The sequence below is a fragment of the Mucilaginibacter sp. KACC 22773 genome (assembly GCF_028736215.1).
Lineage (GTDB): Bacteria > Bacteroidota > Bacteroidia > Sphingobacteriales > Sphingobacteriaceae > Mucilaginibacter.
The window spans coordinates 3,633,307-3,748,649 of sequence record NZ_CP117883.1 but is presented as its reverse complement, the minus strand read 5'-3'; the positions used below and the strand labels follow the sequence as shown (position 1 = coordinate 3,748,649).

Genomic DNA, 115,343 nt, shown 5'->3' with positions numbered 1-115,343 from the left:
CACCTCGAAAAGAAAAGATATCAGGGGTAGATTTATTAGAAAAATTAAAACAATCGTTAGCCCAATCAAACTTGCCCTTAAATGACCAATGACCAATGACCAATGACCAATGACCAATGACCAATGACCAATGACCAATGACCAATGACTGCTAACCGAAAACTGATTTCGCTTTTTCCATTGTCTTCTCCAAGTCAATCGCCTTGCCCAATACTCCCTTAAATAAATCGCCTTCAACCTTCAGCCTGTCTATTGAATTGAATATGGTAAAATGTTTCATAGTAAGGCCAGGTTTTACTTCATCCCAGTGAAGGGGCATAGATACGGTGGCGCCAATTTTGGGGCGGAGCGAGTAGGGCCCGGCTATGGTAGCGCCGGGGCGGTTTTGTAAAAAGTCAAGGTACATTTTTCCATCACGCTTTGCCACCATCCGTTCCACGGTAGTGTAATCGGGAATTTGTTTGTGAACAATGTTTACTATAATACGTGCAAACAGCTGGGTTTGATCATAACTATACCTGGCATCGGTTGGGATATATATATGCATGCCGGTTGAGCCGGAAGTTTTGCAGTAGGAGGGAACATCAATGGCATCCAATGTTTTTTTTACCTCCAGCGCTGCGGCGATTACCTGGTCGAACGTGTTTTTGTCGGGGTCAAGGTCTATCACGCAATAGTCCGGGTTATCCGGCGATTGGATACGACTGAACCAGGGGTTCATCTCGATGCAGCCTAATGATGCCATCCATAATAGACTTGCCTCATCGGTGCCCACCAAATATTCTTTGTGTTCGCCTTCACCGTTGGTATACGGAAATGTTTTTACCCAATCGGGCGCTTTGCCTTTTACATCTTTTTGGTAAAAACTTGGGCCGTGAATACCGCCGGGAAACCGGTTAAGCGACATGGGGCGATCTTTCAGGTAAGGCAAAATGTACTCGGCTACCTGGTAATAGTAGTTAAACATATCTCGCTTGGTTACCTTATCCTCGGGCCAGTAAATTTTACTCAGGTGGGTAAACTTCAAATCATGGCCGCAAATTTTGCGCACCTGGGTTTCGTCGGTTGGGTTTAGCAAGGTTTTTCTTCCTTTCTCTTTTGGAGGTTGTATGGCCGATGCATGGCTATCTTCATGTTTTTTTTTCGCTTGTTCAATCGCTGTCTCAGTATGTTCTGCAACCTCACGCACTACATCTGTTGCCTTTTTATCAACGCGCATACCCTGGAATGACGGGTGACGGAACACGCCGTCGCTGGTAACTTCGCTAAAAGCTACTTCGCAAACCAGTTGGGGCTTTAGCCAGGTTGCCTTGGCTTTGGGTGGATTTGGCCTGAAACGCGATGGCTTGTTTACGTCGGGAATAGTATCAAAAGGACTTTTGTCAGTTATTAAAGGCTTAAATTGTACCATCATTTCCTTTTGTACTTTATCCGAAAAACCTGTTCCCACTTTACCTACATATTGCAGGTTTTTATCTTCATAAACACCCAGCAGCAATGAACTGAACTGTTTAGACGTATCCTCGTTTTTGGTAAAGCCGGCTATTACTACTTCCTGCCGTTTGTGTACTTTAATCTTCAGCCATTCCTTTGAGCGCGTATCTGAAGCGTAGGTGCTATTGGCTTTTTTTGCGATAATGCCTTCTAAGCCCATCCGCTCGGCCGCCTTAAAAAAATCAATGCCGCTGGCGTCAAACACTTTACTGGTGCGCACGCGGTCATCGTTGGTTGGTAAAACCTGTTTGAGTATGGCTTGCCGTTGCGATAAAGGCAAATTCACCAGGTTTTTGCCATCGTACCATAAAATATCAAAAACATAATAAACCAGTTCGCCATCGGCTTCGCTGCGCCAGTTTTGCAGGTTGCCGAAGTTGGAGATGCCTTTATCATTCAAAACCAGGATCTCGCCATCCAACACGGCGTTAATCTTCCAACCCTGTAGCAGTTTGTAGATAGGGTAAAACTTTTGGTTAAACGTTTTATTGTTGCGGGATAATAGCTCCACCTCTCCCTGGTTCACGAAAGCAAGTGCGCGGTAACCATCCCATTTTACCTCGTAAACCCAATCAGGGTCGTCAAAAGGTTCATCAACCAAAGTGGCCAGCATAGGTTTTATCCCGGTTGGCATTTTAGCTTTGGGGGCTTTTTTTAATATCGCGGTAATGTCAATATCTTCCTGTTCAGCCACGCTTTCTTTGGGCTCGGTTGCTTCAATCACTTTTTTTATTGATGCGCCCTTCTTCGGCTTTTCAATATTTTCTTCATGCCCGTTCTGCCAAACCTTTTCACCGGTTTTTTCCATGGCCTCGATGGTTTTGCCCGATATTACCGACTTGTCCTCTTTAGTAATATCTTTTTTTGTTGCAAAATCGTCATCGTGCTTTATCAGCAGCCAGGCATTATCGCCCATGCCATGGGTTTTTACCAGGGCAAACTCGCCCTGTAGTTTTTTGCCATGGAGCTTTATTTTTAATGATCCGGATTTAAGTTCTTTTAACAGCTGCTTTTCCTGCTCTTTTTTGCCTTTAATTTTTTCGATGGGTTCATATGTGCCTTCGTCCCAAACAATCACAGTACCTCCACCATATTCGCCTTCGGGGATGATGCCCTCAAAGTTGCGGTAATCATAAGGATGATCCTCCACCATCATAGCCAGCCTTTTGGTTTTTGGATCGGTTGACGGCCCTTTGGGCACCGCCCAGCTTTTGAGCACGCCACCCATCTCCAGCCTGAAATCGTAATGCAGCCGTGAAGCATCGTGCTTTTGTATCACAAAAGTCAGGCTGTTTTTATCCTTGCTTTTACCGGCTTTTGGTTCGGCTGTTTTGGTAAAGTCGCGCTTTTTGGCATATGTTTCCAGGCTCATGGTGCTGATGTTTGATTATTAGGATAACATCATGAGTGAGAAGAAGGTTTTAGGTTAGTTCATTGGTTCATTAGTTCATTGGCATTTCGGTTGGTGCCAACACAGGAGCGGAACAGGTGTGTCACCCGTACCAGGGTGTCTCAGGGTGTTTCACCCCGTACCAGGGTGTTTCAGGGTGTTTCACCCCGTACCAGGGTGTTTCTGAGTGTTTCATTTACGGGTGGTACACACACTTTGTTGGTTATGCATAGTACCGAAAAAGGCTTGTTTTTTTAACCGGGACATTGTTCATTATTATTTAAACCAATACGGCAAAAATCAGTCATACCATAAAAAAATATAAACTATGAAAAAGATATTCATGATGATAGCTTTTGTTGCAGGGCTGGGCTTATTTGCACACGCCCAGGAAAAAGTAAAGGCAACCCCCGCATTACGGGCTGCAAAACAAACTAAAGTATTAACTAAACAGCTTAACCTGAGCAACAGCCAGATAACCCAGGTGAATGCGGTGCTGCTGGAGCAGGGTAGAGGACTTGATAGTTTGAAGGCCCTTAAAGGTACAAATGATAAAAAAGAACAACGGTATTCACATAAACAGATCCGTGACAATGCGCAGGCCAAACTGGAAGCCATTTTTACTGCCGAACAAAAAACGAAATACCTCGCTTTTGTAGAAGCCCAAAAACAAAAAAAGGCCGCCAGGAAAGAGGCGAAGACATCGCCGGTGCCGCAGAACTAACTAATTGTATTTTTAGGAAAGGATTTAACCCCCGCACCATAATAAGCCGCTTTGATATGCCAGGGCGGCTTTGTTTTGTGCGCCACGGCGAAAATTTTCCCAATTTGATGCCCTTCGTACTTCATTAAGAATTATTTGTGCTGCTTAAAATACAAAAGCATTCTGCCTTGAAGCAGGAGGGTTACAGTTTTTTATCTAATGAAGGCGCGTTTTTTAATAAATCGCATCAAAATCTGCAAAAGTCGTCAACATAACCAATAAATAATCAAAATATTTTAATCGTAGGGCACTATTGGTATTATTATTGCGTTAAATAAACATATTGATATACAGGCAGATAATGTGTTTAAATGACAATTATTTATTTATCAATATCGCACTTAAATGCTTGCTGTATTATTAAATTGTTAATAGTTAACTTTTTTACTTAAAATATTTGCAAAATAAAAGATGTGTAGTATATTTGCAGTGTAGTATTTGTAAGGCGCTGAACGGCAGCACCAGAAGGTTCGAGACCTCCCTTACAGCTCTTCTCATAATTTAGGTTTATAATTGGTTAGAACGCGCCCCTGCCCATCAGAGGGCGCTTCTTGTTTCTATAGGTTTTTAAAACTTTCAAAACCGAATCAGAAAGCATCCAACCTATCTAAAGGTTGTTTGATGAATTTGGATGATTACCCGTTGATTACTGCGCAGTTTATGAAATTCGGTAAAAAAAGCGCTGAAATGATTTGAGTTATCTTTATTTGCTTAACCTGCGTTATTCAATAAAACTACGCCAATGATTCTTCCAATAATGCTTCAAAATAAAATCGATATGTTTACCTGTTGAAACAGGCGTCTCACCGTTAATTCGCACTTTCCATTTTTTTATAAAAACACGCTTTTGACCGTTGAGTTTGTAAAACGAAATGCCATAGTCACCGTTATCGTCATACTTAATATTGCCCACGTTGATGATCTTTGAATCGGTAATGTAAAACAGGTTGCTGCTCCAAACTCTTCCCATACAACAATCCTCGTAAGTATAGTAAAATTTTGTTGTTGGAATCCTTTCCGCATTTGAACAATCGCCGGCTAATTTGAATGTGTTTGATTTTACGTCGTAAATAATCAGGTCCTGTGCACCCGAATCTACTCCCCTTAACTCTACGGTGATATCTTTATAACCGTCTCCATTAAAATCAATGAATTTAAAATAAACCACTTCGTCATCGGCGGTTGCTTTATAAACTATTTTGCCGCTTTTATCTTTTATATAAAACCTGCCAGGGCTAACGCCATCACCAAAAGTATTTATCGCAGTATAACTAATGCCGTTTATAATTTCGGTTTTACTTTGTCGGACTGAATCTTTTTTTGAGGTTGACGGTGTTAAAACCGGCTTCAAGTTGAAATGTAAATGCAATTGCACGACATTAAACAACGTTAAAAAAAGCGATATTTTACCAATAAAATTCATTAATGTAATATAATAAATGACTTACCAATTTACATTTTTTAATACAAAAAAATAGTTTTTGCCTGCTTTAAATGAAGGTTAAAAATCGCCGGTTCGGGAATAAAGAAGAATGGGAAAGAGTTATGTGTATTTTTTCCTTGTTGTCAAAAAATATTTATATTTATCTGTAGCTATCCGCATAAATGAAATAAGTTCGGTTACGGATTGAGTCCAATTGATGAATTAAACACCGAAAAATGGGTTCTATGTTTTATGGGGTAAATATGTTTTTTCGGTTTAACTTAATTTGATTTGCACATCCGCTATAAATTGTACCTGTCAATTTTAACCATCCACAATAACCATCATAGAGCCATAAAACAAAATACTTAATACTACTGTATTAATCTAACAAAACCACTCGCTTATGAAAAATCCGGTCTACGCAGATTTAAAGCATGCCGACGGCAGTTTACGAAATATTATCATTGAACCGGTATTGGAACATAACCTTGCGGATACCGGTGTATATAAAATTTACAAAACTTCGGTAGACAATGAGTCAATGCTGTTTACGGAAGAAATGGAGATTGATGGCGACGGCCCCTCTTTAGCCGATGAAGATAATCCCGATTATTTGGGCACCATATATTTCCCCCAGTCGGGACCCTGGCACTACGAAGGCGAACTGCTCAGCAACGGCGAGCAGCAGCAAATTATATCTATATTACAACAGAAAGCATAGTGCTGTAGTCTATAGTCGAAAGCTTTAAACTTAAAGTCAAAAGAACTAAATCCGACTTAAGACTTGCGACTTAATTAGTCCCTTTTACTTTCATTTGAAAAGTATACACCGCTTTTGACGCCGTTATAAATAATACATCCCGGTTTTTACCGCTAAAACAAATGTTGGCTGTCCAGGGTTCATCAATATCAATGTGGCCAATTTTTTCGCCTTTCGGGTTAAAAATAGTTACGCCCTTACCGGTAAGGTATATGTTGCCCAGTTCGTCAATCGTCATCCCGTCTGATCCCATCGCCACAAAAAGCATTTTGTTGGTTAATGAACCGTCTTTATTAATATCGTAGCGATAGGTTTTGTTATCCCCTATATCGGCAACAAAAAGATGTTTGCCATCGGCAGTGCCAACTATGCCATTAGGCCTTACAAATTTATCATCAACCATAACGGCTTCATGTTTACCTTTTGGCAGGTAGTAAAGCTTTTGGCCATCAAGCTCGGGCTTTTTGTGCGTCCAATAGTCGCGTTGGTAATAGGGGTCGGTTATATATAGCCCACCATCCGGCCTTACCCAAACATCATTAGGTCCGTTAAATATTTGCCCTTTATAGCCGGTAAGTAATACTTCTATTTTTCCTTTCGGGCTGATAGACCAAAGTTCGTTTTTACCATCGGCACAGCTTATGAGGTTGCCCTTACTGTCAAAATCCATTCCGTTGCTGCGGCCGGCGCTATCCATAAAAACAGAAAGTTTGCCATCCGTGCTATACTTCCAGATCTTATTATTGGGCTGATCGGTAAAAAATACATTGCCCTTTTTATCAACAGCCGGCCCCTCGGTGAAAGAGAATTGTTTGGCGATTAACACAGCTTTGGTGCCGGCGTTGTATAAAGCAGTAGTATCCTGGCTAAATACTTTGCAAGTGGCGGCTACCAGGCCAAATAATATCAGGGACAGTTTTTTCATATTTTGGGTAATTGGTTTGCTAATGTAGGTTGTTTTTGTAGAAAAAGGAAGAAGAGCTCCCAGGCCCCCTCTAAATCTCCCCCTGAAGGGGAGACTTTTTGTTGCGTTTTTTTAAAGTCCTCCCTCCCGGGGAGGATTTAGGTGGGGCTTTTCCATTAAAAACGCTATTTTTGCACCTTTATTAAAAATACCGTTCAAAACATGAGTATTGCACTATCCGAGCAGGAAATTATCCGCCGCGAATCTTTACAAAAATTAAGGGAACTGGGCATAAACCCGTACCCCGCCGAAGCATTTGATATTAACGCCTGGGCACAGGATATTACCGATAATTTTGCAATAAAACCCGAGGCCTACCAAAATGTAGTTATCGCAGGCCGTATCATGACCCGCCGTATCATGGGCAACGCATCGTTTGCCGAGATCCAGGATTCAACCGGCCGTATCCAGATATACCTGAAACGCGATGATATTTGCCCTGATGAGGATAAAACTTTATACAATACTGTATTTAAAAAACTTCTTGACCTTGGCGATTATGTTGGAATTAAAGGTTATGTGTTTTTAACGCAAACCGGCGAAATTTCTGTTCACGTAAGAGAATTAATCGTTCTTTCAAAATCGTTGAAACCACTACCGGTAGTTCGACGCGATGACGAAGGGAATATATATGATGCATTTACCGATCCTGAACTTCGCTATCGTCAGCGTTATGTTGATTTAACTGTTAACCCGGCTTATAAACAAATATTTATCAACCGGTCCAAAGTGATTAGCAGTATGCGCAACTATTTTAACGCGCAGGGCTGGATGGAGGTAGAAACCCCTATACTGCAGCCGGTACATGGCGGCGCAGCGGCGCGTCCGTTTGCCACGCACCACAATACGCTGGATATGCCTTTGTTTTTGCGCATAGCCAATGAACTTTACCTGAAACGCCTTATTGTTGCAGGTTTTGATGGTGTATATGAATTTGGCAAAATGTTCCGTAACGAGGGTATGGACCGTACACACAACCCGGAATTTACAGCCATGGAAATTTATGTAGCCTATAAAGACTACATATGGATGATGGCCATGGTTGAAGAATGTTTGGAAACTGTTGCCAAAGCTGTCCACGGTATTCCCGTTGTTCAGGTAGGCAGCAACGAAATTAACTTTGCCGGTCCGTACGAAAAATTATCGATGTACGATTCTATCCTGAAATATACAGGGATAGATGTATCGGCTATGGATGAAGCCGCTTTGCGCGAAACCTGTGCCGAGCTGAAAATAGAAGTTAACCCAACCATGGGTAAAGGCAAACTGATTGACGAGATCTTCAGCGCCAAGGTTGAGCATAACCTAATCCAACCAACTTATATTACCGATTACCCAATCGAAATGACCCCGCTTGCCAAAAAACATCGTACCAAAGATGGCCTGGTAGAGCGTTTTGAGTTGTTTGTAAATGGTAAAGAGATAGCCAACGCTTACTCGGAGTTAAATGACCCGATTGACCAGCGCGAACGTTTAGAGGAGCAGTTGGTACTTGCAGGCAGGGGCGACGACGAAGCCATGGCCATGGACGACGACTTTTTACGCGCCCTGGAATACGGTATGCCGCCAACATCGGGCCTGGGTATCGGTATCGACAGGTTGGTGATGCTGATGACCAATCAGAGCACTATCCAGGAAGTATTATTCTTCCCGCAGATGCGCCCCGAGAAAAAAGCTAAAGTTGTTACTGCTGACGACTTTATAAATATAGGTGTTAAGGCCGAGTGGGTACCCGTGCTTAATGCAATGGGGTTTAATGCGGTAGATGAACTAAAAGCCGCCAACCCCAACAAAGTATTTAATGATCTTGGCGGCATGCGCAAAAAATTGAAGCTGGATATTACCATGCCTACCAAAGACGAGGTGATGGCCTGGTTTAAATAATATACAAGAAAACTAACGTTACCTTTTACAACGACCGCGAAGTGCCTTATTTAAAGGAAATTCGCGGTCGTTTTTTTATTAATTAATGGCGCTTTTTGAGACCGTTGCTGAGTGCCAGTTTTCTTCCATCTTGATTCTTGACTCTTAATTCTTGACTCTCCGCTCCGATTGTCGTCAAAAGTTTTACATTTGCTTTGTTAAAATAAGAACTATCCATGGTTAAATTCAACCGGTTTACACTGGATAATGGCCTCCGGGTTATTGTTCATGAAGATAATACCACGCCTATGGCAGTGCTCAACATTCTGTATGATGTTGGTGCACGCGACGAAGATCCCGAGCAAACGGGCTTTGCTCATTTGTTTGAGCACCTGATGTTCGGCGGATCTGTAAATATTCCAAGCTACGATGAGCCACTGCAAAGGGTAGGAGGCGAAAACAATGCTTTTACCAGTAACGATATCACCAACTATTACATCACCCTGCCATCGGCCAATATCGAAACAGCATTTTGGCTCGAGAGCGATCGCATGTTAAACCTCGCCTTTAGCGAAAAAAGTCTTGAGGTGCAGCGTAACGTAGTAATTGAGGAGTTTAAGCAGCGTTACCTTAACCAGCCTTACGGCGATGTTTGGCTAAAGCTACGCCCGCTGGTTTATAAACAGCACGCTTACCGTTGGGCTACCATTGGTAAAACCATCAAGCACATCGAGGATGCCAAAATTGAGGATGTGAAAGCATTCTTTAAAAAACATTATAACCCGCAAAATGCCATTATGGTAGTTGGGGGCAATATCACAACCGAAGAGGTTAAAAAGCTCTCCGAAAAATGGTTTGGCCCAATCCCCGCTGGTGAGAAATACACACGCAACCTGCCGCAGGAGCCCGAACAGCATGACGAACGCCGCGAAACGGTTACTGCCAAAGTGCCGCTGAACGATGTGTACATCGCGTTCCAGATGGGGGCAAGGCTGGATGATGATTATTACCCGGTGGAATTACTGAGTGATATCTTGTCGCGTGGTCACTCGTCACGTTTGTACCGTAGTTTGGTGCAGGATAAGCAAATTTTTAGCGAGGTGCATGCCTACATTACAGGCAGCCTGGATAAAGGTATGTTTGTGTTAGAGGGCAAACCCCTGGAAAACGTTAGTATTGAGCAGGCCGAAGCCGCGTTTTGGGACGAGCTGGAAAAAGTAAAAGCCACGGAGATTCCGGCTGATGAGTTGACCAAGGTGCAAAACAAGACCGAATCGACCATGGTGTTTTCTGAAATGTCGTTGTTGGATAAAGCCATGAACCTGGCCTCGTTTGAGTTGCTGGGCGATGCTGACCTGCTGAACCAGGAAACCGCCAAATACCTGGCGGTAACTCCCGCGCAGATCAAAGAAGCTGCTAATAAGATATTCAGGAAAGACAATTCTTCAACGCTGATTTATTTGGCCGAGAAAGCCGAAGTTTCTGAATCAGAGTTTTCAGAATTAGAGAATTAACAGAATTGGAATTGATCTGAACCACGATTTTTCAGATTAACGGATTTACAGGATTAGTATAATCAAATCCAAAAAATCTGATTAATCTGCTTAATCCGGGTTCAGAAAAAAGAATTACTGACGAATGACCAACTTAGATAGAACATTAGCCCCTGATTTTAAGGCTATCGATAATATAAACCTGATACGCCCCGCGCATAAAAAGCTCGGTAACGGCTGTAATATATTTTGCTTTAACTCCGGCGACCAGGAATTGGTTCGCATAGAATGGATTTTTGGCAACCTGCGTTTTAACCCGGCGCTGCCGCTGTTGAACATGGCCGTAAATACCATGCTCACCGAAGGTACCAGTACATTAACCGCGGCCCAGATTGCCGATAAGGTTGATTTTTACGGCGCCTTTTTGCAGGTGGAATACGGGTACGAAAACTCGCAGGTTGTATTGTACAGCCTTAATAAGCACCTGCACCATACCTTGCCGGTTATTGTTGATATTTTAACCAATTCAACCTTCCCCGAGAAGGAATTGGAAACTTTTAAACGTAACCAGCAACAAAAGCTACAGGTTAGCCTGCAAAAAAATGATGTTGTTGGCCGCCGCAATTTTAACAAGGCGGTTTATGGCGATACCATATACGGGGTGGGTGCAAGCTTTGATAATTATAAAGCCCTGCAGCGCGATGAATTGGTTGCACACTATAAAGAGCAATACCAGCCATCAAACTGCACCATTATCATTTCAGGGAAAATTGAACCGGAAACTTTGACCCTTATTACCGATACGTTTGATAAAGGATGGGTAAATGGCGATAAACCCGCCGATACCACCCAGCCGGAAATTGTACCGGCTTCAGAATTATTTTACTTTACCGAGAAGCCAGAAGCCCTGCAATCGGCCATCAGGATAGGTACACCGATGATTAACCGTAGCCACCCGGATTTTCAGCAATTACAGGTGTTGAATACGGTTTTGGGCGGCTATTTCGGGTCGAGGCTAATGGCCAACATTCGCGAGGATAAAGGTTATACGTATGGCATCGGCTCGGGGCTGGGCTCGTTTAAACAGGCCGGGTCCTTCTTTGTAGCTACCGAGGTTGGGGCAGATGTGTGCAAACCGGCCCTTGCCGAAATTGAAAAGGAAATCAATATCCTTAAAACCGAACTAATCCCCGACGAAGAGCTTTCATTGGTACGCAACTACATGTTAGGCTCGTTGTTAGGCAGCCTGGAGAATGTTTTTTCGCATGCCGATAAATTCAAGAGTATCTATTTTGCCGGTTTGGATTATGATTATTACGACAGGTATGCAGCTACAGTAAAAAGTGTCGACTCTGCAAGGTTATTGGAATTAGCCAATAAATATTTCCACTTTGAGCGTTTTTATAAAGTGATAGTAGGAAAGTATTAATTTTTGATTTGGGATTTCGGATGTTCGATTTCGGATTTGGTCTTTAATTCCGAAATTGAACATCCGAAATCCCAAATCTCCCCAAATATCACAGAAAGGCAATTTTTAAATAATTACGAAATCGAACATCCGAAATCCGAAATAAAAAGTTAGCTTTGCCCGGCAAATAATAACTCCAAAATAATTATTTGCTATGCAGTTAGACCCATCTAAATTTGTTGCCGAAGGATTAACTTACGACGACGTTTTACTACTCCCCGCTTATTCAGAAGTATTACCGCGCGATGTTAACACCAGCAGCTGGTTAACCAAAAACATCCGTTTAAACATTCCCATCATTTCGGCAGCTATGGATACCGTTACCGAATCTGGCCTGGCTATTGCCATTGCCCAGGCGGGTGGTATAGGTATGCTGCATAAAAACATGACCATACAGGCCCAGGCCGATGAAGTTCGTAAAGTTAAACGATCTGAAAGCGGCATGATCCAGGACCCGGTTACCTTGCTGGAAGATGCCCTGCTTGCAGATGCATTCCAGATCATGAAGGAGTTTAGCATCGGTGGTATCCCGGTAATTGATGCCGATCATCGCCTTAAAGGTATTATCACCAACCGCGATCTGCGTTTCCAAAAAGACATGAGCGTTCCGGTTAGTACCGTAATGACTAAAACAAACCTGATCACAGCACCCGAAGGCACTACACTTACAGAAGCTGCCTCGATATTGCAAAGCAATAAAATTGAAAAACTGCCGGTTGTAAATCCAAATGGCAGGCTGGTAGGTTTAATTACATACAAAGACATTCAGAAGGTTAAAAACTTCCCCAACGCCTGTAAAGACGAGTTTGGTCGCCTGCGTGTAGGAGCTGCCGTTGGCGTTGCTGCCGACAATATCGACCGCGTAACCGCCCTGGTAAATGCTGGTGTTGATGTGGTTACGGTTGATACGGCCCATGGCCACAGCAAAGGGGTTATTGATATGGTGAAAGCCATTAAAGCTTTACATCCAAACCTGCAGGTTATTGCCGGTAACATTGCTACAGGCGATGCAGCCATTGCCCTTGCAGATGCCGGCGCCGATGCTGTTAAAGTGGGTATTGGTCCGGGTTCAATTTGTACTACCCGTATTATTGCGGGTGTGGGTGTACCACAACTATACGCCGTTTACGAGTGCGCTAAAGCATTAGAAGGCCGTGGCATCCCGGTTATTGCCGATGGTGGTATCAAACAAACAGGCGACATTGTAAAGGCTATTGCAGCCGGTGCAAGCTCTATCATGGCAGGCTCACTGTTTGCAGGTGTAGAAGAATCACCGGGTGAAACCATCATATACGAAGGCCGTAAGTTTAAATCGTACCGCGGTATGGGTTCTGTTGAAGCAATGGCAAAAGGATCAAAAGATCGTTATTTCCAGGATGAAACAGATGTGGTAACTAAATTGGTTCCTGAAGGTATTGTAGGCCGTGTGCCATTTAAGGGCAATATGGGCGAAGTGATTTTCCAGTACATCGGCGGTTTACGCGCCGGTATGCACTACTGTGGTGCTGCCAACATTGAAGATCTGCAACGCGCCAAGTTTGTACGCATAACAGCAGCCGGTATGCGCGAAAGCCACCCGCACGATATTACCATTACTAAAGAAGCTCCTAATTATACAAGCAGGTAAGCAATTATTGAATTATTGAATGACTGAATTATTGATTTAAATACAGTAATTCAATAATTCGGTAAATCTATAATTCAGTAATTAAAAAACTAAAGAAGCGCTTAATTATACAAGCAGGTAGTTTTTGGTTGATTAGGTGAGCGGTTGGATTTTCTCCAGATAATAAAAAAGCCAGTATGGTTGTAAGTAAAACTTATAACCTTACTGGCTTCTCTTTTGGCAGCTATTTACTGGCCGTTAATAGAGGCCGACTTTGGGATAATGCTGTTTGATGTTATTATTTTTAATGCCTGGTCGTTGGTAAAGCCCTCTTTGGTAAGCGCATCAAAATACTCTTTATTTAGTTTTGCTATCTCGGCTATTTTGCCTGGCTGTTGGTAGTAAGTAAATTGTGCGTCAAGCAAGCTTTTTACCATGGATGTATACATGGGACCCATTCCACCCATGGCATTTACCAACATGTTAGCCCCGTCTAAAGGTTGCCCTGTCCCATTTACCGGTGGCGGTGGCAATAATTCCACGTTGGTTATTTTTACGCCCTTATCCCCGGGCGATGAGTGTATAAGATCAACATTGTAAAAATTAAAATAAGTTATTCCGTCGTTCCGTTTTCCGGCGCGTTCAATAATATCGATACTTTTGGTATTGGCTGGAATCTTTTTAAAATACACTTTAAACTCCAGCTTATCATTTGTTTTTTTTAAGGTGTTCCTGGTCTCAGGAACTACGGCAATCCCTTCCGATTTTACGTACCCGTAGTGTTTATTATCAACATCTGTTTGAATATAAATTTCCCTGTTAAGCACGGCCCAGGCGTTGTCGCTGCCGGCATAATGTCTAAAACTTACTACGGTATACTGTTGATCTGTCTCAATTTTAGTGATGGTGCTTGTCGGGCTGTCAGAAGTTTCAACATCGGGATTGGTAACAGTTTGGGCAAAAGAACTCTTAAGGCCGATTGTAAATAATACGGCTGCAAGGATTAAGGTTTTTTTCATGCGGTGTTTGGTTTATAAGGTTGGGTAAATGTAAGGGTGTAATAATACGTATTAAATGGATAAACGGCTAAAGTTAATGGATAATACTATCGTAACCTGTAAAGTGGTTACTGTAAATTTTATATTTGCGCCATGAAATCCATTTCCGTATTCTGCGGCGCCAACTTTAACGGCGATCCTTTATTAAAACAAGCTATAGAACAGTTAGCCGAAGTTATGGTAAACCGCGATATTACCCTGGTATTTGGCGGCGGTAAAGTTGGCGTTATGGGGTTGATAGCCGATGCCATTTTAAGCCGTGGCGGTAAAGCGATAGGCGTAATACCGCAATTTTTGATGGATAAGGAAGTAGGGCACACGGGATTAACTGAACTACATATTGTAGATAACATGCACCAGCGCAAACAAATGATGAATGATTTGTGCGATGGCATCATTACCCTGCCCGGCGGACTTGGTACCCTCGAAGAGTTTTTTGAAGTGCTTACCTGGCTGCAGTTAGGGTTGCACAACCACCCGATAGGGCTGCTTAATACCGGCGGGTATTACGATTCGTTGTTAAAGCAACTGGATGTAATGGTTGAGAAAAAATTCCTGAAACCCACCAACCGCGAACTGGTGATTACCTCCGGCGACCCAATTGAATTGGTAAACCTGATGGACAGCTTTAACGCCAAGCCCGATGAAGTTTGGTTTAGGGACAGAGATCTGACATAGTTTGGTGTTTGCAGTTTATATATATTTTGATTACATAACGCCGTTACTCTGGTACCGTCGGGTGTAGTATCCGGCAAAAGCACGGCAAGCATCACACTACAGCCAAACGGGTTATTCTATACAATCATGATTTGCGGTTAATTAGATCGAAACTGATTTTACTAATACGAAGATCGGTAATTTAGTACAATGGCATAATTGTTTTAAGCGCATTTTATAACACTATTTATCGGTGTATAATCCATCGTTTTAAAAGGTTTATCCATTTTTTGAAGTGCAATTAGCTTATATATTTACCCCAACCAATAATAACAAATAGGGTAAATGCAGCATCTTTTAACACGTGCACATGGCCATGTTATGGCCTGTTTAAAAATACTTTGTTCACAAAAGCCGCGAAGCGCATAAACACCTTTGCCCGAATTGTAATGTTAAAACCTATGTCAAAATTAAAACACGCTGTTTTTTTATTACTGTTAACAACCCTTTTTATTAATGCAGATGCACAAAGCAAGACCAACTTATGGAAAGGCTTTGAAAGAATACAACTGAAATTTGCCGACCGGGATGCTTACTATGTTAAGCCCGCACATCCGTTGCCTGGTAATCCCTGGGTTTGGCGCACATCTTTTCCCGACTGGCATACCGATATAGACAGTATTTTGCTTGCGAAAGGGTTTTATATAGCCTTTATCAATGTTGATAACCAGTATGGTGCGCCATCGGCAATAAAGTTTTATGATGTATTTTACACTTATTTAACTACACAGCTTGCCTTTGCACCAAAGGTAGCACTCGAAGCTGTGAGCAGGGGAGGCCTGTATGCTTATGCCTGGGCCAAACGCAATCCCGATAAGGTAACCTGTATTTATGCGGAAACGCCGGTTTGTGATATTAAAAGCTGGCCCGGAGGAAAGTTGAAGGGGGCCGGAGATGCAGGTGCCTGGAACGAACTAAAACAGGTTTATCATTTTACCGAAGAACAGGCTATTGCCTACAACGATAACCCAATTGATAACCTGGAAGGCCTTGCTTCGTTCCGGGTGCCCATTTTACATACCATAGGACTCGACGATAAACTTGCCCCGCCTGCCGAGAATAGCGATGTGCTGGCCAAACGCTATATTGCTTTGGGCGGTCCCATTAGCATCCATCCCGTAACACAGGGGCCAATGGAGTTACAGGGGCATCATTTTACGGTAGATCGCCCGACTTATTACGCCGAATTTATCTACAATAACTCATACCCGGTACAAAAAATACTGCCTTACACAGATTATGTCAAAACGGCCGGCGGCTTAAATAATTTTTACTACGCTGCTACAGTAAATAAAAAAGCTACCGTTTCTTTTTTAGGCGGATCGATCACTTTTAACCCCGGTTGGCGCGATAAGGTCTGCAAATATCTCAGGGAAACTTACCCCGAAACAGATTTTCATTTTATAGCTGCCGGGATACCATCGTTAGGTAGTTTACCGCACGCATTCAGGTTGCAAAGGGATATCCTTGACTCGGGTAAAACCGACCTGCTGTTTGTAGAGGCTGCTGTAAACGATAGGGGCACAGATAGTACTACGCAGGTTCGGGCTTTAGAGGGTATTATAAGGCATGCAAAAACGAACAACCCGATGATGGATGTTATAATGATGGCCTTTGCTGATCCTCAAAAAATAGAAAACTACGGCAAAGGCAAAGTATCGCCCGAGTTGCTGAACCACCAGTTGGTAGCTACTCATTACAATTTACCTTATGTAAACCTCGCGTTTGAGGTTAACGATAAAATAAAAAACAAAGAGCTAACCTGGGCCGATGATTTTAAAGATATCCACCCCTGGTATCATGGGCAGGAGCTTTACTTTGAAACCATTAAAGCCTTGCTGCAGGCCGGCGTTGCTGCAAATTATAAACAACAGGTTAAAGCTGTTTTACCTAAATCAATTGATAACGCCAGTTATAATAATGGTAGCTATTATAACATTACTAATGCCCGGTTGGATAAAGGCTGGGCTATCGATACCAAATGGAATCCCAGGGATGGCTTGTCAACCCGCCCGGGTTTTGTTGATGTGCCCATGCTGCAGGCTACAGAACCAGGTAGTGAACTCACCCTGCCATTTAAAGGCACAGCTGTTGGTATTGCGGTGGTGGCCGGGCCCGATGCGGGCATTATATCTTACTCTATTGATGGCGGTGCCTATAAAGAGCTCGACCTGTTAACCCCGTATTATAGCTGGATTCATCTTGGGGTTTACCATATATTGGGCGATAAGCTGAACAATGGCAACCATACTTTAAAAATTAAAATAAGCGATAAAAAGAACAATTTGAGTAAGGGTCATGCGTGCCGCATTGTTAACTTTTTTGTAAACAATAAATAAATGATTGGTTGATTAGGCTTAATAAGTGAGTGGTTTTTAAAACCAAACCAACCTAATCCAACTCAATCAACCTAATTAAACCCAATCCAACTCAGTCTAACCAAAAAATAATTAAACTATACTATGAAAAGAAAAGCAGGACTATTGGGAGTCCTTTTATTAAGTACCTGTTTAGCTATCGCTCAGCAGGCAACAAGTTCAATTCCGGTTAAAACTCCCAAAGCGGTCATGGATCAGTTTATGGATAAACGTTTCGGTATGTTTATTCATTTTGGCCCGGTAACCCAGCGTGGTACCGAAATTGGCTGGAGCCGCAACGACCAGGTGTCTGAGGAGGATTACGATAACTTGTACCACGAATTTAACCCGGTATTATTTAATGCCGATGCCTGGGTAAAGGCTGCTAAGGATGCCGGTATGAAATATCTCACCATAACAGCCAAACATCATGATGGCTTCCTGTTGTGGCCAAGTGCTTATTCGGATTATAATATTTCCAAATCGCCGTTTAAAAGAGATCTGGTTGGGGAGTTGGCCAAAGCCTGTAAAAAACAAGGCATTACCTTTTGTATCTATATGACTGTGCTCGATTGGCATGACCAGGATTACCCGATAGACAACCCTCATCACCCCGAAATAAATGCCAGGAAAGGAGACATGGCTGCTTTTAAAACCCGCATGAAAAGCGAGTTGAAAGAAGTGATTACCAAATACCATCCGTTTATGCTTTGGTTTGATGGCTATTGGGAAAAACCATGGACAACAGAAGATGGCAAAGAAATTTACAGTTACATTAAAAGCGTTGATGCTAACGTAGTTGTAAACAACAGGCTTGGAAAAATAAGCGATAAGCTTGGCGGCGATGCAGTAGGTGACTTTTTAACCCCGGAACAAACGATAGGCAAACTTAATATGGATGAACCATGGGAAAGTTGCATTACCATTTGCAACCAATGGGCCTGGAAACCAAATGATGGGATGAAATCACTAAAACAATGTATCCAAACTTTGGTAACATCGGCATCGGGTAATGGTAACCTGTTATTTAACGTTGGCCCGGCGATGGATGGCCACATGGAAGCCCGGCAGGTAGCCCGTTTAAAAGAAATGGGGGCCTGGTTAAGGCAAAACGGTGAAGCGATTTATGGCACAAAAGGTGGCCCATACGCACCAACCACCGAATATGGTGCAACGCGCTTAGGCAATAAAATTTATATCAATGTTTTTCAACGTAAGGATAGCACACTAAATATTCCATTGCTGCCCAATGCCAAAATCCTGAAATCATACTTTTTGAACGGCAATGCGGTTGCAATCCGGTCGGACAGTAAAGGCTATAAGATAGAGTTGCCGGCCACTTTACCTGATGAAAATTGCTCGGTAATTGTGTTGGAGCTTGATGTGAACGCTATGGATATACCAGTAATAAAATCATAACCTGCACTAAATGAATTTTACAAAAAACATATCCGTTGCGGCCGTTCTTTTATTGCTGTCGACGGTCTCAATCGCCCAAAAAAGGGCGCTTACTTTGCATTACGATAAGCCCGCATCGCGCTGGGAAGAGACCCTCGCATTGGGCAATGGCCGTTTAGGCATGATGCCGGATGGGGGAGTGAGCGACGAAAAAATTGTACTTAATGACATTACACTTTGGTCGGGATCAGTACAGGATGCCAATAATTATGATGCCTATAAAAAACTGCCCGAAATAAAGGCATTATTATTGGCCGGAAAAAACGTGGAGGCACAGGCCCTGATTGATAAAGATTTTGTGTGCAAGGGCCCCGGATCGGGAGGCAAACAATGGGGCTGTTTTCAAACCCTGGGCGATCTAACCCTGAAGTTTGACTATAATGGTGCCGATGCTACTAAATATACCAACTATCAGCGGGAATTATCGCTTGATAATGCTTTAGCAAAAAGTACTTATACTGTTAACGGTGTTACTTATAAGCGCGAGTATTTTACCAGTTTTGGAAGTGATATAGATGTTATCAAACTTACTGCCGATAAACCTGGTCAGCTGAATTTTGCTATTGGCATTAGCCGCCCCGAGCGGTCAAAAACCACCACAATTGGTAATACGCTGCAAATGGAAGGCCGGTTGGATAATGGCACCGATGGGAACGGTATGCAATACATTGCCAATGTGAAAGCCAAACTCACCGGCGGTACATTAACCGCCATAGATAATAGCCTGGTTATAAAAAATGCTACCGAGGTTATTATCTATATTTCGGCAACTACCGACTTTAAAAGCCCCGGTTTTAAGGCGAAGATGGAGCGGAATTTGGCCACTGCTATGTTAAAGCCCTATGCCTTAGAAAAGCAGGAACATACCAGGAAGTTTCAAAAGCTGTTTAACCGTGTAAGCATCAATTTAGGTAACGATAACCCGACAGAAACTACCGATCAGCGGCTCATTAGCTTCCATAAAGCGCCTGCCGATGATAAAGGCTTGCCGGTATTGTTTTACCAGTTTGGGCGCTATTTAAGCATTTGCAGTACAAGGGTAGGCTTGTTGCCGCCCAACCTGCAAGGGCTATGGGCCAACGAAGTACACACCCCATGGAACGGTGACTACCACCTGGATGTAAATGTACAAATGAACCATTTCCCGGTTGAGGTTTCCAACTTGTCTGAGCTAAACCTGCCATTGGTTGAACTGGTGCGCGGCATGGTAAAAAACGGTGAGCGTACAGCTAAAGCTTATTACAACGCCGATGGCTGGGTTGCCCACGTTATCACCAACGTTTGGGGATGGACAGAGCCTGGCGAAAGCGCTTCATGGGGAGTAACCAAGGCTGGTTCGGGTTGGTTGTGCAGCAATATCTGGGATCATTATGCTTTTACAAATGACAAAAATTACCTAAAAAGCATTTACCCCATTTTAAAGGGCTCGGCACAGTTTTACAACAGCATATTGGTAAAAGACCCTAAAAGCCGTTATATGGTTACTGCACCGTCATCATCGCCCGAAAATAGCTTTATGATGCCCGATGGCAGCGGCAATCACGCCAGTATCTGCATCGGTGCCACTATCGATAATCAGATTATGCGCGAGTTGTTTGCCAACGTAATTACCGCTTCGGAAACTTTAGGTATTGATGTCGCTTTTCGTTCCCAATTAAAAAAGCGGTTAACAGAAATTCCACCCGCCGGTATCATCAGCAAGGATGGCCGCATACAGGAATGGCTGGAAGATTACAAGGAAACCGAGTCACAGCACAGGCACATCTCTCACCTGTATGGGATCTATCCGGCATCCGAAATTACAGCAGACGGCACGCCCGACCTGGCAGCCGCAGCTAAGAAGACCCTGGATGTACGTGGCGATGATGGGCCAAGCTGGTCTATCGCCTACAAGCTCTTATTCTGGGCCAGACTGCACGATGGCAACCGGGCCTACAAACTATTTACCGAGATCATGAAGCCGACTACAAGCACAGGTATCAATTATGGTGCGGGTGGCGGTATTTATCCAAACCTGTTATCAGCAGGTCCGCCGTTCCAGATAGATGGAAACTTTGGCACAACTGCCGGTATTGCCGAAATGCTGATCCAAAGCCATGAAGGCTATATCAACCTGATACCGGCAATTCCCGATAGCTGGAAAGCATCCGGCGATGTGAAAGGGTTACGTGCCCGTGGCAATTTTACTGTCGATTTTAAATGGAAAGATGGTAAGGTTATTAGCTACCGCGTCACTTCAACCACGCCGCGTAAAGTGAAAATAAAGGTTAACGGGGTGATGAAAGAGGTGATGGCGCAAAAGGTGTAGTTAAATCAACGTACTAAACTACCGTCATTGCGAGGCACGAAGCAATCCCAAACTATGTGGGACTTAGCATATCGGGGATTGCTTCGTGCCTCGCAATGACGCTCTATTATTAAAAATGCCAATCAATGAAAATATACTATAAAATAATTTTTACCCTGTCGTTAGCCATGCAATCACTGTTTAGTATTGCATCAGCCAAACAAACGAGTACCGTAACAATCCCATACGGTAAAGGCAACAGCATTGTTTACGACCTTAAAACCGGCACCTATAATGTTTATCATGGCAAAAAAATATTTTTTTCTAATATAACAGCCACTTTCAAAATAAAAGATGTAGCCGTAGCCACAACTGATAATTTATATCGTAAATATGCTACTACGGCTATTAATGATGGTTTTGGCAAAGGCGAAAAATACGTAGTAACACTTACCCGTAATAACCTGCCAAAAATTGAACAGGTATTTTACGTTTACCCTGGCAGGGAATTTTTCCTGACCCAGGTTGTATTGACAGGAAAAAAAATATCCAGTAATTCCATTATTCCGTTTTCCGGGAATATTCCGGCTGTTACGGGCGATGCCCGCAGCGTTTTTGTGCCCTTTGATAACGATACGTTTATCCGGTATAACGCCAAAGAGTTCAAGGCCCCGTTCAGCAATACCAGTGCCGAAGTTGGTACGGTATATGACAACGCCAGTCGCAACGGTTACATAGCTGGTTCTGTTGAGCATGAGGTTTGGAAAACCGGGGTACGCAGTACGGCCACCGGCGAAGGCAACCGGATAGTTGTTTGGAGCGGATATACCGAAGAAAGCGTAACCCGCGATAATATCGAGCACGGAGAAGTTAAAGGTGATATAGTGCAGTCGCCCAAGATATTTATTGGTTACTACAATGACTGGCGAACCGGTATGGAAGAATATGCTAAAGCCAACCGCATTGCCGAACCTCCGTTTGTTTTTAACTGGACAAAACCTACGCCTGTTGGATGGAATAGCTGGGGCGTGATGCAGGAAAAACTAACCTACGAGAAAGCCACAAAAGTGGCCGATTTTTTTGCCGATAGCCTGTCAACCTTCCGCACCGGTAACACTGCTTTTATCGATTTGGATTCCTATTGGGATTTTATGCTGAAGGGCGGCTTAGAAGGAGATTACAGCAGGCTGAAGGAGTTTGCCGACTATTGCAAAAGCAAGGGATTGCAACCCGGAGTTTATTGGGCGCCATTTACTGATTGGGGCTGGAAAGATGGTCCCGACAGAAAAGTAGCCGGCACTAATTATACCTACGGCGAAACCTGGACAAAAGTTGGTAAAGGCTACCACGATATTGATGGCGCAAGGGCTGTTGATCCTACACACCCCGCAACGCTTCAACATATTGATTTGGTGATTGGTAAGCTGAAAGAATGCGGCTTTAAGATGATTAAAATAGATTTCCTGGGGCATGCTACCGCCGAGTCTACCCATTTTTATGATCCTGCCATAACTACAGGAATGCAGGCCTACCGTAAAGGGATGGAATACCTGGTCAGCAAATTGGGCGATCAGATGCTCATTTACGCCGCTATATCGCCAAGTCTGGCATCGGGCCGCTATGTGCATACCCGCCGCATTGCCTGCGATGCTTTTAAAAGTATCGATAATACGCAGTACACCTTAAACAGTGTAAGCTATGGCTGGTGGCAAACCTATTTGTACAATTTTGTTGATGCCGACCATGTGGTATTAAACAACGAAACTGAAGGGGCCAACCGCGCCCGGATGCTTTCGGCCATAGTTACCGGTACGTTTATTACCGGCGACGATTTTTCCGTACACGGACAGTGGAGCTCAAGGGCTATAGCGTGGTATCAAAATCCGGAGATTTTAACGGTTATTAAAAATGGTAAATCCTTTAAACCGGTTGAGGGTAATACCGGCGAAAACGCGTCTGAACTGTTCACTCAAAAAATCGGGAATGCGTATTATGTGGCCGTATTTAATTACTCGGATAAGCCTAAAGCGTTTGCATTGGATTTTAAAAGATTAGGCCTGCCCCTGCAAAAATATAAAGTTACCGAAATACTGAAAGGCACGAATACAGATTTGAATGTAAAATTGCCTGCCGCTGATGCTGTATTATATAAATTTGAGTTCAAGAACTAATAATCAATAAATTTAACCTTATTTGTACCTGATTAATAACCTATAAAAAATTGAGAAAGACGTTTACAAACAAAGCATTGCCATTTGGTGTGGTGCTTGTAAGTTCGATGGTGATGGCTATGGGAAGCTACGCCCAAACTGTTACCATCCCGGTAGAAACACAAAATAATGCCCTGGTGCTGCAAACCGGAGGCGATAAAACCCTTAAAATGGTTTACTTCGGCAGTAAGCTGGGTAACGCCAAAGAATACGAACATATTGGCAAAATGTATCGGCAGGCCGATGACTCGGGTGTGTTAACTGAAGCCTATATGGCATCAGGTTCGCAAAGCCTGGCCGAACCGGCAATAACCGTGACGCATACCGATGGTAATAAATCCCTCAACCTGGTTTATGTAAGCCACACCGTGACCAAAGTTGACGAGGATATAAGCCTGCTTACTGTTAACCTGAAAGATCCTGCCTACCCGTTTGAAGTAACATTATATTATAAAACCTATTTTAAAGAGGACGTTACCGAGCAATGGTCGGTTATAAAGCATAACGAAAAGGGTGAAGTAACCCTGAACAAATATGCATCGGCCAATCTTAATTTAAAAGGTAATGGCTTTTGGCTAAAACAATACCACGGTAACTGGGCATTAGAGATGCAGCCCGAGGAGGCAAGGCTAACCCACGGCATTAAAACTATTGACAGCAAACTGGGTACCCGCGCTAATTTGTATGAGCCATCTATGTTCATGGTATCTATGGATAAACCTGCTACCGAGGATGAAGGTAAAGTAATGCTTGGCGCGCTGGAATGGTCGGGCAATTTTAAAATCGATCTGGAGTTGGATGTATCCAATAACTTAAGGGTTATTGCCGGTATTAACAATGCTGCGGCCGAATATCATCTTAAACCTGCACAGGAGTTTACTACGCCGGCGTTTGTCTATACTTATTCAGATCATGGTAAGGGAGATGCCAGCCGTAAGCTGCAACGTTGGGCACGCCAATATAAAATTGTTGATGGCCAGGGTGATAGGCTTACTTTGCTGAACAACTGGGAATCGACCTATTTTGATTTTAATGAAAGCAAACTGTTTGGTTTATTAAAAGATACCAAAAAATTAGGTGTCGATTTGTTTTTGTTAGATGATGGCTGGTTTGCTAACAAATTTCCGCGTAATGATGATCATGCCGGTTTGGGCGATTGGCAGGAAAATAAACTGAAATTACCTAATGGCATTGGTTCGTTGGTAAGGGAAGCAACTGCCGATGGCGTGAAATTCGGCATTTGGATTGAGCCCGAAATGGTTAACCCCAAAAGTGAACTTTACAGCAAACATCCCGATTGGGTGATAAAGCAACCAAACCGGCCCGAAAAGTATTTCCGCAACCAGTTGGTGCTGGATCTTGCTAATTCTAAAGTTCAGGATTTTGTATTCGGCATAGTGGATGACCTGTTTACCAAAAACCCAACCCTGGCCTATATTAAATGGGATTGTAACGCGGTGATTTATAATGCATATTCGGCTTATTTGAAAAAAGACCAATCGCATTTATATACCGATTATGTTTTCGGTTTGTACAAAGTATTGGAACGTGTAAGGGCAAAATATCCCAAAGTACCTTTGATGCTGTGCTCTGGCGGCGGTGGCCGTGTTGACTACGGCGCGCTTAAGTACTTTACTGAATTTTGGCCGAGTGATAACACCGAACCGCTGGAAAGGGTGTTTATCCAATGGGAGTACTCCTACTTTTACCCGGCTATGACCAGTTCAAACCATGTTACCGACTGGGGTAAACAACCTATAAAATTCCGCACGGACGTGGCTATGATGGGTAAGCTTGGGTTTGACATTGTAGTAAGCAAACTAAGTGAGCAAGACCTTACCTATGTGCATGACGCGCTTAAAAACTATGAATACCTGAAAGATGCCATCTGGCACGGCGACCAATATCGTTTGCAATCGCCGTGGGATAACGATGCCGCATCTATTATGTATGTTAATGAAAGCAAATCAAAAGCAGTGGTATTTAACTATTTGGTTAATAATCGTTACAATGCCGGAACAAAGGTGCCTATCCGCCTGAAAGGCCTCAATCCGCAAAAAAAATACCTGGTTAAAGAGATTAACCTTTATGCAGGCTCCAACTCATCTATCGAAAATAACCTGGTTTTAACAGGCGATTTCTTAATGACTGTAGGCATCAACCCCGATGTTAACAGCGGCAGAGCAAGTGTTGTTTTGCAGCTTGAAGAAAGCAAGTAACAAGGATGTTATGTAACAAGGCTGCAACAGTTTAAAATAAACCGTTGTGGCCTTGTATTTTTAGCCGGATTAATTCCTGTCAACTTTACAAGTTTTAAATTGATAGCCTCAAGTTATAAGTCAGCTTGCTACTTATAACTTCTGGCTCAGGACTTTTAACTCAGGACTTAACCCAGCTACATCCGCCTTACCATGAAAAAAACTTTACTCTGTTTATTTATATTGACGTTTGCCGCCATAGGCTATGCCCAAAACCGCCGGGGAGGTGGTAACGGTAATGGAAACAGTGGCGCCGGCAACTTTGGGAAGCAACGGGGTACCAAAGATCAAAAAGGTCCTTTACCTTTCAGGGAAGTTTATGGGGTAGTGAAGGATACTGCAAATAAAAAACTGGAAGGGGCAACCATTAAACTGATATCGGCTACAGACAGCATGGTTACCAGTACCGGCCCGACAGGTAAGTTCAGGTTTGGGAAGGTTAAATCGGCTACTTTTGTTATCACTGTTACCAGCGTGGGGTTCCAAACGGTTGTCCGCAAGATGCTGAACAATGACGAATCGCGCAGTTTAGAACTTGATGCTTTTGTTTTGAAGCCGCAGCAACACATGCTGGGCGAAGTAGTGATAAATGGCGAGCCAAGTGTTACTTACAAAACCGATACGGTTGAGTATCGTGCCAGCGATTATAAAGTACGCCCGAACGCAACTGTTGACGAACTGATTAAAAAAATGGAGGGTGTGGAAGTTGCCAAAGACGGAACGGTTACCCACCAGGGCCAGGCCGTAGTAAAGGCCCGGCTGAATGGTAAAGATTATATTGGGGGAGATGTTGCCCAGGCCATTAAAAATTTGCCTGCCGATATAGTTGATAAAGTACAGATAATTGACGACTATGGCGACCAGGCGGCCCGGACCGGCATCAAAGATGGCGACCCGCAAAAAGTGTTGAATATTACCACAAGGGCCGATAGATCGGTGGGTAATGTTGGTCGATTAAGCGCGGGTGCAGGCAGTGACGACCGTTATGATAACCGCCTGTTTTTTCAACGGATAAACGGCAACGAGCAGATAGGGGTGATAGGCAGTTTTGTAAACACCGTAAATGGTGTTTCGGGCGGAACCGGTGGCGGCAGTGGCGGTACTACCAAAACAGGTGGGCCTAATATCAGTTACCGGAGTTATCTCACCAAAAAAATCCAGATAAATACCAGCTATAATTATAATTTCAGGGATGTTAATTCTATTAACCATAGCGATGGTCAACAGTTTAGCACATTGGGTACCACTAATTTTATCAGGAACTCCAATTCACAAAATAATAACAAAACTCATAATGTAAACCTGGAACTGGAGTATAATATTGATAGCGCTAATTACCTAAAAGTGACTCCCAGTTTTAGCTACTCGGGTGTAAATTCAACAAACACATCTCAAAGTTTCAAAACCGGTCTCATTCACCAGGATATTTTAGGATTAACCGGTAGCAATAATACCGTGCCCACCTGGGGAGCTATTGTATTTTATCAGCATTTGTTTAAAAAACCAAAGCGCAACCTATCGCTGCAGGTAAGCTACAACCGGGCGGATAATGAAACAGTTAACGAGCAGGATAATAACATCATCTACTACCAGGATTCTACTAATCATGTTTTAAAAGATTCACTGGTGAACCGCCACATCAGCCGCAGTAACCTGAGTAAAAACTTCAGGACGAGTTTTACCTACGTTGAGCCCCTTACCGATGTGTCGCAACTTGAGTTTAACGCCCAGGTAAATTCGCGAAGTTATGATAACCAGGCCTATACCTATAATATCGATTCGCTGGGCAGGCGCAGTCTTGTCGATTCATTGAGTAATGTTTTTAAATACTCATTTACCGAAACCCGCCTTGCACTTAATTATCGCATTAATCAAAAAAAATATAATGTATCAATAGGTGTAACCGGTGTGCCAACCGTTTTGGACGGAACAAAAGTAACCGGTGGGGTGGTAAGTACGCACCGCACTAATTTTAATCTGATCCCGATAGTGCGTTTTCAGTACGTATGGTCAAAGCAGGAGCGTTTCTCGGTTAACTATTCTGGCAGCCCGCAAGAGCCTTCATTTAACCAGATTCAGCCTGTGCGCGATGAGTCTAATCCGCAAAACCCGGTTGTGGGTAACCCCGATTTGAAACCATCATTCAGGAATTCCATCAATTTGCAATACAATAACTACATAGTCGATTCAAAGTTCAACGTATCGGCAAACGCCAACGTCAGCTTTATTAAAAACCAGATTGTTACCAATACGGTGCAGATAGCCGATACCCTTGGTGCTTTAAAAAACGAGACACATTACATAAACTTAAACGGCAGTTACACCATTGGCGGTAACTACAATATTTCGAAACAACTGGACAATAGGAAATATAACCTGTCGCTTAACGGCACCATCAATTACGGCCATGGCGTGTCAATGAGTAACAACGTTCAAAACTTTACCACTACCTGGCATTTTAACGAACGTTTAGGCCCACAAATAAACCCAAGCGAATCGGTAGAAATTAACCCGTACGTTTCCTATGACGTGGCAAAATCATATTTCACGCTGCCGCATTCGGTAAATACCAATATCAGCACAACGGCTTTAGCCATTGATGGTAAGTTTTATTTCCTTACCGGGCGTACTGCTACCTTTGGCTACAATGCTAATAAAAACTTCGTAAAAGGGATATCGCAAAACCTTACCCGTAATCCTTTGGTCATTAACGCATACATTGAACAGCAGTTTTTTAAGCGCCGCAACCTTACGCTCACATTCCAGGTATTTGATATATTAAAGCAAAACAACTTTGTTAACCAGGTAACAACCGAAAACTCGGTAACCAACACCCTCAGTAACGCCCAAAGCCGCTACTTCATGTTCAGCGCCAAGCTAAACCTGCAAAAATGGACGGGCTCGCCCATGCGTCACGGACAACGGATGAAAAGGAGAGGGGACGGAAGTTTTATTGAATAATATAAACCTCTTTCAATTATATCGTCGGTTTCTTTGTAGATCAAATGAATACATCAGCAAATTTGGCAGCCAAAAAACTTAAAAATTGACCGGTGATTTTTCTGCAACCCAATGCTAATATCATACAATAGTCTGAAAAAATGTTACAGTAAATGATACAGCCACAATGCTACATTTGTTAATATAATTTTAAACCATAATATAAACTTTTACCGTTCAACCCGTTCCAAACATGAAAATGTTACCCGTGGTCGATTTTGCCGTTATAGGTATTTACCTTATTGCCATGGTATTAATCGGCTTTTATTTTTCGCGGAAGAATAAGAATGTCGAGCAATTTACCACCGGCTCGGGTTTGATACCGGGCTGGGCTATAGGGCTATCCCTATATGCCACATTTTTAAGCAGCAACACTTTTTTGGGCGTGCCTGGTAAAGCCTATGGCGGTAACTGGAGCGCTTTTGTATTCAGCCTGTCTATGCCCCTGGCGGCGTGGATAGCGGTTAAATATTTTATACCATTTTACCGTAACAGCGGCGAAGTATCAGCCTATACCCATTTCGAAAAACGTTTTGGGGCATGGGCGCGCACTTATGCGGTTATTTGTTTTTTACTTACACAGCTGGCGCGCATGGGCTCGGTGTTTTTTGGTATTGCATTAAGCCTGCAGGCGCTTACCGGGGTGTCTATGAAACTGATAATGCTTGTTATGGGTATTGCTATTATCATCTACACAGTATCGGGTGGTATAAAAGCGGTTATCTGGACAGAGGTAGTACAAGCCATTGTAAAAACACTGGGAGCAGTGCTTATTATTTACCTGGTGGTAACCAATGTGTCAGGCGGTTTTGCCCAAATACTGTCCATAGGTAAAACAGCCGATAAGTTTAGCCTGGGCAGTTTCTCGTTAAATTTTACACAGCCCACGTTTTGGGTAATATTGTTTTACGGTTTTTTTATAAACCTTAACAATTTTGGGATGGACCAAAATTATATACAACGGTATCATGCGGCAAAATCAACCAGGCAGGCAGCAAAATCGGTGTGGCTTTGCGTGCTGATATATATCCCGGCATCGTTTCTTTTTTTTGCGATAGGGTCCTGCCTGTACGCTTATTATAGCCTGCATCCCGGTTTACTTTTGAGTATAAAGCACCAGGTAGCTGCGGAACGGCTTCCGTTAACGGCTACCCCCGGCCAGGTAAACGCCCTGATGGCCACATTAACGCCTGCCGATTATGGCGATAAAATTATGCCTCATTTTATGGTAACCCGTATTCCAACAGGGTTGGTGGGTGTTATTGTTGCCGCAATCTTATCGGCCGCAATGAGCACCATTAGTTCGGGTATGAATGCATCGGCTACTGTTTTTGCAGTTGATATTTATAAACGGTATTTTAAACCGAAGCTTAACAGCAAGCAGACACTTTTTTTATTACATATTGGCACCGTAGTATTCGGGTTTGCCGGTATGGGCGTGGGCATAGCTATGATAGGGGCAAAAAGTATTCTGGATTTATGGTGGCAACTTTCGGGCATATTTGCTGCGGGCATGCTGGGGTTGTTTTTATTGGGCATCATCAGCAGGCAAACCAGCAATCACGAGGCAATTATAGCTACCATTATAGGTGTTATAGTTATCATTTGGCTTACATTCCCGGCCATTATTCCAGATCAGTACGCATCGCTTCGTAGTACCTTCAATACAAATATGATTATTGTGGTGGGTACGCTCGCTATTTTCCTTACGGGCATACTTTTAACAAAAGCAAGGCGGCAAACGGTTTAATTCCTCACTTAAATTTAAATCAGAAAACAAATGGAACAGGCAAAAAAAGGGTTTATACCGGTAATGTTAACGCCTTTTAAAAGCGACGGAGGTATAGATTATGATGCACTTACGCAACTTACAGAGATGTATTTGCAGGCGGGTGCCACAGGGGTATTTGCCAATTGCCTATCCAGCGAGATGTTTGAACTTAAGGAGGATGAGCGGCTGCAACTTATTAAGCACGTTATAAAAGTGGTGAATGGCGCTGTGCCCGTAGTAGCCACAGGTACCTTTGGCGGCACCGTTACGCATCAAGCCGATTTTATAAAAAAAGTACATGATACAGGTACAACAGCGGTAATTGCCATTACAAGTTTACTGGCTGATGTTAACGAGGCAGATGAAGTTTTGAACGACCGGGTATTTGACTTGTTTGACCAAACTACAGGCATCCCGCTGGGTTTTTACGAATGCCCGGTGCCTTACAAAAGGCTGTTATCACCACAGCAGCTTACTGATTTTGTTGCTACCGGCAGGGTAATTTACCATAAAGATACCTGTCTTGATATCGGCCAGGTAAATCAAAAATTGGCTGCCCAGGCCGTAAACCCGGCCTTTGGTTTATACGATGCATATATGGGGCACGCCGTTGAAACTTTAAAAGCAGGTTCGGCCGGCCTATCATGTATCCAGGGGAATTTTTTTCCGGAGCTAATTGTATGGTTGTGTAATAATTATGCCAATGAGGCTTTGCAGCACGAGGTAAACATGGTACAAGAGTTTTTAACAGATAATATGGTTGTGATGCATAATGTATACCCGGTTATAGCTAAATATTATCTAACCAGGCGCGGATTAAAAATTTCGACAGTTACAAGGCGCAACGTGGGGCAATTTTCGGCTTCGGTGCGTAACCAGATGGAAGATTTGTATAGCAGTTATACTTTACTGCAAAATAATATCGGTATTTTGTAAGAGCTAAAAGCAGAATAGCTAAAAGCCGACTTGTTAATTATAATATATAAATCAATTAGCTATGCCACAGCAGCCTTTTGTCCTTTAATATATCGCCTCTTGTACTCCAGCGGGGTCATGTTGGTAACCCGTTTAAAATGACGGTAAAAATTTGATATATTATTGTAGCCGCACTCAAAACATAGTACTTCGGTAGGCAGCTTATCCTCAATTAAAAACCGGCAGGCGTGACTGATCCTTATCTCCGTTAAAAAATCAAAATACGTTTTCTTGGTCATCAGCTTAAAATACCTGCAAAACGAGGTAACGCTTAAATTACCTATAGCTGCTATTTTTTCGAGGCTGATTTCCTGTTTATAGTTGGCAAGTGTGTATGAGCACACTTTATTCAGCCGGATGGTATCCGATTCGTTTGACTGGTGAAATTCGCTGTGTGAGAGAATGATCGGGGCAAACTCTTCAGTTTCGGCCAGTATTTTCAAAATAGATAGCAACACAATGATGCGTTCGAGGTTGGTTGCCTCAACCGCCTGGCGCATTAACCCAGCCAGCTTTTCCCTGGCTTCGCCTTTTATCACCATGCCGCTTTTAGCCTTTTCAAATAGTTTTGGCAGTAGGTAAGTTTCGGGCAAATTCAATAAATATTTGCCCAAACAATCCGGTAAAAAGTGAATTACAATAACCTCTACGTTCAAGCCAGAATCGGGTAAAAAGTATTCGTCCTTGCAGCGCCAGCAGTGGGGTAAGGCCTCGCCAAGTAAGGTGATCTCGCCGGGCGAAAAATTGCTGATATTATCACCAATAAAACGCACACCTTCGCCTTTAATTACGTAATGCAGCTCCAGTTCGGGATGATAATGCCAGATACCCCGGAAGGTTGGCAAAATATCATGCCTGATGCTAAAAGAGTTCTGTGGTTTTACAGCAACCTTAAGGAAATGAGGCTTCATTTTAAAAAATCAATATACTGGTTATAAAATAAACAGTTTGAACACTGCTTTCTATATGGCTTACAATATTTAAAATTATAAAAATTAATGCAAAAGATGTTTATAAAATGGTAACAATTCTTTGACGTTTGTTACATCAGCTGTGAAATTAAGGTTATGATAGGATCGTACAATAAATTGATAAATACAGGTAGAAATTGCACCCCCTAATATTTGATATTTGTTTAAGCATCCTGTAAAACAGTTTGCTGCAGCCAAATATATAAACCAATAAAGGTAGTCAACATATAGTTTTTAAATAAGGTATTAGTAATAAATATCAATTTGTTTTATTGTTGTAAATACGATCAAATAAACTGAAAAATATATAGTGATATTTATTAATAAATTGATTGTCAATATTTTATATGAAGTTCAAATTTTAATTTTTAATTAGGTAAAAATGATGATGAAAAAATATACTGTTATACTGGCGTTGATTTTTGCAGGATGCACAGCGTCGCTTGCACAATCGGCGCCGGATAGTAATACCGGCGATAAGTACACCGCGGTAATTATGCAACGCGCCGCAAAAATTGTTGATGTGTTAAATATTAGCGACTCGGTGAAGTACAAAAAGGTGCGCGATATTATAGTTGACCAGTACCGGAATCTTAATGATATATACAACGACAGGAACGCTAAAAACAAAGCAATTAAACAACAGTTTGCCGATGATAAAGCGGCAGCGGTAACCAAAACCGCAGATGTGGATAGTGGGATGGTTAAACAGCTGAGCGTGCTGCACGGCCAATACCTTTCAAAATTAACTGCCGAACTAAATGCCGACCAGGTGGATAAAGTAAAGGATGGCATGACTTATCGCATTTACCCCATAACGTACACCGCTTATTTAGATGAGATACCTAACCTTTCCAGCCTGCAAAAAGATAAAATAAAAGGCTGGTTGCTGGAAGCGCGTGAAAATGCTATAGATGCGGAATCGTCAGAGAAAAAGCACGCCTGGTTTGGCAAATTTAAGGGCCGTATCAATAATTACCTGTCGGCGCAGGGATACGACATGAAGAAGGAAGGCGAGGAGTGGCAAAAACGGATTAAAGAAAGGGCTGCTACAAAAAAATAACTAAAAAAGTAGGGTTGATAAAGTGAGAAGTATTGCCTGAACATCAATTATAACCAATTAATTAACCAGAATTATGAAATTCAAATCCATGAGTTTATGAGAAAATTTTTCCTCTTATTTTCGATATTGCTGATTATCAGTAGTATGTTGAAGGCCCAAACCCGAACCGTAACCGGCAAGGTGGTGAGCAGCGACAAAAACGAGCCCCTGATAGGCGTTTCTGTTCAGGTAAAAGGGAGCACAGCCGGTACCACAACCGATACCAGTGGCAGGTATTCTATTAAAGTTACCAACTTGCAAAGCGTGGTAATCAGAGTACAATACATTGGCTACTCGTTCCAGGAAAAAACATTAAATGTTGGCGAAATGAATGCCGATTTTAAAATGGTACCCACATCAAGCAATCTTGACGAGGTGGTGATAGTTGGTTACGGAGCCCAAAAAAGAAGTCACCTTACCGGCGCTGTTGAAACCGTAGATATGACGAAGATACAAGATATCCCAACAACCAATCTTGCTGCCGCGCTAAAGGGTACCAACGCCGCGGTTGGCGTATCCGGCGGTACAGCAAGGCCCGGGCAAAATGCGTCTATCACTATTCGCAACCCCATTTTCCTGGCAAAAGATGGTGGCAGCACCGATCCTTTATACATTATTGACGGAGCCAAGCGCACACTTTCAGACTTTAACCTGCTGGATCAGAGTGAGGTTGAAAATATCTCGATTTTGAAAGACGCCGCGGCCGCCATTTACGGTATCGAGGGAGCCAATGGCGTAATCATTGTAAAAACAAAACGGGGTCACTCTGGTCAGCCAAAAATAAGCTTTAGCGCGTCGGCAGGTTCGGCAGATGCGGTTCAATTGCCTAAAATGATGTCGGGCCTACAACTGGCAACTTGGTTAAATGATTATGAACAAGGCTTGAACGGGTTTAACATAACCCCTGATGGCTATATAGGCGGAGATTTAACAAAAAAAGACCTCAACTATTATACTCCTGATGAACTGGCCTATTTTGCCGATAACAACAATAACTTTTTAAAACAGGCGTTTCACCCGGCCTTAGTTGAGCGTGGAGCAGTTAACGTTAGTGGCGGTAACGATAAGGTTACTTATTTTGCCGGCGCAAATTACGTTAATCAAAACTCCAACTTCTCGGGTGTTAATACCAACCGTTTTGGTTTTCGCGGTAGTGTTGATGCAAAACTGGCGCAAGGCTTAAAGCTTAGCTTATCGCTAAGCGAAGATGTATCCAAAAGCAAAAGCTATTGGTACAAACTGTCTGGCACATCCGAAAGTCTTGACAACGACTTTTTATCACTAAACCAGGCACCGCCATGGCAGCAATATTTTATAGATGGCCATCCGGTATACCTAAGCTCAAGAACAGCTACCGATAATATTAACTTTTTTGCAGTACAAAACTCAAATAATTATACCAGTAGCAATAATTACATTATGAATGCGCTGGCTAACCTAAGCTACGATATTCCGGGTGTAAAAGGCTTATCTGCAAATGTGAGTTATAACAGGAATATCAATAATAACTTCAGTAAGCAATACGGTACAAGCTTTGTTTATTACCAATACTCGGGTACCGGCTCAAATAACCATATACCGGGGGGCACAATTGTGGGTACACCCACAATAAAAAACGGGGATAGGGTAAGGCTAACGCCAAGCATTACGGATAATTACCAGTTTAACGCCAGCCTTAACTATAACCGTATTTTTGGTAAGCACGAAATATCATTTATTGCCCTTTATGAGCAATATGAAACCAGTTTTGAAGGCGTAAACGCCGAGGCTGACGGCGTAATACTTAACGGTAAAGACAACCAGAACTTTACAACCGGCGCACAATCATCAAACCAGGCATCTTCTATTAGTGAAGGTGGTAAACAGGCTTACGCAGCCCGTTTAAATTATGGTTATGCGGATAAATACCTGGTTGAATTATCGTTAAGGGCCGATGCCAATACCAATTTTCCTCCGAGAAACCAATGGGGATATTTTCCGTCGGGTTCTGTTGGATGGGTGGTATCCAAAGAAGATTTCTTTAAAAATGTTTCTTTTGTCGATTTCTTCAAGCTAAGGGCTTCCGTGGGTTCGTTGGGGAGTTATAACACAAAAGCATACCAATACGCTGTAAATTACAAAATTGGTACCGGAAGCGGCGGTGGCGCCGTATTTGGCGGCAACAACGCCGATAAAGGTATAGGCTTAACAACCAACATTGCTATTGCCAATCCTGATTATACCTGGGACCACGACACCAAAACGAACTACGGGATCGACCTTCGTTTCCTCAACAATCGTTTATCGGCCACTGCCGATTACTTTTGGGACCATCACTATAATATGCTGGCCAGTTTAAACTCATCGGTTCCGGTTACAGTTGGGGCCACGCCTTCAACAGAAAACTACGGCAGCATCAACACATTCGGTTACGAGGTGAGTGTATCATGGAAAGACCATATAGGTAAAAACTGGACCTACAATGTTAGCCCGTTTTTTACCTGGAGCGATAATAAGTACCTGAAATATGACCTGTCTTCGGGATTGGCAGGTACCTTCCAGGATTTAACTAATAAATCAGGAGATCAGGGTACATTGGGTTATAAATCATTAGGCATTATCAGGACACAGGCCGATGCCGACGCGATTATTGCAGAACGTGCAACCGCGGCAGGCGGAGCTGGTAACGTAACTATCATGTCGCAGGCGGTTAAGCCTGGTATGTTAAACTTCCAGGATTTGAATGGCGATGGTATAATTGATTCGAAAGATTTACAGTTCCTTGGTCATAAATCCAATAATCATTATTCCATGGGCTTTAACTTCGGCGGCTCCTATAAATCACTAAGTTTAAATGTGATCATGGGCTTATCATGGGGCGGTACAGCATCAATTGAAGGAGCGGCAACCAAACAGGCTACCGCTTCAGAAAATCGCCCGGTTTTCTGGGCTGATCACTGGACACCAACCAACACTGAAGCAAAATATCCGGCGCCGTATTATTATCAAACTTATGCCGTAACAACCGATTTTTGGTTTGTGAGCCCGGTTACCTGGAATATTTCGAGCGCTAATTTAAGCTATGCTTTGCCCGATAATATTTCAAAAAAACTTGGTATGGCCAGTGTAAGGGCATATGTAGTAGCAACTAATCCGGTTTCGTTTTTAAATCCGTATCCAAACAGTTACCGAAGCCAGTCGACGCCATTTACTTCATATCCCAACCTTCGTACAATATCTTTTGGTTTAAACTTAGGTTTTTAAATCTTAAAAAAATGAAAACATTAAAATCACTAAATATAATATCGGCAATTGTTTTAGTAACGTTATCCGTGCTGCTAACAAATTGCAAGAAGGTTCTTATGAAAGAGGATCTGCAGTATACCACACCCACCGAAGTTTTTAACGATTCGACGCTGGCTATATTAAATATCAATTATATATACTCGGCAAATCAGCCGGCATGGTTTGGCAGTACAGGTGGCGCTTTGGGCGGCGGTGGCGCCATGTGCGATGAATTTTACGGCGATAACGCCTTTGTTAAGGGTACCGTGAATATTGAAACCGTTGGCGATATTGGTACTGCTGTATCGGTAAGTAATAATTACGGCAAAATAAGGGTTATCAATACCACGCTGGCCAGCCTTGCAACAAGTACATTACCGCAAGGGACAAAAAACAGGTACCGTGCCCAGGTTTTATTTTGGAGAGCTTTCAGATATTTTGACCTTGTCAGGTTATATGGTGGGGTGCCATTAGTGCTAACGCCCCTGCAAGCCATAGGCGCCGAGGCCAAGAATGCGGCTTTGCTGCCACGCAACAGCACGTCAGAATGTTTTAAGCAAATAGTGAGCGATTTGGATACCTGCATAAAATATTTGCCGGGCAAATGGACAGGTTCTGATTACGGTCGTATTACTTCGGGTGCGGTTGCGGCTTTTAAAGGCAGGGTGTTGTTAACCTACGCCAGCCCGCAGTTTAACCCTTCAAATGATCCAACCCGCTGGCAGGCAGCAAAAGTAGCCAATGATGCAGCCATCCAAACGCTTACTACAAACGGATACGGGCTTTATCCCTCGTATGATGGTTTATGGTTTGTAAAGGGAGTAGCCAACACCGAAGCCGTAATGGTTACCGAATATAATAACCAAACAGATGATAATGGCACAAACCCCAATGGATACGATAATGCTACCAGGCCGGCATACTTGGGCACAAAAGGCGGTTCAAATCAGCCAACATGGGATATGGTGAAAAGTTATCCAATGCTTGATGGAGCTGCCCCGGGTGCTTCATCAAAGTATACCTATTCTGATAATACGTTTTTTGATAACCGCGACCCGCGGTTTAACCTTACAATAGCTTACAATGGCTGCAAATGGCCACTTTTGGGCAACACCAATTACAGGCTGTGGACATACTTTTACTACAGCAATGCCGCCGGTACAAGTACCAAATCTACCGAGCCTACGTCGCCAACCGGAAGCGGTTTTTACTTGCGCAAAGCTATTGATCCTTCAATTTCATTAAGTAACACGCAATATATTGGTACCGACTGGATTGAGATACGCTATGCCGAGGTATTGCTTAACCAGGCCGAATGCGCGGCTGCTTTAGGCGATGTTACCACAGCTTATACCAATTTGGTTGCCTTAAGGAAAAGGGCTGGTGTTGAAGCGGGCGCCGATAATTTGTACGGCCTGCAGGCAGGTATGGGCGCCGATCAAATGATAAGCGCTATCATGACCGAGCGACAAATTGAATTGGCCTTTGAGGGTAAAAGATACTGGGATTTGCGCCGCAGGAAATTACTGGAAAGTACTTTAAATGGCAAAAAGAGAACGGGCGTTACTATCACACTAAATAATACAGGCACAGGTAAGGACTACCTGCTATTAACCCGCGATGCTTTGGCAAATACATCTTTAGATGATCTTTATACCACATCGTTTACCGTTAAATCAAAAACGCTGGATACTTATAACCTTGCAGTACAATCTGAAGATTATTATTTTGGCATACCTACGGCAGCGCTGCAAAACAATTCAAATTTATTGCAAACCAATACCTGGGGCGGCGCATTTGACCCTTTGAAATAAGATACATAAATGGACGCTCATTTAAAGAGCCCTATTTTTAAGATAATATCAATTAAATATGAAAAAACACACAGCCTTATTTATAGTTGTGGCAGCGTTGGGGTTTGCAAAGCCCGCGTTTGCCCAATACCCGGAGGTTCCTCAGAAGGTAAAAGACGAGAGTGAAGCATTAATGAAAGAGGCTACCCGCCGTTCAGACTCGGCCTGGCAAATTGCGTTGCCCATAATAAAAGCCGATCAAAGGCGGGGTAAGGTTTATGTGCCCTGGGCAGGAAGGCCGACTGATTTGCCACAGGCAAAAATCCCGGCGTTCCCCGGGGCCGAAGGCGGCGGCAAATTTACCTATGGCGGTCGTGGCGGTAAGGTGTATGTGGTTACCAGCCTTGAAGATAGCGGCCCCGGCACCTTGCGGGAAGCCTGCGAAAAAGGTGGTGCGCGTATAGTAGTATTTAATGTTGCAGGTATTATCCGTATAAAAACGCCCATTATAGTGAGGGCGCCATACATCACTATTGAAGGGCAAACTGCGCCCGGTGACGGTGTTTGTATTGCCGGCGAATCATTTTGGGTAAATACCCACGATGTAATTATCCGTTACATGCGTTTCCGCCGTGGCGAAACAAACGTTGGGCGCAGGGATGATGCATTGGGCGGTAATCCTGTAGGTAATATTATTGCCGATCACGTATCTGCGAGCTGGGGGCTTGATGAAAACTTTTCGATGTACAGGCACATGTTTGATCCGGGCGATGGTTCAAAAGAAGAAAAGTTGGGTACGGTGAATATCACCATCCAAAACTGTATCTATTCTGAATCGTTGGATTATTGGAACCATGCTTTTGGCAGCACTACAGGCGGCGAAAATAGCTCCTTGATGCGTAACCTTTGGGCCGATAACACCGGCCGCAACCCATCGGTGGGTTGGAATGGGGTTTATAATTTTGTAAACAATGTGGTATTTAACTGGCACCACCGCTCGATGGATGGCGGCGATTATACTACAAACTATAACGTTATCAATAACTACTTTAAACCCGGCCCGGTGACACCCAAAAACGAACCTGTCGGGCACAGGATACTGAAACCCGAATCGGGCAGGAGCAAACTGAAGGAGAAATTTTTTGGCAGGGTATACGCTGTGGGTAACATCATGGAAGGCTATCCTGAGGTAACTAAAGATCCATGGAACGGTGGTATCCAGGTTGAAGGGCCGGGAGGTAAGGAGTTACCTGATGCAGGTGAGTATAAAGATTACATGAAATCGGATGTTCCGTTCCCAATGCCGTCTTTAACTATCATGTCGGCTACGGATGCCTATAAATTTGTGATTGCTAATGCGGGCGCCACACTTCCCAAGCGCGACCCGGTTGATGTACGCATTACAGAACAGGCGCGTACCGGAAAAATTGTATATAAAGAGGTGGAAACCGATACCGCTTTCCAGTTTAAAGTGCGCAAGTTACCTAAGGATTCTTATAAATTAGGCATCATCACTGCTCCATGGCAGGTTGGCGGATATCCCGACTATAAAGGTACGCCATACAAAGATTCGGATAACGACGGTTTACCTGATGCCTGGGAAATTGCACATGGCCTTAACCCTAAAGATGGCGGCGATTCGGCTTTGCCGGCAAAAAATGGCGGTGGTTATACCAATATAGAGGTATATTTAAATACCGTGGCGCTTAAAGGAGAAAAGAAACTGGCTGCGTTAAAATAATTATAATATAGTAATGTTAAGATTTTGGGTAAGTAGGTTTATATTTATGTTGGTTGGAGGTATGCTTTTGCATGCCTCCTTATTTGCTCAAAAAAAGAAACAAAACAAACCACAGTCACCTGTTGTTGCCGAAAAAAAGGGCAAGCTTGTTTATGCAGTAGCCCCTAATGGCGACCGTATTCCAGATTATTCATACTGCGGCTATATGGCTTCTGAACAGGCCATACCTAATGTGCCTGTACGCATTGTAGTGCCACTAAAGCCCGGCGATGCAACGCTCAGAATTCAGTCGGCAATTGATTACGTAGCTGCTTTACAGCCTGATAAACAGGGAATCCGTGGCGCGGTATTGCTAAACAAAGGTGTATATCAGGTTAAGGGTAGTTTAAATATCAAAGCTTCGGGTGTGGTTTTACGCGGAAGCGGCATGGGCGCAAACGGTACCACATTGTTTGCCGCCGGTACGGATAGGGAAACATTCATCCGGGTTGCCGGCACTAAGGACAGGCAAACATCAAAAGAAATTAAAATTACAGACGCTTACGTGCCTGTAAATGCATCCGTTTTCCATATTGCCGATGGTGGTGCAATTAAAGCGGGCGATATGATCCTGGTACACCGCCCCAGCACGCAAGCCTGGATAAACACGATAAAAACCGACCATTTTGGTGGCGATTTAACAACGCTTGCCTGGAAACCCGGCGAGCGTGATATTTATTGGGACCGTAAGGTAACAGCAGTTAATGGTAATACAATTACCATCGATGCTCCGCTTACTACTGCCTTAGATAGCGCGTTTGGCGGGGGCCTTATATCAGCTTACACATGGCCAGGCCGCATCGCACAGGTTGGTATCGAAAACCTCGAACTGCAGTCGGCCTATGATCCCTCAAACCCTAAAGATGAAGCGCACCGCTGGATGGCTGTAACTATGGAAAATGTTACTGATGCCTGGGTAAGGCAGGTTACATTCAGGCATTTTGCCGGTTCGGCAGTATTTGTTTTGCCTACCGGTAACCGTATTACTGTTGAGGATTGTAAATCATTGGCGCCGGTATCAGAAATTGGCGGGCAGCGACGAAATACATTTTTAACCATGGGCGGCCAAACGCTGTTTCAGCGCCTGTACACCGAAAATGGCTTTCACGATTTTGCCACAGGTTATTGCGCGCCTGGTCCTAATGCATTTGTGCAATGTATGGCGGTTCAATCAAATAGTTTTAGCGGCAGTATAGATAGCTGGGCTTCAGGTGTTTTATTTGATATTGCCAATATAGATGGGCAACCTTTAAGCTACCTTAACCGCGGCCAGGATGGGCAGGGAGCAGGATGGAATGCGGCAAACAGCCTGTTTTGGAATTGTACTGCTGCCCGGGTTGATTGCTATCAGCCGCCAACAGCGCAAAACTGGGCTTTTGGCACCTGGGCTCAATTCGCCGGCGATGGCTATTGGGAAGAATCAAACAGTTCTATTAACCCACGCAGCTTTTATTATGCCCAATTGGCCAATAGGCTAAACAAAGATGTAAGCAATCAGTCCAATATTTTATATCCCGCTACAGAACCATCAAGCAGCCCTACTGTTGAGCAAGCGGCCGAATTAATGGCCGCCGCCAGGAAACCAGCTGTTACCATTAACGAATGGATTGATGAGGCCTCTAAAAGAAATCCCATCAATATTTCATCAACAGGAATAAAAAACATTGATCAGGTAGGGTATAAGCCGTCAGTTGGCGCCACGCCGGCCCCAAAAATGACGGTGCTTAACGGCTGGCTGGTACGTGGGAACACGGTATTGGCAGGTAAACATTTTGAAACACCCTGGTGGAACGGCACTGTCCATCCCGATTATACCGATAAGGAAGCCAAACCGGCCATTGCCCGTTGGGTGCCCGGCCAGACCGGGACAGGACTTACCGACGATTTAAACGATGTAGCTGGCTGGATGCTTCATGACAACATTATAACATTTGAGCATAATTATGGCTTATGGTATGATCGCCGCCGCGATGATCATGAACGCATCCGCAGGATGGACGGCGACGTTTGGGCGCCATTTTATGAACTGCCTTTTGCCCGCAGCGGTAAAGAGTTAGCCTACGATGGCTTAAGCAAATACGACCTCACTAAATACAACACCTGGTACTGGAGCCGTTTAAAACAATTTGCCGACCTGGCCGATCAGAAAGGTTTGGTACTGGTACATCAAAATTATTTTCAGCATAATATTATTGAAGCCGGTGCACACTATACCGATTTTCCATGGCGCACTGCCAACAACATCAACGGTAGCGGTTTCCCCGAACCGGTTCCTTACGCGGGTGATAAACGCCAGTTTATGGCCGAGCAGTTTTATGATGAAACTAACCCTGTGCGGCGTAAGTTTCACCAGGCTTATATTAACAAATGCATGGATAATTTTGCGGGCAATAACGGTGTAATTCAGTTGATTGGAGCTGAGTTCACCGGCCCGCTCCATTTTATGCAGTTTTGGGTAGAAACCGTTAAGCAATGGGAAACTACCCGTAAACACAAAGAAATTATTGGCCTTAGCGCCACCAAGGATGTGCAGGATGCCATCCTTGCCGATCCTTCAAAAGCATCGGTTATCAATGTGATCGACATTCGTTACTGGTATTACCAGGCCAACGGCGCGGCATATGAACCCATTGGCGGCCAAAGCCTTGCCCCGCGCCAACAGGCCCGCATTTTAAAACCCAAAGCAACATCTTTTGAGCAGGTTTATCGTGCCGTACATGAGTACCGCACTAAATATCCCGATAAAGCTGTGCTGTTTTCTGCCGATGGATACGATCATTTTGGCTGGGCTGTATTTATAGCCGGCGGCTCATTGCCTGTATTACCGGCCGGTACAGATAAACAGTTTTTAAATGCGGCAAGCGGCATGAAGTCTGCTGAACTGCCCGGTGCGCCAAAAGACCAATGGGCATTAAGTTCGGCCAAAGGATACATTGTTTACACCAATGCTGATAAGGCCGTTCGTTTGGATCTGCCTGCCAATACCATTTATAAAGCGCAATGGATAGATCCCCAAACCGGCCAGGTCTTGCCGGGCGACCAGGAGGTAAACGGAGGTAACGGAACCGAAATAAAAAACCCTAACGTTGGTGCAGCCATTTTATGGCTAACACGTAACTAAATAATTATGTTAAAAAAGGCTGTTTTAATTGGCGTTATCTCTTGTTTGCTTTTCTCGTTCAAAAGTAATGAAACAGCTATGCCTGTTTTAAAAATAGCGGCAAATCAACGGTACTTTACAGCAGCGGGCAAACCTTTTTTCTGGTTGGGCGATACCGGCTGGCTGCTCTTCTCGAAAATGAACCGTGAGGAGACTGAACAATACCTGGATACCCGGAGCAAGCAGGGGTTTAACGTGATACAGGTTATGGTAGTGCATAGCATTAAAGAAACAAACGCCTATGGCGACTCGGCTTTGGTCAACAAAAATTTGGCCATGCCCAAAATTACAGCGGGCAGTACTTTTGGTAACGCTCATGAATACGATTACTGGGACCATATCGACTGGGTAATAGGCAAGGCCGCCGAAAAGGGGCTGTACATTGCATTGGTACCTGTTTGGGGATCGGTAGTAAAAGAGAACCATACAGGCCCGGCCGCGGCCAAAGCATATGCAGAGTTTTTAGCCAAAAGGTATAGCGGCCACGCCAATATAATATGGATGAACGGAGGCGATATAGCCGGCACCGATTCGATGAAAACATGGAACGCTATTGGCAACACGCTGCGCAGCCTCGATACAACGCATCTGATTACATACCACCCGCGCGGTCGTACACAATCATCTACCTGGTTTCATGAGCAGTCCTGGTTAAGTTTCAATTGCTTTCAATCCGGTCATCGCACCTATGCGCAGGATACTTCAAAGAAGGACCTCAAATATGGTGAAGACAACTGGAAATACGCGCAGGCAGATTATGCCAAGCTCCCCATAAAGCCTACACTGGATGCCGAGCCATCCTACGAAAAAATCCCTCATGGGCTGCATGATATCAAACTGCCTGTGTGGACAGCCGCCGATGTAAGGCGCTACGGTTACTGGTCGGTTTTTGCCGGTGGTTGCGGGTACACCTACGGCGATAACGATGTGATGCAGATGCATAAACCAACAGACAAAGGCAGCGCATATGGATCAAAAGGATATTGGTACAACTCTATTAACGATCCCGGTGCCAGGCAAATGATCTACCTGAAAAAGCTGATGCTTTCGCGACCCTACTTTGACCGTATACCAGATCAGCATTTGATTGCAGGCCTGCAAGGCGAAAAATATAATAGGCTGATAGCTACCCGGGGCAAAAACTATGCATTTGTTTATACTTATACGGGCAGAGAGATGAGCATCAATCCCGAAAAATTAGCTGGATCAAAAATAAAAGCTTCGTGGTTTAATCCCCGTAACGGACAAGTTACAGCTATTGGGACCATGGCAAAAGCAAAAACACTTAAATTTAATCCTCCCGGCAGGAAGGCAAACGGCAACGATTGGGTGCTCATTCTCGACTCCATATAAAACCTATTAAAACCACACGTGAAACGGCTATTTACATATATATTACTATTGTTTGCTTCTGCTATAATATCATGCAAGGCGAGTAAAAGCGTGTATATGTTTACGTCGTTTCATGAACCGGCAAATGAAGGGCTCCGTTTGTTGTACAGTTATGATGCCATACATTGGACAGACCTAAACCGAACATTTATAAAACCCGAAGCCGGTGAACCAAAAATTATGCGCGACCCATCCATCGCCCAGGGCCCCGATGGCGTTTACCACCTGGTATGGACAACCGGCTGGAAAGATGATAAGGGAATAGGCTACGCCAGTTCGAAAGATTTGATTCATTGGTCGGCCCAGCAGCATCTTAACGTGATGGAGTACGAGCCGACGGCAGTAAATGCCTGGGCACCGGAGTTGTTTTATGACGACGAGGCCGGCAGGTTTATTATCGTATGGGCATCAACAGTGCCAAATCGCTTTGCAAAAGGGCAGGAGGACGAGAACAATAACCACCGGCTTTACTATACCACTACTGCCGATTTTAAAACTTTTGCACCAACCAAATTATTCCTGGATCCTGGCTTTAGTGTAATTGACGCCGAAATTGTAAAGCGGGGCAAAAACGATTATATCCTGGTAATGAAGGATAATACCCGGCCTAACCGTAATATCCTGGTAGCTTTTAGTAATAATCCCCTGGGGCCTTACAGCAACTATACCAAACGCTTTACCGAAACGTACAGCGAAGGTCCGTCTATGACCAAAACCGGTAAAAACTGGTTTATTTATTACGATTCGTACCGGTTAAAAAGATATGGCGCTATGCGCACAACCGATTTTAAAACCTTTACCGATATAGCCGACAGCATAAATGTGCCTACAGGGCATAAACACGGAACTATATTTAAAGTAACCCAAAAGCAACTGAACTTACTGTTAAAAGATTCGGTAGCTGTTAAAGCTCATCAGCAATGAATAGGACTATCTATATATTACTTTTTACCATTATTGCTTTTTGCGCCAGGGCACAGGATACCGTGCACTACAGCGGCAATACGGTAGTAAATGTCGATTATCACCACGGGCAGTTAAGCCCGGCTATAGGTGTTCACAGCATTCAGATATTCAGGGCCAACCGGGAGCATCCGGAATTGGCCGATGGCTTTGGGTTTACTTATAACCATGCGCCTATGCTGGCGTACTGGAACAATACTTTTTATGTAGAGTACCTGAGCGATAAGGTGGGCGAGAGCGTGCCTCCCGGTCAAACACTGGTAGTCACATCTGCCGACGGGCAAAACTGGTCGAAACCAACATTGGTTTTTCCACCTTACAAAATACCCGATGGCACTACAAAAGAAGGGCATCCCGGTGTGGCAAATAACCTGTATTCGGTAATGCACCAGCGTATGGGTTTTTATACCGCCAAATCAAAACGATTGCTGGTACTTGGCTTTTATGGAATTTGCCTGGATGGGCACGACGATCCCAATGATGGGCAGGGCATAGGGCGTGTGGTGCGCGAGGTTTTACCAAACGGAAAATATGGCCCCATCTACTTTATCCATTACAACCCCAAATGGAACGAAAAAAATACAAGCTATCCCTTTTATAAAACCAGTAAAGATAAAGGTTTTGTGCAGGCCTGCGACGAGCTGATGGCTAACCCATTAATGATGATGCAGTGGGTAGAAGAAACCGATAAAAAAGATCCTTTAATACCGTTGCATAAAGATTATAAGGCTTTCAATTTTTACCACCTGCCCGATGGCCGGGTAGTAGGCTTATGGAAATACGCGCTGACAGCCATCAGTACCGATAATGGTAAAACCTGGCCTGCAAATGCTGCACGTGCGCCACGCTTTGTAAACAGCAATGCCAAAATATGGGGGCAGCGCACATCCGATGGTAAATATGCAACAGTTTATAATCCTTCCGAATTCAGGTGGCCGCTGGCTGTTTCGGTTAGTGATGATGGGCTCAATTATAAAAATCTGTTACTGGTTAACGGCGAAATTTCGGCCATGCGGTATGGCGGCGCTTATAAATCATACGGGCCGCAATATGTGCGCGGGATAGAAGAAGGCAACGGTACACCGCCAGATGATAAGCTGTGGGTAACCTATAGCATGAATAAGGAAGACATCTGGGTATCATCAACACCTGTACCCCTAACCGAAATAGCCGGTGCACATGCCAATGAAGTATTTAATGAGATGCCCGCTGGTAAAGAGCTGGAACGGTGGAACACTTACAGCCCACAATGGGCTCCTGTGGCTATTGAAAAAGCCCCGGACGGCGAAAAAAGCCTTACCCTGAAGGATAGCGACCCTTTTGATTATGCCAAAGCAGAACGGGTGGTGCCTGTATCTAAAAAGTTAATGGCCGATTTTACCATCATCCCCGGGCAAAATAATACCGGAATGTTGGATATAGAGTTCCAGGATGAAAAGGGCAGTGCTGCTATCAGGCTTACGCTCGATTCGGCGGGGCAGTTTAGGACCAAGGCGGGATACCGCGATAAAAACATTATGAAGTATGAGGCAGGCAAGCCTTATCATGTCATCCTGAAACTAAACACCAATACCCGTTTTTATACCATGAATGTAAACGGAAAAGATGTACTGACGGCATTATTTTTTGCCCCGGTATTAAGCGTTAACCGTGTTGTTTTCCGCACAGGCGAGGTACGGCGTTTCCCCGACACGGACACACCAACGGATCAAAACTACGACCTGCCAAAAGCGGGGGAATCTACCAGGTCCGCGGTTTATTACATTAAATCATTTAAAACAGGCAATTATTAAAAATGGGTAGCAGAGCGATATTTTGCTGTTTGATTATGAGTTTTTTCTGTTTTACAGGCAGCATAGCCCAGGTTGTTTTGCCTAAAATATTAGGCAACGGCATGGTATTGCAGCGCAATCAGCCTGTTCCAATTTGGGGTACCGCCGAAGCTGGCGAAAAGGTAACAGTTAAGTTTAACGGCCAAACCAAAACAACTATTGTTGATGATGCCGGTAAATGGATGGTAACGCTTAAACCGATGCCTGCTTCGGCAAATCCATCCACGTTAATCATCACGGGCACCAATACTATAAAGCTTACAGATATCCTGGTAGGTGAGGTGTGGCTGTGTTCGGGCCAGTCGAACATGCAGTATGAAATGCGCAAGAACAGCAAGGTAAAAAAGCCCGATACCAGTACAGCAAATTCACCGGTTGATGAACTGGATAGAGCCCACAATCCACAGATCAGGATCTTTTTGGTCACCCAAAAAAACCTGCAAAAGCCCGATTCTACCCATTCCGGCTGGAGCATCGCAGAGGATTCAGCTTTGCGTGCTTTTTCGGCGGTGGGGTATTTCTTCGCCAAAAACCTGAATCACGATCTGAAAGTACCTGTCGGCATCATTTCAGCGGCAGTAAGCGGCAGCCGCATTGAGCCATGGGCGCCGCAGGAAGCTTTTGATGCTATTCCGTATTTTAAGGCCAATAACATTAAAATTGAGGGCGATCCGGGTAAATTCTACGCCAAAATGATTCAGCCGCTGGCGCCTTTCGCGCTTAAAGGTTTTTTATGGTACCAGGGCGAAAGCAACTGTTACCTGGGCGAAACCATTAGTTACACCTATAAAATGGAGGCGCTCATCAATAACTGGCGTAAAAGCTGGAACAGCAAAAGCCTGCCATTTTACTATGTGCAGATAGCTCCCTTTTATTATTCGCAAGCAAAAGACCAGGTGCTGCATACTGAGTTTACCGAGCCCGAATTAAGAGAAGCCCAAACCATGGCTTTACAGATCCCGCATACAGGTATGATCATCACTACCGATTTAAACGACGACCTTAAAAATATTCACCCCCCATTTAAGTGGGAAGTTGGCCGCAGGCTGGAACTGCAGGCTTTAGCCAATACCTACGGGCAGAAGAAGCTTGTTTTCTGCGGGCCTGTGTATAAGGGAATGAAGATCAGCGGCAGCAAGATCATCCTAAGCTTCAATTATACCGGCAATGGATTGGTTAGCCATGATGGCAAACCACTTGCCGATTTTACGATATGCGGTCAGGATGGAAAGTTTGTGCCGGCGAAGGCTGTGATAAAAGGTATTACGATTGAGGTTTCGGCGGATGGCGTAGATGCTCCTGTAGCTGCGCGTTTTGCCTGGTCGGAATCGGCCCAGCCCAATTTTTATAATAAGAACGGATTACCTGCCACGCCATTCCGAACGGATAACCCGCTAAAATTTACACCTACTACAAACTGATTACCATGAGATTTGCCTGTTTTAAAATATGTACCTATACCCTGTTACTGTTAAGCGGAATAATTGCCCGCGCGCAGGAAACGCAAAAGGTATACTTATCGGGCACGGGCAGCGACCACACCGTTAACTGGCAGTTTTTTTGTACCGAAGGCCGCAATTCGGGCAAATGGACAACCATTCCCGTTCCCTCTAACTGGGAATTACAGGGCTTTGGAAAATATAATTACGGGCTTGCAAAGGATAGTCTGAAAGGGAAGGAAAAAGGTTTATATAAATTCGAGTTTAACGTTCCGGCTGCTTGGCAGGGTAAAAGCATCAATATAGTTTTTGATGGCTCCATGACCGATACTGAAGTAAAATTGAATGGCAGATCTGCAGGGGCAATTCACCAGGGATCGTTCTACCGTTTTAAATATGATATCAGCAGCCTACTTAATTATAGCAAACCCAACCTGCTGGAGGTAACCGTTTCCAAGCAATCGGCCAATGCATCCGTAAATGCGGCTGAAAGAAAAGGCGATTTTTGGGTATTCGGTGGTATTTTCAGGCCGGTGTTTCTGGAGGCTTTCCCCAAAGCTCACATTGAACATTATGCCATTGACGCCAAAGTCGATGGCAAGCTAACTGCCGCGATAAAGTTATCATCAGTTAAAACAGGAACAATAACCGGGCAGGTATACAACCTTAAGGGTCAAAAAGTTGGTGCGATTTTCAAAACGAATGTAAATACCGGCGATACCCTGGTGAATCTCACCGCCAGGGTCGCATCACCGCTGTCGTGGTCGCCGGAGTTTCCTAACCTGTATAATGTGGTATTCACGCTTAATCAGGGTGGTAAGATTGTTCACTCGGTAAAGCAGCGGTTTGGTTTCAGAACTGTGGAGTTGCGCCAGCACGACGGTATTTATGTAAATAACGTAAAGATTAAATTTAAGGGCGTTAACCGCCACTCTTTCTGGCCCACAACCGGCAGGGCCATGAGCAAGAAGCAAAGCATTGATGATATCATGCTCATGAAGGATATGAACATGAATGCCGTGCGCATGTCGCATTACCCGCCCGATGATCATTTTTTGGATGCCTGCGATTCGCTTGGTCTTTTTGTTTTGGATGAGCTTACCGGCTGGCATGGTCATTATGATACGGAAGTAGGTTCTAAGCTGGCGAAGGAAATGATAGCGAAGGATGTAAACCATCCGTCGATAGTTGTCTGGGATAATGGGAATGAGGGTGGCTTTAACTTCGATCTCGACCATTTTTTTGACGACCTGGATATCCAGAAGCGACCGCTCATCCATCCCTGGGCTGTGTTCAGGGGGACAAATACGCAGCATTATATCAACTATGATTATGGTACCGGAACCAATTTACACGGGCACGATGTGGCTTTCCCGACCGAGTTTTTGCATGGCCTTTACGATGGCGGCGCCGGTGCGGGCCTGGACGATTTTTGGGAACTGATGTACCATACGCCGCTCTCGGCCGGTGGGTTTATCTGGGATTTTGCCGATGAAGATGTGGTGCGCACCGATAAAAATAATGAACTTGATTCGGACGGTGATCATGCTGCGGATGGCATTGTGGGGCCGTATCACGAAAAGGAGGGAAGCTATTACACCATCAAGGAAATCTGGTGCCCCGTGCGCCTGGAGCCGCGGGAGATTACCCCTGCATTTAACGGTAACCTGAGACTGGAGAACCGGTATTTGTATACCAATTTAATGCAGTGTACTTTTAGCTATAAGCTGGTTAAGTTTAACGATCCATGGCGGCACCCTCAGCCGCAGGCCACCTCGCAAACCGGACCGATAACTTCACCCAATGTATCACCGGGTCAATACGGCAATTTACAATTTGATTTACCAAAAAACTGGCAGGACTACGAAGTGTTGTATATTACTGCTGTAGATCCGCACAAAAAAGAATTGTTTACCTGGAGTTTTCCCATAAAAATGCCCCATGATTTTGTTGGGCGTATTATACATAAACCCGGGAGTCATAAAATAACCGTTACCGAAACTGATTCGGCTTACAAAGTGGCCAATGGCAATGGCATTCAACTGGAGTTTAACCGTAACTCGGGTGTGTTGAAAAAGGTAAGTAACAGCCGCGGCGAAATTCCATTTAACAATGGACCCGTATTGGCCGAAGGTGGAGAAAAAACAGGCTTTAAAAAGCTAAGCTACCATTATGATGGCGATACCGTAATAGTTGAAGCAGCTTTTGAACCCAAAGCCAATATGGCAAAACTAAAGTGGACCATGTACCCATCCGGTTGGGTAAAGCTGGATGTAAAATACTGGCCCATTGGCGAAGAAGGTAACCTGCTTGGCGTAAGCTTTTCCTATCCCGAAAAGGATGTTAAAGGTGTGCAATACATGGGTAGCGGCCCTTACCGTGTTTGGAAGAACCGGCTGAAAGGTACTTCATTGGGTGTTTGGGAAAAACAGTATAACAATACCATAACCGGTGAGCCAAAAATTGAGTACCCCGAATTTAAGGGATATTATGCCAACCTGTATTGGATGCGGCTAAACGCCAATACCGGCCCAATTACTATTGTTTGTGATAACCGCGATGTATTTATGCGCCTGTTTACCCCCGGTGATCCTAAAAAAGTGTACAACACGGCGCCTGCGTTCCCATCAGGTGATATATCTTTTATGCATGGCATCAGTCCGATTGGTACAAAATCTCAAAAGCCCGATAAATTGGGTGCACAGGGATTCCCCAACAAATACTTTGACTATTACAAGGATATAGATATGGCTTTGCCGTTAACGTTATACTTTGATTTTTCGGGCAAATGAGTAAACGCACACATATCGCCCTGCTGATATTTATACTCTCATCGTATAAGTGCCTGGCTGGTATTGCCACGCAAAACCTGCGCTGCGAAATGCTGTACAATCCGCTGGGTATTGAAACTATTCATCCAAGGTTAAGCTGGCAGATAACAGGAGAGGGACGTAATATTAATCAAACTGCTTACCGGGTATTGGTTGCATCAACCCCCGCTAAACTGGCCGCCAATGTGGGTGATCTTTGGGATTCGCATCGAGTAAATTCGGGCGAATCTATCATGATTAATTATGCTGGTAAGGTATTAATTAGTCGTACAGCCTGTTACTGGAAAGTTAAAGTGTGGACCAATAAAGGCGAAAGCCAATGGAGCCAACCCGCCATGTGGAGCGAAGGTTTGCTAAATACTACCGACTGGAAAGCCCGCTGGATAGGCCATGATGGCGGCTTCCCCTGGGATAGTGTTTCTAAATTCTCCCGCCTGTCGGCACGTTACTACCATAAACAGTTTGATGTAAAGCAAGAAGTAAAAAAAGCAATCATATATATCATTGGGTTAGGTCATTATGAACTTTATATAAATGGTAGCATCATAGGCGACCAGGTGCTTGCCGGGCCGCCTACGGATTATACCCAATCTGTTAAGTACAACACTTTTGACGTTACCAATGCAATAAAAAAAGGTGCAAATGCTGTGGCAACGGTATTGGGCAATGGCAGGTTTTTCACCATGCGCCCCAAATACAAACCAAAAAAAATTAAGGAATTTGGTTTCCCCAAAATGCTGCTGCAGTTAGAGGTGGAGTATACCGATGGTAGCCGGCAATTAATAGTGAGCGATAACAGCTGGAAGTTTACTGCAGATGGCCCCATCCGCACCAATAACGAATACGATGGCGAAGAATACGATGCCACTAAAGAGATGTCCGGATGGAACAACACCGGCTTTGACGACAGCAAATGGCTAAAGGCCGGGCTGGTGGAAGCGCCCGGAGGCAGGGTAGAGGCCCAGGTGAATGAACTCATTAAGGTTATGGATAGGGTGAAGCCAATCAGCATAAACCAACTCAAATCCGGCACCTGGATTATGGATATGGGGCAGAATTTTGCCGGCTGGGTAAAAATGCATGTAAAAGGCAAACGCGGCGATAAAATAACCCTGCGCTATGCCGAAACCCTACAGCCCAATGGTGAACTGTACGTAGCCAACCTGCGCGATGCCAAAGTAACGGATGTTTACACCCTGAAAGGCGGCGAAGATGAAAGCTGGCGCCCGGCATTTGTATACCATGGTTTCAGGTATGTAGAGATCAGCGGTTATCCCGGCAGGCCCGAATTGGCCGATTTTGAAGGAGAGGTAGTTTATGATGCCATGGCTACAACCGGGCATTTTGAAACATCCAACCCGCTCATTAACCAGGTTTATCACAACGCTTACTGGGGTATATTAAGCAATTACAAAGGCATGCCGGTTGATTGCCCGCAGCGTAACGAGCGGATGCCCTGGCTTGGCGACCGCGCGGTTGGCTCCCTTGGCGAAAGCTTTGTATTTGCCAATGGTAACCTGTATGCCAAATGGCTGGATGATATTGCCCAATCGCAAAAGCCGGATGGCGCTATCCCCGATGTTGCCCCGGCCTATTGGAATTATTACAGCGATAACATGACCTGGCCCGGTACATACATCCTGGTGGCCGATATGCTTTACCGCCAGTTTGCCGATAAGGCGCCCATTGAAAAGCATTATGCCTCCATGAAAAAATGGATGGATTATATGCGTGTAAAATACATGAAGGATTACATAGTGACCAAAGATAAATATGGCGACTGGTGCGTGTCACCCGAATCGCCGGAATTGATCCACTCTAAAGACTCTTCCCGCAATACCAACGGGCAGCTCATCGCGACAGCATATTATTATCACCTGTCGGGATTGATGCAAAAGTTTGCCAAACTGCTCCATAAACCTGCCGATGCACAGGCCTTTGCTGTCTTGAAACTAAAGGTAGGCAATGCTTTCAACCAAAAATATCTTGATAAAAAAAGCTTTCGATATGCTAACAATACCGTCACCGCCAATTTGCTGCCATTATATTTTGGCATTACCCCCGCAGCAAGCAGCAAAGCGGTTTTTAAAAACATAGTTGATAAGATTGAGAATGATGCAAACGGCCACATCAGCACCGGGGTTATAGGTACACAATGGCTTATGCGTGGCCTTACCGAATACGGACGGCCCGACCTCGCTTATCGTATAGCATCTAACGATGATTACCCGAGCTGGGGCTACATGGTTAAACATGGCGCCACCACCATGTGGGAGCTATGGAACGGCGATACCGCCAACCCCGCCATGAATTCGCATAACCACATTATGCTGCTTGGCGACCTGGTGGCATGGTTTTACCAGGACCTGGCCGGTATTAAAACTGTTAACGCGGGCTTTAAAGAAATGGTGATGATACCTCCGGTAATAAGTCAGTTGAATACTGTAAATGCTTCATATGAAACGCCATATGGTGTAGTTAAAAGTAGCTGGATAAGCAATAATGGTCGTTTTACCTGGCATATAACCGTACCGCCAAACAGCAAAGCTTTAGTATACATACCGGCAGGTAACGGCAAGGCTGTAACCGAATCGGGGCAGGCAGTGGATACCATAAAAGATATTAAACTGGTAAAAATGGAAGGCGGCCGGGCTATTTTCCGGGTAGGATCCGGCAGTTACAATTTTGAAGTTAAAAGTTAAATCTACCTATCAAATGAGTATAAACATGAAAATATTAAACATCGCGGGTATTGCATTCGCTGCATTGCTCATCACATCAACCCTAAGTAAAGCGCAGGATCAAACAGCGGTAAAGCAAGTCCCATCACCAGAAGCACAGGCTAAAGCTGATGCAGAGATTGATAAAAAAGCAAATGAATGGGTAAGCTCTCTTACCTTGAATGATACTGCGAAAGCTTCACGGGTAAAAACCGTTGTGGCTACGCACCTGAAAGCTATCCGGGATTGGAACAATAGCCACTCGTACGAATCTGTACCTGCCGGGATTGATCCGGCTACCGGCAAACCATTGAGCACTATGGACAGGCAGATCATCATCAATTCATCCCTGCCAAAATCTGTTCACGAAAACCTGATGACCGGTCTGCGCAAAGATCTTAATGAAGAACAGGTTGAAGCGATATTGGATAAATATACCATTGGCAAGGTGGCTTTTACGCTGGCAGGTTATAAAGCCATAGTTACCGATCTGACACCGGTTGAGGAAGCAACCATACTTGCCAATTTAAAGCAGGCCCGCGAGCAGGCGGTTGATTTTAAAAATATTAAACAGATCTCGGCCATTTTTGAGATCTACAAAACCAAAAACGAGCAATACCTCAACAATAATGGCCGTAACTGGCACCAGTTATTTAAAGCTTATGTAGATGCTGTTAAAGCTAAAAAAGCTGCTGATGCTGCAAAGAAAACAGCTCAATAAATATAATAGCCATGTATAAGAAAATCTTGCTGATCATATTAAGTGCCTGCACAATAGCCAGCGAAACATTTGCCCAAACTAACCCCTGGCGCAAAGGCATTGTAAAAGATGAATTTATTTACGATAAAGCGCCTTATCCCGAATGCCATGCAGCCACCATTGCCGAAACACCCAAAGGTTTGGTGGCATCATGGTTTGGCGGAACAAAAGAGCGTAACCCCGATGTATGCATCTGGGTGAGCAGGTTTGTTAAGGGCAAATGGACTGAAGGCATTAATGTGGCCAACGGCATACAGAACGATACTTTACGCTATGCCTGCTGGAACCCTGTACTTTACCAGGTGCCGGGTAGTAAGCTGCTTTTATTTTATAAAATAGGCCCCAGCCCCGCCAAGTGGAAAGGGTATATGAAAACCTCGGACGACGGTGGAATCAGTTGGTCGGCGCAAACTGCTTTGCCGGATGGCTTTTTAGGCCCGATTAAAAACAAGCCGGTTTTGCTGAAGGATGGCACATTACTAAGCCCGGTAAGTACCGAAGGCAAAGCCTGGCAGGTGCATTTTGAAGCCAGCCATGATTTTGGTAAAACCTGGACAATGATAGGCCCTGTAAGTGACGGTAAAGAGCTGAAAGCTATCCAGCCCAGTATCCTGATCTATAAAGATGGCAGGCTGCAGGTACTTTGCCGCAGCCAGAACAGGGCGGTACTCACAGCCTGGTCAAAAGATAAGGGGCAAACCTGGTCGCCGCTCGAAAAAACAACTTTGCCCAACAACAACTCAGGCACCGATGCGGTGACATTAAAGGACGGCAGGCAGCTTTTGGTTTATAATCATGTGTTACCGCCGGGAACACTGGCAAAAGGCGCCCGTACGCCTTTAAACGTGGCTGTATCAAAAGATGGCGTTAACTGGTATGCTGCTGCGATACTTGAAGATTCACCTATCAGTCAATATTCTTATCCATCGGTGATCCAGTCGGCAGATGGACTGGTGCATGTGGTTTATACGTGGCGCAGGCAAAAAATAAAGCATGTGGTGATCGATCCCCAAAAGCTAGATCTAAAAGAAATAAAAGACGGTGTGTGGCCCAAGGTTGATGGGTACACAGCGCCTGTGGCAACAACAGGAGAGACTAAAGATCTTTAAAGGAGAAACGTGATGAAAAAATTAACCGGTATACTTATAGCCTGCTTTACACTGCTGTTTTATACAGCCGGCGCCCAGCAAACCACGGATGGTCTGTACAAAAAATCATTAAAGCAAGTACTTGATGAGATCCAGGATAGGTATCATGTAAAGATTAAATACACCGATGCCCAGGTTCAGGATAAATGGGTAAACTATGCGGAATGGCGTTTCCGGACAGATGTGGATACCACGCTGGCTAATGTGCTTACCCCGCTCGATCTGAAGGTAAATAAAGAAGGCCCCGGCAGGTATAAGCTAAAGGAGTACGAATATTACCGCTGGGCGGTTACTGATGGCTGGAAAGAGTTGGATCGTATTGCATCGCAGTATCATGATAAAGCAAGCTGGGAGCAACGCAAAGCTTTGCTTAAGCCACAACTATATAAGGCTTTGGGGTTATGGCCTTTACCTGCAAAACCTGCCTCAAAACCTATCGTCACCCCAAAAAGAATATTTGATGGTTATACGGTAGAGAACATAGCTATTGAAATTTTACCGGGTTTATACATCAACGGATCGTTATATAAACCATCTAAAATAAAAGGGAGGATCCCGGTAATATTAAGTCCAGACGGGCATTGGGAGCACCAGCGCTACCGTGCCGATTGCCAGTTGCGTTGTGCCACACTGGCCCGCATGGGTGTTATGGCCTACAGCTACGACCTTTTTGCCTGGGGCGAATCGCTGTTGCAGTTTAAGGATGAAGATCATCGCCGCAGCCTTGCGCAAAGCATTCAAATTTTAGGAGCTATCAGGATATTGGATTATGTATCATCATTAAAAGAAACGGACACTGCAAGAATAGGAATCAGCGGCGGGTCCGGCGGTGGCAGCCATACCGTTTTAATGACCGCGCTGGACGACAGGATTAAGTTAAGCGCACCGGTAGTTTCCGTCTCATCCTATTTTTATGGGGGCTGCCCATGCGAAAGCGGGATGCCCGTACATCAGTGCGGAGGCGGAACCGATAATGTAGAGCTTGCCGCTATGGCCGCCCCAAAACCGCAATTGCTGGTATCTGACGGGCAGGACTGGACAGCCAATATGCCCGAACATGATTTTCCTTATCTCAAAAAAATGTATGGTTATTATGGTGCCGAAAATATGGTGGAGAATGTACATCTCCCCAATGAAGGTCACGATTTTGGGCCATCCAAAAGGTTTCCGTTGTACAGGTTCATTGCCAAAAACTTCCACCTCAATATTAAGACGATTGAAGATAAGAGCGGCAATATTGATGAATCAAAAGTAACTATTGAAAAAAAACCGGCCATGTATGTGTTTGGCGATAAAGGCGAAAAACTGCCTGTCGGCGCCATAAAAGGGTTTAATCAACTGCAAAAAGTTTTCGCGGCAGCTATAAACAAATAGAGGATATGAAAAGCAGGTTGATATTGGTTTTGGGTGTTGTACTATTTACAATAGGGGTGGCACAACAGGTTATAGCGCAAACGCCATCGGCTAAGCAGCGGTACAAGGTAGCGGTAGTTGACCTCATGATAATCAAAAGGCAAAAAATTGGTGCGTTCCAACTTGCAAAAGATGTTGGCGCCGATGGGGTTGAGGTAGATATGGGCGGTCTTGGCGATCGCGAGACATTTGATAATCAACTGGCAAAAGATTCGGTACGGGAACTGTTTTTAAATAAAGCTAAAGAGCTGGGCCTGGAAATACCGTCATTGGGAATGACCGGTTTTTTTGCACAATCATTTGCCGAACGGCCCACCGCTGTTAAGGCTGTTGAAGATTGCATTAATACCATGAAGCAAATGAATGTAAAAGTTGGCTTTTTGCCATTGGGTATTAAAGGCGACCTGGTTAAATACCCAAACCTGCGCCCCGCAATAGTTGCCCGCTTAAAGGAAGTAGGTAAAATAGCCGAAAAAGCGGGTGTAGTTATTGGTATTGAAACTTCACTGGATGCCAGGAATGAGTTGCAGCTATTAAAAGATATAGGCTCGCCAGCCATAAAAAGCTATTTCAACTTTCAAAACGCACTTGATAATGGCCGCGACCTGGAAAAGGAATTGCAGATACTGGGCAAGATGAATATTGTAATGATACACTGTACCAATACTGATGGCCAATGGCTGCAGAACGACCCTGAAATAAACATGGAACGGGTAAAGGCAACTTTAGATAAAATGGGCTGGAGCGGCTGGCTGGTGATTGAGCGGTCGAGAGATACTAAAGATGTGCATAATGTTAAATGGAACTTTAGCGCCAATGCCACTTACATAAAATCAATTTTTCAAACATCAAACCAATAATTGTTAATGAACATCTGCCGCATATTTATTGTCGCTTTGCTGCTAATTGTTGCTTTAACAGGCAGCGTTTTAGCGGCAGAAATATGGGTATCGCCAAAAGGATCAGACAAAAATACGGGTACGCAACAGCAACCATTGGCTACGGTAGCCATGGCGCTGAGAAAGGCGCGCGAACTGCGCCGCCTGAAAGATATATCCATAAAAGGAGGCATTCGTATTGTGGTGGAGAAGGGACTTTATCAATTATCCGAACCTTTGTTTATCCGCCCCGAAGATTCGGGTACAGCCGATAGCCCCACTATCATAGAAGGCGCCGAAAAAGGCGAAACCATTTTAAGTGGCGGCATCCATATAAACGGCTGGAAAAAGCAGGAAGGAAATATCCCTGGTTTACCCTTGAATGTTGCCGGAAAATTATGGGTTGCCAACGCGCCCTTAATTGGTGATGAAGTAGTGAATTTCAGGCAATTATGGGTTGATAACACTAAAGCCACCCCGGCAAGGGAAACAGATGCACCATTAATGAGTCGTATTTTATCATGGGATCATCAAAGCCAAACCTGTTGGATTCCTAAACCCGCGGCCTTTGATACCCTGCACATCAAGGGTATGGAAATGTTTATACACCAGTGGTGGGCTATAGCAATACTAAGGGTTAAATCGGCAAAAGTGGCGGGTGATAGCGTAAGGTTATCCTTTTACCAGCCCGAAAGCCGCATCCAATCGGAACATCCCTGGCCAGCGCCCTGGATCTCCAAAAAAACGGGTAACTCTGCCTTTTATCTCAGCAGATCGGTGCAGTTTTTAAACCAGCCCGGTGAGTGGTACCTGGATATGGAGCATCGTAAAATATACTACATACCGCGCCCCGGTGAAGATCTGTCCACAGCCACTGCAACTGTTCCTGTCCTTGAGAATATTGTAAAAATTGAGGGGACGATAGATCACCCCGTAAGTTATTTCAGTTTTAAAAATATTGGTTTTCAGCATAGCAGCTGGCTCCGGTCTTCAAAAGCTGGTTTGGTGCCGCACCAGGATGGTATGTATATGCTGGATGCCTACAAGCTAAAAATACCCGGTACGCCGGATAAAAAAGGGCTGGAAAACCAGGCATGGGTTGGCCGTCCTGCCGCTGCTGTTGAGGTGGCTTACGCCGCCCATACCACTTTTGAAGGCTGCCGTTTTGAGCACCTGGCCTCAACAGGCTTAGATTACCAGCGCGGGACGCATGAGGATGAAATAAAAGGTAACCTGTTTAAAGACATCGGCGGAACAGCCATCCTCGCTGGGGTTTATTCGGATGAGGCGCAGGAAGTTCATTTACCCTATAACCCAACCGATAAACGCGAAATATGTACCAACGACCGCATTGAAAACAACCTGGTAACCGATGCCACCAATGAAGACTGGGGATGCGTGGGTATTGGCGCAGGATATGTAAAAGGCATTACCATAGCCCATAACGAGGTTTGCGATGTAAACTATACCGGCATCAGTATGGGCTGGGGATGGACAAAAAGTATCAACGCCATGAGTGACAACCATATTACAGCCAATAAGATTCACCACTATGCGCGTAATATGTACGATGTGGCAGGTATTTATACCTTATCGGCACAACCAGGTTCAGTGATCAGTAATAACTACGTGGATAGTATTTATAAAGCGCCCTACGCACATGATCCGCAACACTGGTTTTACTTATATACTGACGAGGGTTCATCATACATCACCATTAAAAACAATTGGTGCCCTGCAGAAAAATCTCTGAAAAATGCAAACGGCCCTGGTAATGTATGGGAAAATAATGGCCGGCAGGTGGCAAACGAAATTAAAAAAGCGGCAGGGGTGGAGCCGGCTTATCAATACCTGCTTAAATACAAAACAGTTAACCGGGAGGGCCAGCCCATTAATTATAAGTCGGAATGAGAGCCTTAATTATACACATCAACCGGAAAAGTTTAGGATTAATGATGGTCCTGGTATTGCTGCTTAAAACAGCTGATGCAAGGGTAATTGGCAACCCTTATGCTGCTGTTGAAATTACCGCACCAGTTGGGAAAACTATAGATCACCGGCCCTTATTGAGCCTGATTAAAAAGCAAAACTTGCCATTTTCGTCAATTTATGAGTGGAGTAACCATTTAGTTATTTACGGTAAAAATCTGAATGTAAACAAATTATATAATTTAACTAAAGGATTGTACCCCGGATTGACGATTAGGACATATAGGCATCCCTTTTATGCTTTCAATAAGCAACAATGTTGCGTTAACTCTGTCATAGCGCCCGAATGGGACAACATTATACTAACGGCCAATTTGGTGAAAGATCCCAAACTGCAGCAGGAATATTTAAACTACCATGCTACCCAGTTCCAGAAATGGCCTGAGGTTTCCAAAGGTTTTTGCAACGCCAATTTTCAGCAACTGCTGGTTTTTAAAAATGGACGGCAGTTGATGTTAGTCATCAGTATTCCAAAAGGCGAAAGCCTGGATAAGCTGAATCCCAAAACAACAGAAAACAACCCAAGGGTAAACGAATGGAGTAAGCTGATGAAAAAATACCAGGAAGGCATTCCCGGTACAAAGCCCGGTGAAGTTTGGGTGTTTTTTAAGCCATTAAAAATTCAATAACTCAATAATTAAAAATGAAGGTAGGAATATTAGGATTAGGCGAAGGCCGCAGTACCATGTCGGCAGTATTACAGAGCAACAAGCTGGAATTGAAAATGGTATGCGATACGAGTATTGAAATTTGCAAGCGCCGTGCAGCGGAGTTTAACTTTCATAACTACACCACCAATTACCAGCACATGCTGGATGATGCAGACATTGATATTATTGCCATTTATACGCCCGACCACCTGCATGCCGAACATGTGAAACAAGCCCTGCATTATGGCAAGCATGTAGTATGTACCAAACCCTTTATTGATGACCTTAGCAAAGCCGCCGAATTACTGGACCTGGTTGAAAAAAGCGGCAGAAGGGTGTTTGTTGGCCAAAGCTCCCGTTTTTTTGAGCCGATGAAAAAGCAGCGCCAGGATTATGAAGCAGGCCTGATTGGCGACCTGATCACCATTGAGGCTTATTATCACGCAGATCATCGCTGGTTTTTAGATAAGCCATGGTCATTACAAAATGCTTTTAAATGGCTTTATGGGGGATTAAGCCACCCCACAGATTTTATTCGCTGGTACCTGCCCAATATTGAGGAAGTAATGGGATACGGCATGTTAAGCTCAAACGGGGCAAAGGGCGGATTGAAAAACCCAGATACGATGCATTTTATATTTAAAGCAACCGATGGGCGCATTGCCAGGGTAAGCGGCTGCTATACAGGCCCGGTACAACCCGCTACCCGTGACAGCGAGATGAGCTGCATTTTAAGAGGTACCGAAGGCTGCAGCCAGGGCGATTATATGGACCTGCGCTATGCCATAACCGATAAAACCGGTGAAGAAAGGATCATTACCTGGGAACATAAGCTGAAACATTATTTCCGCTTTGAAGGCAAAAGCCATCACGCCGGCGAATACCAGAACTATCTTGAATATTTTGCCGACAGCATTACCGAAGGTTTTACGGCTTATCCCGATATTAAAGAAGGTGTAGGCACCATTGCGCTGCTGCAGGCTATGGATCGTTCCCTGCAAACAGGCAGGCCGGTTAAAGTCGACGACATTTTAGCCGAATATCATTTAACCGCTAATCAGCTCAGCGCATGATCATCGCAATGAGCAATATTGTATCGCGCTTAACAGCCCTGGATTACGGGGTGGTGGCTGTTTACCTCGTCGTGTTGTTAGTGATTGGCTACCGTGCCAGTTTTAGCAACAAAAACAAAACGGACGAAACACTTTTCCTGGCCAATAAATCATTAGGATGGCCAAGTATAGGTTTCAATATGTGGGGTACCAACGTGGGGCCATCCATGCTGCTGGCTTTTGCCAGTATTGGTTATAGCACAGGCATAGTAGCCGTAAATTTTGATTGGTATGCCTTTGTATTCCTGATGCTGCTGGCCTTGGTTTTCGCGCCCAAATATATTGCTGCTAAAGTATCTACCATGCCCGAGTTTATGGGCAACCGTTACGGCGACTCGACCCGGAACATCCTGGCCTGGTATGCACTCATTAAAATGCTCATTTCCTGGTTGTCATTAGGTTTGTTTGCCGGTGGCTTTTTGGTAAGGCAGATATTGGGGATCCCCATGTGGCAATCGGTTATTGTGCTGGTTTCATTTGCGGGGCTGTTTGCATTTGCGGGGGGCTTAAAAGCCATTGCCAAAGTGAATGTATTCCAGATGTTGTTGCTCATCGGTGTATCATTAACCTTAACGGTTTTAGGTATAAACAAGGCGGGCGGTCTTTCGGCAGTATTTCATAAAGTGCCCGGCAATTACTGGAACCTTATTCACCCGGCCAGCGACATTAAATACCCCTGGTATGCTATATTGCTGGGTTACCCGGTATCGGCCATCGCGTTTTTTTGTACCGATCAGGCTATGGTACAATCTGTGCTGGGCGCTAAAAACCTGGAGCAGGGCCAGCTTGGTGTTAACTTTATAGGCTGGCTCAAGATCCTGTCGCTGCCGCTATTTATCCTTACGGGTATTTTGTGCTTTATTCTCTACCCGCATTTGGATGATCCCGCATTGGCCTACATGACCATGGTAACCAACCTGTTTCCTCCCGGCATGAACGGGTTGGTAATAGTAGTGCTGATAGCCGTTTTGGTAGGTACTATCGGCTCGTCATTAAACTCGTTAAGCACAGTTTTTACCATGGATATCTATGCCGAAAAAATTAACCGGGACGCCAGCAACCAGGACCTGATCAGGATTGGCCGGTGGGTAGTTGTTGCAGGCTGCCTGTTTGCGATAGGCATGGCACTGGCTATTGATAGCATTAAAGGGCTTAACCTTTTCGATGTATTTCAGTCGGTGCTGGGCTTTATTGCCCCGCCGCTGGCCGTTGTGTTCCTGCTTACCGTTTATTGGAAACGCACTACACGTAAAGCAGTAAATACTGTCCTTTCCGTAGGTTCGGCTTTTAGTTTGGGTACAGGAGTAGTTTACCTCTGGGTGCTGCCATCTGCCAGGTACCATTTCTGGCCGCATTACCTGCTGCTGTCTTTTTACATTTTTGTTTTTCTTGCTGCACTGGCTGTTGCCATTTCCTTACTGGATGCCTCGCCCGAAATTTATAAACCGGATGCTTCGGAAATCAGCCGGATAGCCAAGCCAACCAAACGGGTAAAATTAGCCTGGACACTGCTCACCATAGTAATGATTGTTTTATACCTCATTTTTAACGGACACTAAATGAAAAACACTACTACCAGGCTTGCACACCGGGAAAATCTTATTGAGCCAAAATCTGGCTATATAGCACATAGTAAGGGATGATGAAAAGATTGATCTATATTTTATTTGTTTTTGGATTAGCGCCTTTTACGCTTCACGCCCAGCTGGTTGATAAAACCCCTGCACCCATACCCAATGTGCCGGTGGTTTTTGATGCCGAACCCTGGGAAAATCCATTGGTTGATGGCATAAACCGCGACCCGGCCAGGGCTACAGCTTATTCATACAGCAGTATCAAAGACGCGCTTGCGGGCGACCGTGAAAAATCGGGCAGGATGATGTCTTTAAACGGCTACTGGGATTTTAGCTATGCCGTTAAACCGGGCGATGCGCCAAAAGATTTTTACAAAGGCCGGGTAAGCGGCTGGAAAAAGATCATCGTGCCCTCGAGTATCGAGATGCAGGGCTATGATAAGCCTATTTATAAAAGCGCGGTTTACCCGTTCCGGCCGGTAAACCCGCCGCATGTACCACAGGATTATAACGGCGTTGGTAGCTATCAGCGTACCTTTACCCTGCCTCAAAACTGGAAGGATCTGAATATCACCCTGCATTTTGGCGGTGTGAGCTCCGGTTTTAAGGTATGGCTCAACGGTAAATTTTTAGGTTATGGCGAGGATAGCTTTCTGCCGTCTGAATTTAATATCACCCCTTATTTACAGGCCGGTGAAAACGTAGTATCTGTACAGGTGATCCGCTGGAGCGATGGCTGTTTTTTAGAAGACCAGGACCAGTGGCGCATGAGCGGCATCCATCGCGAAGTATTGCTGCTGGCCGAACCTAAACTGAGGATTGCCGATTTTCAGTGGCAGGCTAAAATGGATAAGCAATATAAAGATGCCGTGTTTAGCATCCGTCCACGTATGGAGAACCTTACAGGTAAAGCTGTTCCCGGTTATAAAATTGAGGCCCGGCTTTTCGACAAAAACAACAGGGAAGTATTTCAAAAACCGCTGGAACGTAGCGTTGAGAGCATGATAAACGAAATCTATCCCCGGCTGGATAATGTAAAGTTTGGTTTACTGGAAACAACGCTGAAAAATCCTGATAAATGGAGCGATGACCGGCCCAACCTTTATACACTTACCCTCTCGCTGTTGGATAGCGCCGGGCAAACCCTGGAAGTTAAAAGCTGCAAGGTTGGCATCAGGAGTATTGAGTTTGGCAAGGATGATGGTAAATTACTCATCAACGGAAAAGTTACCTACCTGTACGGCGTAAACCGGCCCGATCATGACCCGGTAAAAGGCAAGGCATTATCCCGAGATGATATTTTAAATGATGTGCGCACCATTAAGCGCTTTAATTTTAACTGTATCCGCACAAGCCACTACCCAATGGACCCCTACCTGTATGACCTGTGCGATGAATATGGCATTTTGGTAATTGACGAAGCCAACCTGGAAACCCATGGCCTCGGCTCTAAATTAAGCAACGACCCTATGTGGACGGGCGCTTATCTTGATCGTGCCACCCGCATGGTGATGCGCGATAAAAACCACCCCAGCATTATCACCTGGAGTTTAGGGAACGAGGCAGGCCGTGGGCCAAACCATGCGGCTATGGCCGCTTGGATCCATGATTTTGATATTACCCGCCCGGTGCATTATGAACCCGCCCAGGGAACCCCGCAGGCCGACGGTTATATAGATCCTACAGATTCGCGCTATCCCAAAACAAACGATCACTCACACCGGCTGCAAAATCCAATTGATCAGCCTTATGTAGATATTGTGAGCCGCATGTACCCAGGTTTATACACGGCGCCATTATTGGCCAATCAGCAAAATGGCGATAACCGGCCGATATTTTTTGTGGAATACTCGCACGCTATGGGTAACTCCAACGGCAACCTGAAAGAATTTTGGGACCAATGGCGATCAACCAAACGCATCATAGGCGGGGCCATATGGGAATTTAAAGACCAGGGACTGTTAAAAAAAGATTCTGCCGGGGTATCATACTACGCCTACGGCGGCGACTATGGCGAACGTTACTTTGATAACTTTACCATCAAAGGTATTGTTGCATCAGACGGGCGACCCAAACCGGCTATTTACGAATGCAAGCATGTTTTTCAGCCTGCAGAATGTACGCTGGCGGATGCAGGTAAAGGATTGATCAAAATTAAAAACTGGAATAGTACGGCTTCATTGAGTCAATACGATGTGTACATCCAGGTGCGGGAAGATGGTAATATTATTGCCAAAAAACAATTACCGCATATTGATTTGGCTGCGGGTAAGGATACCATTATCAGCATAAAACAATACCTGTCCCGGTTTAAAACGGACCACGAGTACTTAGCCGATATCCATTTTACACTTGCCGAAGATAAACCCTGGGCTGCAAAAGGATATGAAATTGCGGAAGATCAGTTTGTGCTGACCAGTTTGCCGGCAACAAAGCCAGTAAACCAATATTATCCGTCGTTAAAGGTTACAGATATAGATCATTTTTCTGCTTTGGGTATTAGCGGGAACGGGTTTGATGTCACTTTTAATAAAAAAGATGGGGCGCTGAATTCCTATATGCTGAACGGTAAGCAACAGGTATTTGCTCCTTTACTACCTCACTTCAGTCGACCTGTTACAGATAATGATCACCGGGGATGGAAAGCCGAAAAAAAACTAAAGCCATGGTTTAGCAATCAGCCTCAATTAAAAAATATCAGTATTGACCGCTCGGCAAAAGGTCTGGTGAAAATTAACAGTACTTACGCGCTTATTAATGACAGTGCTTCTGTAAAGGTTACGTATACCATAAACGGAAAAGGTGCTATCAAGGTTGATTACAGCCTGGCCGCTGATAAAAACCTGCCCGACCTTCCCAAAGTAGGTATGCAAATGGGAATTTTGCGGGCCGATAGCAATATCGCTTATTATGGCCGTGGGCCTTACGAAAACTATACAGACAGGCGCACAGGTTCCGAAGCCGGTATTTACAACCAGGCTATCCACCAGTTTATGGAGCCTTATGTGGTACCACAGGAAAACGGCAACCGGACTGATGTACGCTGGATGCTGCTGCATAATAAAACAAATGGCCTGCTGGTAACAGCCGATAGCCTGCTCAGTATGAGCGCCTGGCCTTATACCGAAGATAATATTCTGCAGGCTAAGCATACCAACAAACTAAAAGACGCGGGCTTTATAACCCTTAATATCGACCTGGTACAAATGGGCGTAGGTGGAAATGATAGCTGGTCGGAAGTGGCGGTGCCGTTGGAACAATACCGCATACCTGCAAAGGAATATCATTATACGTTTTATATCGCGCCATGCCGTATATCGGAGGTGTTGATAAAGCAATAGTAGTGGCTAATAAAACAAAATTTAACTGATGTTTATGAAAAGGTTCATCCTGGTATTTTATACATGTATTTGCTGCATCGCATTGCAGGGCAGCGCCCAGGTGCGGAGTGTTTCCTATACAAAAGATGAATTAAAACAGGCCTTTCTGCATCCCGGCGAGGCGGCGAGACCCTGGGTGTTCTGGTACTGGATGCAGGCCGCGGTAACCCGTGAGGGTATCACTGCCGATCTGCAGGCTATGAAGCAGGCAGGCATTGGCGGCGCTTATCTTATGCCAATAAAAGGAGCCGCAAATCCGCCATACTTAACTCCACCGGTTGAACAGTTGACACCGGAATGGTGGGCCATGGTGAAATTTACCATGCTGGAGGCCGACAGGATAGGTGTTAAACTGGCTATGCATGATTGTGATGGTTTCGCGCTTGCAGGCGGGCCATGGATCACACCCGAACTATCGATGCAAAAAGTGGTTTGGTCGAAAGTTAAAGTAGCGGGTGGTAAAGTTTATGGGGATACTTTACCAACTCCGTCACATTACAAAAATTACTATAAGGATATCGAAGTACTGGCCTATCCGTATCCGCAGGGTGAGGGTATCAGCAGTTATGATGCTGAACCTAAAGTAAGCACCAGTATTGCCAATACCGATGTTCAATATCTTGCGGAGAAAGGCAATAAAAAGAGTTTTACAAGCAATGAGCCCTGTTGGATCCAGCTGGAGTTTCAAAAACCTTTTACCTGCCGCTCACTTGTTATCCATACCGCGGCCAGCAATTACCAGGCAGAACGTTTGCTTATCGAGGTTAGTGATGATGGTAAAAACTTCAAGTCCTTAGGCAGGCTTAATCCTCCGCGGCATGGCTGGCAGGATGGGGATTCGGAGATCACCAACGGAATTCCTGTTACTACAGCCAAATACTTCAGGTTTATTTATGATAAAGCGGGATCAGAGCCCGGTGCCGAGGACCTTGACTTTGCCAAATGGAAACCTACCTTAAAATTATCGGGTATCGAATTATCATCCGAAGCGCGGATTCATCAGTATGAAAGCAAAACCGGCGAAGTATGGCGCGTAAGTAAAAGAACCACAGCAGCACAATTACCCGGTGAGCTTTGTGTTGATAAAAGCAGGATCATTAATCTTACGGATAAATTAAGCCCCGACGGTAAGCTCAACTGGGACGTGCCGGCAGGCACCTGGACAATACTGCGCATAGGCCACACCTCAACAGGCCATACCAACGCTACCGGTGGTGCAGGCAGCGGTTTGGAATGCGATAAGTTTAGTCCCGAAGCAGCCAAAGTACAATTTGACCATTGGTTTGGCGAGGCCATCAGGCAGGGCGGGCCCGATCTTGCAAAAAAGGTTTTAAAGATTTTTCACATTGATAGCTGGGAATGCGGCAGCCAAAACTGGTCGCCGGTTTTTGCCGGGGAGTTTAAAAAGCGCCGGGGATATGATCTGTTGCCTTACCTGCCGGTAATGGCGGGTGTGCCAGTGCAAAGCGCTGATGTATCTGAAAAGGTATTAAATGATGTACGCCAAACCATTGCCGAATTACTGGTTGATAATTTTTACGGCACCATGGCCAAACTGGCCCATGAAAAAGGCTGCGAATTTACTGCCGAAAGCGTAGCCCCAACTATGGTAAGCGATGGCATGCTGCACTACAGCAAGGCTGATATCCCGATGGGCGAGTTTTGGTTCCGCAGCCCTACGCATGATAAGCCTAATGATATGCTGGATGCGATATCCGGGGGGCATATTTATGGTAAAAATATTATCCAGGCCGAGGCATTTACCGAGTTGAGGTTACTATGGGATGAGCACCCGGCTATGCTGAAAACTATGGCCGACCGCAATTTTGCCCTTGGTATTAACCGCCTGGTATTTCACGTAAATGTGCATAATCCCTGGCCCGACCGTAAACCGGGGATGACCCTGGATGGCATCGGGGTGTTTTTTCAGCGCGATCAAACCTGGTGGAAACCCGGTAAGGCATGGTTCAACTACCTTCAGCGTTGCCAGGCATTATTACAAATGGGACACCCTGTTACCGATATAGCCGTATTTACCGGTGAAGAAACACCACGCCGGGCAATTTTGCCCGATAGGTTAGTTGGCACCTTGCCGGGCATCTTTGGCGCCGAAAGAGTAAAACAGGAAGCCGAGAGGCTGGCCAACAAAGGCGTACCGATAGTAAGCAGCACCTCAGATGCCAGCCACTCGGCCAATATGGCTTTGCCCGAAAACTGGAATGATCCTTTACATGGTTATGCCTATGATTCTTTTAACCGGGATGCATTGCTGCGTTTGGCCACCGTAAAGAATGGCAGGATCGAGCTCCCCGGCGGTGCAAGCTATGCCATGCTGGTAATTCCGGGCGCGCATCCCATGTCGCCCGATCCGGGTTTAATGTCACCGGAGGTTGTAAAAAAGTTGCAGCAATTGGTTAACGATGGCGCAACTGTGCTGATGAATAACAAACCTTTAAAGGCTAATGGCATGACCGATGACGCGCAGGTGAAACAAGCCGGCGAAGCATTATGGGCATCGGCTAAAGACCAAACCACCCAGGGCAAAGTTTTAATTGGACCATATAAAGAGGAAACTTTTGATAAAATAGGCATAACGCGTGATGTGATCGTTAAAGACCCTGCAGGGAACTACGCTGATGGTATCGCCTGGACACATCGCGGTGCGCCCGGTTTTGATGTTTACTTTATATCCAACCAGCAGGAGCCGCCGCGGGAGATTGAATTATCCCTAAGATCAACAAAAGGCAGCCCCGAACTATGGGATGCTTTAACCGGCAAAAATGTTTTAGCTGCCAATTGGCAGCTAATAAAGGGCCGCACCGTTTTGCCTTTGCAACTGGCAGCAAACGGATCTGTGTTTGTTGTGCTCAAAAAAGGTGCTGGCCCACTTAAAGTGGCTCATCATGTTAAAAGCAAAAAGGAAACGCTATTGCAAACGCTTAAAGCACAATGGGAACTTAGTTTTGACCCTAAGCTTGGCGGTCCGGCAATGCCTGTTATGTTTGATAAGCTGGATAGCTGGACCGAACGGCCGGAGGATGGTATTAAATATTATTCGGGTACGGCAATCTATAAGCAAACTTTTGTTAATAGAGGTGTCGCGGCCGAAACATGGCTCGACCTGGGGAAGGTCGCCAACATGGCACAGGTTTATGTAAATGGTATTGATTGCGGCGTGGCCTGGACTTACCCTTACCGGGTAAATATAACAAGGGCAATAAAACCCGGCACTAACAAACTGAGCATCGAAGTAACCAATACCTGGGCCAACCGTCTGGTAGGTGACCATGCCAAACCCGAAAAAGATAGAATTACATGGACAAACGCACCATACCGTTTAGAAGGGAAAGCTTTGTTGCCCGCCGGTTTATTGGGACCTGTAAGGTTGGTATGGGTACGATAGGGAAGGAAATTGGTAAGTATGTATGCTACCGTCCTATGAGATCCTGAAACAAGTTCAGGATGACGCACTTATTGCTAAATGTGTGGTCATGCCGAATATTTCGGCATCCCAGATTCAAGGGGATAGCATGTAGGTGGAACGCCGACGAAGACTCACCCGGCCGACGCTTCGCTGGGCCACCCTCTCTCCGGCTGCGCCGCAAAGAGGGTGAAGCTCAATTTTGTTTTATAGCCCCTCTATGCGGCGAAGCCGGAGAGAGGGGCAGACGGGCGTAGCCTCGTCGGGGTGAGTCGACTCGGCAGTATATTAAAAAGGAATAAAATATCGAATATGAAAAATATATGGAAATGTGCAGGGATTTTGTTGTGCCTGGCGTCAGCGGTTAAAATATCCTATGCTCAAAATAAATCGCTTGTTAACACCACCAAAAGTCCCTTTGCTCAATTGAGTAGTGTGGATATGGGTAATGTAACCTGGACGAACGGCTTCTGGGCCGATAGGTTTAAAGTTTGCCGCGATACCATGATCCCCAACCTGTGGCGCGTTTATACCGATCCGAAGATCAGTCACGCTTATCGAAATTTCGAGATAGCCGCCGGCCTGGATACCGGCTCGCATGAAGGGCCGCCCTTTCATGATGGGGATTTTTACAAACTGTTTGAGGCGGTTGCCAGTATGTATGCCTCAACGCTCGATGCTAAATTAGATGAGCTGATGGATAAAACCATCACCGTGATTGCCAAAGCACAACGTGCGGACGGCTACATTCATACACCTACAATTATTGAAGAGCGCAAGCATACCGGCAAGGAAAAAGCATTTAACAACAGGCTCAACTTTGAAACCTATAACCTGGGCCATTTAATGACTGCTGCCTGCGTGCATTACCGGGCAACAGGTAAAACCACCTTATTAAAAGTAGCCATAAAGGCAACGGATTACCTTTACAAATTCTACAAAACGGCATCGCCGGAACTGGCGCGGAATGCTATTTGTCCGTCGCATTATATGGGGGTGATCGAGATGTTCCGCACTACGCGCGATCCCAAATACCTTGAGCTGGCTAAAAGCCTGATCAACATCAGGGGCCTGATGGAGAACGGTACCGATGATAACCAGGACAGGATCCCTTTCAGGCAGCAAACCCAGGCTATGGGCCATGCGGTGCGGGCCAATTACCTTTTTGCTGGCGCCGCCGATGTGTACACAGAAACAGGCGATACAACCCTTATGCATACTTTAAACCTGATGTGGAACGACGTGGTAAACCGTAAAATGTATATAACAGGTGGCTGCGGCTCGCTGTACGACGGCGTATCGCCCGATGGTACAGCCTATAACCCCAATGATGTGCAGAAAGTGCACCAGGCCTACGGGCGCGATTACCAGCTGCCAAACTTTACCGCGCATAACGAAACCTGTGCCAATATAGGCAACGTGTTATGGAACTGGCGGATGCTGCAAATTACCGGCAAAGCCCAATATGCCGATGTGATGGAGCTGGCGCTGTACAACAGCGTACTATCGGGTATCAGTTTAAGCGGGCGGAATTTCCTGTACACTAATCCGCTGAGCTATTCGGATGATTTGCCCTTTAGCCAACGGTGGTCGAAGGATAGGGTGGGGTATATCAAGCTTTCCAATTGCTGTCCGCCGAATGTGGTGCGTACTATAGCCGAGGTGAGCGATTATGCCTATAGTGTATCCGACAAGGGCCTGTGGTTTAACTTGTATGGAGGCAACACATTATCAGCCAGGTTAAAAGATGGTACCCCAATTAAGCTTACACAAACTACCAATTATCCCTGGGATGGCAAAATTACTATCCGGTTGGATGAGGTGCCGGGCGATAAAGCGTTTTCCATTTTTCTGCGGATACCGGGTTGGTGTAAAGGGGCCGGCATTAAAATGGCAGGGCAGCCGGTACCGCAGCTGGACACATCGCCAGGTGCATACACGCAATTAAATGCAGTATGGCGAAAAGGCATGGTAATAGAACTTAACCTGCCCATGCCGGTAACCATGATGGAAGCTAACCCACTGGTTGAGGAAACCCGCAACCAGGTAGCCGTGAAACGTGGACCCGTGGTGTATTGCCTGGAGTCGGCCGATCTGGCCAAAGGGCAAAAACTATTCAATATTGCTTTATCGGCCCAAAACGAACTGAAACCGGAAATGATCATGATAGATAACAGCAGTATCATGAGCCTCACCGGCAAAGCCGATGTGCGTAACGAGGCCAATTGGAAAAACCAGCTTTACAAGGAAGTATCAACCCCAAAACAAAACGCTGTGGATGTAAGGCTGATCCCTTACTATGCCTGGGGCAACCGTGGCCATGTAGATATGGAAACATGGATCCCGCTGGACAGGTAGTTTTTAGGTAAAAGGTTTTATGCAGTTTCGGCAAGGGCGATTTAAAACTTGCGAAGTTTCAAAAACTTCGCAAGTTTGGTTGGTGTGCTTTTAAGTTCATTTTTAAGGCCTGGTAATTTTAAAAATAGCCCAAATTTTTGTAAATTTGTATACCGCCCGGCCTATACGTTACTTTTAAAAAGAAAAGTAAGCTTCCGAAGATTAAAAATCTGCTTAAACTATTTATTTTTAGATATTTAACTAAAATTCATCGGCGATAGAAAGGTATTCAATGGTGTATCAAAGGTGCATGGAAGGTGTATCAAAAGGTATCTCAAAGGTGCGTCAACGGAACATCAAAGGGGATGGAATATCGGTTCCATCGCGAAGCTTTTTTTCTTCTTTCCGGACTTTACTATTTTGCTTTTTGATCTTCAAGCATCAGTATAATATCCTTCTTTCTTTCCTCCGGGACGATCTTTAAATTTGCCACTTTTCCGTTCTTCAAAATACCCTCGACTGTTGTATTGTAAGGTGCGTGCAGCTTAAAATGTACATCCCAATCCTTTGGCCATGCCGGGAAGAGGTAGATTTTTTTATCGTCAACCTGCATCAGCATTTCCTGCAAACCAATCATGCCCGAACCTCCCCAATTATGGTCGGGTGTCCAATCGAAACCTGGTCCCCAAAAAGCCGGGAAACGCCTGCCGGAATCTTTGAGTTTAAAGGTGGTTAGTTCGGCGGCTTCTTTGGTCAGCCCTAACCGCGCTGCAAATATGTTATCCTGTTTCCAACCCACACCACTCCTGAATTTGATTGCAAGGGTGTCATATTTCCAGCTGTTAAGGGCTACGTCTAACCCTGGTTTGCCAATGCCGTGTATACCCCAGGGAAAAACTGTATAAAATTGGGTGCTCTCTACGTTACTCACACGTTCCCATGACTTTGCAGGAGTTAGTACCTTATGCCCGTCAATTTCATGATAAGTAACAGGAGGGATGCGTTTTGAAAATCCGGCTAATTTTAACCGTTCATCTTTGTCTAAATAATTATCGGGCAAAGCCAGCAGACGCCGGGTAATGGTTTGTAAAGCTGCAATGGTAGAATTGGAGTTATAGGCCATCTTAAACGTCTCGGCTCCTGATCCGGGGTATAATACCAAATGGCCATCGCCATCCAATGGTTTGCTGCCGCGTTTACGGGCAAGGTATTGGTAATGCTCATCAAAAAATGTTAAACAACTCGCGATAAAGGGAATATACTGGTGGATATCTTTACCGGCATACCGTTCAGTTTCTAACATCATGAGGCAAAACTCAAAAACGGTATCCCAGGTATATTCCAGCCATTGGTTGTATTCCAAGCCCTTATCAAAACCAAGGGGGCGTTTCCAGTTATATTCGGCGCTGTTTGGCAGTCCGAAATTCTCCAGTTGCTCGGTAAAAGCCGCCCCTTTATGCCCCCAGTAAACCTGGCTGCGCAGTTCGGCGTTATGTAAGGAGCGCAGATAGAAATCGAACTGCGGTTTCATCATATCAATATCCCCGTTCTTAAGCATCGGGAAATAAACCAGTCGCTGGTTTTGGGCTGTCATCAAACCGCCGCCCCAGTTGCGAAAATCGGGTGTGTAACTGGTTTTCTCACTTACAAAAACCGGGTCGTAGGTGAAAAGTCCGCCATTAAATTTTGTGGGGTACTCCCCGTAAGCATTGCAGCCCAGCATATACCTGAACAACTGGTAATTTTTGCCGGTTTGCCATGCAGCGGTGTCCTGGTTGTTTTTAGGGTTGATGTAGATAAAGCTTCTATCCCAATATTGCTGCCACCAATTGGCTGTTTGCCGCCAGGCGGTTTTGTTATGGGCATCGGCATCAAGTATGCTTTTTTGCAGGTTATTTTGCCATTCGGAAACAGCTGCTGTTTGTGTGGTATTAAGATAGATAGCTATGTTTTGGGTACGGGTAGGACTAATGCTTTGCAGTTTCCAGCCTTCAAAATCAGTATCCATGTACTTACCGCTATAAGTGCCGGCGGCTTTAAGGTTTTTGCCCAGTATTAAACCGCCAAAAGTGAGATTTTTAAGCGGGTTAAACAGCTGGTCTTTCACCGCATCCATACCCTGCTGCTTCACAGTTACATCAAATATGGTAGAATCAAGATTATGGTGGTAAAACACAATACCGCCATCCCGGAAAGCGATTGAATCCTTTAGCGTTTTAACATTACCATGCGCACCAAATTTCCATGAACCCTGGTTGTTTTCAACACCTTTTACAAGTCTGTCTTTATATCGCCAGCTTTCAAAGGCTGCCTCTGTTTTTATGGCTTTGTTGCTGTTGATCTCCAGGTGGATCACCGGCCGGTATACATCAACCCAAAGCTTTACCTCGGCGTTGATACCGCCATTTTTCCCTCTGATAAGCACCGCTCCGTTTTGCAGTATTAGCTGTTGCTTAAATTCGGTGCCATCAAAAGGATTTGGGGAGAGTTTTACCCTTACACGGCCAGGTTTGAGCATAGCATTATTTTCATCGAACGTGCCGCTACGGGCTATGTAGAAAAACAGTTGGCCTTTTTCAACCCATACGTTTAAGCCTATATCACCACCGCCACAAGGCATGGATTGGCCTGAATTTTGACTTTGGCTTGCCCAGGTAACATTATATTGTTCAATCCCCTTATTGGTTTGTGCAGAGGCAACATCGCCCCATAATATAAATATAAGCAACCATAGCTTTTTCATATTACCAATCGTCGGTCCTGAATGAAGATACGGGCAGTCCATTGGTACCAAACAGATCGCCGGTTACAAAATCGTTGAAAGCATAGCGTACAGCAACAGGTTCTTTCACCAATGGTGAAGATACTACAATTGTACTACCCGAAATAGCTGCCTGCGCCGGGTAAAATCTTTTATCTTTCCCTGCAATTTCAAAGTATTGGAGCGGTTTGTTGTATGCTGTCAGGCCATTTTCGGCATGCTCAAACCTGATAGTGGCTCTGTTACCTTCAATGGTCACGGCCTTATACAGCGGACTTGCATAGTCGAAGCCGGTTATGCCATATGTTTGGGCAAGGGCAAGATAAGCCAGGCGCGTACCTGCCGGTTCTTTCCGTGGAGGGTGAATAGTTGCCTGTTCGCCCACATCAAGCAGTACGGCCATACCGCTATTGGGGATTATATTTAATGATTTTCGCTGGGCATCGCGCAGGTAAGCCGAATTGTATTTGCCGCCCGAATTGTACGGCGGAAGCTGGGCATAATCATAGGGTGCTATCTGCACGTAATAAAAAGGGAAGTCACCTTGCTGCCATAACCCGCGCCAGCGTTTCACCATAGCCGGGAAGAGCTTTTCATACTGATCGGGGCGTTCGTAGTTTGATTCGCCCTGGTACCAGATACAGCCTTTAATGCCGTAACCAATAACCGGGTTAAGCATGCCATTGAATAGCGTTGTTGGCGTGCGTGATACCGCTTTAATGGAGTCTGTTTTGGCTGGGATCTTTATTTCGGGAAAGTCTTTTAATCCCTCAGCATCCATCCAGGCTTCGGCGCTTGAGCCTCCATAGCAATCGCTGATGAGGCCTATGGGGATATGCAATATATCATTAAGCAGGCGGCCAAAATAATAACCTGTGGCGCTAAAATTAGCCACAAACTCCGGCGAGGCTACATGCCATTCGGACGGTTTACTGTTTTCCTGCGCTTCGGTTACAGATGAACGGGGAACTGTGTAGATATGGATATTACTGTTTGCCGATCTTAATATGGCATCAGCCGAACCGCTGATAGGCTGGCTTTTATACCCTTTCATCGGAATCTCCATATTTGATTGCCCTGTACAGAGCCAAACTTCGCCAATAAGTACATTATCAAGTTTTATGGAATTACCATCGCTGATGGTTACGGTATACGGACCTCCATACATCGGGGTTGAAATTTTTACCATCCATTTACCGCCGGCGTTTGCCCTGGTTTTATAGCTTTTTTTATTCCAGGAGGTGCTCACTGTTACACTGGAACCGGCTTTGTCCCATCCCCAGATGGGTACATTACTTTGCTGCTGTAATACCATATTGCTGGTAAACAAGGAAGCCAATTTTACCTGCGCGTTTGCAGGTGCATATAAAAATAAGATAGGGGCAAACAGGATGATTAATTTCTTCATTCGTTTTATTTATAGCGCGCCGATCAACAGTATTAAGCTGTAACCTCATGTTGCTTACCAATCTTACCGGCGCGTTTAGCCTCAAGCCAGCCGCTGAAAAGCAGGTTTTTGTTGATATTAGGCTTAGGCCAAAACAGGCTGGCTATCGATCCGACAATGATTACAACCAGGTGACTGTAAACGCCCAGCATGTATTTATGCTGATTAAAGTTGTATTCTTCCAGATCGAGCAGGATGTGCTTTTGATCACCTAAGCCAATTTTGGTAGATGTTAAAAAGGCATAAGCCGTAAATACGATACAGGCTGCTATCCCGATATTAAGCCCCTGCCGGTTGGCACGGCTACTGAACAGGCCTAACAAAAATATACCCGCAATCCCTCCCGAAAATATGGCATACAAGGTGAATACGATGCCTAAAGCCCCCTCATCACCTGCAAGCAGGTAAAGCGAGGCAATCATTATGGCGCCGATGCCTGCAATTACTACTATCCACCTGCCTGCTTTAAGGTATTCTTTATCAGTTTTATTTGGCCTGAACTTTTTGTAATAATCTTCAACCCCGATGGCCGAAAGGCAGTTCAGATCGGCGCCAAGACTTGATATGGCAGCTGATATTAACGCCGCTAATATAAGGCCAATGACACCGGTAGGCAGCTTGCTCATGATAAAATACGGGAAAACTGCATCGGCTTTAATGCCTGGCGGTAAGGGGTTTTGCTGGTAGAAAGCAAACAAGGCCGTACCTATAAACATAAAAAGCGCCCATAACGGAACCGTAAGGGCAACACCCATTATGGAGGCCCGGATGGCCGCCTTATCTGTTTTGGCCGTCAGGTAACGCTGCACCATGGTTTGATCGGTGCCATATTTTTGTATGGCATAAAATACCCCGTTAATGGCCATTACTATAAAAGTGAGCTTTTTGAAATCCCAGGTGTAGGGGCCAAAATTGTTTTTATGATTGATACCGGCAATATGCCAAAGCTCGGGCAGGCCGCCTTTTATAGAGCAGATGAGTATAATAAATGATACAATGCCGCCACCTATCAGCAGGAAACCCTGTACCACATCGGCCCAGATCACGGCCTCAATACCGCCAATGAGGGTAATAACAATAATTACAAATCCAATAATCCAGATAATGGCGTAGGTATTGGTATCTGTCATATTGGCGAGGGCAAGGGCCAGCAAAAAAAATACAGTGCCCATTTTTGAAAAATGAGTTAGCACAAAGCTTATTGAACTATAAAAACGGGCAAAAGTGCCGAAACGTTTTTCGAAATATTCATAGGTGCTTACCCCAATAACTTCGCGGTAAAGTGGCACAATAAACCATACTATTAAAAGCAATACTATGGGTACCATTAAACCCTGTACAAGCAGGATCCAGTTTGATGAAAAACCTTCGCCCGGGTAGGCAAGGAATGTTACGCTACTGATGAGCGTAGCCATAAGCGACATACCAATTGCCCAGGCAGGTATTGACCCACGCGATACAAAGTATTTTTTGGTTGAATTTTGTCCTTTTGAAAACCTTATGCCTATGGTTAGTGAAATGGCCAGCGCTAATGCTATAATAATATAATCTGCCAGGTGCAGGGTTTCATGTTTCATAATCAGGTATAATTAATTGGTTACCCAAACCGGGGCGGGCCACTCATAGCTGCCGGGCTTTAAAGTTACATATAATCGGGTATCGCCGGGTATGCTCATGCGGATGACACCCGGAGCTAACTGGGTAACAGGCAATAATTTTTTAACATTTAACCGATTTAAAACCGACCATGCAGTTGCACCACCTTCAATTAACAATTCATTTAGGGTAGTATACTGAATTACCTGTTTTACAATGGCCGCTATTTTATGGCTTAATAAAACGGGATCGATTTTTACGCCGCTGAGAGATTCAGGATTTATGGCGATTATAGCATTGTTTTGCTTGATAATACTTGTGGCAACGTGACTGGCAAACAGAAAAATTATTTGCTTGTCATCATCGCTGCCAATGATGGCAGCTGGCACATAATGTACAGCTATATTGTTCATAAAGCCATTATTAACCGCAAGTTTGCCCTGGTAAAATGTGCTGCCAAATACAAACAAACGCCGGCCTGGCAAGCCAGGATATGAATAACCAGCCGGTTGTGCAGGGAAAAGATGCTGAAGCAGGTTGTTAAATAAACCCGATGCACCTGCTAAAAGCGTATCACCGTCAGCTTGTTCAACCCAATAGTTTAAATCAATTTCATCACATACCTCACCAACCATAATGCCGGTTTCCGGTAATTCTTCCCCGGTTTTTAATAAGTTTATGGAGTTGGCGGCCCTTAGCATTTCTTTAACATTTGATGTTATTGCCGGAAATACCGGATCATTGGCATAATCACTAAGGTGTATCGGCTCATCTCTATAATAATAAATGCCGTCAACAATCTTTTTTTCATGTAATGGATTGCCCGGAATAATTAATGTCCTTTTTAATCCGGAAACCGCTAACTGGCTTTCAATTTCATTTAAAATATGGCCGCGTAAAACAGAATCTATCTTTTTAAAGATGAGCTTTGGTTTAAGCAACATCAATTGAATAGTAAGGTCGGCCATGATGTGGCTGGCTTCAGCTTCGGGCAATGAACGTGTATTGGTTGCAATGATAAGCAGGTCGGCTTTACAGTTTGGATCAACAACGGTACTAACCTCTGTTTTTAGTTGATAACCAAGGCCAATACCGGCAAGTTCTGCTGCTCCTGTTAAATCATCTGCTATTACGGCTATCATGCGTTTTGCGTTATCCTGTTTTTGCTAAGCTGTACGGCCGATTCAATAGCCAGTATCATTGCATCACTGCTGGCCACTCCCTTTCCTGCTATTTCGAAAGCCGTACCATGATCAACCGAAGTGCGTATAATAGGCAGTCCCATGGTAATATTCACTCCTTTTACACTGTCCATCTGTTGTTTTTGCGCGTTCCATTTAAAGCCGGTAAGCTTAAAGGGGATATGCCCCTGATCGTGATACATGGCCACTACGCCGCCGTAATATCCTGTTGAAGCTTTTGAAAACAGGGTATCTGCAGGTATAGGGCCTTCTACATCGTAACCGGCTTTAAGGGCTTCCAGTACGGCTGGCAGTATTTCCTCGTTGTCCTCGGTTCCAAATAAACCGGAATCACCCGCGTGGGGGTTAAGACCGGCAATGCCTATTTTGAGGTTGGTTTCGCCTAATTGCATCAAACCATTGTGCAGCAGTTCAATTACCTGTACAATGCGGTCTTTTTTTACCAGGTCGCAAGCCTGCCTTAACGATACATGGGTTGAAACGTGGATCACTTTCATATTATCCTCAACCAGCAGCATGGCGTATTTTTTTGTACCAGTAAAATGCGCGTATATTTCTGTATGACCGGCAAAATGATGCCCTGCTTCGTTTACCGATTTTTTATTGATGGGCCCGGTAACTGTAGCATCAACCTCCCCCGCAAGGGCAAGATCAATCACTTTTTTTACGGCCTCAAAAGATGCATTACCCGCCATAGCCGATATTTCGCCAAAACGGAGCTGGCTCATATCAACATTTTGAAGGTCATATACATCAGGCTCGCCGTAAATAAAGGCGGCGTCCTTTATGTTTTTTATAGGGTTGATGATGGCCTGCATATCAAGCCTTTTAATAATATCATTAAAAACAGCAGCATCGCCAATAATTACAGGGTTGCATATATCAAACAATCGTTTGGTAAGCAGGGCCTTTATAGCTATTTCGGGCCCTATACTCGCAGGGTCGCCCATAGTAATGCCTATAATTGGTTTTTTATTGATCATTGGTAAATTGGTAAATTAAGGTTTTCGCGGGTAGCAATTTTTTGGAGCCCTTCCCGTAGCTGAGCTGCATTTTCGGCACTTACCTTTTGTAACGGCGGCATTAAAACAGACCGGCACAAACCAGCGCTTTCCATTAATGATTTTAAAGCAGCCAACGATTCACCTAACAAACGCTTTCCCTGGTATAAATCGCCCACAAGATTGGAATGTTTTTGCAGCCTTAATGCCGATGGCTCGTCGTTGTTATCGGCAGCAACAATCATTTTATAATAGATATCAGGAAACAGGTTTCCTGTGCTTGGCACCAGGCCGTCGCCGCCGGTGAACAAAGCATGGGCTGATTGCGCTCCCCATCCCAAAAAGTGGCTAAAATCAGCGCGATTTGCCCATAACTTAATTGATTGCTGCAGCCGGTCATAATTCCGTTCAGAGTCCTTAGTCCCAACTATATTTTCGTGATAGCTTAAATCGTTAAGCAGGTTTAGCTGGATAGATACATCGGTTGTTGCCGGTATGTTGTATATAATAAGCGGCAAAGGAATGCTATTAGCCAGGGTTTCAAAATATTTTTTTATTTCGTACTCCGTTAATGTAAAATATGCAGGTACGTGAGCTACCGCAACATCAATTCCCTCATCGGCGCATTTTTTTGCCATTTCAATGGATTCGGCAAGGCAGTTTGATGAAATGCCGGCGTAAATAAGTTTGTTAGGCTGTTTAAGCCTGGCAGCAAGTTTTATGAAATCAATTTTTACATCGTCAGGCAGCGACGGTGCTTCGCCGGTGGTACCCAATATAAATGGCACACCGCCATAGTTGAAAATATTGTCAAAAATCTTTTCGACTGCTTCATGATCGAGCTTGTAGTTTTCGGTTAACGGTGTTATGGTTGGCACTACCAAGCCATTGTATTTCTTTTTTTGTTTCATTTTATTTCAATAAGCTTCCTCATAAATATTTATCGCGTCGCTAATGGTTATGGCTCGGGGATTGTTTTTAAGTAACCGGGTAATCTTCATTGCATCGGCTGCCATGGCGGGGATGGCAGACCGGGGTACACCCACGTCACTCAACTTTTCGGGGAGATGGCATTGTTTAATAAGCCCGCGTACTTTGTCAACACCGGCATATGCTGTTTCTAAGTCGGTACCCAGGCTATTGCAGCCCAATGCTCTTGCAACATCTGCATAACGCGCAGGTGCAGATATAGCATTATAGCGCATAACATAAGGCAACAACAATGCATTTGACAACCCGTGGGCTATATGAAACATGCTGCCTAAAGGATAGGCCAGGGCATGTACCCCGGCGGTATTTACCGGCCCCAGGCAAAAGCCGCCAAGCATACTGCCAATGGCCAACTGGGCGCGTGCGTTTTCATCTGCGCCGTCACTAACTGCTTTTGGAAGGTTGGCAGCAATAAGCCTAATGCCTTCAAAAGCGTACATATCAATAAAAGGATGTGCAAATAGGTTAGTGTAAGCTTCAAGGCAATGGGTAAGGGCATCAAGGCCTGTAGCTGCCGTAATATCCGGCGGTAAATTATAAGTTAATGCCGGGTCAATTATCACGGTATCCGGAACAAGGTATGGGCTGATTATCCCTTTTTTTTGATTATCAGTGTCGTCAATTAATATGGCATTCGGCGATACTTCGCTGCCGGTACCGGCAGTAGTAGGTATGCATATCAATTTAACGCCCCGTTTTTTGAGCAGGCCATTACCTGTTATTTCATTTATGGTTTGATCATTTTTTATTTGTGCAGCTATTACCTTGGCTGCATCCAACACACTACCGCCGCCAATGCCAATAACTGCATCAACGGGCTGGCCTGATGCGGTTATTAATAAACTGTAGATATCGGCATAAGAGGGTTCGCGGGTTATCGATGTATTTACCTGTACCTTGATGTCTTTTTGTTGTAACTGCTTAATAACCGGGCCAATGGTTGTTAAAAGTACATCAATTGTAACAATTAATACATGAACGTGCCCTGCACCAATAATTTCGTCGGCCAGTTCAATTATTGAATTTTTTCCGATGATAATTTGCCCCGGAAATCTTACCTTTATGTTCCTGAGGGCACTATCTGTTTGTATCATTATATATAGATATACGCTGTTGAAAATTGATAACCACACTCTTGAAAGTACCGGACTGATTGTATACTTGGTATGAAACAAAGATGTGTAAAGGCGCATATGGTTTTTATCTATCTGTTATCAAATTATTGTACGATCTTATCTAAAGATAATAACGCCTGGTTGAGAAATAGGGTCGGGATATTTGAACTTTAAGTATAAAAGTTACTGGACAGCCTGGAACGCATCGGCGTAGAAGAATTTGAGTTCTAAGACAGTGCATGACAGTTGTGCTTTGGTCTCCAATTACCTTAGTAAAAAGGTTTTTAGATAGTTATAGCAATAAATAGCTAATTGCAGGCTGGCGCATTAAGGTAGTCGGCGCCACCAATTTTAACTTTTACCTGCGACACTGCTTTGTGCACAAAGAGTGTCTTTATTTTTGAAACTAAAAACAATCTATATGAAGACAGTAAAAACGTTAGGGCAATTTATTATAGAGAAGCAGGCCGATTTTCCGTATGCCAAAGGCGAACTTTCGCGGCTTTTACGCGATTTAGGTATCGCAGCAAAAATTGTAAACCGCGAAATTAATAAAGCCGGGCTGATTGATATCATTGGCGAAACAGGCGAAACCAATTCACACGGGGAGCACCAGAAAAAAATGGATATATATGCAAACGAACAGTTCATTTCGGCATTGCAAAGCGGCGGTGAATGTTGTATTGTTGTTTCTGAAGAGAATGAAGAACATATTTATATCGACTCTGAGATATCAAAAAACGCCAAATATATTGTGGCTATTGACCCCCTGGATGGTTCATCTAATATTGATGTAAATGTAAGTGTTGGCACTATATTTTCTATTTACCGCAGAAAATCGAACGAAGGTAAAGCAACGCTTCAGGATGTTTTGCAGAATGGTACCGAACAAGTAGCAGCGGGATATGTAATTTATGGCTCATCCACTATGTTGGTATATACCACAGGCAAGGGGGTAAACGGTTTTACACTTGATCCCTCAATTGGAGAGTTTTGCTTGTCGCACCCCGAAATGAGTATTCCTGCCGAAGGTAATACTTATTCTATAAACGAAGGATACTACACCCATTTGCCCGAAGGCGTTAAAAAATATATTAAATATTGCCAGGTAGAAGATGATATCACCAATAGGCCGTATACTTCAAGGTACACCGGATCGATGATTGCAGATATTCACCGTAATTTAATAAAGGGGGGCATATTTATTTACCCAACCACAGCACAGTATAAAAATGGAAAACTTCGCCTGGTTTACGAGTGCAACCCGATGGCGTTTATTGTGGAGCAGGCAGGTGGTTTGGCTACTAACGGATACGACAGAATTTTGGATATTGAAGTAGAGCAGCTCCATCAGCGTTCGGCTATATTTATAGGATCGAAGTTAATGGTAAAAAGAGCGCAGGAGTTTATGAATTCTTTTTCACCTAAAAGTGCTGTTGCCTTGGTTTAGCATAAATTGGTTGTTTAGGACGCTATATTATAACCTGCACTTAAGGAAAGCCATCCGATTAATCGCATAAACTTATTCATAAAGCATCTTCCTTTAACGGAGGGTGCTTTTTTATTATGTTGCCATACCGCTTATGCCACAATAAATAATCCGGTTAACAGTTTAATCTATAACGTAATCCTTAGAGATTTACTAAGTACCTGCTGTTTCTGGCGCAACATCCACAAACGTTTACCGGTTCGATGACAAATGCAGCTTAATCATTATGCATGATGTCTCCATCAGGCAAATTCAGGCCAACAGTGAACCATTCCCTCTCTGTTTTCTAAGCCCATCAACAGCCATAGGAAATCCGTGCCTGTTATCTATTACTATTAACGCTATTTTTATGGCCATACTTATTTTTTTTATCGCGCACTGGTTTCTATCGCTATTTTTTCAAACTTTCTTCCAACACAGGTATGCTTCGCACCGAATGTTTACCACAAATAAATTCTGGGAACGCATATTTTATCTGATGGCCTATCTTTTCGAGGGCACTTCGTTTTTAAACCCGCGGGCTTATGCCATGATGCACCGCCAGCACCATGCTTTCAGCGATACAGAAAAAGATCCGCATTCGCCGCATTTCTTTGCAGATGTTTATCAAATGATGAAGCATACTATTAAAACTTTTGGTGATTACGTAAAACGGAGCAAAAATCCCGAGATACAATTCCCGGGGTATTACCCTGAATGGCCGATAGTTGACCGCATGGGCTCTTCGATATTATCAAGACTGCTTTTTGGCGCGGCGTATGCCTGCTTTTACATTTTTTTTGCTGCCCATTGGTGGATGTTTTTATTATTGCCCGTACATTTTATGATGGGGCCTATCCATGGCGCTATTGTTAACTGGTGTGGCCATAAGTATGGGTACAGAAATTTTGAAAATGATGATAAATCAAAAAATACAACGCCATTTGATTTTTTGATGCTGGGCGAGTTGTTCCAGAACAACCACCATAAGCACCCAAATAGTGCCAATTTTGGGAAAAAATGGTTTGAGATAGACCCGGTTTACCCGGTTATGAAGCTAATGCACTGGATGCGCATCATCACCTTAAGAAAAGCATGAGGTAGTGCCGGCCCGAACTAAATAAGATCAATAATAAAATCAATAATAAAACGCTTTCAGGCCGGTAACTACCTAAGGTGAAGTTGATTGTCGGCACCAAGAGCTCAGTAAATGAAAAGTACTGTCGTGGTTACCATGTCATATTAAATACGTCCCAAATTACCCTTCTACCTGCGTTATTGTCCAAAAGTCATCTGCAAGGTCAGTACTGGTAATGTAATCATAGGGCATTAAAAAATAGCCTTTTTGTCCCCAGGCATCGCCCCAGCTGTTGCGGATAATGAATGCTTTTTTACTATCGTCGTACCCGGCAGCCATAACCGCGTGGCCACCCAAAACACTTTCGGTTTTTGAAGGCATGGGTAGTACGCCGGTTTGTGCAACTGTAGCACTTTCAAAGCTTTGGTACACCGTAAACCCAAAAACAAAAGGATTGCCGGTAGCGAGGCACGATTTGAGCTCGCTGATATTCATATTATTTAGACGGGTATATTGCAGGGCCTGACTTTTTTTTGCCTTTGTAAATGATGTTTTTGTTGGCTTTTTGGCAAACTTCTTGATGTTGTACGGCCAAAGTTTTTCGTCGCAAACACCCAATGTGGCTACCGATTTTATGCCATCGCGCAGCTGGGCCCCGCTGTCCTGGCTTACAGTGCCTTCCAGCACCCGTTCGTTATAATAAATAAACAGGCGCGATGGATTAAAAACCGGCAATTTTTGCCTCATGAGTTCAAACTGAAAAGCGCCGCCTATGGCATTGGCCGTACATGAACCTAATTGGCCCTGATCATAAACGGGCGGGCATTGCAGCCGCATGTCAACCATTGGTGGTAGCGGCTTGGCTAAAGCTTCGGGTCTAACTATGGCATATCTTAAATCGCGGTGATCGGGCAGGTCGGGTGTCCAGCCGTAGTGTTGAGTTTTTTGTATCATGACAGACGGGGCTAAGTAATTGTGAAGTAAAGCTATATGGATTCAGGTAAATATATATACGTGTTTTTACGCTATTTTAAGCGTAGTGCTACTGGTTTGTCATTTGTCATTAGTCATTGACGCTGCGCTTGTCATTGGTGTATTTATTAAAAAAATTAAAACAATCGTTGCCAATCAAACTTGCCCTTAAATGACCAATGACCAATGACCAATGACCAATGACCAATGACCAATGACCAATGACCAATGACCAATGACCAATGACCAATGACCAATGACCAATGACCAAATGAAAACTAAAAATTATCTTTACAACGGTAATTATCCCTAAATTACGTTTTCTATTATATACCAATTATGGATCTGTCATTCAATATAAATGAAGATATAAACAAGCAGCTTGTTTATGAGCTTAAAACCCGGCTTAAAAAAGTTTACCTGGGTGGTGGCGAAAAGGCTGCTTTGAAACAAAAAGAAAAAGGCAAAATGCTGGCGCGCGAGCGGGTGGCCTATTTGATAGATAAAGATAAACCCTGGCTGGAGGTTGGCGCGTTTACTGCCGATGGCATGTATGCCGAGCATGGCGGCTGCCCGTCTGGTGGTGTTATTTGCGGTATTGGCTATGTATCGGGCAGGCAATGTGTAATTGTGGCCAATGATGCCACGGTAAAGGCCGGCGCCTGGTTCCCGATAACCGCAAAGAAAAATTTACGCGCGCAGGAAATAGCTATGGAAAACCGGCTGCCTATCATTTACCTGGTAGATTCGGCAGGAGTGTATTTGCCTTTGCAGGATGAGATATTCCCGGATAAAGAACATTTCGGCCGTATTTTTAGGAATAATGCCATGATGAGCAGTATGGGTATCGTCCAGATTTCGGCCATTATGGGCTCATGCGTGGCCGGTGGCGCGTATTTACCTATCATGAGCGATGAGGCTATGATTGTAGAGGGCACCGGATCGGTTTTCCTGGCAGGATCGTACCTGGTAAAATCGGCCATAGGCGAGGATGTGGATAACGAAACCCTGGGCGGCGCTACCACGCATTGCGAAATTTCGGGCGTTACCGATTATAAACAACCTAACGACCAGGCTTGCCTCGATTCTATCCGTAATATCATGGGCATGGTGGGCGACTATAACAAGGCCGGGTTCGACAGGATTAAGCCGGTTGCACCAAAGTTAGACCCCAAAGATATTTACGGCATTTTGCCCGATAACCGCGAGAAGGCTTACGATATGCGCGAGATTATATTACGGTTACTGGACGATTCGGCTTTTGAAGAATATAAGGAAGGTTATGGCCAATCTATCATTTGCGGCCTGGGCCGGGTTGATGGCTGGGCGGTAGGCATTGTGGCTAACCAGCGCAAGGTGATTAAATCAAAGAAAGGAGAAATGCAGTTTGGCGGCGTCATCTATTCCGACTCGGCCGATAAGGCAACCCGTTTTATTATGAACTGCAACCAAAAGAAAATTCCGCTGGTGTTTTTGCAGGACGTTACCGGTTTTATGGTAGGCAGCCGCAGCGAACAGGGGGGCATTATAAAAGATGGTGCCAAAATGGTAAACGCGGTAGCCAATTCGGTAGTGCCCAAGTTTACCATAGTTATAGGTAACTCCTACGGCGCAGGTAACTATGCCATGTGCGGCAAGGCCTACGATCCACGGCTGATATATGCCTGGCCATCGGCAAAAATAGCCGTTATGGGCGGCGCGCAGGCAGCCAAGGTGCTGGTGCAAATGCAGTCGGCAGGGTTAAAGGCCAAAGGGGAGCTGGTAGATGAGGTAAAGGAGCAGGAACTGTTAAAACAAACCACCGATAGGTATAACAGCCAAACCACACCATACTACGCAGCGGCAAGGCTTTGGGTTGATGGTATTATCGACCCGCTGGAAACCCGTAAAGTAATATCTATGGGGATAGAAGCTGCCAACCATTCACCTATTGAAAAAGCGTTTAATGTGGGGGTGATACAGACTTAGTTGTGAGTTGTGAGTTGTGAGTTGTGAGTTGTGAGTTGTGAGTTGTGAGTTGTGAGTTGTGAGTTGTGAGTTGTGAGTTGTGAGTGGGCATTATGTTAAATCGAACGAAATCAAAATCCAAAAAATCTGACCAATCTGCATAATCGCGGTTCAGAAAAAAATGTGTTATGAATGCAACAATTGACGAAATTATACTTTTTGCGGGTGGTGCTTTTTTAGCTGTTTGGGGTTTTGCCAAAATAACCGAACGGCGTAAATTATTAAAAAACGGGGTCCGTGTTGAAGGTACGGTTATGGAAAATGACTATAGTGGTAATGGGAGTAGTTATTATCCGGTAATAAGGTATGTAACGCTTGAAAAGGACTGGGTAACTAAAAAATACGATATTGGCAGCAGCCCGCCTGCATTTAAAGAGGGCGAAACCGTTAGGGTGATATACAGTCCGGATAATAATCAGCAATTTATAATAGACAACTGGCACAGCAAGCTTTTGGCTCCGGTATTTATTGCTATCGGGATAGCTTTAATAATTGGTGTAGTTGTATACTATATATTGTATCAGTAATAATTACGAAAAAAAATGATTTCTGAAATAAAAGCAGTCAATGACAATACGAAAGGCAGCCTGATTATTGGTATGCTGGGATTCTTTATTGTTGGGATTGGTGTTGTAAGAATAATTTTGCGCCGGCAACTTTTTAAAAATGGTATTCGTGTACCTGGGACGGTGGTGCGGATTGATGAAAGCTTTGAAGATGGTAAGCCGATGTATCACCCTGTGTTTACTTATCAAACCGTAAAAGGTGAAACAATAACCAATCGAAGGGCTATTGGCTCCAATCCGACATCGTTTTCAGTAGGCGAGAAGGTGAAAATTATTTACGATCCAACCGAAAAGGATAATTACATAGTAGATAACTTTAGGGGGAATATCGTTGGTTATTTGATAGCTGCAGCTGGCATTATTGTCATCCTTGCTGCCTTCTCTATTTAAGACGCTAAAAAACAACCTAAATCCCTGCCTTTAAACATAAAAAAAACGCCGGTTCCCCCGGCCCTGCTTTCATTAAAGTTATAGGCTCAAAATGTTCAAGGCAGGGTTGTGAAAATATAGTCTTCACAACCCATATACGGAAGATTTACTGACTTACTTCACCGGGGCAGGAGCTGTTTCCTTTTTATATTCCTCGTTTAGCCCGGCAAGTACTTCTTTGGTCACGTCAAGGCTTTCGTCACCATAAAGCATGGATGGGTTTGCTTTTGAGTAGGTAAGCACAATTTTATAGCCTTTTGTTTTAGTATAAGTTTTTAAGTATGCCGCTATATGGTCATACAGCTTTGAATTTTGCTCTGCTTCTTCATCCTGTAATTGCTTGGCTGTGTTTTGAGAAAGGGCCTGCAATGTCTGCTGTTTTGTTGCCAGGCGTTTTTCTGTAGTGGTACGCTGTGCCAGGTTAAGTGACGACGCGCTTTTCTGGTAAGCGGCTACTTCCTTTTGAAACGCAGTGCCTTTTGCTGTAATTTCGGCCTGGGCTTTTTGCGAAAGGTCCTGCAAATTAAATCTTACAGCTTTATAATAGTCGTAATTATTAATAAGCGAATCTGAGTTAACAAAAACGATAGTATTGGCAGCGCTGGCAGCGGCGGGCGCAGTTTGCGCGCTTGCGGCAAGCGAGGTCAATATAACAGAGGCGACGATGATAAGTGACTTCATAATTTATTAATTTAAAAACCGCGAAGTTACGGCTTAAAAATAAAAGGCATTGCCCATACCAGGAAAAAATAAATATATCTTTCATTATTATGCTGATTTTTATGTTTTAAATGGATCGTTATAATTTCATTATTGGTAATTTGCGGAAGATGAAAAGGGCATGGGCAACCAGTACGCTTATAATGATGATGCCCGCATTTACATAAAAAAAGCATATAATATCCCTGAAATTTTTATCTTGAGGCATGAAAAAACTGTTGTTTCCTTTATTGTTTATTTCTTTAAAGCTGTGTGCGCAGGATGTCGCTAAAATCCACCAGAAGGCAATTTTAATAGATACCCATAACGATGTATTATCTAACGAATTGATCACGAAGTTTGATTTGGGTAAACAGCAAACCGAGGGCAATTTTGATTTGGTACGCGCCAAAGAGGGAGGACTGGATGCGCAGATTTTCTCTATCTGGTGTGGCGAAAATTATGGTAAAGGTACCGCCTTTGCTTTTGCCAATCGCGAAATTGATTCTTTGTACGCGCTTATTAAACGTTATCCCGATAAAATTACGCTGGTACACAACAGCGCCGAACTTAAAAAAACGGTAGACCAGAAAAAACTGGCCGCACTGATAGGGGTTGAAGGTGGCCATATGATTGAAGACCGCATGGATTATATTGACAGCCTGGCCAAACGGGGCATGAATTATTTAACCCTTACCTGGAACAACAGTACCTCATGGGCAACTTCGGCCCGCGATGAGGTGACCAAAAAAGATAGCCTGAAATTTTTAGGCCTTACCGATTATGGCAAGCAAATTGTTAAGCACCTGAACCAGTTGGGCGTTATGGTTGATGTATCGCACGTAGGCGAACGCACTTTTTACGATGTGCTGGCTACCGCTACCAAACCCGTTATCGCATCGCATAGCTGCGCCTGGAGTATTGACCCCAGCAGGCGCAACATGAAAGACGATCAGCTGAAAGCCCTGGCCAAAAACGGGGGAGTGATCTGCCTTAATTTTTACAGCGGCTTTGTAGATAGTACCTATTCACCAAAGGTGGCAATGTTTTTACATCAGCATAAAGCCGAGCTGGACTCCCTCGTCAAAATTTACCACGATGGCGACCTGGCCAACATCAGGCTGAACTCGATGTATAAAGCCGAATCGGACAAAATTCGCCCGCCCCTGAGTTTGCTCATCCATCATATTGATTACATAGTAAAACTAATAGGGGTTGACCATGTAGGCATCGGCTCGGATTTTGACGGGGCCGAATCCTATCCGCTGGGCCTTGATAGCGTGAGCGATTATCCAAAAATCACCGAAGAACTACTGAAACTAAACTATACCGAAAAGGATATCGATAAAATTTTAGGTGGAAATTTGATGCGGGTTTTGAAGGCTAATACGGGTAAATAATTATATTTGTGGTAACCTTAAGTTATCACTATATGATTAAAAAATTACTCTTCGTTGCATTATTAATAATTTCTATCGGTCATAAGCTTTACGCCCAGTCGCCTTTCATGTTTTACATAACAGAGTCGGGCGATCACACCGACAACAAAGCATTGGCTGCGTCTTATGCCGTTGTTGAAAAACTTCCCGGCGATTCTGTGTGGTCGGTAAAGCAGTTTAACATGAGGGATATCATCCTTACATCCGGATTCTTTAAAGACGAAACACTGTCTGTACCTACCGGTAAGTTTATTTATTACCATAAAGTCGATTTTAGCCCGGATATTAATTACCGTGCAAATGGGATAGCAGATACATTAAACCACATTCAAACTACCGGCTATTTTGTTGACGGCGAGAAAAGCGGCGTTTGGACGGATTATAGTTTTGGCCGCAAAACAGAATTGCACACGTATAACAAAGGCAGGTTAAATGGTTTGTGCCAACTTTATGGCAATGATGGCAACGTATCTTTAGAAGGATATTATGTAAACGACCATAAAGAAGGTGAATGGTGCGGATTGGATGCCGAAGGCTTTGTGAATTTTACTGATGCTTACAATAAAAAAGGCATTAACATAAAGCATACCAATTATCTTGAAAATAACTACAGGCCGCCGGTAATGCCATTTGATTTACATACATACTTACGAAACCGCACCACGGGCTTTCGAACTCCAGACCATAGCGGTACTTTGGTGCTTGAATTGAAAATTAGCAAGGAGGGTGTTGTTACAGAAGCTAAAGTAACGCACGTTGCCGACACCAATTTTGATGAATTGATGGTTAAGGCTTTTATGAATTCGCCAAAATGGAAACCGGCAACATATAAAGGCGAAAAGGTAGATTCGAGTTATCGGCTTACGCTCAACATCGTCGACGTGATGCGGCCGGAGACCATTTATTAGGATCTGTTGAATAGTTAAAATTAATGGTTTGATAATAGTTTACCTGTTACTGACCCAATGGATTGACTTTTTTTATAAATTTGTGCCTCATTTATAACAAATGTCTGAAGAATTAGAACACGTAAAATGCCTGATCATCGGATCGGGCCCGGCAGGATATACTGCTGCCATATACGCCTCAAGGGCCGATCTTAAACCGGTAATGTACACTGGTTTATTAGCTGGCGGGCAACTTACACAAACAACCGACGTAGAGAACTTTCCTGGTTATCCGGAAGGCATCATGGGCCCCGAAATGATGGAAGATTTCAGGAAACAGGCCGAACGCCTGGGTACCGATATCCGTTTTGGCTATGTAAGCTCGGTTGACTTTACCAGCCTGCCGCATAAAGTAGTGGTTGATGAAGTAAAAACCATTCTTGCCGATACCGTTATTGTTTCAACAGGTGCATCGGCCAAATGGCTGGGCCTGCCATCTGAACAAAAATACAGCGGCTTTGGCGTTTCGGCCTGTGCTGTATGCGATGGTTTCTTTTTTAAAGGCCAGGATGTAGCTATAGTAGGTGCCGGCGATACTGCTGCCGAAGAAGCCACTTACCTTGCCAAATTATGCCGCAAGGTATACATGATCGTTCGCCGCGATGAATTCCGTGCTTCAAAAGCAATGGTGCACCGCGTGAAAAATACACCCAATATCGAAATCCTTTACAATACCGAAACCAAAGAAATTCTTGGCGATGGCCAAAGTGTAACGGCGGTTAAGGTAATTAACAACGTTACCAATATCGAAACCGACCTTGACGTTACCGGTTTTTTTGTGGCGATAGGCCATCATCCTAATACCGACATTTTTAAAGGCTGGTTACATATGGACGAGACAGGTTATATCATAACCCGCCCCGGATCAACTGAAACCAACGTAGAGGGCGTATTTTGCTGTGGTGATGCCCAGGACCATATTTACCGCCAGGCTGTAACAGCCGCAGGTACGGGCTGTATGGCCGCCATTGATGCCGAGCGTTACCTTGCCGGTAAAGAGCATGTGGTAACGGCATAGGCCCCACCCAATCCTCCCCTGAACGGAGAGGATTTCTAAAAATAGAAAAGGTCATTTGGTAAACAGATGGCCTTTTCTATTTTTAGAAATCCTTTTGTTAAAAGAAGAACGAGGGTTCGAAAGGCACGGGTATCGGGAAAAGGCAACATTCATGCTTTTGTTACAAAGGAAAACTTCTTATAATTTTTTAAAAAGTTATATATTCACGGCTCAGTACCAATCTCATACTACTATGCTCAAAAAAACTGTCGTGATGCTAAGCGCATTGTTAACCGTGTTTACTATTGTTAAAGCCCAGGATACCGATCCGTATGCGGGGATTATCCCGGCGCCGGTGTCGCTCACAAAAGCCCCCGGCACTTTCCTGTTCAGCCAGGAAACAAAAGTGCAGGCCGATTCGCCCTCAAACAAAGCAGTGCTATTTTTTAAAGATTACCTGGCCGGTAGCCAGGCGTACAATGCGGCCATCGTTGTGAAAAACGCCGGGGCAGCCTCCAATGTCATCACGTTAACATCTGCCGGTACCGATAACCTGCCGGCCGAAGGTTACCGCCTAACCATTACCCCGCAGCAAATTACCGTTGCCGGTAAAGGCGCCGGTTTGTTTTATGGCATTCAAACGCTCATCCAGCTATTTCCGGCCGATAGGGCTGCCACGGCTAAGTTGCCTTGTGTGAATATTGAGGATTATCCCCGTTTTGGCTACCGTGGCGCTATGCTTGATGTAGGCAGGCATTTTTTTGGCGTAGAGATGGTTAAAAAATATATCGACCTGCTGGCAGCCTACAAGCTAAACAACTTTCACTGGCACCTTACTGAAGACCAGGGCTGGCGCATCGAGATAAAAAAATATCCAAAGCTTACACAAATCAGCAGTATGCGTGCGCAAACGCTTATTGGTGGCTACCGCGATAAAACACCGCAGCAATTTGACGGCACCCCTTACGGAGGATTTTACACCCAGGATCAAATTCGCGATGTGGTAAAATATGCCGCCGCCAGGTACATCAACATCGTACCCGAAATTGAAATGCCAGGCCACTCGCAGGCTGCATTGGCCGCTTATCCTGAACTAAGCTGCGATCCAACAAAAACTTACAAGCCTGCCGAAACCTGGGGGGTATTCAATGATATCTACTGCCCATCCGATAAAACATTTGCCTTTATTCAGGATGTTTTAACCGAGGTGATGGCGCTGTTCCCCAGCAAATACATCCACATTGGTGGCGACGAAGCCCCTAAGGATGCCTGGAAACAATCGGCATTTTGCCAGCAGCTGATTAAAAAACTTAAACTAAAGGATGAAAATGAGCTGCAAAGCTATTTTATACAACGGGTTGAGAAATTTGTAAATTCCAAAGGCCGCAACATCATTGGCTGGGACGAAATTTTAGAGGGTGGACTTGCGCCTAATGCAGCTGTAATGAGCTGGCGCGGCGAAGAAGGTGGTATAGCAGCCGCCCAGCAAAAACATAACGTGATTATGACACCTGGCAGCCACGGCCTTTATATAGATCATGGCCAGGGCAAACCAAGCCAGGAGCCGCTGAGCATTGGCGGTAACGAGCCGCTGTCGAAAATTTACAGCTATGATCCAACCCCCGAAGCATTAACCCCCGAGCAAAAAACATATATTATGGGGGTACAGGCCAACCTTTGGACCGAATATGTAGCAACCGACGCTAAGGTGGAGTTTATGCTGCTGCCGCGCTTAATGGCCCTGTCTGAAATTGCCTGGAGCCCCCTGACTAACAAAAACTTTAAAGATTTTAGCGAAACCCGCTTGCCATCGCACTTAGCCTGGCTGGATAAAAACAACCTGGATTACCATGTGCCGGTTGCAATTGGGGCAAAAGATACCGTAATGATTGGTTCGCAGGTAAGCGTGAACTTGAAATCGCCGGTTGATGGCGCAAAAATTTACTATACTATTGACGGCTACACACCGCGCGAAACCGATTTGGAGTATCATATCCCCATGAACTACGATGTACCAGCCGACCAGTACCGCGAGTTACAAACCATTGTAATTACCCCATCGGGCAAGCGTAGCAACATTACCCGCACATTGGTTTACAATAAAGCACCTTTTGCAGCCGTTAACTATACAGGCAACGCAAGTGGCCTTAAATACCAATTATTTACCGGCACTTTTGGCAGCACCAGTCAATTAATAGGCTTGCCAACTGATAGCGGAGCAGTAAAAAACTTTAGTACAACAGATTTCAGGAAAAGTAAGGGTAAGTTTGGTGTAATTTACAACGGATTTATTAATATTGAGGCTGATGGCAACTATGGCTTCTCAACATTATCGGCCAATGGTTCGGTTTTGTTGATAGATGACCAGGTTGTGGTTGATAATGATGGCAAGCATACAACCAACGAGCAATTTGGCGCTGCCCCTTTATTGAAAGGTTACCACAAGTTTACACTTAAATATGTAGACGCCGGTGGCAACAACACGTTGAAGGTTTTTATATCGGCACCAGGCAAAACCAAGGCCGAGTTGACAGCCGATGTGCTGAAAAATTAACAGAAGGATAAAACTTATAATGGTCAGGAGATTTTATTATATAGCTTTTTTAATGGCCGCGGTAACTATAGCCGGCTGTGGCGGTAATCAACCTAAAACAGCCGGCCCACCAGCAACGCCTAAAGCGCCAGAACTGATGAAGCCATTCAGGTACCATAAAATGATTGAGGTTTCGCCGGGGCAAACTTATGATGTGTTTAGCTGGGGCAGGGGATCGCAGGAGGCAGGTGCGTTTATGATCTTGCATTCAGATTCGTCGGCCATTAAATATACCACCACAACCGGCGACCTTGATGGCCAGATCACCGACGTTTATAACTCGGATATGGACGTTGATGGCAACCCTGAAATATTGATAGCTGTTAAATCAAAAGATACCATTAACCGTACGGGTATTTACGCCTATGAGTTTAATAACGAAAGTAAAGCCAATAAACTCGATTTTCCTAAACTAAACAGCTCACAGCGCAAAGGCTACCGGGGCGATGATAATTTTTACATTCGGGATGGCAAACTCATTCGTGAATTTCTGATTTATAAAGGCAGTGGTAAAGATGCAACGTCAACCGGTGCGAAGCGGCAGCTTGAGTATGGATTAAGCCGCAACGAATTTACCGTAAAGCAACTAAGCAAAGATTCGGTTGATGTTGCTCCAAAAGGGACTACGGCGAATGCCGCGCCAAAGAAGCAGGATGATAAGCCAGCAACCAAGAAATCTGAGAAGAAAAGTTCTTCTAAATCAAGCAAAAAGAAGAAGCACAAAAGACATCATAGCGATTAAGCTATTGTCTAATTCTTATAGTTTTAACAAAGGCGCATTAATGCGCCTTTGTTGTTAAAAATGAGTTAACTGAAGCAGGTTGCGCTTATAACTAAGCTATGAAGTTCATTATTGCAGGATCATAACACAAATGGGGTGTCTGTATCATCCCGTATTCTTCGCTGTAACGCGGTATTGCTCGGGCGATGAGCCAATATATTTTTTAAAAATGCGCGAAAAGTAATAAGGGTCTTCATAGCCAAGCCCGGCTGCTACAGCCTTTATTTTATCGCTATTGGCATATAATAGCTGACAGGCCTTTTGCATTTTTAAGTGAATAAAATAATCAATAGGGGGCATACCGGTGGCTTTACGAAACAGGTTGGAAAAATGTGATACCGATAAACTATGCTTGCCGGATATGTCTTCCACGCTTAGTTTTTTGTTTAGGTTACTGCGCATGAAGTGGACAGTTTTGGTGATGATATCACCTTCATCATCGGTATTATGGCGGATGTGCCGCTCCGGCATCAAAAAAGTAGCTATAATATGGTACAGGCAAAAGCACGCGCTGTTAATGTTTTCAAGGCTGTAGCCCATCTCCAGGGTTTGGTAAATGTTTTGCCATATAGTAATCGCATTTTCGTTAAAAGGGATGTTTACCGGGCCGCGGCCGATACTTAAGTTGAGCGATTTGTTGAAGCTTTCTATATTATCGCCCGTGAAATGTACCCAGTAAATGGTCCACGGGTCGGCATTATCGGCCCAATACCTCATGTATTTATCAGTAGCCGGTATCAGTATAAACTGGTTGCTGCGTACTTCAAAGCGCTTGTTATCTACAATATAATGACCTTTTCCCTGTAAGCAGTAAATGAGTATGTTGTCTTCACAGCCTTTGCGGCGTTCGCGATAATGAAATGCCGCCTTCGGGAAATAGCCTATATGTGTAATATAGATATGGAAAAGTTCGGGATGTCGCTGTTTGGCATCGCGCAGTACTTTTTGAGGAATGCTGATGAATTTTTCACCCTCAAAACCTTGCCGCCTTTTAAAGCTGTTATTCATCAAATATAGTATTAAGGAATAATTGGTGTTACAGTGGGATATTACATCAGCAGAAACATAGCATCCGGCATTTGAGTGCTATTATAGATAAAACATTCTATAAATTACAAACATTTACCCCGTATTGTAAACCTGCCACAACATTATGCCAATAAGCCACAATTTTGCTGATGGTTTAATGGAATAATCCATTAAAAAAAATGTTTTGGCTATTATAAACTCACAAACATCGGTTTACTTTTGGTTTGTTCATAACAACCAATATAACCAGCTCTGTTGATCTTGCTTTTAAAGTTTTGCCCCATTGGCGGTTGACGGCGGTAAACTATAAGTGGCCTGCTTCAAGCCTTTTATATGGTAAAAACATTACAGTTTAATTTTAAACCTGTGTACGCCGGGTTTGCTCCGGCTTCACTACAACATTTATATGCTATTAAAAAATAAAGTAATTTTTTTAACTGGCGGTACCGAAGGCATAGGCTTTGAGTGCGCTAAAATATACCATGCAGCCGGCGCCAAGCTGGCCATTGTTTCCAATTCGGAGCGGAGCGTTGATGAGGCCCGGTCAAAGCTGCAGTCACTGGATATCCTGTATCTTAAGGCCGATGTTTCAATAGCTGCTGCTATAAGGCAGGCTATTGCCAAAGCTGTAGATTATTTTGGTAAAATAGATGTGATTCATAATAACGCGGGCATCAGTAACCCTTCAAAAGCTGTTCATGAAACCACTGATGATGAGTGGGATGCTCTTTTTGATGTAAATGTGAAGGGTATATTTAACACCACCCGGTATGGAATTGATGAACTTAAAAAAACGCGTGGCAATATTCTAAACACCAGTAGTTTGGTTGGCGATATGGGGCAGGAGATTCATGCCGCATACAGCGCAACAAAAGGCGCTGTAAACGCTTTAACCAAATCGATGGCGCTTGACTATGCCCCTTACGGTATCCGCGTTAACGCGGTGGCCCCGGCAGGTGTTTGGACACCCATGCTGCGGGCCTGGAGCCAGCAACAGCCCGACACCAATTCGATTGAAAATTACCTGGATAACATTCACGCCCTGGGCTATTGCCCTGAAGGCGACGTGGTGGCCGATGCCTGTTTGTTCCTTGTATCCGACCATGCCCGGTTTGTAACCGGCTGTATTTTACCCGTTACTGGCGGTGCCGAGTTAGGTTATCGCCGCGTGTTAAACCAAACCATTTAATCAATCTCCCAAAAACTTTATATAATATGATTAAAAATATACAGGTTGATGATATCCGTTATAAGCTTGATGGCGCGGCCGGCAGCGATGCTATACATACCGATCCTGTTTACTCATACGCGGTAACCCGTTTATTTGACGATAGCGGCCATACAGGGGTCGGCTTTGCCTTTACATTGGGCGAGGGTAATGATTTGGTTTGCAAAGCTGCGCAATATTATGCCGATAAAATTAAAGGCAGGGATATTGAAGATACCATGGCCAATTTTGGCGATTTGTTCAAAAGTTTGTCCAACGATCAGCAATTTCGTTGGCTGGGGCCGCATAAGGGGGTAGTGCATTTGGCGCTTGCTTCGGTTACCAATGCCTGTTACGATTTGTGGGCCAAAAAGAGGGGCCTGCCACTTTGGAAACTGTTAACTGACTTAAGCCCCGAACAAATTGTAGCTACGTTAGATATGTCGTACCTTGAAGATGAGTTGACTCATGAACAGGCTATCAACATGCTCAAAGAGCAACAATCCACCAAAGCAATTCGTGAAAGCATTTTGCAAAAAGGTTATCCGGGGTATGATACATCCATAGGCTGGTTCAATTATTCGGATGAAAAAGTGCGCGAAAACTGTAAAATTGCACTGGCCGAAGGTTTTACCGCAATGAAACTTAAAGTTGGCTCGGCCGACCCTGAAAGGGATATCCGCCGTGCGCATATTGTGAGGGAAGTTGCCGGCGATAATGTAAAAGTAATGCTGGATGCCAACCAGCAATGGAACCTGCCGCAGGCGGTATCGATATGCCATAAACTTAAAAGCATGAACCCGTACTGGATAGAGGAGCCAACTCACCCGGATGATGTTTTAGCCCATAAAACTCTGGCAGATACTATTTCGCCGTTAAAACTGGCTTTAGGCGAGCATGTGCCCAATAAAATCATTTTTAAAAATTATCTGCAAACCCGCTCGGCTTCATTTATCCAGGTAGATGCTGTAAGGGTAGGAGGTGTAAGCGAATTTATAACTGTAAGCCTGCTATGCAAAAAATACGGGGTACCTGTAGTGCCACATGTGGGCGATATGGGCCAACTGCATCAGCACCTGGTTTTGTTTAATCATATAGCAATCGGTCACGAGGCTTTATTTTTAGAGCATATTCCACACCTGCAAAAGCATTTTGTAAACCCTGTGAACATAACAGGTGGCGTGTACCAAACGCCACAGGAACCCGGGAGCAGTTGCGATTTGAAAATATTGGGTTAGTGAGTAATGAGTAGTGAGTAGTGAGTAGTGAGTAGTGAGTAGTGAGTAGTGAGTAGTGAGTAGTGAGTAGTGAGTAGTGAGTAGTGAGTAGTGAGTAGTGAGTAGTGAGTAGTGAGTGAAAATGGGCTTGTCAAATTAACGATTTAGCATTTACCAATTAGAGTTTAGAGTTTTAAAATTAGGATTTTTCCAGATGATACACACACCAGATTTGATCATTAGTGGCTTGTACATAGCGGCGATATTTATTATCGGCCTGTGGTCGGGTATTCGTCATCAGCAAAAAACAAAAAATAACAATAACGAGGCCGGCGAATATTTTTTGGCAGGTAAAAAGCTGCGCTGGCCAGTGATTGGCCTGGCCCTATTTGCTACAAATATTTCATGTGTGCACCTGGTGAGCCTTGCTCAAAGCGGGTTTGATACAGGCTTGCTTAACGGCGATTTTGAATGGATGGCGGCATTTACGCTAATCCTATTGGCTTTGTTTTTTGCGCCTTTTTATATCAAATCAGGCGTATCAACACTGCCCGATTTTTTAGAAAAACGTTATGACAGGGCCAGCCGCGATTGGCTGGCCGTTATATCGGTAGTATCGGCGGTGTTGATTCATATTGCTTTTTCGTTGTTGGCGGGTGGCATAGTATTGCATACGCTGTTTGGGGTTGATATGTATACCAGTGTCATCATCATCTCTATTATTACTACTATATATACTGTAGTTGGCGGTTTAACGGCCGTGGTAGTTACCGAATCTATCCAAACCGTGGTGCTTTTAGGTGGCGCTATTATCATGAGCATTGCGGCTTATACCAAAATGGGTGGTTGGGAGCCAATGGTTGAGGTATTAAAACATACCGGGCAGCTTAATAAACTATCCATGCTTCGCCCTCATGGCGATGCCAGCGGTATGCCATGGTATGCTGTTTTTTTGGGATACCCGGTATTGGGCATCTGGTATTGGTGTGCCGACCAAACCATTGTACAGCGCGTTTTAGGTGCCAAAGATGAAAACCATGCCAGGGTTGGTCCGCTGTTTTGCGGTTTTATCAAAATATTACCGGTTTTTATTTTTGTAATGCCAGGGTTGTTTGCCTATACACTGGCGCAAAGCGGGCACCTGGATATTTCGGCTTTAAAAAGTGTGATTGATGGGAAAGAAGTGGTAAACAGCAAAGGAATTTATACGTTGATGATTACCCAGCTAATTCCTCCGGGGCTGATAGGCGTGCTTGTTGCCGCGTTATTATCCGGTTTAATGAGCCAGATATCGGGGGCGTTAAATTCAATATCAACCATTGTAAGCTACGATATTTATAAAAGATATAAACCCGAAGCAACAGACAAAAAACTGGTGAGCATTGGTAAAATAGCAGCCGGTGTTGCACTCGTTTTATCATTAATGCTGTTGCCGCTACTCAATAATTACGAAAGCATATTTAATGGTTTAAATGACATTATTGCCCACATAGCGCCGCCAATAACCTGTGTGTTTTTATTAGGTGTTTTCTGGGAAAAGGCATCGGCCGTTTCGGCCAAATATACTTTATGGGTAGGCTCGGCAATAGGGGTAGTGGTGTTCATCATCGGAAAGGTTTACCCTGCAAGCGCAATTGGGTCAATTCCTTTTATGATGATGGCTTTTTATCTTTTTGTAGTGTGCCTGTGTTTACAGGTTGTATTATCATATATGTACCCCGTTCAGCATACTAAAGAAAGCGCTACCCTGTATTGGAAATCGCCCTGGGAACCTCTGCGCGGTGTAGCCCGGAGTGGGTTAGGTAGTTATAAAGTACTTTCGGTTTTGTTAATTGGCATAATGGCCGTATTGTTTTACATTTTTAGGTAATGGCATCATGAACAAAGTTCTCCTTCAAATCCAACGGTTTGCAATTATACTCATCAGTTGCATCATCGGCTTTTCTGCCTGTAAAAGTGGCAATAAGAAGGCCACCCTACAGCAGGATACTGCATCAGCAAAAGCAGTGCAGCACAAAAATGTGCAGCGTTTTGGTATGGTAACCGGCTTAAAACCCGAAAAGATGGCCTATTATAAACAATTGCATTCGCATGCCTGGCCAGGAGTTTTGAAAAAGATAACAGAGTGCAATATTCGCAATTACTCCATCTATATTCAAAAAATAGATGGCAAGTATTTTTTGTTTAGTTACTTTGAATATGTGGGTGTTGATTTTAAGGGCGATATGGCCAAAATGGCCGCCGATACCACCACCCGACGCTGGTGGAAAGAAACCGATCCAACGCAAATACCTCTACCTGAAGCTGCTGCGCACAAACAGCAATGGCAAGCCATGGATGAGGTGTTTCATATGAATTAAAACCTTTGCACAAGCCAAATTGCAAAAAAACTTACCTGTTTTATAAACTGATTAAAATTTAAGAAGTGTATTGAAAATGAAGAGTTGTTTTAACAGCGAATATTCCATTGTTAGTGAAAAACCTAATGTTTAACTTTAAGGGATTTTATTTAGTTTTGATTTTAAACTGTCGGCGCTATGAGCCGCTTTTTCGTTATAAACCTAACGTTGTTTTTTAAGCTTTAATTGCACCTTACTTATAGATATTTTAGCCTTTGGGAAAGATCCTGATAGGATCTATAAATAGATTATGAGCCCGAACAGTATTTGATATAAAACTGAATAAATTGATATTTAACCTGATAACTAAAAATATGAGGAAAACTTTACTTTTTAACAAAAACATCATTCTTTTTGAACTGCATCCGTTTAACCCGTTGGTGAAAAACGCGATATGCCCTGTTAATCACGTAAACCAGACCCGCTAAATGAAAAAGGTGGGCGGTTATGTTTAATTACGGCGTATACACAGATGAGCAGCTTACCGCCCTTTTAAAAGAGGGGGACCACGCTGCCTATACCGAAATTTACAGGCGGTACTGGAAAAAATTGCTGTTAATAGCCTGGAACCACAGTAAAGATCAACTTGCTGCAAAGGATATTGTACATGATGTATTTATATCGTTGTGGGAAAGGTATACCGATGTCGAGATCAATAACCTATCCGCCTTCCTGGCAACCTCAGTAAAATTTACCGTTTACAAGTATTACCAAAAAGAGCAACGCAGGAACGACCTGGCTTTACAAAACTACGAATATGAAACTACCGTAAATGATGAAGATAAGCTCGACGCGATTTTTTTGCAGGAATACGTAAACGGAATTGTTGAAAAAATGCCCGAGAAATGCCGCCTGGTGTTTGGCTACAGCCGCAATTTGGGAATGAAAAATTCGGAGATAGCAACCAAAATACAAATTACCGAGAAAGGGGTAGAGGCAAACCTTACCCGCGCACTCCGTATTATCAGGGGTGAACTTAAAAATCACGGCTGGATACTCATCGTAGCTATCCATATCCACCGGCTTTTCAAATAAAAGAGAAGAGCACTTCTGCCTTTTTTAATTAAATAAACTTTTTTTTAATAACCATGTAGGGTATCGTTCTTTTCGCGGTACATCTATATACTAAAGCGCAATACCAATTGAACCGCGAAACCATTTACAAGTTAATACGTAAGTATAAAGATAATACTGCGACCGAATCGGAAAAGGAAACTTTAACCGAATGGTACCGTAGTGTAGCTAACCAGGATGCCGAATTTCCCGACGACGAAGAAAGTGTTGAGGAAGAAATGCTTTTGCGCCTGAATCAGCAAACTAAACCTCAAAAACCGCATCGCTTTTTTTTGAAGCGCTGGTCAGTTGCAGCATCTATACTTTTTTTGCTTTCTGCAGGAGCCATTTTTTTCATAAAAAAAAATGGGAGTATCCAGAAGCCGGAATTAGCGCATAATATGATAATAGCACCAGGCGGAAACAAAGCCATCCTAACGTTGGCCAATGGGCAAAAAATATCGCTCACAGACGCACAAAAAGGACAAATAATTCAGCAAAAAGGTGTTCAGATATCGAAAACTGCCGATGGTCAGGTGGTTTACACAGCAGCAACCGACAGTAAAGAAAGTTCCGGTGCGATTGCTGTAGCACAATATAACACGATGGAAACACCCAGGGGTGGCCAATTTCAATTGTTTTTGCCCGATGGCACCAGGGTATGGCTTAACGCGGCTTCTTCGTTAAAATACCCGGTAGATCTTGGATCGGCCGGCGAGCGCAGAGTAGAATTGAGTGGTGAGGCCTATTTTGAGGTAGCCCATAATAAAGACAGGCCGTTCCGGGTAATTACCAATAGGCAGGTAGTTGAAGTTTTGGGCACCCACTTCAATGTTAGCGCTTATAATGATGAACCGAATACAAAAACCACATTGCTTGAAGGATCAGTGAAAGTTACCGGCGGCGATAAAAGTGCCATGTTAAAGCCTGGCCAGGAAGTAAGCCTTACAGACCATTTTAAAGTATCTGATGTGGATACTGAAGAAGCCGTAGCCTGGAAGAATGGCTATTTCAGGTTTGACGATGAGCGCTTAGAAACAGTTATGCGCAAAGTATCCCGCTGGTACAATGTAGATGTTGTTTACCGGGATAACGATGTTAAGGACGATCTGTTTGCCGCGGTAACTACCCGCTTTGCTAATATATCAACCTTGCTTAAAATAATGGAGCAAACCGGCGACGCAAGTTTCAGTATTGAAGGATCAAAGATTATTATAAGCAAAAAAGTAAAAAAGTAAACTGTCAAAACCAATAATAACCAATTATCAACCCTAAATTAAAACCAGCATTATGAAGAAAAACACTACCTAAAGAGTAAAAGATAGCTTATGATATAAGTAAGATCAGGAACACTCGCGATGTTCCCGATCTAATAGCTTATAAGCTAAAATGCTAATGTGACTCCACCTTTTAACTTTAACAGCCTTAACAAATGTATAAAAATTTTACTACAAACATTTGTATGCCTTCGGGCTACATCAAGAAATTTCTGCTCATAATGAAGATGACAAGCTTTATGCTCATGCTTGCTTTTATGCAGGTGAGCGCAGCGGTTTTTTCACAAAAAATCACTTATGTAAATAAGGATGCTACGCTAAAGCAAGTATTTAAACAAATTAATAAACAAACCGGGTACAATATTTTCTGGTCGCCTAAAACCATTAACAGCAATCATAAAATAGATGCTGCTTTTAAAGATGCGTCTATTGACCAGGTGCTTGCTTCTTGTTTAAAAGACTTTAGGCTAACTTATTTAATTGAAGGTAAATCGGTAATCATTAAAGATGCGCCGAGTGTGAATACCTCTGCCATCCCGGTTGAAGTTATAGTTGATATAACGATAACGGGTACAGTGAAAAATGAAAAGGGCGAGGCCCTGGCCGGGGTTACCATCGCAGCTACCGGCGACAAAAAATCTGGTACGCTAACTGATAACAACGGAAAGTTTGTTTTGGATGTAAAAGATGGTACAGAAGTTAAAATTTCTTATATCGGTTACAAAACCCAAACAATTACAGTTGCGGCTGGCAAAAAAGTTTACAATGTGATCATGGTTGAAGACGTTACGGCAGCCGAAACGGTAGTTGTAACGGCTTACGGCCGGAAACAGCTAAAGGAAGCCATTGTAGGTTCGGTTACAACGGTAAAGCCCGGCAATTTAAAAATACCTGCAAGTAACTTAACCAACGCGTTGGCAGGGCAGGTTGCTGGTGTAATTGCATTTACCCCAAGCGGCCAACCCGGTCAGGATAATGCGAAATTCTTTATTAGGGGAGTAACTACTTTTGGTTATAAGCAGGATCCGCTGATTTTGATAGATAACGTTGAATTAACTACTAATGACCTTGCGCGTTTAAATGTGGATGATATCGAAAGTTTTTCGGTACTGAAGGATGCAAGCGCAACCGCGCTTTATGGTGCCAGGGGGGGGAATGGCGTAATTTTGGTGAAAACCAAAGAAGGTAAAGCAGGCAAAGCCCAGATTAACGTAAGGGTTGAAAACTCCCAATCACAATCAGCAAAAACCATTGCACTTGCCGACCCCATTACCTATATGCGACTTTTTAACGAGGCCACCCGCACACGTTACCCCTTAGATCCGCTGCCGTATGACGAAAACAAGATCATTAACACACAGGCAACTATTAATCATGCTCCCGGCAGTAACCAGTACGTTTACCCCGCTACTGATTGGTTGGGCATGTTGTTTAAAAAACGCGCCAATACGCAGCGCGCCAATTTAAGTTTACAAGGAGGAGGTGGCGTTGCCCGCTACTATGTTGCTGGTGCATTCACCAATGATAACGGTATTTTACGCACCGATATCAGGAACAATAACAATAACAACGTTAATTATAAAACATATCAGTTACGATCGAACGTAAACATTAACGTAACCAGTAAAACTGAGTTGATCATTCGATTATCAGGAACTTTTGGCGAATATAATGGCCCGCTTACTTATGATGGTACCCAGCAAACCCAGCTTTATAACCTGGCCTCACATACCAGCCCGGTTGATTTTCCGGCTTATTACCCGGCCGATTCTGCCAACCTGCGTACACAGCACATCTTATTTGGTAATTCGCCGGCAACATCCAATACCGATGGCGGCAGCCGGTACATAAATCCATATGCCGAGTTATTAAAAGGGCACCAGAATTCGTCGGAATCGAGAATGCTTGCGCAGCTGGAGTTAAACCAGAACCTGGATTTTTTGACATCGGGTTTAAATTTTCATGCAATTATGAGCACCAACAGGCACTCATTTTTCCAATCGTATTTAAGTTACAGCCCTTTCTATTACAATGCCATCAACTACGATAAAACTACCAATACCTACCAGCTAAACTGGATAAATAACCTGCCTACGGGCAATAACGTAGCAAGGGAATATTTACAATATAACTCATTCGGTAACAATGCAAGCTCGTTCCTGTATTTGCAAGGCGTACTGGATTACGCCCATGCTTTTGCGGTAGACCATAATGTGAGCGCCGCTTTGATTGGAACCGAGCAACAAACACTTAACGGACCTGCAAGTTCACTATTTAATTCATTGCCTTTTCGTAATCAAACACTGGCAGGTAGGGCAACCTACTCATATAAAGGGAGATATTATCTTGAATTTAACTTTGGTTTAAACGGATCAGAGCGTTTCTCGGCTGCTCATCGTTATGGATTTTTCCCGACAATCGGCGCATCCTGGATTATATCAGACGAAAAATTCTGGGGCGATTTGTATAATGTGTTTGACAGGTTTAAACTGCGCGGCAGTTATGGCCTGGTAGGTAACGATGCCATTAGCGACAGGAGGTTTTTCTATTTATCTGATGTAAACTTAAACGGTGGTAATTATGCCAGTTTTGGTCAAAATAATGGTTACTACCGCAATGGTGTAAGCATCAATAACTACGAAAATGATGATGTAACCTGGGAAACATCTAAGCAAACCAATTTAGGGATTGAATTTACCTTGCTTAAAAAGATTAACGTAATTGCTGAGGTTTATAAGAACAACAAATACAATATCCTTCAGGATCGTTCTTCTATCCCATCAACTATGGGTCTTGAATCGGGCATCTCTGCCAACATTGGCAAAGCCGAATCAAAGGGTATCGATATATCGGTAGATGGTAAAGAAAACATTGGTAGGGATTTTTCTTTACAGATGAGAGGAAACTTTACTTATTCAACCAATAAATATACCCAGTTTGAAGCTCCCGATTATGCCGAGTCTTACAGGCACCAGGTGGGCCAGCCAATTAACCGCCAATTTGGTTACGTTGCCGAAAGGTTGTTTGTTGACGATAACGAAGCGGCCAACTCACCTTCACAGATATTTAGTACAGGCGGCTTTCCGCCAAAGGGCGGCGATATTAAATACCGCGATTTAAATGGCGACGGTAAAATTGACGGCGCCGATCAAACCTTTATCGGCAATCCAACTATACCGCAAATAGTTTATGGTTTTGGTTTATCTGCCAGTTATAAAAACTTTGATCTTTCCGGGTTTTTCCAGGGGCAGGCGAAGGTGTCGTTTTTTATTAACCCGGCTACAACAGCGCCATTCATAAAAAGCCCCGAGTCATACTACACTGGTAATACGCAAGTGTTGCAGGCATATGCCAACGATCATTGGAGCGAAGACAACCAAAACCTGTACGCATTATATCCGAGGCTTGGCCCGGATGGTGCGTCTATCGAAAATAACAGGCAAAACAGTACCTGGTGGCTGCGCGATGGCAGTTTCCTGAGGCTTAAATCTATCGAGGTTGGCTATACTTTGCCGCAAAGGATATCAAAAGCCTTACTGGTAAAAAATGCACGAATCTATTTTAACGGCTTAAACATGTTTACCTGGAGCCCATTCAGATTATGGGATCCGGAATTGGGGGGTAACGGATTTGCATACCCTATTCAAAAGGTGTTTAACATAGGTTTAAATGTCAATTTATAACATTAAATAAATATGAAATCATATTATAAATATTTGTTCATGGCAATCTTCGCAATCTCTTGCGTGTCATGTAAAAAGTACCTGGATGTTACACCTGATAATGTTGGTACCATAGATTATGCCTTCAGGAACCGGAATGAAGCAGAAAATTACCTGTTTACCTGTTACGCTACCATACAGCAGTTAACGTACGTGCAAAATAACCCTGGTTTTACCACTTCGGGCGAGATCATATTCCCAAACAACCTAACAGATTTCCAGGGAATTGATCCAACCGGATTTAACCTGATAAGGGGTACGCAAAACGCGGGCAATCCCGGTCTTAACTATTGGGATGGTTACAATGGAGGGCAGGCAACCTGGAAAGCTATCAGGCGGTGCAATACCATGCTGGAGAATATAAACAAACCTATTGACCTGGGTGCAGATGAAAAGAAAAGATGGATAGCCGAGGTGAAGTTTTTGAAAGCCTATTATCATTTTGTACTCTTTAGGTTATATGGCCCCATTCCGATTGTTGATGTAAACCTGCCAATTAATAGTTCGACCGACGAAGTGAGGGTAAAAAGAGCACCGGTTGATTCGGTTGTAAATTATATGGTAAGGCTGCTTGATCAGGCTGCTGTAGATTTGCCCCCTGTTATACTTAACCCTACAAAAGAGCTTGGTCGTATTACCCAGCCTATTGCGCTGGCGGTTAAAGCTCAAATATTGGCCACAGCCGCAAGTCCGCTTTTTAACGGAAATCCTGATTATATCAGTGTGAAAAATAAAGATGGTAAAGCGCTTTTTCCTGCAGCTTATGACGCTACAAAGTGGGACAAGGCTGCCGCCGCTTGTTTGGCTGCAATTACCAATGCCGAAGCAAATGGCGCTGCATTGCACAAGTTTATTGCCACAGCCAGTGTTAATGGCCTTAACGATTCATTAAAAACAGTATTAGACCTGCAAACAACAATTACCGAAAAATGGGAACTTAATACCGAGACAATATGGGCATTAAACCCTGTATTCCCGGATCAGAGTTATTGTATGCCAAGGCTTACGTCAAAAGCTGCTGCCAACCCCTCGTTCCAGGGAACTTTTGCAGTTCCGATACAGGAACAGGAGTTGTTTTACACTCACAATGGCGTGCCTATAAATGAGGATAAAACCTGGGATTACCTGAACCGTTATGACACCCGCACAGGCGATGATGCCAACAGGTTTTATATAGGGAACGGCTACACAACGGTTAAGGCACACTTTGACCGCGAACCAAGGTTTTATGCCGACATAGCTTTTGATGGCGGTACATGGTTTGGTAACGGAAAACTAGATCAAAATTCGCAATACTACGTTCAGGCACGGGGAAGCGGCGCACTGGCCGGACCAACAGATAGGGTAAGGTTAAACATTACCGGTTACTGGCCAAAAAAACTGGTAAACTATTTAACCGTATACGACGATGGTTATACCATTGCCGATTATCGCCTTCCTGTAATAAGATTAGCGGGAATGTATCTGCTTTATGCCGAGGCATTGAACGAGCAGGGAAAAGCTACCGCAGAAGTGCTGCCATGGATTGATAAAGTTAGGGCAAGGGCCGGATTAAAAGGTGTTGCCGAATCATGGACCACCTACTCAAAAGAACCTTCAAAGTACACCAACCAGGCCGGTCTTCGCCAGATCATTCACCAGGAATCGCGAATCGAACTTGCGTTTGAATGCACGCCAGGTTGGGACCTTCGCCGCTGGAAAGAATTGCCATTGGCTCTAAGCAAGCCACTGCAAGGCTGGAATATTTACGAATCATCGGCAACAAATTATTACCGCCCCGCCACTATGGTTATTCCAATATTTAATGTCAGGAATTATTTGTGGCCTATATTGAATGACGACCTGGTTGTTAATAATAACCTGGTTCAGAATTTAAACTGGTAAGTTAAGTGTTTAATAATCATATCATTAAATATGAAAAAAATGAAGAATTTTAAAAATTATTTAGTCCTGCTTTTTGTAGGCCTAATGGTTGCCGGCATAACATCGTGTAAAAGGAACGACGGGGATAGGGAACCAATATCAACAGATAAAACAAAGCCCGGCATAATTACAAATGTAAAGGTTGATAATTACCCGGGTGGAGCCTATATTACCTATACACTGCCAAACTCAGATAATATACTCTATGTACAGGCCAAATATCAAATAAGGGATGGCGTATCAAGAGAAACAAAATCAAGCTACTACACCGATACTGTAAATGTTGAGGGTTTTGCAAAGGAAGCTGATTACGATGTTACATTATATGCCGTAAGCAGGGCAAACGTACAATCAGATCCGGTTAAGGTTACTGTACACCCGCAAACGCCACCCTACATCTCCATTAAAGCAACTACAAGTATTGGCGCCGATTTTGGCGGTGTTAACGTTAAGGCGCTAAATCCCTTGAAAAAAGAAATTGGAGTTATTGTAACTGCCTTTGATAAGTCAACCAACGCCATGGAAATCCAGGATCAGCATTACACAAAATCAGATACCATCGATTACTCGGTACGTGGTTTTAATACTGATAACCGGAACTTTGGGGTTTATATAACCGATAAATTCGGCAATATATCAGATACCATTAAACAAGCCATTTCTCCGTTGTTTGAGCAATTGCTGGATAAAAGCAAATTCAGCCCTTATAATTTAGCTTCAGATACCGAAATAGGGTATGGCTGGGTGCTGCCCAACTTATGGGACGGTAAAACGGACGGAAACAGTGCTGGATGGCATACCAATCCCGGACATACCCCACCGTTTGTTTGTACATTTAATGTTGGTTTGAGTTATAAATTAAGTCGCTTTATTTTATGGGAGCGGCCAGATCAATATGCTTATGGCCACGGGAACCCGAGAATTTTCTCTTTATGGGGCTCCAATGTTTCCTCGCCTAAAGATTCGCAGTTGCCGGTATCAGCCGCTGTGGGCACTGTTATAGGCGATTGGACAAATATTGGCAACTATCATTATCCTGATCCACCATCGGGCTTGCCGCCAACAGCTGTTAACTCGGCCGATAATGCTTTTGTAATGGCTGGTGTAAACTTTAATATATCGTTAGCGGCGCCGCCGGTTCACTTTATCAGGCTTGCTGTGGCCCAAACATGGTCGGGCGGTAACTTTGCACACGCAATGGAAATATCACTATACGGTAAACCTGAGTAGTTAATTTTTATAAAAAAAATAAACATGAAAAAACTGATATATATACTGCTTGCCTGTTTTGTAGCAGCAGCGTGGTATGGTTGTAAGAAAGATGGTCTTGCAACAGACTATAAAAAATTCTACGATGGTCACGAATTAACTTACACAGGCGCGGTAGCACAGGCTATTGTACAACCTGGTAATTTAGAAATAGGCCTGAAGTGGAAGGCAAGTTCCGATCCGAGTATCGTAAAATATGTTGTATACTATAACAATGGTGCCGATTCGCAAGTTGTTAATGTTACAGCTAAAGTGGATACAATAAGAACCGTAATTAAAAATTTGCAGGAGTATACTTACTCATTTACCATCTATTCCTATGATGCAAAAGGGAATAAATCTATTCCTTATGAATTAAATAACGCTAAGGCTTACGGACCGGTTTATGCGTCCAACTTATTAAACCGGGCCTATAACGCAACTACGCCTTACGTTGTTAATGGCGATGGCTCAGTACAGTTGAATTTTATTACACCAGATACTATCAACATAAAAACTGTTATCAATTATACCAACGCGGCCGGCGCAGCATCGCAGCTTACGCTTGCCCCAAATGTAAATTCAATAACACTGCCCACGTATAAAACAGGTACTCCTATTACGTATAAATCGTACTACATACCCGAACGCACTTCAATCGATACTTTTGCCGTAGCACAATTTGATACATTTCCTACAATCTATATTTATGTAAAATGCGATAAATCTAAATTTTCGGAAGTTCACCTACCACAGGATGTTGGTACCTACTCTGGCGAAACCACTATCAGTAAATTGTGGGATAACAGCGATGGTCCGCAAGGCTATCCCAATATTTTTCACAGCGATGGCTCATATATTCCACATGTGCTTACATTTGATATGGGGCAGTCATATAGTAATTTGGGGCAGATGGAAGAAGTTGGAAGAAACTGCTGTAACAACCCGGATCAGTTTGAAGTTTGGGGGATAAATAGTTTAACCGGCGCTACCACAACTTTAAGGGCCGATAACAGTGGCTGGAAAACAGAAGCCATTGCCAAAGGATGGATATTACTGAAATCGGTTACCAGGACAGACGACGGACAAGCCGCTCTGAAGGTTGATTTATTAAGTAATCCTCCACCCGTTAGGTATATACGTATAAGAGTATTACATACCGTAACAGGATCAGGCTATAGCAACATGAGCGAAATAACCTTCTGGAATAAGGAATAATATTCCTCTTGATAAAAATAAAGAACCTCCCGGCCGCCTGTGTCAGGGAGGTTTCTTTTTGTAGATTTTTGCAGCTGGGAACAATACAGTTAATGTTCTAAAAACGCAATCATTTGCTAATATCGATGTTTATAAATGATTATTTTATGTAGATATTTAGCTCATCCTACTTTAAACCAAACATGACCAAAAAGATAATTTGCATTGCCCTTATAACCAGCTGCAGTTTATTTGCAAACGCGCAAAAGAAAACCACTCATCGCATCGCCCCGCTGGTAATATGGGATGACAAACCTGCTAAAACCTGGATGACAGAAGCCTATCCAATGGGGAACGGCCGCTTCGGCGGAATGGTTTTTGGAGGCCTGGCGCAAGAGCATATTCAATTTAACGAGATAAGCCTCTGGACAGGTGATGAAAACGAAACCGGTGCCTACCAGGCCTTTGGCGATTTGTTTATCGGTTTCAAAAATAAGGACACTACACAGGCTTTACCTGCTGATTATCGCAGGCAATTGGATATCAGTAAAGCGGTTCAGCAGGTAACTTATACTGATAATGGTATAGCTTTTAAACGGGAATACTTTTGTAGTTTTCCGGATAAGGCGATGGTTTTGCACTTCACTGCAAACAAAAAGGGCGCTTATTCGGCGGTCATCAGTTTAAAAGACGCACATGGCTCAAAAGTTACCGGCATTGGAAAATCATTGGAGTTTGAGGGCAAACTGGATAACGGTTTGGCCTATAAAGCAGGTATCGTCATAAAAACAACAGGCGGTTCTGCAGCTATTGAAAGTGATGGCAAGGGCGGTTCGCAGCTTAAGATCAGTAATGCAGATGGTTTTATCATATTGCTTTCGGCCGCTACAGATTACAGCAACAAGCGCGAACAACATTGGCGTGGGGAAGCACCAGGTGTAAAGGTGAAGCAAAACCTGGATGGGGCATCTGCCAAAATCTACCAGCAACTATTGGGTGATCATATAGCTGATTATTCCGCGCTTTTCGGCCGGGTTGCCATAAACCTGGGCACAACATCGCCACCAGCCGCTGCCGAACCAACATATAAGCGGTTGATTGCTTATAAAAAACAGGCTGATCCTCAATTGGAGGCTTTGCTTTATCAATATGGACGATATTTATTAATCAATTCATCGCGTAAAGGTGGTTTGCCTGCAAATTTGCAGGGGCTTTGGAACGAAAGTAATAATCCGCCGTGGCGAAGTGATTATCATTCCAACATCAACATCCAGATGAATTACTGGCTGGCCGAACCAACTAATCTTTCGGAATGCCACATACCTTACCTTGATTATATCAACAGTATGCGCGAGGTAAAAAAGGTAAGTACGCAAAAGGAGTACCCCGGCGTACGCGGGTGGACAGTTAAAACCGAAAATGGTGTGTACGGCGGTGGAAGCTTTTTGTGGAACACGCCCGGCAGCGCATGGTACGCCCAGGGTATTTGGGAGCATTATGCGTTCACCAAAGACAAAAATTATTTGCAAACTTTTGCCTACCCCATACTGAAAGAGATTGTAGAGTTTTGGGACGACCATTTAAAACGCCGCCCGGATGGCACCCTGGTGTCTCCGCTGGGCTGGTCGCCTGAGCATGGGCCAACCGAAGATGGGGTGACCTATGACCAGGAGATAGTTTATGATCTGTTTACCAATTATATATCGGCGGCAGATGTTTTAGGTGCTGATAAAAACTATCGCGATCACGTTGCCGA

The 115,343-nt window shown here is 44.1% G+C and carries 73 protein-coding genes (1 of these 73 running past the window's edge); 58 read left to right on the top strand and 15 right to left on the bottom strand.

Going from position 1 to position 115,343, the window contains the following annotated elements; all coding sequences use genetic code 11:
* Positions 1-151 precede the first annotated feature (151 nt).
* Positions 152-2,866 (bottom strand): DNA ligase D, encoded by a 2,715-nt coding sequence (gene ligD, locus PQ469_RS15430; protein ID WP_274213781.1) that lies wholly within the window; start codon positions 2,864-2,866, stop codon positions 152-154.
* A 346-nt stretch (positions 2,867-3,212) separates the two neighbouring features.
* On the opposite strand from ligD, the gene PQ469_RS15425 reads away from it, so the two are divergent.
* Positions 3,213-3,608, top strand: a complete 396-nt coding sequence (locus PQ469_RS15425; RefSeq protein WP_274213780.1) for a hypothetical protein — start codon at positions 3,213-3,215, stop codon at positions 3,606-3,608.
* A gap of 760 nt (positions 3,609-4,368) precedes the next feature.
* Here the strand turns inward: PQ469_RS15425 and PQ469_RS15420 are convergent.
* Positions 4,369-5,070 carry a hypothetical protein gene (locus tag PQ469_RS15420; RefSeq protein WP_274213779.1) on the bottom strand — a complete coding sequence of 234 codons (702 nt, stop codon included), beginning with the start codon at positions 5,068-5,070 and terminating at the stop codon, positions 4,369-4,371.
* Between the two features lie 406 nt (positions 5,071-5,476).
* On the opposite strand from PQ469_RS15420, the gene PQ469_RS15415 reads away from it, so the two are divergent.
* Positions 5,477-5,794 carry a hypothetical protein gene (locus PQ469_RS15415; protein WP_274213778.1) on the top strand — a complete coding sequence of 106 codons (318 nt, stop codon included), beginning with the start codon at positions 5,477-5,479 and terminating at the stop codon, positions 5,792-5,794.
* 70 nt (positions 5,795-5,864) lie between these two features.
* Here the strand turns inward: PQ469_RS15415 and PQ469_RS15410 are convergent, their stop codons facing one another.
* On the bottom strand, positions 5,865-6,758 hold the full coding sequence (locus PQ469_RS15410; protein WP_274213777.1) for an SMP-30/gluconolactonase/LRE family protein: 894 nt from the start codon (positions 6,756-6,758) through the stop codon (positions 5,865-5,867).
* Between the two features lie 201 nt (positions 6,759-6,959).
* Between PQ469_RS15410 and lysS the strand changes: the two genes are divergently transcribed.
* The 4 genes from lysS (at position 6,960) to guaB (ending at position 13,248) form a co-directional block, all read left to right on the top strand.
* Positions 6,960-8,681: a lysine--tRNA ligase gene (gene lysS, locus PQ469_RS15405; RefSeq protein ID WP_274213776.1), complete on the top strand. Its 1,722-nt coding sequence runs from the start codon at positions 6,960-6,962 to the stop codon at positions 8,679-8,681.
* Positions 8,682-8,896: 215 nt separating this feature from the next.
* Positions 8,897-10,174, top strand: coding sequence for a M16 family metallopeptidase (locus tag PQ469_RS15400; protein ID WP_274213775.1), 1,278 nt, complete (start codon positions 8,897-8,899; stop codon positions 10,172-10,174).
* A 124-nt stretch (positions 10,175-10,298) separates the two neighbouring features.
* The gene (locus PQ469_RS15395) at positions 10,299-11,582 is read left to right on the top strand and encodes a M16 family metallopeptidase (protein WP_274213774.1); all 1,284 of its coding nucleotides are present in this window, start codon (positions 10,299-10,301) and stop codon (positions 11,580-11,582) included.
* A 193-nt stretch (positions 11,583-11,775) separates the two neighbouring features.
* On the top strand, positions 11,776-13,248 hold the full coding sequence (gene guaB / locus PQ469_RS15390; RefSeq protein WP_274213773.1) for an IMP dehydrogenase: 1,473 nt from the start codon (positions 11,776-11,778) through the stop codon (positions 13,246-13,248).
* A 227-nt stretch (positions 13,249-13,475) separates the two neighbouring features.
* Here the strand turns inward: guaB and PQ469_RS15385 are convergent, their stop codons facing one another.
* Complete coding sequence (locus PQ469_RS15385) at positions 13,476-14,246, bottom strand: hypothetical protein (RefSeq protein WP_274213771.1); 771 nt, start codon at positions 14,244-14,246, stop codon at positions 13,476-13,478.
* A 132-nt stretch (positions 14,247-14,378) separates the two neighbouring features.
* On the opposite strand from PQ469_RS15385, the gene PQ469_RS15380 reads away from it, so the two are divergent.
* The 9 genes from PQ469_RS15380 to PQ469_RS15340 all read left to right on the top strand — a co-directional run bounded on the left by PQ469_RS15380 (position 14,379) and on the right by PQ469_RS15340 (position 31,279).
* Positions 14,379-14,963, top strand: a complete 585-nt coding sequence (locus tag PQ469_RS15380; protein WP_274213770.1) for an LOG family protein — start codon at positions 14,379-14,381, stop codon at positions 14,961-14,963.
* A gap of 440 nt (positions 14,964-15,403) precedes the next feature.
* Positions 15,404-17,341: an SGNH/GDSL hydrolase family protein gene (locus tag PQ469_RS15375; protein ID WP_274213769.1), complete on the top strand. Its 1,938-nt coding sequence runs from the start codon at positions 15,404-15,406 to the stop codon at positions 17,339-17,341.
* A gap of 123 nt (positions 17,342-17,464) precedes the next feature.
* The gene (locus PQ469_RS15370) at positions 17,465-18,778 is read left to right on the top strand and encodes an alpha-L-fucosidase (protein WP_274213768.1); all 1,314 of its coding nucleotides are present in this window, start codon (positions 17,465-17,467) and stop codon (positions 18,776-18,778) included.
* A gap of 10 nt (positions 18,779-18,788) precedes the next feature.
* Positions 18,789-21,125: a glycoside hydrolase family 95 protein gene (locus PQ469_RS15365; protein ID WP_274213766.1), complete on the top strand. Its 2,337-nt coding sequence runs from the start codon at positions 18,789-18,791 to the stop codon at positions 21,123-21,125.
* A gap of 125 nt (positions 21,126-21,250) precedes the next feature.
* A complete protein-coding gene (locus PQ469_RS15360) occupies positions 21,251-23,275 on the top strand; it encodes an alpha-galactosidase (protein ID WP_274213765.1) in 2,025 nt (674 codons plus the stop codon).
* A 50-nt stretch (positions 23,276-23,325) separates the two neighbouring features.
* Entirely contained in the window at positions 23,326-25,533 is a 2,208-nt protein-coding gene (locus tag PQ469_RS15355) for an alpha-galactosidase (RefSeq protein WP_274213764.1), read from the top strand.
* Positions 25,534-25,725: 192 nt separating this feature from the next.
* Positions 25,726-28,533: an outer membrane beta-barrel family protein gene (locus tag PQ469_RS15350; RefSeq protein WP_274213763.1), complete on the top strand. Its 2,808-nt coding sequence runs from the start codon at positions 25,726-25,728 to the stop codon at positions 28,531-28,533.
* 232 nt (positions 28,534-28,765) lie between these two features.
* Positions 28,766-30,322 (top strand): sodium:solute symporter family protein, encoded by a 1,557-nt coding sequence (locus tag PQ469_RS15345; RefSeq protein ID WP_274213762.1) that lies wholly within the window; start codon positions 28,766-28,768, stop codon positions 30,320-30,322.
* A gap of 30 nt (positions 30,323-30,352) precedes the next feature.
* The gene (locus PQ469_RS15340) at positions 30,353-31,279 is read left to right on the top strand and encodes a dihydrodipicolinate synthase family protein (RefSeq protein WP_274213761.1); all 927 of its coding nucleotides are present in this window, start codon (positions 30,353-30,355) and stop codon (positions 31,277-31,279) included.
* Positions 31,280-31,338: 59 nt separating this feature from the next.
* Here PQ469_RS15340 and PQ469_RS15335 read toward each other — a convergent pair whose 3' ends face one another.
* Positions 31,339-32,229: an AraC family transcriptional regulator gene (locus PQ469_RS15335; protein ID WP_090647882.1), complete on the bottom strand. Its 891-nt coding sequence runs from the start codon at positions 32,227-32,229 to the stop codon at positions 31,339-31,341.
* Positions 32,230-32,671: 442 nt separating this feature from the next.
* Here PQ469_RS15335 and PQ469_RS15330 point away from each other — a divergent pair, with 442 nt between their 5' ends.
* From PQ469_RS15330 to PQ469_RS15225, 22 genes are all read left to right on the top strand, one after another.
* Positions 32,672-33,352 (top strand): DUF3826 domain-containing protein, encoded by a 681-nt coding sequence (locus PQ469_RS15330; protein WP_274213760.1) that lies wholly within the window; start codon positions 32,672-32,674, stop codon positions 33,350-33,352.
* Between the two features lie 96 nt (positions 33,353-33,448).
* On the top strand, positions 33,449-36,634 hold the full coding sequence (locus PQ469_RS15325; RefSeq protein ID WP_274213759.1) for a SusC/RagA family TonB-linked outer membrane protein: 3,186 nt from the start codon (positions 33,449-33,451) through the stop codon (positions 36,632-36,634).
* Positions 36,635-36,732: 98 nt separating this feature from the next.
* On the top strand, positions 36,733-38,469 hold the full coding sequence (locus PQ469_RS15320; protein ID WP_274213758.1) for a RagB/SusD family nutrient uptake outer membrane protein: 1,737 nt from the start codon (positions 36,733-36,735) through the stop codon (positions 38,467-38,469).
* A 58-nt stretch (positions 38,470-38,527) separates the two neighbouring features.
* Complete coding sequence (locus PQ469_RS15315) at positions 38,528-40,189, top strand: polysaccharide lyase (protein WP_274213757.1); 1,662 nt, start codon at positions 38,528-38,530, stop codon at positions 40,187-40,189.
* A 13-nt stretch (positions 40,190-40,202) separates the two neighbouring features.
* Positions 40,203-43,349 carry a DUF6298 domain-containing protein gene (locus PQ469_RS15310; protein ID WP_274213756.1) on the top strand — a complete coding sequence of 1,049 codons (3,147 nt, stop codon included), beginning with the start codon at positions 40,203-40,205 and terminating at the stop codon, positions 43,347-43,349.
* A gap of 6 nt (positions 43,350-43,355) precedes the next feature.
* On the top strand, positions 43,356-44,741 hold the full coding sequence (locus PQ469_RS15305; protein ID WP_274213755.1) for a glycoside hydrolase family 140 protein: 1,386 nt from the start codon (positions 43,356-43,358) through the stop codon (positions 44,739-44,741).
* Between the two features lie 96 nt (positions 44,742-44,837).
* The gene (locus tag PQ469_RS15300) at positions 44,838-45,704 is read left to right on the top strand and encodes a glycoside hydrolase family 43 protein (RefSeq protein ID WP_274213754.1); all 867 of its coding nucleotides are present in this window, start codon (positions 44,838-44,840) and stop codon (positions 45,702-45,704) included.
* On the top strand, positions 45,701-47,536 hold the full coding sequence (locus PQ469_RS15295; RefSeq protein WP_274213753.1) for a sialidase/neuraminidase family protein: 1,836 nt from the start codon (positions 45,701-45,703) through the stop codon (positions 47,534-47,536). The genes PQ469_RS15300 and PQ469_RS15295 overlap by 4 nt, the downstream gene beginning before the upstream one ends.
* 35 nt (positions 47,537-47,571) lie before the next feature.
* Positions 47,572-48,996: a sialate O-acetylesterase gene (locus tag PQ469_RS15290; RefSeq protein WP_274213752.1), complete on the top strand. Its 1,425-nt coding sequence runs from the start codon at positions 47,572-47,574 to the stop codon at positions 48,994-48,996.
* A gap of 5 nt (positions 48,997-49,001) precedes the next feature.
* Positions 49,002-51,806 (top strand): glycoside hydrolase family 2 protein, encoded by a 2,805-nt coding sequence (locus PQ469_RS15285; RefSeq protein WP_274213751.1) that lies wholly within the window; start codon positions 49,002-49,004, stop codon positions 51,804-51,806.
* Positions 51,803-54,547, top strand: coding sequence for an alpha-L-rhamnosidase (locus tag PQ469_RS15280; RefSeq protein WP_274213750.1), 2,745 nt, complete (start codon positions 51,803-51,805; stop codon positions 54,545-54,547). The genes PQ469_RS15285 and PQ469_RS15280 overlap by 4 nt, the downstream gene beginning before the upstream one ends.
* Positions 54,548-54,572: 25 nt before the next feature.
* Positions 54,573-55,286, top strand: a complete 714-nt coding sequence (locus PQ469_RS15275; protein WP_274213749.1) for a DUF3826 domain-containing protein — start codon at positions 54,573-54,575, stop codon at positions 55,284-55,286.
* Between the two features lie 11 nt (positions 55,287-55,297).
* Entirely contained in the window at positions 55,298-56,434 is a 1,137-nt protein-coding gene (locus PQ469_RS15270; protein WP_274213748.1) for a sialidase family protein, read from the top strand.
* A 12-nt stretch (positions 56,435-56,446) separates the two neighbouring features.
* Positions 56,447-57,847 (top strand): acetylxylan esterase, encoded by a 1,401-nt coding sequence (locus PQ469_RS15265; RefSeq protein ID WP_274213747.1) that lies wholly within the window; start codon positions 56,447-56,449, stop codon positions 57,845-57,847.
* 5 nt (positions 57,848-57,852) lie between these two features.
* Positions 57,853-58,746, top strand: coding sequence for a sugar phosphate isomerase/epimerase family protein (locus PQ469_RS15260; protein ID WP_274213746.1), 894 nt, complete (start codon positions 57,853-57,855; stop codon positions 58,744-58,746).
* Positions 58,747-58,752: 6 nt separating this feature from the next.
* The gene (locus tag PQ469_RS15255) at positions 58,753-60,675 is read left to right on the top strand and encodes a hypothetical protein (protein WP_274213745.1); all 1,923 of its coding nucleotides are present in this window, start codon (positions 58,753-58,755) and stop codon (positions 60,673-60,675) included.
* On the top strand, positions 60,672-61,382 hold the full coding sequence (locus PQ469_RS15250; protein ID WP_274213744.1) for an L-rhamnose mutarotase: 711 nt from the start codon (positions 60,672-60,674) through the stop codon (positions 61,380-61,382). The genes PQ469_RS15255 and PQ469_RS15250 overlap by 4 nt, the downstream gene beginning before the upstream one ends.
* Positions 61,383-61,396: 14 nt before the next feature.
* On the top strand, positions 61,397-62,476 hold the full coding sequence (locus PQ469_RS15245; protein WP_274213743.1) for a Gfo/Idh/MocA family protein: 1,080 nt from the start codon (positions 61,397-61,399) through the stop codon (positions 62,474-62,476).
* Positions 62,473-64,074: a sodium:solute symporter family transporter gene (locus tag PQ469_RS15240; RefSeq protein WP_274213742.1), complete on the top strand. Its 1,602-nt coding sequence runs from the start codon at positions 62,473-62,475 to the stop codon at positions 64,072-64,074. Before PQ469_RS15245 ends, PQ469_RS15240 begins: the two co-directional genes overlap by 4 nt.
* 80 nt (positions 64,075-64,154) lie before the next feature.
* Positions 64,155-67,430 (top strand): glycoside hydrolase family 2 TIM barrel-domain containing protein, encoded by a 3,276-nt coding sequence (locus tag PQ469_RS15235; RefSeq protein ID WP_274213741.1) that lies wholly within the window; start codon positions 64,155-64,157, stop codon positions 67,428-67,430.
* 34 nt (positions 67,431-67,464) lie between these two features.
* A complete protein-coding gene (locus PQ469_RS15230) occupies positions 67,465-70,872 on the top strand; it encodes a glycosyl hydrolase (protein ID WP_274213740.1) in 3,408 nt (1,135 codons plus the stop codon).
* 330 nt (positions 70,873-71,202) lie between these two features.
* Complete coding sequence (locus tag PQ469_RS15225) at positions 71,203-73,248, top strand: aceric acid hydrolase (RefSeq protein WP_274213739.1); 2,046 nt, start codon at positions 71,203-71,205, stop codon at positions 73,246-73,248.
* 394 nt (positions 73,249-73,642) lie between these two features.
* Here the strand turns inward: PQ469_RS15225 and PQ469_RS15220 are convergent, their stop codons facing one another.
* The 7 genes from PQ469_RS15220 to PQ469_RS15190 are packed head-to-tail and all read right to left on the bottom strand — an operon-like array spanning position 73,643 to position 83,318.
* Positions 73,643-75,970, bottom strand: coding sequence for a DUF5703 domain-containing protein (locus PQ469_RS15220; RefSeq protein ID WP_274213738.1), 2,328 nt, complete (start codon positions 75,968-75,970; stop codon positions 73,643-73,645).
* A gap of 1 nt (position 75,971) precedes the next feature.
* Positions 75,972-77,396 (bottom strand): sialate O-acetylesterase, encoded by a 1,425-nt coding sequence (locus tag PQ469_RS15215; RefSeq protein ID WP_274213737.1) that lies wholly within the window; start codon positions 77,394-77,396, stop codon positions 75,972-75,974.
* Positions 77,397-77,428: 32 nt separating this feature from the next.
* On the bottom strand, positions 77,429-79,012 hold the full coding sequence (locus tag PQ469_RS15210) for a sodium:solute symporter family protein (RefSeq protein WP_274213736.1): 1,584 nt from the start codon (positions 79,010-79,012) through the stop codon (positions 77,429-77,431).
* A gap of 12 nt (positions 79,013-79,024) precedes the next feature.
* Positions 79,025-80,173 carry a four-carbon acid sugar kinase family protein gene (locus tag PQ469_RS15205; protein WP_274213735.1) on the bottom strand — a complete coding sequence of 383 codons (1,149 nt, stop codon included), beginning with the start codon at positions 80,171-80,173 and terminating at the stop codon, positions 79,025-79,027.
* Positions 80,170-81,216 carry a 4-hydroxythreonine-4-phosphate dehydrogenase PdxA gene (pdxA, locus tag PQ469_RS15200; RefSeq protein ID WP_274213734.1) on the bottom strand — a complete coding sequence of 349 codons (1,047 nt, stop codon included), beginning with the start codon at positions 81,214-81,216 and terminating at the stop codon, positions 80,170-80,172. The genes PQ469_RS15205 and pdxA overlap by 4 nt, the downstream gene beginning before the upstream one ends.
* Complete coding sequence (locus PQ469_RS15195; RefSeq protein WP_274213733.1) at positions 81,213-82,145, bottom strand: dihydrodipicolinate synthase family protein; 933 nt, start codon at positions 82,143-82,145, stop codon at positions 81,213-81,215. Before PQ469_RS15195 ends, pdxA begins: the two co-directional genes overlap by 4 nt.
* A 6-nt stretch (positions 82,146-82,151) precedes the next feature.
* Positions 82,152-83,318, bottom strand: coding sequence for an iron-containing alcohol dehydrogenase (locus tag PQ469_RS15190; protein WP_274213732.1), 1,167 nt, complete (start codon positions 83,316-83,318; stop codon positions 82,152-82,154).
* Positions 83,319-83,760: 442 nt separating this feature from the next.
* On the opposite strand from PQ469_RS15190, the gene fbp reads away from it, so the two are divergent.
* Positions 83,761-84,789, top strand: a complete 1,029-nt coding sequence (gene fbp / locus PQ469_RS15185; protein WP_274213731.1) for a class 1 fructose-bisphosphatase — start codon at positions 83,761-83,763, stop codon at positions 84,787-84,789.
* 388 nt (positions 84,790-85,177) lie between these two features.
* On the top strand, positions 85,178-85,906 hold the full coding sequence (locus PQ469_RS15180) for an acyl-CoA desaturase (RefSeq protein ID WP_274213730.1): 729 nt from the start codon (positions 85,178-85,180) through the stop codon (positions 85,904-85,906).
* Positions 85,907-86,065: 159 nt separating this feature from the next.
* Here the strand turns inward: PQ469_RS15180 and PQ469_RS15175 are convergent, their stop codons facing one another.
* On the bottom strand, positions 86,066-86,839 hold the full coding sequence (locus PQ469_RS15175) for a C1 family peptidase (protein WP_274213729.1): 774 nt from the start codon (positions 86,837-86,839) through the stop codon (positions 86,066-86,068).
* A gap of 357 nt (positions 86,840-87,196) precedes the next feature.
* Here PQ469_RS15175 and PQ469_RS15170 point away from each other — a divergent pair, with 357 nt between their 5' ends.
* The 3 genes from PQ469_RS15170 to PQ469_RS15160 all read left to right on the top strand — a co-directional run bounded on the left by PQ469_RS15170 (position 87,197) and on the right by PQ469_RS15160 (position 89,820).
* The gene (locus PQ469_RS15170) at positions 87,197-88,825 is read left to right on the top strand and encodes an acyl-CoA carboxylase subunit beta (RefSeq protein WP_274213728.1); all 1,629 of its coding nucleotides are present in this window, start codon (positions 87,197-87,199) and stop codon (positions 88,823-88,825) included.
* A 167-nt stretch (positions 88,826-88,992) separates the two neighbouring features.
* Positions 88,993-89,391: a DUF3592 domain-containing protein gene (locus PQ469_RS15165; protein WP_274213727.1), complete on the top strand. Its 399-nt coding sequence runs from the start codon at positions 88,993-88,995 to the stop codon at positions 89,389-89,391.
* A 15-nt stretch (positions 89,392-89,406) separates the two neighbouring features.
* The gene (locus PQ469_RS15160; RefSeq protein ID WP_274213726.1) at positions 89,407-89,820 is read left to right on the top strand and encodes a DUF3592 domain-containing protein; all 414 of its coding nucleotides are present in this window, start codon (positions 89,407-89,409) and stop codon (positions 89,818-89,820) included.
* A 153-nt stretch (positions 89,821-89,973) separates the two neighbouring features.
* Here PQ469_RS15160 and PQ469_RS15155 read toward each other — a convergent pair whose 3' ends face one another.
* Positions 89,974-90,540: an OmpH/Skp family outer membrane protein gene (locus PQ469_RS15155; protein WP_274213725.1), complete on the bottom strand. Its 567-nt coding sequence runs from the start codon at positions 90,538-90,540 to the stop codon at positions 89,974-89,976.
* A 245-nt stretch (positions 90,541-90,785) separates the two neighbouring features.
* Here PQ469_RS15155 and PQ469_RS15150 point away from each other — a divergent pair, with 245 nt between their 5' ends.
* From PQ469_RS15150 to PQ469_RS15130, 5 genes are all read left to right on the top strand, one after another.
* On the top strand, positions 90,786-91,958 hold the full coding sequence (locus PQ469_RS15150; protein WP_274213724.1) for a dipeptidase: 1,173 nt from the start codon (positions 90,786-90,788) through the stop codon (positions 91,956-91,958).
* 32 nt (positions 91,959-91,990) lie between these two features.
* A complete protein-coding gene (locus PQ469_RS15145; protein ID WP_274213723.1) occupies positions 91,991-92,905 on the top strand; it encodes an energy transducer TonB in 915 nt (304 codons plus the stop codon).
* A 100-nt stretch (positions 92,906-93,005) separates the two neighbouring features.
* Positions 93,006-93,962: a thioredoxin-disulfide reductase gene (gene trxB, locus PQ469_RS15140; protein ID WP_274213722.1), complete on the top strand. Its 957-nt coding sequence runs from the start codon at positions 93,006-93,008 to the stop codon at positions 93,960-93,962.
* A 232-nt stretch (positions 93,963-94,194) separates the two neighbouring features.
* A complete protein-coding gene (locus PQ469_RS15135) occupies positions 94,195-96,495 on the top strand; it encodes a family 20 glycosylhydrolase (protein ID WP_274213721.1) in 2,301 nt (766 codons plus the stop codon).
* Between the two features lie 19 nt (positions 96,496-96,514).
* The gene (locus PQ469_RS15130) at positions 96,515-97,276 is read left to right on the top strand and encodes a hypothetical protein (RefSeq protein ID WP_274213720.1); all 762 of its coding nucleotides are present in this window, start codon (positions 96,515-96,517) and stop codon (positions 97,274-97,276) included.
* Between the two features lie 144 nt (positions 97,277-97,420).
* On the opposite strand, the gene PQ469_RS15125 is transcribed toward PQ469_RS15130, so the two are convergent.
* Positions 97,421-98,323 carry an AraC family transcriptional regulator gene (locus PQ469_RS15125; protein ID WP_090652747.1) on the bottom strand — a complete coding sequence of 301 codons (903 nt, stop codon included), beginning with the start codon at positions 98,321-98,323 and terminating at the stop codon, positions 97,421-97,423.
* A gap of 427 nt (positions 98,324-98,750) precedes the next feature.
* On the opposite strand from PQ469_RS15125, the gene PQ469_RS15120 reads away from it, so the two are divergent.
* The 11 genes from PQ469_RS15120 to PQ469_RS15070 all read left to right on the top strand — a co-directional run.
* Positions 98,751-99,533 carry an SDR family NAD(P)-dependent oxidoreductase gene (locus PQ469_RS15120; RefSeq protein ID WP_274213719.1) on the top strand — a complete coding sequence of 261 codons (783 nt, stop codon included), beginning with the start codon at positions 98,751-98,753 and terminating at the stop codon, positions 99,531-99,533.
* Positions 99,534-99,559: 26 nt separating this feature from the next.
* Positions 99,560-100,789 carry an enolase C-terminal domain-like protein gene (locus tag PQ469_RS15115; protein WP_274213718.1) on the top strand — a complete coding sequence of 410 codons (1,230 nt, stop codon included), beginning with the start codon at positions 99,560-99,562 and terminating at the stop codon, positions 100,787-100,789.
* A gap of 193 nt (positions 100,790-100,982) precedes the next feature.
* Complete coding sequence (locus PQ469_RS15110) at positions 100,983-102,638, top strand: sodium:solute symporter (RefSeq protein WP_274213717.1); 1,656 nt, start codon at positions 100,983-100,985, stop codon at positions 102,636-102,638.
* A 7-nt stretch (positions 102,639-102,645) separates the two neighbouring features.
* A complete protein-coding gene (locus PQ469_RS15105; RefSeq protein WP_274213716.1) occupies positions 102,646-103,128 on the top strand; it encodes an L-rhamnose mutarotase in 483 nt (160 codons plus the stop codon).
* A gap of 486 nt (positions 103,129-103,614) precedes the next feature.
* Entirely contained in the window at positions 103,615-104,202 is a 588-nt protein-coding gene (locus PQ469_RS15100; RefSeq protein WP_274213715.1) for a sigma-70 family RNA polymerase sigma factor, read from the top strand.
* A 107-nt stretch (positions 104,203-104,309) separates the two neighbouring features.
* On the top strand, positions 104,310-105,458 hold the full coding sequence (locus tag PQ469_RS15095) for a FecR family protein (protein ID WP_274213714.1): 1,149 nt from the start codon (positions 104,310-104,312) through the stop codon (positions 105,456-105,458).
* Positions 105,459-105,652: 194 nt separating this feature from the next.
* Complete coding sequence (locus PQ469_RS15090; protein ID WP_274213713.1) at positions 105,653-109,180, top strand: TonB-dependent receptor; 3,528 nt, start codon at positions 105,653-105,655, stop codon at positions 109,178-109,180.
* Between the two features lie 39 nt (positions 109,181-109,219).
* Complete coding sequence (locus tag PQ469_RS15085; protein WP_274213712.1) at positions 109,220-111,103, top strand: RagB/SusD family nutrient uptake outer membrane protein; 1,884 nt, start codon at positions 109,220-109,222, stop codon at positions 111,101-111,103.
* Positions 111,104-111,142: 39 nt separating this feature from the next.
* Entirely contained in the window at positions 111,143-112,372 is a 1,230-nt protein-coding gene (locus PQ469_RS15080) for a DUF5000 domain-containing lipoprotein (RefSeq protein WP_274213711.1), read from the top strand.
* 24 nt (positions 112,373-112,396) lie between these two features.
* Entirely contained in the window at positions 112,397-113,608 is a 1,212-nt protein-coding gene (locus PQ469_RS15075) for a DUF4998 domain-containing protein (RefSeq protein WP_274213710.1), read from the top strand.
* 182 nt (positions 113,609-113,790) lie between these two features.
* Positions 113,791-115,343: the 5' portion of a glycoside hydrolase family 95 protein gene (locus PQ469_RS15070; protein WP_274213709.1), read on the top strand. The gene runs 721 nt beyond the window's last position; only the first 1,553 of its 2,274 coding nucleotides appear in the window; the start codon lies at positions 113,791-113,793; its stop codon lies off the right edge, out of view.

Bases quoted from the DNA above. Each gene is read 5' to 3' on its own strand.
- ligD (WP_274213781.1), bottom strand. From the start codon at position 2,866: ATGAGCCTGGAAACATATGCCAAAAAGCGCGACTTTACCAAAACAGCC.
- PQ469_RS15240 (WP_274213742.1), top strand. From the start codon at position 62,473: ATGATCATCGCAATGAGCAATATTGTATCGCGCTTAACAGCCCTGGAT.
- PQ469_RS15230 (WP_274213740.1), top strand. From the start codon at position 67,465: ATGAAAAGGTTCATCCTGGTATTTTATACATGTATTTGCTGCATCGCA.
- PQ469_RS15160 (WP_274213726.1), top strand. From the start codon at position 89,407: ATGATTTCTGAAATAAAAGCAGTCAATGACAATACGAAAGGCAGCCTG.
- PQ469_RS15155 (WP_274213725.1), bottom strand. From the start codon at position 90,540: ATGAAGTCACTTATCATCGTCGCCTCTGTTATATTGACCTCGCTTGCC.
- lysS (WP_274213776.1), top strand. From the start codon at position 6,960: ATGAGTATTGCACTATCCGAGCAGGAAATTATCCGCCGCGAATCTTTA.
- PQ469_RS15235 (WP_274213741.1), top strand. From the start codon at position 64,155: ATGATGAAAAGATTGATCTATATTTTATTTGTTTTTGGATTAGCGCCT.
- PQ469_RS15315 (WP_274213757.1), top strand. From the start codon at position 38,528: ATGAAAAAACACACAGCCTTATTTATAGTTGTGGCAGCGTTGGGGTTT.
- PQ469_RS15360 (WP_274213765.1), top strand. From the start codon at position 21,251: ATGAAAATATACTATAAAATAATTTTTACCCTGTCGTTAGCCATGCAA.
- PQ469_RS15075 (WP_274213710.1), top strand. From the start codon at position 112,397: ATGAAAAAACTGATATATATACTGCTTGCCTGTTTTGTAGCAGCAGCG.
- PQ469_RS15300 (WP_274213754.1), top strand. From the start codon at position 44,838: ATGTTTACGTCGTTTCATGAACCGGCAAATGAAGGGCTCCGTTTGTTG.
- PQ469_RS15120 (WP_274213719.1), top strand. From the start codon at position 98,751: ATGCTATTAAAAAATAAAGTAATTTTTTTAACTGGCGGTACCGAAGGC.
- PQ469_RS15265 (WP_274213747.1), top strand. From the start codon at position 56,447: ATGAAAAAATTAACCGGTATACTTATAGCCTGCTTTACACTGCTGTTT.
- PQ469_RS15145 (WP_274213723.1), top strand. From the start codon at position 91,991: ATGATTAAAAAATTACTCTTCGTTGCATTATTAATAATTTCTATCGGT.
- PQ469_RS15380 (WP_274213770.1), top strand. From the start codon at position 14,379: ATGAAATCCATTTCCGTATTCTGCGGCGCCAACTTTAACGGCGATCCT.
- PQ469_RS15330 (WP_274213760.1), top strand. From the start codon at position 32,672: ATGATGATGAAAAAATATACTGTTATACTGGCGTTGATTTTTGCAGGA.
- PQ469_RS15110 (WP_274213717.1), top strand. From the start codon at position 100,983: ATGATACACACACCAGATTTGATCATTAGTGGCTTGTACATAGCGGCG.
- PQ469_RS15275 (WP_274213749.1), top strand. From the start codon at position 54,573: ATGAAAATATTAAACATCGCGGGTATTGCATTCGCTGCATTGCTCATC.
- PQ469_RS15180 (WP_274213730.1), top strand. From the start codon at position 85,178: ATGGCCATACTTATTTTTTTTATCGCGCACTGGTTTCTATCGCTATTT.
- PQ469_RS15400 (WP_274213775.1), top strand. From the start codon at position 8,897: ATGGTTAAATTCAACCGGTTTACACTGGATAATGGCCTCCGGGTTATT.
- PQ469_RS15365 (WP_274213766.1), top strand. From the start codon at position 18,789: ATGAATTTTACAAAAAACATATCCGTTGCGGCCGTTCTTTTATTGCTG.
- PQ469_RS15105 (WP_274213716.1), top strand. From the start codon at position 102,646: ATGAACAAAGTTCTCCTTCAAATCCAACGGTTTGCAATTATACTCATC.
- PQ469_RS15325 (WP_274213759.1), top strand. From the start codon at position 33,449: ATGAGAAAATTTTTCCTCTTATTTTCGATATTGCTGATTATCAGTAGT.
- PQ469_RS15415 (WP_274213778.1), top strand. From the start codon at position 5,477: ATGAAAAATCCGGTCTACGCAGATTTAAAGCATGCCGACGGCAGTTTA.
- PQ469_RS15295 (WP_274213753.1), top strand. From the start codon at position 45,701: ATGAATAGGACTATCTATATATTACTTTTTACCATTATTGCTTTTTGC.
- PQ469_RS15255 (WP_274213745.1), top strand. From the start codon at position 58,753: ATGAACATCTGCCGCATATTTATTGTCGCTTTGCTGCTAATTGTTGCT.
- fbp (WP_274213731.1), top strand. From the start codon at position 83,761: ATGAAGACAGTAAAAACGTTAGGGCAATTTATTATAGAGAAGCAGGCC.
- PQ469_RS15215 (WP_274213737.1), bottom strand. From the start codon at position 77,396: ATGAAGAAATTAATCATCCTGTTTGCCCCTATCTTATTTTTATATGCA.
- PQ469_RS15125 (WP_090652747.1), bottom strand. From the start codon at position 98,323: ATGAATAACAGCTTTAAAAGGCGGCAAGGTTTTGAGGGTGAAAAATTC.
- PQ469_RS15130 (WP_274213720.1), top strand. From the start codon at position 96,515: ATGGTCAGGAGATTTTATTATATAGCTTTTTTAATGGCCGCGGTAACT.
- PQ469_RS15250 (WP_274213744.1), top strand. From the start codon at position 60,672: ATGAGAGCCTTAATTATACACATCAACCGGAAAAGTTTAGGATTAATG.
- PQ469_RS15220 (WP_274213738.1), bottom strand. From the start codon at position 75,970: ATGAAAAAGCTATGGTTGCTTATATTTATATTATGGGGCGATGTTGCC.
- PQ469_RS15135 (WP_274213721.1), top strand. From the start codon at position 94,195: ATGCTCAAAAAAACTGTCGTGATGCTAAGCGCATTGTTAACCGTGTTT.
- PQ469_RS15420 (WP_274213779.1), bottom strand. From the start codon at position 5,070: ATGAATTTTATTGGTAAAATATCGCTTTTTTTAACGTTGTTTAATGTC.
- PQ469_RS15190 (WP_274213732.1), bottom strand. From the start codon at position 83,318: ATGATACAAACAGATAGTGCCCTCAGGAACATAAAGGTAAGATTTCCG.
- PQ469_RS15310 (WP_274213756.1), top strand. From the start codon at position 40,203: ATGTTAAGATTTTGGGTAAGTAGGTTTATATTTATGTTGGTTGGAGGT.
- PQ469_RS15205 (WP_274213735.1), bottom strand. From the start codon at position 80,173: ATGATAGCCGTAATAGCAGATGATTTAACAGGAGCAGCAGAACTTGCC.
- PQ469_RS15100 (WP_274213715.1), top strand. From the start codon at position 103,615: ATGTTTAATTACGGCGTATACACAGATGAGCAGCTTACCGCCCTTTTA.
- PQ469_RS15270 (WP_274213748.1), top strand. From the start codon at position 55,298: ATGTATAAGAAAATCTTGCTGATCATATTAAGTGCCTGCACAATAGCC.
- PQ469_RS15350 (WP_274213763.1), top strand. From the start codon at position 25,726: ATGAAAAAAACTTTACTCTGTTTATTTATATTGACGTTTGCCGCCATA.
- PQ469_RS15425 (WP_274213780.1), top strand. From the start codon at position 3,213: ATGAAAAAGATATTCATGATGATAGCTTTTGTTGCAGGGCTGGGCTTA.
- trxB (WP_274213722.1), top strand. From the start codon at position 93,006: ATGTCTGAAGAATTAGAACACGTAAAATGCCTGATCATCGGATCGGGC.
- PQ469_RS15305 (WP_274213755.1), top strand. From the start codon at position 43,356: ATGTTAAAAAAGGCTGTTTTAATTGGCGTTATCTCTTGTTTGCTTTTC.
- pdxA (WP_274213734.1), bottom strand. From the start codon at position 81,216: ATGATCAATAAAAAACCAATTATAGGCATTACTATGGGCGACCCTGCG.
- PQ469_RS15085 (WP_274213712.1), top strand. From the start codon at position 109,220: ATGGCAATCTTCGCAATCTCTTGCGTGTCATGTAAAAAGTACCTGGAT.
- guaB (WP_274213773.1), top strand. From the start codon at position 11,776: ATGCAGTTAGACCCATCTAAATTTGTTGCCGAAGGATTAACTTACGAC.
- PQ469_RS15290 (WP_274213752.1), top strand. From the start codon at position 47,572: ATGAGTTTTTTCTGTTTTACAGGCAGCATAGCCCAGGTTGTTTTGCCT.
- PQ469_RS15370 (WP_274213768.1), top strand. From the start codon at position 17,465: ATGAAAAGAAAAGCAGGACTATTGGGAGTCCTTTTATTAAGTACCTGT.
- PQ469_RS15320 (WP_274213758.1), top strand. From the start codon at position 36,733: ATGAAAGAGGATCTGCAGTATACCACACCCACCGAAGTTTTTAACGAT.
- PQ469_RS15285 (WP_274213751.1), top strand. From the start codon at position 49,002: ATGAGATTTGCCTGTTTTAAAATATGTACCTATACCCTGTTACTGTTA.
- PQ469_RS15340 (WP_274213761.1), top strand. From the start codon at position 30,353: ATGGAACAGGCAAAAAAAGGGTTTATACCGGTAATGTTAACGCCTTTT.
- PQ469_RS15090 (WP_274213713.1), top strand. From the start codon at position 105,653: ATGTATAAAAATTTTACTACAAACATTTGTATGCCTTCGGGCTACATC.
- PQ469_RS15210 (WP_274213736.1), bottom strand. From the start codon at position 79,012: ATGAAACATGAAACCCTGCACCTGGCAGATTATATTATTATAGCATTA.
- PQ469_RS15410 (WP_274213777.1), bottom strand. From the start codon at position 6,758: ATGAAAAAACTGTCCCTGATATTATTTGGCCTGGTAGCCGCCACTTGC.
- PQ469_RS15345 (WP_274213762.1), top strand. From the start codon at position 28,766: ATGAAAATGTTACCCGTGGTCGATTTTGCCGTTATAGGTATTTACCTT.
- PQ469_RS15080 (WP_274213711.1), top strand. From the start codon at position 111,143: ATGAAGAATTTTAAAAATTATTTAGTCCTGCTTTTTGTAGGCCTAATG.
- PQ469_RS15195 (WP_274213733.1), bottom strand. From the start codon at position 82,145: ATGAAACAAAAAAAGAAATACAATGGCTTGGTAGTGCCAACCATAACA.
- PQ469_RS15225 (WP_274213739.1), top strand. From the start codon at position 71,203: ATGAAAAATATATGGAAATGTGCAGGGATTTTGTTGTGCCTGGCGTCA.
- PQ469_RS15385 (WP_274213771.1), bottom strand. From the start codon at position 14,246: ATGAAAAAAACCTTAATCCTTGCAGCCGTATTATTTACAATCGGCCTT.
- PQ469_RS15280 (WP_274213750.1), top strand. From the start codon at position 51,803: ATGAGTAAACGCACACATATCGCCCTGCTGATATTTATACTCTCATCG.
- PQ469_RS15165 (WP_274213727.1), top strand. From the start codon at position 88,993: ATGAATGCAACAATTGACGAAATTATACTTTTTGCGGGTGGTGCTTTT.
- PQ469_RS15395 (WP_274213774.1), top strand. From the start codon at position 10,299: ATGACCAACTTAGATAGAACATTAGCCCCTGATTTTAAGGCTATCGAT.
- PQ469_RS15150 (WP_274213724.1), top strand. From the start codon at position 90,786: ATGAAAAAACTGTTGTTTCCTTTATTGTTTATTTCTTTAAAGCTGTGT.
- PQ469_RS15335 (WP_090647882.1), bottom strand. From the start codon at position 32,229: ATGAAGCCTCATTTCCTTAAGGTTGCTGTAAAACCACAGAACTCTTTT.
- PQ469_RS15260 (WP_274213746.1), top strand. From the start codon at position 57,853: ATGAAAAGCAGGTTGATATTGGTTTTGGGTGTTGTACTATTTACAATA.
- PQ469_RS15170 (WP_274213728.1), top strand. From the start codon at position 87,197: ATGGATCTGTCATTCAATATAAATGAAGATATAAACAAGCAGCTTGTT.
- PQ469_RS15115 (WP_274213718.1), top strand. From the start codon at position 99,560: ATGATTAAAAATATACAGGTTGATGATATCCGTTATAAGCTTGATGGC.
- PQ469_RS15175 (WP_274213729.1), bottom strand. From the start codon at position 86,839: ATGATACAAAAAACTCAACACTACGGCTGGACACCCGACCTGCCCGAT.
- PQ469_RS15245 (WP_274213743.1), top strand. From the start codon at position 61,397: ATGAAGGTAGGAATATTAGGATTAGGCGAAGGCCGCAGTACCATGTCG.
- PQ469_RS15375 (WP_274213769.1), top strand. From the start codon at position 15,404: ATGTCAAAATTAAAACACGCTGTTTTTTTATTACTGTTAACAACCCTT.